The following is a 114,959-nucleotide window of genomic DNA, read 5'->3' on the forward strand; positions in this document are numbered from 1 at the left end:
GCGATACAATCATTGGCGGCCTTGGCGGCGACTTCCTTGTCCTCACCACTGCTGGCGTGCTCGCGTCAAACGCCCTGGCAAACCTCAGCGGCGTTGAAACGATCAATCTTGCGGCGGGGACCAACGGCCTGACGCTGGTCAACGGCAACTTCACCGGGATTACGGGCGCGAAGATCATCGTCACCGGCGGCAACGGTGACGACACCATCGACGCTTCGGGCGTCACCGGCGCGAACGCGGTCGACTTGCGCTCGGGCGCGGGCCTCGATGTGCTCAAGGGCGGCACCGGCGCGGATTCGTTCCGCTTCGCCGCAGCCGATCTGGCGGGCGATACCGTGCAGGGCGGCACCGGGACCGATACGCTGCTGCTGACCTCGGCAGGGACGATCGCCGCATCTGCGCTTACGAATGTCTCCGGGATCGAAACGGTCCAGCTGGCAGGCGGGACCAACACCTTCAACCTCACCGATGCGATGGTTTCCTCCGCCACGGCAACGACAGTGGCGGTCATCGGCGGAAGCGGCAACGACCTGATCAACGGCGGCGATGTCGTCACCGCGACCAACCGGCTCGATCTGACGGCTGGTACGGGCAACGACACCCTGTTCGGCGGCTCGGGCGCGGATACCTTCCGGTTCGCCGCCTCCGCTCTCGATGCGGGCGATACGGTGAACGGCGGCACTGGCGCGGCAATCGATACGCTGGCGATCACGGGTGCTGGTACGATCGATCTTGCGGGCATCAACATTCAGCAGATCGAGGCGGTGACGACCGACAACGCCGACCATACGATCCTGCTCGACGACGACATCATCAGCACCGCGCAGGGTACGAGCATTTCGATCACTGCGGGCACGGGCGTCGATACGCTCAATATTTCGCGCGTTGCGAACGCCGACAGTGCGGTGCAGGTCAATCTCGGCGATGGCAACGACACGATGACCCTCAGCGCCTATGATTCCGGCTTCGGCGTCTACGCCGGTCCGGCTGCTGGCAAGCTCTCGGGCACGCTGGGCGCGGGGAACGATACGCTCAAGGTGCTCAGCGGCTTCTTCAATGCGCCGTCATCGCTTTCAGGTGGCACGGGCACCGATACGATCGAGTTTGACAACTACTACGGCAGCTCCGCTGTCATGAGTGCGGCGGTCACGGGGTTCGAGAACGTCAATCTTGTCGATACGATCACGGGCGGCGGATACAGGATCTACTTCGTCGCCAACGATACGGCTGGGCTGACGATCAACGGCCAGTATGCGGCGAATAGCTACTATCTCAATCTTGGCGCTGGCGGGCAGACCGCGAACGGCAACGCACTGGATGACAGCATCTTTGGCGGCAGCGGCAACGACACAATCAACGGCAATGGCGGCAATGACTTCATCGAAGCTTTCGGTGGTTCCAACACCTCGAGCGGCGGTGCGGGCAACGACAGCATCGTGTGGCATGCGGGCGATGCCGTGGTGTCCGGCGGGGCCGACAACGACACGCTGATTTCGGTGTCCGGCGGCAACTTCGATCTCAGCCAGGTGGATCAGAGCCTTGGCGACACTGCCAACACGACCGGCTTCGAGAACATCAACCTGTACCAAGCCTATGATCCGAACACCGGCTACAGCAGTTCCGGTGCCTTCGGTGGTACCGCCAAGGGGAGCAGCGGCGCCAACGTCATCAACGGGTCCCAGTATAACGACGTGCTCGATGGCAATGGCGGTGTCGACAGTGTCTACGGCAACGATGGCGCGGATACGATCACCTATCGCGGCACCGAGGTCGAGGTGAATGCCTACTACGCGGGCTATACCTTCGATGCGGTGCAGAACGATACGCTGGTTATGGCGGCTGCCGCTACGGTCAATCTGGGCAATGCCGACCAGACATCGGGCGACGCCGTCTTTGTCACGGGTTTCCAGAACGTCGATGCCTCTGCCCTTTCCGCGGCCTTAAGCCTGACGGGTGACTCGTACGACAACCGCCTGATCGGCGGTTCCGGTGCCGACGTGATCGCGGGCGGCGATGGCAGCGACTGGATCGACGGCGGGGCTGGCCTCGATGTGGTGACGGGTGGCAATCAGAACGACATCATCACCTATCGCGGCACGGCCAGCACCATCAGTGGCGGCGCCGATACCGACACCCTTCGGGTGGTTGGCGCGGCGACGATCAACCTCAACAACGGTGACCAGTCCAGCGGCGACACGGCTGTGGTCAGCGCGTTCGAGAACGTCGATGGATCGGCTTCGGTTGTTTCGTTCACCGCGATCGGGCGCAACGATCTGCGCAGCGTGCTGATTGGCGGCAGCGCTGCCGATACGCTGACTGCGGGTGCTTTCGGCGCAGATATCACCGGCAATGGCGGGGCTGACACGCTGGTTGGTGGGGCCGGTCAGGACAACTTCTATCTCAATGCCGGTGATTTTGCCGCAGGTGAATCGATCAACGGGGCTGGAAGCGGCGATAACGACCAGTTGATCGTCCGTGCCACGACGAACTTTACCAGCGGTACGATCTCGAATGTTGAATCCCTGTTTGCCATTGCGGCCGACGCCAACGGCAATCTGCTCAATCAGGGGGTAACGGTGACGCTCACCGGCGCGCAGGCGGCCGGGTTCCAGTATATCTACGCAAACAACCAGTATAACGGTACTACCGAGACGTTCATCATCAACGTGGCGTCAGGCACGACTGTCGATCTGACGGCGATCAGCTTCAACTATTTCGACGGAGCCGATACCCTTGCCATCAACGGCGCAGGCGGGAATGAGACGATCACCGGGCCGACCTTCGCCAGTGTCATCCACGGCAACGGCGGCAACGACACGCTCAAGACCCCGACAACCTACGGCTATTGGTACGATGGCACGCAAGTGTTCGGCGATGCCGGCAACGATCGCATCGACTATGGCTACCCCTTCATTACCGTCACGCTCGACGGCGGAGCCGATAGCGACACGCTGGTTTACAGCTACGCCGCCGGCAACGCCGATCTGATCGACCTCACTTCGGCGACGGACCAGACCATCGGCGATTCCGTCACGGCCAGGAACTTCGAGAACCTTGACTGGAGCACCAGCTTCTATGGCCTTACCGCCACAGGCAGCAGCGCGGCGAACACCATCCTCGGCAGCTCGGCGAGCGATATCATCGATGGCGGTGCCGGGCTCGACGTCATCGACGGCCGGGCCGGAGATGACCTGATCACCTATCGCAGCACCGCGAGCAGCATCAAGGGCGGGGCAGACACCGATACGCTGAAGGTGTTCGGCGCGGTCACGATGTTCCTCAACAATGCCGACCAGACCAGCGGCGATACGGTCTCGGTCAGCGGGTTCGAGCATGTCGATGCTTCCGGCTCGACTGCGGCAGTGACCGTGAGCGGCCGCGCCGATGTGCGCAGCAGAATCACTGGCGGCAGCGCTGCCGATACGCTCACCGCCGGGGCTGCCGGTGCGGAAATCACCGGTAACGGCGGGGCCGATACTTTGATCGGTGGCACCGGGCAGGACAATTTCTACATCAATTCCGGCGATTTCGTCGCGGGCGAATCGATCAACGGGCAAGGCGACATCGACCAGCTTTACGTCCGCGCGACGACAGACTTCACTGTCGGCACCTTGTCGAACCTCGAGTACCTCAACGCCACAGCGCAAGATGCGCAGGGCAACTATCTCGAGCAAGGCATGACTGTCACCCTCAGCGGTGCGCAGGCAGCCGGGATTGGCACCATCTACGCAAACAACGCCTATTATGGCACCACTGCTGAGGCATTCGTCGTCAACGTGGCGTCGGGCACGACGGTCAATCTCTCGGGCACGGGCTGGGGCAGCTTCGATTCCAGCGACAGCCTCTCCATCAACGGTGCGGGCGGCAACGAAACCATCACCGGGCCAGGCATTTCCAGCGTTATTCACGGCAACGGCGGCAACGACACGCTGAAGGCAGGCAATGGCAGCTACTGGGCCGATGCCATGCAAGTCTTCGGCGATGCCGGCAATGACCGCATCGATTATGGCTATCGCCTCTACAGCACGACACTCGACGGCGGGGCAGACTCCGACACGCTGGTCTACACCTACGGTGAAGGCGTTACCGACGTCATCGACCTTTCGTTGGCAACGGACCAGACCTCCGATGATATCGCCGTGGTCAAGAACTTCGAGAACCTTGACTGGAGCGCAAGCTACTATGGTCTCAACGTCACCGGCAGCAGCGGGGCGAACAACATCATCGGCAGCCAGATCGGCGATGTCATCGATGGCGGCGCAGGTCTCGATGTCATCGACGGCCAGAGCGGCAATGACCTGATCACCTATCGCAGCACCGCAAGCACGATTGGCGGCGGGGCTGATACCGATACGCTGCGGGTACTCGGGGCTGTCACGATCAATCTCAACAATGCCGACCAAACCAGCGGTGATACGGTCACAGTTACCGGCTTCGAGAATGTCGATGCTTCGGGCTCGTCGGTTGCTGTCACGGTGACTGGCCGGAATGATTTCGCAAGTGACCTGATCGGTGGCAGCGCAGCCGACACCCTGACCGCCGGGAGCGGAGGCAGCGGCGCTTACATAACTGGCGGTGGCGGGGCCGATACCCTTATCGGTGCAGCCGGGGATGACGCCTTCTACATCAATTCCGGTGATTTCGCCGCAGGCGAATCGATCAACGGCGGAAGCGGCTACGACCAACTCTACGTCCGCGGGACCACCGACTTTACCGGTGGTACGCTTTCAAACCTTGACTACCTTGAAGCCACTGCGGCCGACGCCAATGGCAACCCGCTTAACCAGGGCATGACCATCACCCTCACTGGCGCGCAGGCGGCCGGTATTGCAAGCATTTACGCTAATACCGCCAACCCATACTCCACTGCGGAGGCCTTCATCATCAACGTCGCGTCGGGCACGAAAGTTGATCTCTCGACGATCAGCTGGCAGTACTTTGATGTCAATCTCGACAGCTTGGCCATCAATGGCGCTGCCGGTAACGAGACCATCACCGCAGCATCCGTTACCAGCGTCCTGCATGGCAATGGCGGCAATGATACTCTGCGCGGTTTTTCATCCGGATACTGGTTCGATAACAGCTCTGTGTTCGGTGACGCCGGGAACGACCGCATCGACTATGGCTATCGCAACTACACCGTCACCCTCGATGGCGGCGCTGATACTGACACGCTGGTGTACAGCTACTTCGAGGGTGCGGTTGACCAGATCGATCTCTCGCAGGCGGCGGATCAGAGCCTTGGTGACTTCACGACGGTCAAGAACTTCGAGAACCTTGACTGGAGCGCGAGCTACTATGGTCTCATTGCCACCGGCAGCAGCGGCAACAACCTGATCATCGGCAGCCAGGTTGGAGATACGCTCACTGGCGGCGCGGGTTCCGACGTGTTCGGGTGGCAAACGCGCGACGGTTACTCTGACACCATCACCGACTTCCTCGCTTCCGCCGACGACCTGCGCTTCGCCGCCAGCGCGTTCGACTTCAACGGTGCCGCATTCGACCAGCGCCTCGCGACAGGGTCTACTGCGGCCGATATCACCGGCAAGGACCTGATCATCTACACCGGCGCCAATCTCGACAGCGTCGGCGATGTCCAGAACTACCTGAACGCGGCAACAGGTGGCAGTGTCGGCGAAGGGGTGTTCATCGTGGGCAAGGACAGCAGCAACCACACCGTGCTGTATCATGCGCTCGATGCGAGCTACACGGTCAACACGAATGTTGTCGAAGTCGCCGATCTCGGCACCCTCACCGGTGCCACGTCGATCCAGCTGGCAGACTTCCTGTTTGTCTGAACATAAGGGGGCTGCACCCGCTGCAGCCCCCGTCTCCCCCATTGCCAAAGCGGCCCTTGCCCGCTAATGGCGCGCTCTTCCGGTGAAGGCTTGCCCTTCGCCTGATTCCGTGCGGGAGGGCGCGCTTGCGCCCGTCTGACCGCTCACTCTGCGGGGCCAGCTGGCTCCAACAGGACGAAAGGAGGCCTCCGTGGCCAAGAAGATTGACGGGTATATCAAACTGCAGGTGAAGGCTGGCGAAGCCAAGCCCTCGCCGCCGATCGGGCCCGCGCTCGGTCAGCGCGGTGTCAACATCATGGGTTTCTGCAAGGAATTCAACGCAGCGACTCAAGAGGTCGAGAAGGGCACCCCGCTGCCCACGATCATCACGGTCTATTCGGACAAGTCGTTCACCTTCGTGACGAAGACCCCGCCGGCCACCTTCCTCATCAAGAAGGTCCTGGGCCTCAAGTCCGGCTCGAAGGAGCCCGGCAAGGTCTCTGCGGGCAAGATCACCCGTGCGCAGCTCGGCGAAGTCGCCGAAATCAAGATGAAGGATCTCAACGCCAACGACGTGGACGCTGCGATCAAGATCATCGAAGGCTCGGCTCGCGCCATGGGCCTGCAGGTTGTGGAGGGCTGATCCGATGAAGGTGACCAAGAACAAGAAGGCCCTCGCGGAAAAGCTGGGCGACAACCAGAAGCTCTACAAGGTTGATGAGGCGATCCAGCTCCTCAAGGACCTCAAGCGCACCAAGTTCGACGAATCGATCGAAGTCGCGCTGAACCTCGGCGTCGATCCGCGCCACGCTGACCAGATGGTCCGCGGCATGGTCACGCTGCCCTCGGGCACCGGCAAGGACGTCAAGGTTGCCGTGTTCGCGCGCGGCGACAAGGCCGAAGCGGCGCTCGCCGCCGGTGCTGACCGCGTCGGCGCCGAAGACCTGCTCGAAGACATGCAGAACGGCAACCTCGACTACGGCCGCGTGATCGCGACGCCCGACATGATGGGCATCGTCGGCCGCCTCGGCAAGGTGCTGGGCCCCAAGGGCCTGATGCCGAACCCGAAGCTCGGCACCGTCACCCCGAACGTCGCTGATGCGGTCAAGGCGGCGAAGGCTGGCCAGATCGAATTCCGCGTCGAAAAGGCGGGCATCATCCACGGCGGCATTGGCAAGATGAGCTTCTCGAACGAGCAGCTGCGCGCCAACTTCGATGCGTTCGTCGATGCCATCGTGAAGGCCAAGCCTTCGGGCGCCAAGGGCAAGTACCTGCGCAAGGTCGGTCTGTCCTCGTCGATGGGCCCCGGCCTCAAGGTCGACGTCGCGGAAGTCCACGGCGGCTGATCCAGCCACATGGCTTGAATACAAAAGGCCGGGAGGGGAAACCTTCCCGGCCTTTTGTGTTTCCAAAGCCCTCTCCCATTACCTTCGGTGGCCTTCGGCTCAGGGGAGAGAGTTGGGAGAGGGGACTGCCTCAGCGCCCTTTCGCCAGCGGCGAGGTATAGGCCGGGTCATGCGCGAAGGGCAGCGGCGCGCCTTCGCGCAGCGCCGCCAGCACTGCCGCAAAATCGGTTCGCGCGCGCCAGCCCAGCTCCCGCTCGGCGAGGCCGGGATCATAGACCCGCCCCAGGCTCTGCGGCAGCTGCCACCCCCGCGCCGCAAACAGCGCCTCCGCATCGGGAAAGCGCTCCCGGATCAGCGCCGCCGCATCCTGCTTCAAGGCCGCCGCATCCGCCTGCGCAAACGGCGGCGGCGCGCTCACCAGATAGAGCCCGAAGCCGACATCGGGTGCCTTCTCCAGTGCCATGACATGCGCGGCCGCCGCATCCTCCACTGTCAGGCGGCGGTGCAGCAGTTCGATCGACTTCAGGTTCTCGCCCAATGGCCGCTTGTGCGTGTCGTCATCTTCCGGGAAAAACCGCGAGGTGCGCAGAACCACGCAGGCCAGCCCATGTTCCGCGGCATGAAGCCGGCACAGCCCCTCCGCTGCCAGCTTGGTCACGCCGTAGATGTTGCGCGGCGCCAGCGGCCCGGTCTGCTCGTCCAGCCACACCGCCTCGGGCGCTTCCTCGCGCCGAATCGCCTCACTGATCATCAGCGAGGTGGTCGAGGTCATCACGAACCGGTCATGCCCCGCCGCGCGTGCCGCCTCGAGCAGGTTGAGCGTCCCCGTCACATTCACATCGACAAAGGTCTGCACCGGATACCGCGCGATATCCGGCTTGTGCAGCGCCGCTGCATGCACCACCGCGTCGATCCCCAGCCCCATCGCCCGGTCCACAACCGCGCGGCTGGCAATCGTGCCGACGACATGCGTTTCCGGCCCGGGCACAGCATCAAGGCCTGTCACCGTGTGCCCCGCAGCCCGGAGCGCCGGGGCGAGGAAGCGGCCGAGCCAGCCGGAGGAACCGGTGAGAAGAACGCGCATCAGAAAACCTCCTTCGCCAGATTCGCCCGCGTATAGCACTCGATCACCAGGCTGATCGCGCGCCCGTCCGCCAGCCGAAGCACCGCCTTGTGCGATAGCACCGTCCCCGCCGGGCATTCCTTGGCGCGCCCGTGCTGGCTGGTCAGCCGTTCGCGGCGGAACCCCAGAGGGCGCACCACCGTACCGAAGGGCGTCCGCGTCGTTTCAAGGGCGGAATTCATCGCCGGGGTGAGCCGCGCGGGGACATACCAGTTCTTCGCGTCCGAAAGCACCGCTCCGCCGCAGCGCAGCCGCACATGGCGAAAGGTAAGCGGCTCGTCATCGCTCACGCCCAGTGCGGCGCGGATCGCCGAGGTGGCTGGCTCGTTCGCCTCGCGGTCGGTCTCCGCCACGATTTGCGCAGGTGATGATATCCGCTGTGCCGCGCACCACTGTGCCAGCGCTGCGGTTGCGCTGTCATTGCTCCCAAGCGTGCGCTCGAAGCGAGTCAGCGTAGGAGTGCAGGCTGCAACGGCGAGAAGCGACACGATCGGGACTACGGTCTGCTTCACACTCACTTCCCGTTCGTGTCGAGCGAAGTCGAGACACCTCGTACCAGTGTCTCGACTTCGCTCGACATGAAACGAGGTTGAGGAGCCGTCATTGCCGGAAGGTCAGATGCCCCCCGGCACCGAAGTCCGGCCAATCGCGGCCAGCCCATCGATCAGCACTTGCGCGCAGGTATCGAGCAGCGCCTGATCGGTCGAACGGATCACGAAGTTCGCGCCGACCTTGCCTTCGCGGAAGAAGGGGTAGCTGCCGATCTGGCACCCCTTATGCGTCTTCTCGGTTTCGCGCAGCAAGTCTGCCACTTCGCTCTCGGCCACCCAGCAGCCGATCGTCGCGGAAAGCAGCGGCAGTCCGCCTTCGAGCGTGCCCGTCAGCCCGTCGAGCATCTGTGCGGTAATCCCCGGCACGCCCGCCATCAGGAACACGTTGCCGACCTGGATCCCCGGCGCGCCCGAGAGCCGGTTGGGGATGAGGTCTGCGCCTTCCGGCACCCGCGCCATGCGCAGCCGCGCCGGATTGATGCCGCCGCGCGTCTCGTAATAGCGGGTGAGCATCGCCTCCGCCTCGGGGTGGATCACCACCGGCACGCCGAGCGCTTCGGCCACGGCGTCCACCGTGATGTCATCATGCGTCGGCCCGATCCCGCCCGTGGTGAACAGGTAATCGTTGCGCGCCCGCAGCGCATTCACCGCTTCGATGATCGCCGCCATGTCATCCGGCACCACGCGCACTTCGCGCAGGCGGATGCCCTGCACCCCCAGCCACGTCGCGACTTGCGCTATGTTCTTGTCATGCGTGCGGCCGGAAAGGATCTCATCGCCCACGACAATGAGCGCGGCGGTCCAGATGCGGGAGGTTTGGGTCATGGGGTGAGCGATAGCGCATTGGGTGCGGCGCGCAATGGGGCTTTGGGGGGGCGTTCAGCAAGGGCAAGCCTCTGCGAAGGGCGCATTCATCACGCACAAGCGTCTCAAGGTGTTCGCTCACCAGGCATTGCAGACGCCTTCAATGCCCATTGCCTCGCCCGTTCTGGAGCAAGTTACGCTCAACCTGGGAAGGCCTACGGGACCGAGAATCTGGCTCGGTACAATCGTGATTGCTGCTGGGAGCGGGTCTGGCAGGTGTACCGCGCTTGGTCCTGCTACCAACCCACTCGGCGCAAGGTTCCTTGCCGAGACGCTCCCTTGCGGCCATCACGCTGATCGAGAGTGAGGGAAAAGATGCCTTGCTAAGGGCGAGCCTGTTGCTTCTTCATAGCCTCAGTTTGAGTTGCTGACCTGATTGGCAATTTCATCACACTTTGAGTCCCCGAGGCGTGCACAATATCGTAGCCAATACAGTGCGACTTTCTTGTTCTGTGGAACACCCTCGCCTAAAGCATAGGAAATGCCGATACTTCTGGCGCAAGAAATCAGATATTTTGAAGATATTCGCGCGCATCGCAAAAAAAGTGAACTGGCAATGGTAGTATTCTTGCTAACACCGTCGCCATTGCTATAATTTATCGCAAGATTAAGCATTGATCTCGGGTCACCACGTTCTGCGGCCATGGAATACCAGTACGCCGACTTTGTGGGATCATTTACGTATTCGCCGTCACCCGAATACATGTCGCCGAGGAACCCCATTGCCTCAACATCGCCCCCTTTCGCCCTGAGGGTCAAGTTCTCGACATAATGCGTTACTCGTTCAGCGCGCTCAGCCGCTCTTTGCTGCTCCCTCTGCTGCTCCGCGGCAGTCGCAAGAGCGGCTTCAGCACTGCTCTGCCGACTTCTCATGGTTGAACCGATGGACACTACCGTGCGCCAACCCATACGATTCTCCGTCTTGAGCGAGCCACGCAAACCCTGCGGACCGCACTGACCATCGAAACGCGACATGCCGCTGGGTTCATGGAAGTTGCAACTTCCGTCACTTACACTCCCGGTCAATACAACCTGTTGGTTCAGGCCCTCGCCATGCAGCGTGAAGATTCCTTTCAACTCGGGTCCGTTGGCTGACACTTGGATTTCAACTCGGCCTTGAACGTCTCGCTGCCTCACCAGTCCGGTCTCGATAACTCCTAAGTTTATCCTGAAACCGCCTGCATTTATGCGCGCAGGTGATCGTTGGACACGACCCACCGTGCCCGCGAATTCACCAGAATAGATCATTTGGCCACGGAAGCCCGTCCCATCATTTCCACCGAGCGAGGATTCTACTTTGTGCCATACGCCTCCAGGAGTTCGACACACTTTGACGGGGGCGGAGGCATCACCACTCATGGCTTGCATGACTTTGCATTCCATTTGGCCGCCATGGTTGGAAACTTGCTCGCCCAGATTTTGCCGTTGAAGTGGTTCCTTCGCGTAAGCGAAACCAGGCCAGAGCGCCAAGAAGAACGCTGTGAATAAACTTGAATAGATTCTCTTTCGCATGGGTCCCGGCCCTATTCGGTCTATTTTCGCTATCGACGCCGTATTCGCGGCGCGCTATAGTGAAACTTCTTCTTTTTTGGCACTGGGGGGGTCCGATGCGCAACCGATTCTTGGCCGCGATGGCATCTTTATGCGTTTTGATGTTGGCTCTTAATCCTGCCCCCGCGTTAGCCAAATGTGGGGGCAGCGGCGGCCAAACCGCTGGCGCTGTAATTGGGGGTATCTTCGGCGCCGTTATTGGGCATAGTGTTGCTGGGAAGGGTGACAAGACTTTGGGTGCTGTGCTCGGCGGTGGCCTGGGCGTCTTCATTGGCAGCAAGATCGGCAAGGCCCTTGATACTTGTGAGCAGGAAAAGATGGCGCGTGCGACCGAAACGGCTCTTAACTCAAAGGCGTCTGGGCAAGCCAATACGCAGACTTGGTCGAGTGAGAGCAGAGAGGACGTCAATGGATCTGTGTCTGCGTCTCCCGCGCAAACATTGGCCGATGGCCGCGTGTGCCGAAACGTGACCCAGGTCAATTACGTTGACGGGCAGGAAATGAAGGATAATCCTAGATTTTGTCGCACTCCCCCGAGTACATCTTGGGCGCCTGCCTAGAGTAGAATTAGGCCGATGAGGTACTTTTATTTCCGCGTTGCGGCCTTGGCTTTTTTGATATTTGGCGACATTGCTCAAGCTCAGACCTCGTATTGTGGCAGTGAGCCACCTGATTCCGCGTTTGCGTACTCCCATTTCAACGATGACCAGATGAACTATTCTGTAATCAGCGCTGGCGGTGCGCGTGTATTGCTAGGTGAAGGTGGTGTTGGAAATCAGGAGAGTGCGCGTCTGGACGCTGCGATACAGCAAGCCGGGAGTGTTGATGAAGTTTGGTTATCGTCGCCCGGCGGAAATCTGGAGCAAGGCGAGGAGATGGGTCGCGTTCTCCGCAAGCGTGGATTGATGGTTCGAGTTCCCGATGGCCACGCCTGCATTAGCGCTTGCACGATCGCGTTTCTAGGTGGGCAAATAAGGGTAGTTGATCCAAAGGCCTATTATGGAATACATATGTTTTCCCTTTACTTTGACCAGTCGGTGGCAGCCAAAGATAAAGTCGCCCTTCAGAAAGAGTTGATTGCCGCAGAAAAAATTCAGCCAGGCGCGTCCGCAATTATCTTTCGGCGTGAGATGATGACGCTGGAGCGATCAACCGCTCAAGGCGCAGCTAAACTGGCCAAGTACCTTGTTGAGATGTCTGCGTCTTTGGATTTCCTGACTGGAATGTTTGGGCAAAAGCAGACTGGCGTATGTTATGTTACCGAACTCGGACTAAAGCGGTACAATATTTCAAACACCGAGTAAAAAAGTTCTCACTAGCTGACCTGGTGTTCAACTGCCTGATCGCAATACCTGACGGCGGGCATGAGGCAAAATGGCTCAATGTGAGCAAGGAAGGCGCGGGAATATGTCGATATTCAGCTTCGTTGGCCAGCGGCTCAGGGCGTCCTGACGAAGCAATGGGTCATTTTATTGATCCGCCCAAGGAAACTGCAAGGTAAATCCTGGGGGGACACTGGCATGGCTTGCATCTCAGGCAGAATTGCACTTGGAAAGGCAACCAGCCGTCTCTGTGCGAATTTCCGCATCATATGTTCACGATTCCAGCGCCCCGAAGGCGCAGTTGATAGGTCCCGACCCTAGATCGCGAACTGGCTGATCTACATTGCGCATAGACAGGGCATGGCACCGGATACGGACTGGCAGTTTCGTCTCTAGCCGGTGCCTTCTTCACAAGGAGACGCGCAGTGTTCAGTCCGCCGGTTCAACCACTCCGCCAGCCTTCGCCGCCACTGTGCCAGTGGCCTTGGCGAAGCGCATGATGCCGTCGTCGAGCGGGTTTTCCTTCAGGTACTTGCGGTCGAACAAGTAGTCCTGATTGAGCCGCCACGGCATCGTCTTGGCGTTTTTCGGCTGGATCGCGAGGCCGCGCTGGATGTAGCCCGAGGAGAGATCGAGCGGGGTGTCCGCTTCGAGCGCGCTTTCGTCGGTCAGCACCGGGGTCGCGCTGTCTGCGCCCACTTTCTTCATGTGGTTGAGCAGGCGGCACACGTAGTCGGAGTCGATGTCCGCACGCAGGGTCCATGAGGCGTTGAGGTAGCCGAAGACTTGCGCGAGGTTGGGCAGGTTCGAATACATGCAGCCCTTGTAGTACCAGCGCTCGTTCATCCGCACCGGCTGGCCGTCCATGCCGAGCGCGATCTTGCCGGCCATGGCGAGGGCGAGACCGGTGGCAGTGACGATCACGTCGCAATCAAGCCGCTTGCCGGACTTGAGCTGGATGCCGGCAGCGTCGATGCGCTCGATATGGTCGGTGACGATCTCGGCCTTGCCCGCCTTCATCGCATGGAACAGATCGCCATCGGGCACGAGGCACAGGCGCTGCTCCCACGGGTTATAGGGCGGGGTGAAGGTGGCCGGATCGTACTTGGGGCCGAGCGCTTCCTGCAGCTTCTTCGTCAGGAAGTCCTTGACCTTCTGCGGCTCGTTGCGGGCGCGCTTGAACACGATGTTCTGCATCGTGACGTTCTTGAAGCGCGTGATCTTGTAGGCGAGCTTTTCGGGCAGGAACTTGCGCAGCGTGTTGGCGATGGCATCGCGCGCCGGGCGGATGGCATACCAGGTGGGTGTGCGCTGGAGCATTGTGACGTGCGCGGCCTTCTGGGCCATCGCGGGCACGATGGTGACGGCGGTTGCGCCCGAACCGATCACGACGACGCGCTTGCCGGTATAGTCGATATTTTCGGGCCAGAACTGCGGGTGGATGATCGTGCCGGCAAAGTCCTCACGCCCCGGGATCGCGGGATCATAGGGCGTGTCGTAGTCGTAATAGCCCGAGCCGAGGTAGAGGAACCGCGCGGTGGTGCGGCTGCGCTGGCCGTCGGCGGCTTCGGTGGTGATCACCCACCAGGCGTGGGCGCTCTCCCAGTTGGCGGAAACGACCTTGGTCTCGAACCGGATATGCTGGCGGATCGCCCGCTCATCGACGATGCGGTTGAGATAGTCGAGGATCGATGGGCCATCGGCGATCGACTTCTCGTGCTTCCAGGGCTCGAAGATGAAACCAAGCGTGTGCATGTCGCTGTCAGAGCGGACGCCGGGGTAGCGGAAGAGGTCCCAGGTGCCGCCGAGCTGGGGGCGGCGTTCGAACAGGGCGTAGCTGCGATCGGGGCAGAGCATCTGCATGTGCGCGGCCATGCCGATGCCGGAAAGCCCTGCGCCGATGATCGCGACGTCGATATCCGGCTGCCCGGAGCGCCGCGTGTCCTCGAAACCCATGCTATCCTCCACCGTTATTGACATACATGATAGCAGTCAGGGGAATGATTGCCAGCATGTTTCAATGCGCGATTAAATGCAGCGATTGCACTCCGGCGGCGAGCGCGACAGAAGGGAAGCCATGCCGATCATCGCCGCGCGCCGCTATACCGAGGGGAAGCCGGATCCCGCCGATCTTGCACTGACGGGCGTGCCGCTGGCCGAAGCGGTGTTGCCGCGCGGGTGCTTCGACTGGATCGGGCTGTGCGATCCGACGCTCGAGGAGATGGAGCGCGTTGCGCGCCAGTTCGGGCTTCATCCCCTGGCGATCGAGGATGCGCTCAACCCGCGCCAGCTGCCGAAGGTCGATATCTATGGCCAGCAGCTGTTCGTCGTCGCGCGCACCGCGATGATGGATCGGGGTGGGGACACGATCACCTACGGGCAGACCGCGATTTTCCTTGGCGCGCAGTTCATCGTGACCGTGCGGATAGGGTCTGCACGTGCGCATGCCGATCTGCGCCGCGCGCTGGAAGCCGATACCGAACACCTCGCCGAAGGCGCGGATTATGTCCTCCACGCCGTGCTCGATTTCATCGTGGATGGGTATCTGCCGATCGCCGACCAGTTCGAGGACGTGGCGCACAGTATCGAGGAATCAGCGATCGACCAGTTCCCCGATCCGACCACGATCCGCCGCATCTTCCGCCTGCGCCGCGAACTCAGGCGGTTCGAGCGGATCATCGGGCCGATGGAGGAGCTGACCCAGCGCCTCGCCGAGGCGGACTTGCCGGTGATCGACCCTTCGGCGCGGATCTGGTTTCGCGACGTGCTTGATCATGTGCGCCGGGCGATGGCGCGGATGGATAGCCTGAAGGAAACGCTTGCGGCGGCGGTGGAGACGGCCGGGCTGCTCGAACAGCACCGGCAGGGCGTGATCACCCGTCAGCTTGCCGCATGGGCCGCCATTCTTGCCGTGCCGACAGCCATTGCCGGCATTTATGGGATGAACTTCGACTACCTGCCCGAACTCCACTGGCGTTGGGGCTATCCGATGGTCTGGGGGCTCATCATCACGATCTGCGGCGGACTGCTGTTGCGGTTCCGGCGGATCGGCTGGCTCTAGCTCGGCAATCGCCAGTCTATCGCGCCGCAACCCTGCTCTTCGAGAAAGGCATTCGCCCGGCTGAAATGGCGGCAGCCGAGGAAGCCGCGATGGGCGGAGAGCGGGCTGGGGTGCGGGGCTTCCAGAATGAGGTGCGGGCCGCCGCTTGTTTCGCGGATGAGCGCGGCCTTCGCGCGGGCGTGGCTGCCCCAGAGGAGGTAGACGCACGGAGACGGTCGCTGGGCGACTGCGCGGATGGCCGCATCGGTAAACGCTTCCCAGCCCTTGCCCTGGTGCGAACCGGCCTGACCGGCTTCGACGGTGAGCACCGTGTTGAGGAGAAGGACTCCTCCCTTTGCCCAGCTATCGAGATAGCCGTGGGAAGGGCGAGGCAGGCCGAGATCGGCTTGCTGCTCCTTGAAGATGTTGAGCAGGCTTGGCGGCACCGGCACACCGGGCCTGACCGAAAAGGCAAGGCCGTGTGCCTGACCGGGGCCGTGGTATGGGTCCTGCCCCAGAATCACGACACGGACCTGCGGCAGCGGTGTCAGCGCAAGCGCAGCAAGGCGCGTGCCGGCTGGCGGGTAGATCTGCTTCCCCGCTGCTTCTTCCGCTCGCAGAAAACCGCCGAGCGTCCGCATGGGCTGGCTGGCGAGGATTTCTGCAAGCGCAGGACGCCAGGTTTCCGGGATTGCTGCGGCTGTCATGACAGGCACGGCCTAGCCGTTTTGCTGCAGTGCGGGAATACCATTTGCAAGGGGGGCGCTCACCTTGCTATCCGCCCTTACGTATCTTTGGTTGTGCGCGTGGGGATTCCGTTATGAAGATCGCAATGGTGGGCTCCGGCTACGTCGGACTGGTTTCGGGTGCCTGCTTCGCCGATTTCGGCCATGATGTGGTCTGCATCGACAAGGACGCCGGCAAGATCGCACGGCTGGATGCCGGCGTGATGCCGATCTACGAGCCGGGACTTGCCGAACTTGTCGGCACCAACGTGCAGGCCGGACGCCTGTCGTTCTCGACCGATCTGCCTTCCTCGATCGCCGGTGCGCAGGCGATCTTCATTGCAGTGGGCACGCCATCGCGGCGCGGCGATGGCCATGCCGATCTTTCCTACGTCTATGCGGTGGCGCAGGAAATCGCCGATAGCCTGACCAATCCGGCGGTCATCGTGACCAAGTCGACCGTTCCGGTCGGCACGGGTGACGAGGTTGAGCGAATCATTCGCGAGCGCGCGCCCGATGCCAAGTTTGCCGTGGTCTCCAACCCCGAGTTCCTGCGTGAAGGCGCCGCGATCGGCGATTTCAAGCGCCCCGATCGCATCGTGGTCGGTGCCGAGGAGGAATGGGAGCGCGGCGTGATGAGCGAGGTTTATCGCCCGTTGTTCCTCAACAAGGCACCGCTGCTGTTCACCGGTCGCCGGAGTTCGGAACTCATCAAGTACGCCGCCAACGCGTTTCTCGCGACCAAGATCACCTTCATCAACGAGATGGCGGACTTGTGCGAGAAAGTGGGCGCCGACGTGCAGGATGTTGCGCGCGGGATCGGGCTCGACAACCGCATCGGCTCCAAGTTTCTCCACGCCGGGCCGGGCTATGGCGGCAGCTGCTTCCCCAAGGACACGCTGGCACTGCTCAAGACGGCGGAAGACTATGCGAGCCCGGTCCGGATCGTCGAGGCGGTGGTGCGCACCAACGATAGCCGCAAGCGGGCGATGGGCCGCAAGGTGATCGAGGCGATGACCGAAGCCGGCGTTGGTGAAGCCCGCGGCAAGCGGATTGCGCTGCTGGGCCTGACTTTCAAGCCCAACACCGATGACATGCGCGATGCGCCCTCAATCGCGATCGTGCAGGCGCTGCTTGATGTCGGTGCGGAAATCGTTGCCCACGATCCGGAAGGGATGGAGGCAGCAGCGCCGCTGATGCCCGAAGTGACCATGGCCAAGAACGCCTATGAGGCGGTGACCGGCGCGGATGCCGTTGTGCTCGTTACGGAGTGGGACGCGTTCCGCGGCATCGACCTCGAGCGCGTGGGGCAGCTTGTGAACAGCCGCGTGCTGGTCGATCTGCGCAACGTCTATGACCCGAGCGAGGTGCGCGCCGCCGGATGGCACTACAGCAGCGTCGGACGGGTGTAGCGCCGGGCCTGGGGCCGATTCCCGCGCTTGCCGCCACCGCCCCGAAAGCCTAAGCGGGGCGGATGGCTGTTTACTTTCACGAAGAAGACCTGCCCGAGGGTGTGCTTGCGCCCGGACCGGTCGCTGTCGATACCGAAACGATGGGGCTCATCACCACGCGCGATCGGCTCTGCCTGCTGCAGATTTCCGATGGGCATGGCGACGAGCACCTCGTGCGGTTTGCTGCGGGAAGCGACTATGCTGCGCCCAATCTGCGCGCGGTGCTCGCCGATCCGGCGCGGCTGAAGCTGTTTCATTTCGCCCGCTTCGATCTTGCCGCGATCCACTACTACCTCAAGGTGATGGCAACGCCGGTGTTTTGCACCAAGATCGCCTCCAAGCTGGTGCGCACCTACACCGACCGGCATGGCCTGAAAGAACTGGTGCGCGAATTGCTGGGCAAGGAAATCTCCAAGCAGCAGCAGTCGAGCGACTGGGGCGCGCCCAGCCTCAGTGATGCGCAGCAGGATTATGCTGCGTCCGACGTGCGCTATCTTCATGCGATGCATGGCATCCTTGTCGACCGGTTGGCCCGCGAAAGGCGTACCGACGTGGCGCAGGCCTGCTTCGAGTTCCTGCCGACACGGGCCCTGCTCGACATCGCCGGCTGGGCCGACCGCGACATCTTCAGCCACGAGTGAGGGCTTGCAGGTGACGCTGACGGGGAATCCGGCACGATGACGCAAGGGGCGGACAACCTGCGAGGGCGCCGCCAGGTGGTTGCGGCACCCGGCGGCTTTCACGACCGCATGGTGCGGGCGTTGGCGGTAGGCTTGCCCGCGCTGATCGGCGCGCTGCTTGCGGTGCTGGTGATCGCGCCATTCTCGCCGCGCGGGGAAATCAGCTTCCTCCTCGATCGCAACAAGGTGGCGATGGTGAACGACCGTCTGCGCGTCGTGAGCGCGATGTACCGGGGGCAGGACGATTCGGGGCGGAACTTCTCGGTTACGGCGGGCAGCGCGGTCCAGCATTCGGAGACGCGTGACGAAGTCGAGATGCGCGACATCACTGCGAGGGTCATGCTGAACGATGGACCGGCGAGCCTGACGACGGGCGAAGGCGTCTATGACTTTGCCAAGCAGAAGATCGACGTGCCCTCGCCGGTCAATTTCGAGACCTCCGACGGATATCGCATGGTAACCGCCGGGGCCGATATCGACATCGCCAAGCGCCGCCTCGTCAGTCAGGGGCGCGCCGAGGGGCGCATTCCTGCTGGCACTTTCTCTGCCGACAGGATAAGCGCGGACCTTGAAGCGAGGACGATCACGCTCGATGGCCACGCCCGCCTGACGATGGAGCCCGGCAAGCTGAAAATGCCATGACCACGCTGATCGAAGCCTTGAAGGCCGGACGGCCCCTGCGATCGCTTGCGATCGGCTTTGCGGCAAGCGCCGCGTTGGCGGCTGGCGCCCAGCACCTTGGTGCGCAGGCGATTGCCGCGCATAACAGCAAGGCGCCGGTGAACTATGCGGCCGACCGGATCGAATTGCAGGACAAGCAGAATCGGGTCGTGCTTTCGGGCAACGTCGATATCACGCAGGCTGGCCTCACAATGCGCGCGGCGCGCACCACGGTGGCATATACCGATGCGGGCAGCCTGCAGATCCAGCGGATCGATGCAGCTGGCGGCGTGGTGGTGACGCGCGGCAATGAACGCGCGAGCGGTGATGTCGCGGTCTACGATTTCAACGCCAAGATCATCACGATGGCCGGCAACGTCGCGCTGCGGCGCGGATCCGATACGCTGAATGGCGGGCGGCTGGTGATCGACCTCAATACGGGCATCTCGAATATCGACGGACGCTCGTCCGGCGGCATGTCGGCCGCCGCGTCGGGCGAGCCTGCGCGATCCGGTGGCCGGGTAAGCGGAAGCTTCAGCGTTCCGAAGTAAGGCCGGCAACGGGTCTGACGGACGCGTGATTGCGGTTCGATCGGCCTGGTGCAGCATGACATATCGGGCTCGGATTCTCTTTTGCGATTGCGAAGAGCTCGTCGGATTATCCAACAAGCACGAACCACTGTGGCGAACGGGCAGGACTGCGTCCGTTCGGGTTGCGAATGCAATCCCAGGGCGCCTCCTGGTCGCTGGCTTTCTCTGGAGCGATCAAGGCAGCGGGCATTGCCAGCCCGCTGCATAACCTTGTTTGGAATCGAAATCCGGGTGCGGCAGAACGCGCCAGAGGCAGGCCACGGTCCAGGGTAGCAATACCTAATGGTTAACAGACTTGCAATAAAGTACCAAATAGGTTATCTCCTGATCTGTCCACTGCACAATCTGGAGTCGCCGATGCCCAACGATGTCTTATCGCCCGCCGGATATACCCCAACCTTCGCGGTGAGCTTCTCCGATGGTGCAAGCGGTGCGCAGCTCGTTGCCAACGGTTCTCCGCTGCCGGTAACCCCGGTGGTGGCCAACAAGCCGGCGCCGCTCGGCGGGACAACATCCTCGAGCGCCACTTTCGGGCCGTTCGCTCCGGCTGCCGGTCAACCGGTCGTGATCTCGCTGTCCGGAACGTGGACCGGGACTGTGTCTCTGCTCCGTTCCATCGACGGGGGGGCAACGCGCCTGCCGGTGACGATGGGCGGCCGTACCTGGGGGCAATTCTCGGCCAACGTGTGCGAACCCGTCTGGGAGGAGGCCGAGGCCGCAGCCGGCCTTTATCTCGATGTCGCGCTGCAATCCGGAACGGTCACGTACCGCCTCGCGCAGTAGCATCCCTGCCGGGGGCGCCGGCCCCGCACATCCTTCGATCCACCAAGCCAACATCGAACCGGCACCGAACCGACCGGCGCGCCGCTGTGCGCGCCGGCGTGGGGCGTCATGTCGGAACGACCCGCGCGCGCCGCGCGCCAGCGCCCGCCAGAGGAGCCGCAAAATGCCCACGGACATGATCAGCCGATCCATCGCTACCGCCGCTTTCGCCAGAACGGGCGATCCCAATCCGATCCGGCTCACCAGCATGCTGGGCGGCACCATTCTGCCCAACGAGACGGCCGGTCTTGCGAGCGCGATCTCGCAGATGAACAGCCTTCGCCGCCCGCTGCTGATCGACCGCAGCATCAACATCACGGGCTGGTCGACGATCAACGGCTACTGCGCCATCTCGTGCGCGGATGACGCGCTGATCAACTTCATGGGCAGTGCAAACGGCTTTCGCGCGCGCAACAGCTTTACCGCTGTCGGATCGTGGACCGCGGCCCCAGCGCTGGCGCAATGGCCTGCCTCGACCGGCAGCTTCGTGACCGCGCTCACGGTGGACGCGGCGACATACGCAGCCCTTGCGGCCGGCGATCACGTCTATCTCTCGGACAGCGTGAACAACACGTTCTCGTACTTCAATGGCGTGAGCACGACGAACTACACCAACCTCGCCGAGATCGCGATGGTGCTGGCCAAATCGGGCGGAAACACGGTGTTTCTCGACCGGGTTCTCGGCGAGTGGAACCTCTACAGTACCGCCGGGTCCGTGGCCAAGCTTGGCGACAACCTGTGTGTCCTCAACCTCAACATCAAGGGCGAGCAGAACACCACTCGCGACCTCGTTCGCGTGGAAGGCTATGTGGGCCCGGACATCGACGTGCGGATCGACAGCAACTCCTCGCGCGGCGTGATGCTGCTTTCCTGCATGGGCGGGCGGGTTCGCGCCAAAGTCCGGGACCTGCGCGACGATGAGGCCAACAACTCGTTCGGCTATGGCGTGTGCGCTGCCGCGGCGACGACGGACTGCAAGATCGAGGTGCATGCGCGCAACGTCCGCCATGCCTATTCGGACATCATTGTCGGGACGGCAACCGGACTGACGCAGCCTTTGACGTTCAGCGGCGGCGTGGTCAGGCGCATTGCGGTGACCGGCGAAGGCATTTCGTGCAGCGCAGCCACCTGGGACACCCATACCCACAGCGATCAGGTGCGCTTCGAGAATATCAAGGCGTACGGCACCCACAATGAGGATCCCGGCCAGCCGAGCAGCGGGCTCAATTGCGCCGTGCAGGTGCGCGGCACCAATGTTACCATCGACGGGCTGGAAACAAACCTGCAGGTGGGGGTGCGCTACAGCGTCGTCGCCGCGCGCAACAGCCGGCTCGAGATCACCAATTTCCGCCATCGCAGCACGCTTGTCGGTACGCCCAATGCGGCCAGTTCGCTCATTTCGTTCGCTGGCACGACCTTCAGCGGATCGGGCGCGCACAAGGTCAATATCCGCAATTCGCTGGTGCACAACATGGTCTACAGCGGAGCCGGCTGGAACTTCGTTTCGTTGCACAACTCGGAAGTGGACATGAGCACGAGCAGTGCCGGCTGGCCCGGCAACGTATCGGGCAATACCGGCTGCATGACCGAGTACATCAACACGACGGTTCGCAGCCCTGCGTCGATGAACGTTTCGACGTCGCTGGTCTTCGACGGCGGCAAGATCGCCATGGCGACGCTGAATGGCTTCAACCTGACAGATGGGGCCGTTGTGAAGGCACGCAATCACGGGATCGAGATCACCGGGGGTGGCGCGATCGCCAACAGTGCCTATGCCTTTACCTCCATCGCGAGTGGTGCGGTGGCGTTCAGCTATGCCGGGGTGTGGGTCGATGACGCCCGGCCCGAGCACAGCGTGAAGCCCTTCGCCAACCTTTCATCGGGCGGCACTGTCACGATCAAGGATCTCTCCGTGCCGGGGCAATACAAGGGCGTGGCATCCCGCGGTGATGCCGATGCTTCGGTCCGCGCAGGCCGTGACCGCATGTTCCAGCGATTCTCGACAGCCCTGACGGCGGACCGCACGCTGACGCTGGAAACCATCGATGCCGATGATGGCGACGAGTTCGAAATCTTCCGGCCCGCCGGCGGCGCCTTCAATCTGCTGGTCAAGCAGGGTTCGAACACCCTTGTCACGCTCCCGCAAAATGGTTCCTGCAGGGTGGCGTTTGATCAGTTGAACACCAACTGGCGGGTGACCAGCAAGGGCGTGATCGCCTGAACCAGCCGGGGCTTCCGGAACCGGGAAACGGGCCGGCTCCGGGGAGCCGATTCGAAAAAACCAAGGTGGCGGAACTTCGGTTGGCAGCGGCTGACCGAAGCCGTCTTCGCACCGGATTGGTTCAATTGTGCAGGTGCTGTATTAATTTGATGCACCGCGGCATGCGCTGGTTGACTATAGCGGGGAAAGCTTGGATATACTCGAACGCATAGTGATCCTACAGTTCCCGTTCGTTAGCGGGAACGACTGCTTTTTGCGCGGGAAGCGTACGATATGGATGTTTTCGGCCTCGGTTCGCTCAGGCTTTCCCGCAAGGTGTGCCAGCTGACCCGGACGCGGTAGCTGCGATGCAGCATGAATGAAATGCCGCGAAGCGGAATCTCACCGACCTGATGTGCGATGACTTGTTTGGGGAGCAGCAATTGACTGGCAAGAAGGTAGCGTTGATCACGGGCGTAACCGGGCAGGATGGTTCCTATCTGGCCGAGTTGCTGCTCGAGAAGGGCTATGAAGTTCACGGCATCAAGCGCCGTGCTTCGCTGTTCAACACGCAGCGCATCGATCACATCTATCAGGATCCTCATGCGCCCTCGCCGGACATGAAGCTCCATTACGGTGACCTCACCGACACCTCGAATCTCACCCGCATCATCCACGATGTGCAGCCGGACGAGATCTACAATCTCGGCGCGCAGAGCCACGTGGCGGTGAGCTTTGAAGCGCCCGAATACACCGCTGACGTCGACGCGATCGGTACGCTGAGGCTGCTGGAGGCGCTGCGCTTCCTGGGCCTCGAGAAGAAGACGCGCTTCTATCAGGCTTCGACCTCGGAGCTCTATGGCCTGGTGCAGGAGATCCCGCAGCGGGAGACCACGCCGTTCCATCCGCGCAGCCCCTATGCGGTGGCCAAGATGTACGCCTACTGGATCACGGTGAACTACCGCGAGGCCTATGGGATGTATGCGTGCAACGGCATCCTGTTCAATCACGAGAGCCCGCGCCGCGGCGAGACGTTCGTGACCCGCAAGATCACCCGCGGACTGAGCAACATCGCTGAAGGTCTCGAGAATTGCCTCTTCATGGGCAACATCGATGCGCTGCGCGACTGGGGGCATGCCAAGGACTATGTGCGGATGCAGTGGCTCATGCTGCAGCAGGACGATCCGCAAGATTACGTCATCGCGACCGGTGTGCAGTATTCTGTGCGCGAGTTCATCACCTGGTCGGCCGGACACCTTGGCATCACGTTGCGCTTCGAGGGCAGCGGGATCGACGAGGTCGGGATCGTCGAGTCGGTCAGCGGTGATCTTGCGCCGGCCGTATCGCCCGGCGATGTCGTCGTACGTATCGATCCGCGCTATTTCCGTCCGGCCGAAGTCGAAACCCTGCTGGGCGACCCCTCCAAGGCCAAGCAGCAACTGGGCTGGGTGCCGGAAATCAGCGTGCAGGAAATGTGCCGTGAGATGATCGCCGAGGACCTCAAGACCGCGCAGCGTCACTCGCTTCTCAAGCGGCACGGGTTCGAATTGCCCGTCTCGCTGGAATCCTGACATGCGGGTCTATGTTGCTGGACACCGCGGCATGGTCGGCGGCGCCATCAGCCGCAAGCTGACCGAGCGCGGTGCCGAAGTCGTGACACGCACCCATGCCGACCTCGATCTCACGAGTCAGGCCGATGTGCGCGACTTCTTTCAGGACGAGAAGATCGATGCCGTGGTTCTGGCAGCGGCCAAGGTGGGCGGCATCTATGCCAACAACACCTATCCTGCCGACTTCATCTACGAAAACCTGATGATCGAGTGCAACGTGGTCCATCAGGCTTTTGCGGCCGGGATCAGCAAGCTGCTGTTCCTTGGCTCATCGTGCATCTACCCCCGTGCCGTTGCCCAGCCGATGCGCGAGGAAGCGCTGCTGACCGACGTGCTCGAAGCCACCAACGAGCCCTATGCGATCGCCAAGATTGCCGGGATCAAGCTCTGCGAAAGCTACAACCGCCAGCACGGTACCGACTATCGCAGCGTGATGCCGACCAACCTCTATGGCCCCGGCGACAACTTCCATCCGGAAAACTCGCACGTGATGCCGGCGTTGATCCGCCGCTTTCATGAAGCGGCGCGGCAAGGGCTGGAAGAAGTGGTGATCTGGGGCACGGGTACGCCGCGGCGCGAGTTCCTCCATGTCGACGATATGGCGGAAGCCTCGCTGTTCGTGCTGGATCTGCCGGACGACATTTATGCGGCCAACACCCAGCCCATGCTGAGCCACATCAATGTCGGCTATGGCGAGGACGTTTCGATCGCCGAACTCGCTGCAATGATCGCCGAAGTGACCGGTTTTCGCGGCCGGATCGCTTACGATACCACCAAACCGGACGGCACGATGCGCAAGCTGATGGACTCCGGCCGCCTCAGCGCGATGGGCTGGAAGCCGCGCGTATCGTTGCAGCAGGGGCTGGCCGAGACATACCGCTGGTATCTGGCGCATGTCGAGGGTGATGCCCCGGCCGAAATCCGGGTCTGAGGACTAAGCATGGGTTCGAGCACTCCCCAGTACCGTGTCGACGTTGACGGCTTTCCGATCGACGTGGATCCTCACGAGGAAATCCTCGCAGCGATGGACAAGGCCATCCGCGAGCGTTCACCGGGCCACTACATTTCGATCACCAATACCGAATCCCTCTATCATGCGCGCAGATTGGCGAGCCACGGGAAGTTCATTCGCGGCTCGGACTACTCGCTGTGCGACGGTGTCGGGGTCATCGCCGCAGCCAAGGCTGCGGGCGATTCGATTAGTCGCTACAACGGGCCGATCCTGCAGCTTGACGCATCGGAATACGGTGCGACGCGGGGATGGCGCCATTTCTATCTCGGCGGACGGGACGGGTCTGCGGAGGAAATGGGGCGGCGGCTTGGCGAACAGTTTCCCGGGCTCATCGTCTGCGGGATCTACGAGCCGCCCTTCCGGCCGCTGACGGCCGAAGAGCGCAGCGCGATGATCCGTCAGATCCGCGAATCCGAGGCGGACATCGTCTGGGTCGGACTGGGGCTGATCAAGCAGGAAGCGATGATCGCCGATATCAAGGATGAGGCCGGCGTGCCGTGGATGGTGGGTGTCGGCGCGTCGTTCGATTACCACTCCGGCCGTGTGCCGTGGGCGCCGCTGATCCTGCGCAAGCTGGGGCTCGAGTGGCTGTTCCGCCTGATCGTGCAGCCCAAGCTGCGCGCCAAGCGTTATTGGTGGTCAGGCGTGTGGATGCTCGGTGCGATGGTGCGCGGCACTGCGGGCAGGGTGTCCGGCGGCGGCAAGCGCCGCGGCTGAGGGTTTGGCCCCTTTGTGCGGGCCGGGAATCGAGATTGCAGAAGGGGAATCCGGATGGTTCGCGTTGCACTGGTAGGATTGGGCAAGATGGGCATATCCCATCAGGCCATCCTGAATTCGACGTCGGGCATCGAGCTCGTCGCAACGTGTGATTCCACGCCGCTCGTGGCGTCGGTAATGGGGCGCTATACCAAGGCGCGCAGCTATTCCGACTACGCCGAGATGCTCGCGAAGGAGCCGCTCGATGCGGTCGTGATCGCAACGCCGCCCAAGGCGCACGTTCCCATGGTGGAGGCGGCGATCGCCAAGGGTCTCGCCATTTTCTGCGAAAAGCCTTTCGTGCTGGAAACCGCGGACGGCATCGCGCTCGCCAAGGCAGCTGAAACGGCGGGTATCGTCAACCAGGTGGGGTATCACTACCGGTTCGTGGGCTCGTTCGTGCACGTGAAGTCGCTTGTCGATGCGGGCATCCTCGGCCGCATCCACCACGTGACGGCCGAAGCCTATGGTCCCGTCGTGCTGCGCCCCAAGACGGGCTCCTGGCGCGGCAGCAAGCAGACGGGCGGCGGCGCGCTTTATGACTACGCAACCCACGCGCTCGACCTGCTCAACTACTGCGTCGGCCGGCCCGACACTGTGCTTTCGGCATCGCTGGGCTCGGTCTTCTCCGAGGAAGTCGACGACGAAGTCTATGCCCTGATGGGGTATGATGACGGCATGACCGCGACGCTGCAGGTCAACTGGAGCGACGAATCGTATCGCAAGATGTCGACCAAGCTCACGCTCTACGGCACGAAGGGGAAGATCATCGCGGACCGCCAGGAAGTGCAGGTCTACATGCGTGAACCCCGGCCCGATCTCGGCCTCAACCAGGGCTGGAACGTGCGCTACACGACCGAGCTGACCGAGCCGGTGGACTATTATCTGCGCGGCGAGGAATACTCCGCCCAGATCGAGCACTTCGCACGGCACGTCGCTGCCGGTGACAAGGCCACGCGCAGCACATTCGCCACGGCGGTCGAGGCGGACATGACCGTCGACGCGATCCGTGCGGCTGCGACGCGCGATGCAATCCGGATCGACGATGGAGAGATGGTCGCCGCTTCAACGCAGACCAGAGCGCGGCCACGGACCGGCCTCGCCCGCCTTTTCGGCAAGTCGCAGTAAGCCGGTCCAGGGGAAGACGAGCAATGGAAAGAATTCTCTTCGGCGATAACCAGTTCTTCGGCGTGAACCACATGTCCGAGGAAAAGGCGCGTGCGCAGGCCATGCGTTTTCAGGACATTCGCGAGATCATCAAGACGCTCGACAATGCCTATGACGCGGGCATTCGGGTGTTCATGTGCACCACGCACGAGCGCGTTGGCGAGGTGTGTGATCACTTCCGCGCCAATCCGGACCGCTACCCCGGTTTCCAGTTCTACCCGTGCATGCCCTACGCGCACAAATACGCCAACGCGGTGACCGAGTACGGGATGACCGGGGCGCTTTCCAAGTTGCTGCCCGGCGAAAGCAAGATCGGATCGCTGCTCAAGGGCGGTCTCTCGCTGGCGCGCATGGACATGGAAAGCCTCGCTGGCATGCTGATCGATGCCGAGATGCAGATGTTCCACGGCCTCAGCACGCCGATCATTTTCATCCAGAACGTCGTGACCGACCTCATTCTCGGCCTCGGTGCTTATGATGCTTTCCGCATGTTCGCGGATCACGTGAAGGCAAAGTACAACGCGGAGCCGGGCTTCATCACGATGAACCTGCCGCGACTGCTCGATGTGCTCGAAGGTATCGGGATCGAGAACCCGATCATCTGCGCGAACATCAACAAGATCGCGTTCCGGACGGCGGGCGGCCTCGACAACTACGAGAAGACCATCGCCGAGCGCAAGTTCCGCCCGATCGCGATGTCGATCTTCGCTTCCGGCGCGATCCCGGCGGCGGAGGCGGTCGAATATGTCTGCGAGCAGAAGAACATCGAAGCGCTGCTTTTCGGCGCTTCTTCGGCGGGCAACATCAGAAACACGGTCGACCTGATCAACAAGTACGATGCGCAGTTCGGGCGCGGTGGCGCACCGGCCGCAGTATCACCGCAGGTGAGTGCCTGAGACATCGGTTCAGGGGACAGCGAACTTGAAACGCGTCTGCTTCATCTATCCGCCGTCGTACCACTATCGGCGGCCGTTTCATGAGCGCTTGCGGGAGATCCTGCGTGAAGCGGGCGTGGACTACGTTGTCTACTACTCGCACCTCGGCAAGCGTGACCGCTTCAAGAACGATACTGTGGACATCGAGTGGGGGCGGTGCGTGCCGCTCACACGGTTTTCCGGTCAGGAATACCAGCACGTCCTGCTGGAGGCGAGCGGCTATGACCTCGCCATCGTCCAGCAGGAGAACAAGCTGATGGTGAACTATGGCCTGCTCGCCTTGTCTCGCCTGCGCGGAAACAAGGTCGCCTATTTCGGGCACGGCCGCAATTTCCAGTCGCGCAATCCGGATGGTGCCGGGGAGCGCTTCAAGCAGTTCTGGGCAACGAAGGCGGATTGGTGGTTCGCCTATACTGATGAGACACGCCGCCACGTTGAATCACTGGGCTATCCCAGCGAACGGATCACCGTCTTCAACAATGCGGTCGATACCACGGAACTGCGCCAGCAGGTGGCGGCGGCGGACGAGGGCCGGCTTGAAGCTTTGCGCCGGCAGTTCGGCATCGGTCCCGGTCCGATCGGTGTGTTCATCGGCAGCATCTACCCTGACAAGCGCATGGGCTTTCTGGTCGAGGCGGCGGACCTTATCCGCTCGCGCGTGCCGGACTTCGAGTTCGTGGTTATCGGCGGTGGTTCCGATTTACCGTTGACCGAAGAGCTGGCCCGGACGCGGCCATGGATGCACGTGATGGGACCGCGCTTCGGGCAGGAAAAGGTCGATCTGATGTGCATGGGGCATGTCTTCCTCATGCCCGGCCTGATGGGCCTTGCCATCCTCGATGCCGGCGTCACCGGCCTGCCGATCGCGACAACCGCGTTTCCGTGGCATAGCCCGGAGATCGCCTATCTCGAGCCAGGCGTGAACGGACTGCTGGTTGCGGATTGGCAGAATTCTCAGGCCTACGGTGATGCGGTGGCCGATCTGCTGCTCGATCCGGCAAGACGATCGGCCATGGCGGACGAAGCTCGGGCCATGGCCGATCGCTATTCCATCGAGCAGATGGCGCAGCGTTTTGCCGCAGGTGTGTTCAAGGCCCTCGGGACCTGATCCGATGCGAGGGGCGCACGCGATCCCTGGCGATCTCCTGCGGCATCGTCGCTCAGAACGGGCACCTGCCCGGCGGGGCCTGATCGATAATGCGATTGCCGGACATCCGGACCATCTGCGTGGCGCGCGACTGACGTTCTTCGAGCAGATTGGGGACCGCCGGGTCGAGTTGGATCGTATTGTCGGCAAAGACATTGCCAAGCATGTCGCGCTTGGGCTGGTGCGAGTTTGCCTGGTTCAGGAGCGCCGCGCGCAGGCCGCGGGCGTTGATCCAGTTGCCGGTGATCTTGTTGTTGCGCCCGCCGTGAATGTGCATGCCGAAGAGACCTGGCCCAGCGACGCAATTGTTCGTGACCGTGACGTTGGACTCCCAATCATCGAGATAGATGCCGCGTCCCTTCGAGCTTTGCGGGCCGAAGTCGTTGATGATGTTCCCGGTGATCTGCGAGCCGCTGTTGGTGCCGCGCCCACCGAGGTAGATCGCGCCGCAGTCGGCAACTTTCTTGCAGGTGTGCTCGACGCGGTTGTCGGCAATCCTGATGCGCACACCGGATTGCCCATAGTTCGAGAAGACGCCGATGCCGATGTAGCCGGTATCGCTCACGGTATTGCCGGTGATCGCAAGGTCCTTGATGTTGCCGGATACGAAGATGCCGCCCTGGCTCCAGGCGTCAGAGGTGATCCGCGAAACTGCCAGACCAGAAATGGTGACCCGCGCGGGATCGACGAGGTTGATTCCCTGCTTGGCGAAATCGCTGATCGCGAAACCGGCGAAGGAAGCGTCCCGAACGCTCGATCCATGGATCGCATAGGGCACTTTGCCCTGCCCGGTGAGAGCTGCGTTCGGGCCGCCGAGCCACGACGTGCCCGAGTCCGCCGGCCCGAGTTCGAGCGGTCCATCCATGACGAACTTTCCGTCGAGATGAACGGTGCGGGGGCTGGGCAGCTGGCGCGCGATATCACGCGCGCGGGCAAGCGAGGAAACGGCAGTTTGCGGGCTGCGCCCATCACCCGAGGCATCGCCATCGGATCGGACGTAGACATGGGATTCCTCAGCGATGGCTGGGCTTGCCAGGAACAGAACGGCGGTCACAAGCAACATATGGCGATAAATCACAGCGCTTCCCTCGATTGGCTTGTGGTCCCGGCGATGGTGCATCGCACAAGCATCCTTAACCTGCCTTTGACGGCACCGCACGAGGCTTTCTCCCATTCCATGCCTGTGATACCGCCCCCCTATGCTGCTTGATCTCGAAGATTCCCAGGTCGCCGGACCGCTGGAAGAAGATGTCGTGATCATCGGCGGCGGGGCTGTCGGCCTGTCGATGCTGGCCGACCGCGTCCGGCGCGGCGAACGGACGCTGCTGATCGAGGCGGGCGGAGCGGGGCTCGAGAATCGCTCGCAGGATATCGTGCGCTCTGCCCGGTCCACCGGGCAGCTGCATGAGGGCGTCCATATCGGCCGGTTCCGCCTGCTTGGCGGCACAACGCATTTCTGGGGCGGCCAGCTCGGCCGCTTCGATCCCATCGTGTTCGAGCCGCGGGCGCAGTGCGACGGGCTGGGCTGGCCTTTCACCCGCGCAGACGTGGATCCGTGGTACGACGCCGCGAACACGCTGCTCGGCATGGATGCGGCGATTTCCGACGATGCGGGGGTCTGTGCCAAGGCAGGGGCGCAACTGGCGGACGACCCGGGGCTCGATTACTTCTTCACGCGCTGGCTCAAGGAACCGAGCCTTGCCGTCCATTATGCGCAGGACATCGCCTCGCCGCTCGCCACCGTTCTGCTCCATGCGAACTTCGTGGGCTTCGCGCCGCTGCCAGATGGACGGCACGAGGCTGTCGTCCGGACGCTCGGCGGCAAGGAAGTGCGCGTGCGTGCGCGTGCGTTCGTTCTGGCTTGCGGCACTTTCGAGATCGTTCGGATGCTGCAGCAGCCCTATGTCAGCGGGGAAGCGGCGCCATGGAACGCCAACCCCTGGCTGGGGCGCGGCTACTATGACCATATCGACGTGATTGTTGGCACTGTCAGGGTTGCAGATCGCAAGCGCTTTGACAGCCTGTTCGAGAACGTCTTTCTCGGCGGATACAAATACAATCCCAAGCTGAAGCTCAGCGAGGCCGTGCAGCGCAGGGATGGGCTGCTGCAGGCATGCGGTGCGTTCATCTTCTCGACTTCCTACAAGGAAAATGCCGAGAATCTCAGGCACTTCATGCGCAGTCTGCGGCGGGGGAAGCTGCCGGCGAACTGGCGCGAGCTGCCACGCCATTTTATCGGCGTAGCGCGTGTCGCCTTGCCGATGGTGGTGCGCTATCTGCGCTCCAACCGGGCGTTTCATCCGCGCAATGCGGCGATCCAGCTGCGCGTGACGACCGAACAGGTGCCGGTTGCTCAATCGGCGATCACCCGCGGGGACGAACGCGATGCCCTGGGGCTGCCGGTCCTTTCGCTGAATTGGACGGTTGATGGCCGGGAAATCGAGACGGTTGCCGCCTGCGCCGAGAACATCCGCGATCTGCTGGCACGCGAAGGCATTGCAACGGTCGATCTGGATGCCCGGATCACGGCACGCGACGCAGCCTTGCTGGAGGAAGGCGACGACACCAATCACCAGATGGGCGGCGCGCGAATCGGTGCGGACCCGGCTACCGGGGTGGTTGATCCGGATCTGAAGGTCTTTGGCACGGATGACGTATACGTCGCAGGTGCCGCTGTATTTCCGACCTCCGGCTTCGTGAACTGCACGTTCACCGCGATCGCGCTGGCCTTGCGCCTGAACCAGAAGCTGCGAGCCGCGCATGGATGAGATCGTGCTCGCCAATGGCCGGCGGACGACCCGTATCGCCTTCGGCTGTGGCGGCCTTGGCGGCTCGACCGGCTGGACCCCATCACGCAAACTGCTCACAACCGCATGGGACGCCGGCATTCGCCATTTCGACGTAGCGCCCTCCTACGGGTTTGGTGAGGCTGAGCAGTTTCTGGGCCGTGCCATCAAGGAATTCGGCAGCGCTGCGACCGTCACGACGAAAGTCGGCATCGGTCGGGGCAGTCGGCCCGGGCGCCTTGGGCAACTTGTGCGGAGCACCGCGCGTGTCGGGCTGGCGGCGGTTCCAGGATTGCGCCGCAAACTTGGCAACAAGATGCGCGCAGCCGCGCCTCGGGGCCAGTTCGACACCGGCTTTGTCCGTGCATCGGTCGAGGAAAGCCTCCGCGCGCTGGGCCGGGATCACATCGATGTGCTCCTGCTGCACGAGGCATTGGCCAGCGATCTATCGCCGGAACTGCTCGAGTTGCTGTCTGAATTGCAGCGGGAGGGAAAAATTGGTGTCGCCGGCGCCGGGTCGCGCACCGAGAGCCTTCAGGCCATGTCATGGCCGTTGTCCGCACCGCTGGCCATGGCACAGGGCGTCTGGCGGCTGGATGGCCAGCATCTCGCAGCTTCGCCTGAAATGGCGACGAACCGGCATGGTGTCGTGCACAACCTGCCGCAACTACAGTCGATCTTCGAGGCGCATCCGGCCTTTGCCGCAGAGGTAACCGACCGGACGTCCATCCACTGCGCCGAGCCCAGGGGTGCCGTGAGCCTGCTGATGGCTCTGGCGCTGTCCGAGGCACCTGGCGGGATGGTGATCGCCCAATCGCGTGATCCGGGCCGGGTGAAAGAACTGGCTAGTGCCCGTGCGCTGTCGTCAGCTGCCGAGATCCTGACTGCGTTGAGAGGAATGGTCTGATGCGGCGAAGTCTGCTTTCGCAGTTCCCTCTGGCGTTCTTCACCGTCTATCTGGCGATGGTCAGCAATGCCTTTTATCTGGTCTTCGTCGACCTTTCCGATGTCAACAACGTCGGCAAGGCATCGGAATCACAGGCTTATGTCGCGATCTGGCTGACACTCTACGTTGTGTTGATCGGCGCGATTGCCTTGATCAAACCATTGGCCATCCCGAAAACGTGGATCTTTGGCGGAATCCTGACCCTGACCTCGGTCGCTGCCTACGTTACCAACGGCGTCGAAGTTTCCAGCATCGTCAAGCTGGTGAGCCTCGTTCTGACCATTCTATTTGGCGGCTGGGCCGCCGACCGCTTCAGCAGCGACCGAGTGCTCAGTATCTTTTTCAGCCTCGCGGTGGTCCTCACCGTCGTACACCTGCTGCTCTATCCGCTGCTCGCCAACGCCGAGTTTGCTGTCGTGTACGACCGTCTGCAGCGCAACACGCTCCTGGGCACAACCCCGTATGCGGGCATTTTCCCGCACAAGAACCTCGCGGCGACATTCTTCGTGCAGGCCATCGTCATCGGTGTGGGCATGGCCCTGTCGCCCGGCGGCAAATGGTCTGCTGCGCTGTTCGTTCGCCTTGGCATTTTCATGGTGGCGCTGCTGCTCAGCGGTGCCGTTAGCCCGATCCTGTCGGGTGCACTGAGCATCGCGGTCATGTTCGTTGGGGTGACCTATCAGCGCGCTCCGGCGATTGCCGGGCTGGTTGGCGTGGTGGTGGTCGCTGTCATCGTCGCACTCGTTGCATTTCCCGACACCTGGCTGGAATTGTTCAACCGCGACGATACCTTCACTGGCCGCACCTACCTGTACGAATCCTGGTACAGCTATTTCAGGGCACAGCCGATCTTCGGTTACGGCTACGGCGAGGCTTTCAACGGCACTGACAACTCACTGGGCGAGGCGTTGAACGCCGGAACCGGGCTGTGGTACTCACGCTATCAGAACTTCGAGAGCGGGTTCCTTCAGGCCCTCATCGAGTTCGGCCTGATCGGCGGTGCGACCTACGCGGCAGCGTTCTACTTCGCCGGTCGCTATGCTGTGCGGGCCGTGATCGACGGTAGCGTCTCCTATGCTCTCGTTCCTCTTGGAGTATTTACCTACTGCCTTGTTTCCTCGCTGAATGAAGTACCGATCGTGGTGCCCAATACCACCACGCTGTTTCTGCTTTCGTTCCTGTCTGCGAAATACGCTTTGCAGCCCGCAGCGGCGAAGGCGGATCGCCAGCAAGGACGCCGCAATCGACCGAACGGTCGCCGACTGCAGGCACGAGGAAACGCCCTGAGGTGATTGCCCAACTTCGCCAGCGCGGTGCGCAGGTTCTGTCCAGATGGTTCGGGCCAGTTGTTTTCGGGGTGATCGAACAGATTGTTCTTACCCTCGTCAATCTCACGTTTACGGCCATCATGGGGCACTGGCTGGGCGCGCGCGCGTTCGGCTGGCTCAGCATCGCCTGGGTGCTGCTGCAATTCCTTGAAACATCGAGCATGGGCCTTTTCGGTGATGCCGTGCCAGCTTCGGCCCGGCGCCTCCCGAGCAGCTCCCAGGCTGCGTTCCGGGGGACGTTCCTGAGCCTGTCCTTCGGCTACTCGCTACTGATCCTGACGCCGCTAGTGCTCGCATGGCCTGCTGCGGCTTGGCTCGGCGCGCCCGAGCCGATGCTGATCCCAGCGACTGGGCTCGCGTTCGTCGGACTTCGCGCACAGAACGCAGCGCGGCGGCTCTACTACCTCTCGGGCTTGCGCAAGGAAGCTGCAGCCGCCGCGATCGTCAACGCGTTGTCGACCGCTACCGGCGTGCTGTTGCTGATCTATGTCTTCAAGAGCCGCAATCCGGCCCACGCCATGCTGGTTGTGGCCATGGCAAACAGTCTGGCGGCGCTCGTTCTGTTTGCCCAACAGCGCGCCGTGCCGCTGTCTCAGCCGACCCGGCAACTGGTGCGCTGGGCACGCAAGCGGCTTTGGCGAACCGGGCGCTGGCTGCTGGTATCGAATGCCATGTCGTGGATCGGGAACTTCGGACCCGTTGTTCTTGTCGGCGCCATCTTGGGCGTTGCCGCGAGTGGTACGCTGCGGGTTATCATGACACTGACAGTTCCGCCCTCGCAGTTGGCCATGGTGCTGATGTCGATCATTATTCCGCGCACCGCGGCCAAGTCGCATGCCGAACTGCGGAATCGGGCCTGGCCGATTGCCCTGCAAACGATGGCGCTGATCGGAACCTGCTCGGCGAGTTATGCGTTGGCGATGATCCTCGGCGGCGAGACGCTGACCCGCCTGGCGTTCGGTGAGCCGGCAAACTCCATCGATCAGCTCACGATTGCGCTCGCGACGTTGGGGTTCACAATGGAGGCGGTCCGCTACGGCTGCAACGTCGTGCTGATCTCGCGCGGGACCACCTCCATACTCACTGTCGGTCAGACCTGCGCGTTGATCAGTGCACTTATCCTCGTGCCGATTGGCACGATGCATGGTTTTGACTGGGTCATCGCCGCAGGTGTATTTTCAAATAATATCAATACACTGGTTGTGTTGTTCTACTTCGTGCTGATCAATCGCCGCGTCGCCGCAAGCAAACGCGCTACTGCGAGCGAAACCGCCTAAAGTAGCCTCAGCTGTCGTCCCTGCGGACAAGGTGGAAGAAGTGGCGGCTGTGAACTTCCGGGCTGAGCGCCTGCTCCGCAGCGATATCAAAGCCCAGCAGGTCAAATAGAGAGCGCCATTCCTTCAAGCTGCGGAAGACGCCGCTCTTGTCGTGGTAGTAGCCCCAGATATCGTCCTGCGCGGTTTCCTTGGGGTCCTCAAGCACAAACACGTGCTTGCGGCTGATGCGCCGGGCGTCCTTCAGAAGCTGGATTGTGCTCGACGACGCGTGGTGGAGGACGAACGAGAACAGCACGATGTCGAAGCTTCTGTCTTCGTAATCGAGGCTCTTGCCGTCAAACAGCCGGATCTCGAAATTGTGCTTGGGCCGGATCGCGATGTCGCACAGCTTCATGTCTTTGGATTCGATGATGGCAGAAATGTAGGCGCTGACGCAGCCGAAATCGGCACCGACATCGAGCCACGACATCCCCTTGAACGTGGCCTTGTTGTCCACGAGCCACTTGAAGAACGCCCCATCGCGCTTGAACCGATACGAGGGGATATCAAATCCCGCATCGAACTGCTCGCGAAGCAGGGTTTCCGGAATCTGGAACTCCGCAGCAATAGCTGGGAAGTCATCCGTATTCTTGAGGGCGAGCGCGATCTTCTGATACTTGTAATTCGGGTTCTCAGTCACCGCGGTAAGGGGAATTAGAGCAACCCGTTTGCATAGATCCACAATATTGGACATGGCACTGCGCCTTTCATGATAATTAGTTGCTAGCTTAGGGCTTGGCGGCAACAAGGCTCACATCGTCAAGACGGATGGGCGCCTTCGGGGCCAACCAGAATACAAGTTGCCTTGCCGGACATTCGGCATCGACCATGAAGTCCGCGCTCCACATGCCCTGCTTGCCGTCTACGGGCTTCCCCGAAACCGCCGTGCTCAGGTCGGGCTTGCAGGCAAGCGAAACGCTGAGCCCGGCAGCCTGAGCCGACGCGGTTTGCGGCGTTTGCCAGGTCAGACGATAGTGGCCCGGCTTGAGCACGACGAGCTGGCGAATGATCGGCAGCGTGACGACCGCCGTCACTTCAAGTGCAAGACTGCGGTGGCCGGTCCCGTCATCGAGCAGCGCAATGGCAGCGTCGCCGCGGTTGGAAAGCTGCCAATCAAAACCCGTGGTCGGCTTCATCGTATCGAATTGTTCGAAGCTCCCGTCATACACGAGTGAGCTCGAGGTTTCGCAATTGAGGCGCCAGACTTCCTGCGCGACATCAAGCTGGTTCAACTTTATGAGCGACTGGGTGATGTTTTCCGTTGCGCCGCAATCCCACACGCCCTTGCCTGCGACCCGCATGATATCTACCCGCTGCAGGATCTGGTCGGCGGGCAGATCTTTTACATCGCTGACCAACTCGCGGGCCCAGATCGGCGTCAACTTCAGGCGGTCGGCCAGTGCAGCCCGTCCTTCAGGCGTCGATGCAACCGCCGTGATGAAGCGATCGCGGTTCTCGTCGGTTGGTGCCTGTCGCAACAGGGCATCAAGCCGCTCGGCTGCAACCTTGTAGTCCCCATCCTGAAGCGCCTGATCCAGCCAGTAGATCTGGGTCATCGAATCGCGCCAGCCGAGTTGTCCCGAAACCCGGAAGGCGGCGTGCGCTTCGGCAAGATGCTGCGAATAGAGTTGCGCCTGCCCCAGGATCGAGATCGCCTGCGCGGAAATCGGATCGGAAATCACGGCCCGGCGGGCATAGCCGATGGCCCTTTGCGGACCGCGCTGGACAAACGCCAGAATGGCTTTGGCGCGGGCTGCACCGGTGTCGTAGGGCCAGCCGACGTAGCTGGGCGAGTTGGGAAACTCCCGGCTTTCGCGGTCCGTGCCGCTCAGCAGGGCTGCAACGACCAGGCCCAGGAGGCCCAGCACCATAACAGCCCTGCGGATTCGCCCGGCTACGCTCAGGGCAATCACGTCCGGCATCGATCAGTTCGCCGAGGTGTTGCTGTACTGGTAGTAGTTGTAGCCGTAGTACTCCGAGTAACGGTTCCCCATGTCGGTCGGATCGAACTTCGTCAACACTGCACCAAGCACGTTGGTGCGCATGTTGCGCAAGCGGCGCAGCGAGGCCTTGAGCGATCCGCGGCGGCTGCGATCGGACTGAATGACGATCACCACGCCGTCCACGAGTGCGGCCATGAGCGGGGAGTCCGCAAGACCGAGCACCGGCGGGCTGTCGAGCAGCACGAGGTCGAAGCGCGCGGTGAGTTCCTCGAGCAGCTGGGTCATGCGGCTGGAGCTCAGCAGTTCGGTCGGGCTCGGCGGGATCGGGCCGGAGGTGATCACCTTGAGGGTATCGAGATCGGTGTCGCGCAGGGCCTCATCGACCGTGCTCTGGCTGGTCAGAATGCTCGAAACACCGCAGCTGTTTTCTGCGTTGAGCATCGGAATGGCGCGATGCAGAGCTGGACGGCGCAGGTCGAGGTCAAGCAGCACGACGCTGCGCCCAAGCCGCGCCATGCCTCGCGCGATCGCGATGCTGGTGGTCGACTTGCCTTCCGATGGCTGCGAGCTGGTGACCAGCATCGTCTTCGGAAGGCCGGTCGCCGTGGAGTACAGCAGGGCGCTGCGAAGCGAGTTGTACCCTTCGCTGATGGGGGACTTGGGGTCCTCCATCGCCACATCGATGTCGCTGTCCGCAGCAAGCGGGATGACGCCGAGCAGCGCCATCTGCAGCTTGCCTTCGACGTCTTCCGGCACCTTGACCGAGTCATCAAGCTGGGTCCGCAGGTAGATGAAGACGGCCGCAAAGCCGAACCCGAGAACGAGCGAGATCAGCAGGTTGCGCAGGAGGTTCGGCGAGCTCGGGCGGATCGGCGCGATCGCCGGATCGATGATCGAGATGTTGCTCGCGCTGATGCCGGCCGCTGCGTTGAGTTCCTTGTAGCGCTGCAGCAGACCTTCATAGACGGTACGGTTCGTGTCTGCCTCGCGTTCGAGCAGGCGGTACTGAACCAGCTGATCCTGTTCTGCGAGCGACGAGCTCTTGAGCTCGGCGACCTGCTGCTTGAGGCTCTGCTCCGCCTCCACAGCGGCGTCAAACTGCTGCTTGACCGAGGCGCGGATGCTGCGCGCAACATTCTGGATCTGCGCATCGATCACGCCGACCTGCGCCTTGAGCTGCTGGACCGCCGGATAATCTTCAAGGTGGTTTGCGCGCTGCCGTTCTAGATCGGCCATGTTCCGAGCGCGTTCCGCCAGAAGGGACGCAATTGCCGGGTTCGCCAACACGTCAGGCGAATTGAGTGCGCTTCCGCTGTTCATGAGGTGCCAGCGGCCTTCCGCAGCGATGCGGGCCGCCTGCGCCTGGTTGGCGGCGGAGTTGAGTTCGAGCAGACTTGTGGTGGTTACCGAGCTGCCGACGCGGCCGCCCTGGCTCATCACGTTATTGGCATCGCGATCGCGAATGAGGCCGGCCTGACGGGCGTAGGCGTTGAGATCACGCTCCGAACGCTCGAGCTTCGCGCGCGCTTCGGAAAGCTGACCGGAAATGAACTCGCGCGCATAAGTCGAACTGTCGAAACGCCGCTGCAGGTTGGTCTGGATGAATTCCGAGGCAAACGCATTGGCGATCTGGGCTGCCATTTCGGGCTGCGTACTGATGAAGCTGACCGTTGCCAGTCGCGTGTTGCGCGGCAGATCCACATCGCGGGCCTGCTCGATCGTACGGATCGTGAGATCGTCAAGCTCGGCGCGTGTCAGGTCACCGGTCGGCTGGCGCACACCCATGGCATCATAGAACTTGGCGTTGCCGACCAGGCGCAATTTCTGCGCCACGCGTTCGGCCAGCGCCCTGCTCTTCAGAATGTCGACCTGGGTGCGCAGGAAGCGGTCGGTATCGGTTGAATTGACGATCGGATCCTGCGTCGTGTCGTCCTGCTTCCCGAGGATTTGCGCGGACTGGTCGTTGATCTGCAGCGTCGTTACCGAAGTATAGCGCGGCGTTTGCAGCATCGTCACGACAACTGCCAGCGCCAGCATCGCAGCGACAATGATGCCGATGATGAGCAGGTTTGCCCTGATGATGGCGATGAGTTCGCGGATGTTGAAGGAAGGTTCGCCATCGAGGTAGGCATCGGACTCCCTGTAAGCGCCGTAGCCGCCATTGGCAGCGATCTGCTCGGGAGCGAGGACTGTTTCGGTCTGGCCGGAAACTGGGGTGATCTGCTGCACGATACCGCCGAGGTTAGAATCGAGTGAAAACGTTGAAGATGGGGGCTGCCTGCAGCAGGTCGCGATAGATCGACTTTGCCTGCGAGAAGCCTACGACGACCACGTCGCCGCCCAGAATCTGGGGATCGGGATCCTGACCCGCACGAATGCGGGCAACGTCGAACCGGGCCGCCATGCGCTGGTTGTTGAGCGTCCGGAAGACCACGACCTGATCAAGCTTCGCGATCCGCGTCGGGCTCTGCGCCAGTGCGATCGCGCCGAGCAGGGTCGTTTGATTGTCGACCGGATAGCTACCCGCCCGCATCACCTGACCTTCGACCGTGACCGTCTGGCCCGGCTGTTCGATGACGTTGAGGGTCACTTCGGGATCGCGCAGGAACCGCGTTCCCAGCTTTGTTGCGATCAGGGTAGAGGCCTGCGCCGGTGTCAACGTTGCAACATGAACCGGTCCCGCCAGCGGAACCTGAATGAACCCGGCATCGTCGACCGGGAGCCTCTGGAATGTCAGATCAGGCTCACCAAACACCGAGAGCGACACGACATCGCCCGGGTTGATCAGGTATTGGGTCGGGGCGACCGCCTTGTCGATCGCCGGGATAAGCGCATAGGCCGCATCCCTTGCGGGAAGCGCGTCATAGAGCTGCGACGAGCAGGCTGAAAGGCTTGCACTGGCCAGCAGCATGAAGATGGCCGCGGATTTCTTCACAATTACCTATGCCCCTTGGCGAGAACGAGATCTGAACAATTGAAACGATGCCAGCATACTTGGCCCAGCGCAACATCCGATGAGAGCGCGAAAATCCTGCGCATCACTGCCGACTACGCTGCGCTGCAGCAGGCTCGAGCAGCATCGCTACCGCAACTGCGGTAAGCGCAGCAAGCGACATACTGCGCATGGGATAGTCCACAACCGCGTGCAGCGCTTCAATCAGCAGGAACCCGATGGCAAACAGCACCTGCGCGCGCCGCGATGCAGACGCATCCGACTTGCGCGCCGACATGATGGCTCGCACGATCAGATAGCCGATGATCAACAGGATCGCGCCAAGGACGATCATCCCGGGCAGGCCAGCCTCAAGCACCCATTCGAGCCAATCGTTGTGCGCGCGAACTGGCCGGGTGGTGTCGACGACTTCAAGCCGCTCGGCAGCCTCCAGCATTGGAACAATAGTGCCGATGCCGCTGCCGAAGGGCCAAACCTGACCAATCGCGTACCAAGTATCGGCCCAGAGGTCCCAGCGGGCCTCACGGACAAGCGAAAACCTTGCCACGACCTTCTGGACGGACTGCAATTGCATCAGCAGCCCGCCACTGACGACCAGGACGCCCAGCGAACCGGCAAGCCCGTAGAGCATGGTCGAGCGCTTGCGCAGCATCGGCCACAGCATGAGCAGGATGAAGGCTAGGGCGATCGTCGACAGCGTAATCCCCGTGCGCGAGCCGGTCATGAATTGGCCGACAAGGAGGCCGATGATGACCAGTACAAGCACGGTCCAGGTCAACCCGTGATTGCGGCCGTCGCCCAGCCGCGCAGTCGCCAAGACGCCCGTCGCCAGCATCGCTGCGAGCAGGATGTCAGCCTGCGCGTTCCGGTTGGCCTGAAAACCGACGAGGAAGCCTTCGCTGAACTGGTTGTAGAGCGACCATTCAAGCCCGGCGGTTCGCGACAATTGCAGCACGCCGACGGCGAGAGACAGGACGGCGACCCCGACAATTACGCTGCACAGCCAGTTGCGACCGCGCAGGGAAAGGCGGCTGACTTGCAGCATCAGCAAGACCGGACAGATCGTTGCGAGCAGCGAGGCAAACGTGCGCGCCGGAGACATCGTCAGCGGCATCCACGACTTGTCAGCCTGAATGAGCGCGAGCGACTGCGTTTCGATCGCACGGCCCGGGAGCGCCTGCCAGGTCGATGGGGGCAGCGGAACGAGCTGGAGGATCGGGACCAGCAGGACAAGGCCGGCAAGGAGCATCGCGGGCACTTGCACCGGGCCAAGGCCGCGCTGCCAGCTGGAGCTGGCGACAAGCGGAATGAGGATCAGGGCGGTGAGCACCTGAAGTACCATTTCCGTCTGCGGATTGACCGTACCGCCGCCGCCGAGAACCATAGCGAGGCCGACGAGAGCCATGCAGAGCGCAGTTCCGGGAAGTGGCCGCGAACTGAGAGGGGGAAGCTTGTCCGGGCTTCTGCTCGACGACGTGCGGGTATCATCCCGACGTGTATCGCCAGATCCCTTGATTGCCTGCGCGCCCGACATATCAGTGCCTCCCTGGCAGACGGTCTAGGATTCGCGCCATATAAGGGCAACTCCTAATGCCGGACCTCGCAGTCCTGACATTGGACACCCGATCGCGGCATAGGGGTAACGCGTCGGCGGCACCTACAAGAAGGGCTCGCAAGTCGATACCGCGAGCCCTTCCAATACATTGATCAGCGTGGAGCGATTAGCCGCCGTTGCTGTCGCTCGACTTGGTCGCTTCGTAGATGGCGAAGCCTACGGCGCCGCCAGCCAGCAGGCCGAGGCCGATATCTTCACCGGTCACTTCGCGCGATTCGCGCTTCGCCGGGGCAGTGGTGCGAACGGCCTTGAGCCGCTTCACGGAAACAACGCCCGGAGTGGCCGCAGCGGCGCGGACCGGCTCAGCGTTTGCGGCCGTGCCAGCGAGGACTACGCCAAGCGTAGCGGCACCGGCGATGGCGATCTTGAACATGCTCATAGTCCCACACTCCAATAACTTTACGGAAATACGCTTAGTACGCTTTAGTGATTCGATCAACCCGAATGTTGCATCGCATACGCATTGTTGCTGCGACTGCGAAGGACGAAAAATGCCGCGCGTTGAAGCACATCGAATCCAAACATGCTGCAAACTCGCAACCGCAAACGCTTCGGCGCGCCACAGGAACGGCTCGCCTTAAAACGCACGATCGTGAACCAGAACGTTGACGGTAGCAAAAATGATGCGGATATCGCGGATGGCCGTCCAGCCATCGAGATACTCGAGGTCTGCCTGCAGACGGCTGCTCAGATCAGCCTCCGAATCGGTCGCTCCACGCAGGCCGCGAATCTGGGCGAGGCCTGTCAGACCGGGCTTCAGCGAGTGGCGCAGCAGATAGCGCGGGTCGACTTCCCAGAACCGCTTCTGGCCAGCCAGCGATCCGATCGCATGGGGGCGAGGCCCGACAATGCTCATGTCACCCCGCAGCACGTTGAGCAGCTGCGGTAGCTCGTCGATGCTGGTCTTGCGGATAAAGCGGCCGATGCGCGTGATGCGGTCATCGTCGCGGCTGGCCGAACGGGCGCCCGTCGCATCGAGCTTCTCGACGCGCATGGAGCGGAACTTGTAGATCCAGAACAGGCGGTTGTTACGGCCCTGCCGCTGCTGCATGAAGAACACCGGGCCGCGGTCCTCCAGCCAGATCATCAACGCGACGACCAGCAGCAAGGGCGCCAGCACAATCGTAGCGCTACCGGCGATCGCAAGATCCATCGCGCGCTTGACGCCCCGTGCCCTGAGGCCAAGCGGCCCCACGGACACGACGAGCGAGCCGAACCCGTGGCCGAACCCGGCACCGAGCACGCCCAGCTCCTTCACTTCAGGATCGACGATTTCACCGCAGATGTTCGAACCCTTGAACACCATCGCCCAATCCTTGCGGCGTTCTGGCGGGCAGGTCACGATCACCCGGTCCATGTTCGTCATGAACATGCCAAGCCTGTCGAGCATGTGCGGATCACTGCGATCTGGCCGCAAGCGATGCTCGCGCGAGTCGATATGCCAGGCATGCGGAACGCGCACCGGGCTTCCACCATCGTCGATCACCAGCACGTTCTGCGCTGTCGGGCCGCAGCCGGAGCGGATGATCGGCTGTGCGACCGCTCGCGCCCAGGCCATGCCGCCTGCAATGACGAACAGGCTGGCCACCGTGGATACGCGCGAAAACTGTTCGCTCGATTTGGTGAAGAACGCGATGAAGATCATCATCGTCAGCGCCATGGCCATGGCCATCATCGAACGCGATTGGCTGTACCGCAGCGAAGTGAGTGCCTGGATCGTATAGGCCCGCGTCATGAGCGCCGCGCCCCAGTAGAGAGGCACATAGAGCTCGATCTGCTGGATGGTCTGCGGGTCATTGGCATGACCTATGTAGAGCAGGCTGACGAGCAATGAGGCGCCGACGATCACCAGGCCGTCGATCAGCAAAAGGAGCAGATAGGCTTGGAGGCGGCGCTTCTCGAGCGACGGCGCCAGCGGCAACTTGAGCTGGCGCTTCACGCCTGATGGCCCATCGCCCCCCGAACCGGTGGGCGACGCGACAGTATCTCTGTCTCGCTGCAACGTCGTCATCGCTAAAGCACCTTTTTGAACCGCTTGAAATCAGCGTTCCGGTTGTGCGACCCGGACGACAAAAGCTCTTATAAGCAGATTCCTCGGTATCGGTAGGAATGCTGCGTTGCAATACGTACAGCGTTATCGGCCAAAAACAAGCGAGTCGGTGTGATCGCCGTCACAACCGGTCTGACAGGAGCGGCAACTCGTCGGAATGGTCAGCGGGCCGCTGCGCGTGCTATTTCAGCAAGACCTTGAGATAAAACAATTTCGCCATTGCGGTTGTCCGCGAGGATTTGGCGGTGCAGGTTCATCAGCCGTTCAACGAGTCGTCCCAGCTTGCGTCCGCGCCAACGCCGAAGTTGCTGCGCCAGATCGGGTTTGTCCCGAAAGAATACACGCCGCGCAGCCATTTCCTGCTCAAGAAACGCGTTAACATCGCCGCGACCCCGCATTCGCCCAGCGAGTTGCGCGAGCTGTGCGGCACGGCGCTCGAATGCAAGAAGCAAGCCGACGGGACTGAGTTCAAGCTCCTGCATGCGTGCCAATTCGGAAGAAAGGCGCGCAATGTCTCCTGCAAGTACGGTGTTGACCAGGGGCATGAAGCTGTCGTCTTCGCTGACTGCAGCGATGGCATCAAGCGCGGCGGCATCAGCCCGCCGTGGCGACTCGGGGCTCGCATCAAGATAGAGCGCGAGCTTCTCGATCTCTCCGCGTGCCATACGCGTGTCGAGCGCCGCGCCACGGGCAATGCGCTCCGCCAGTTCGTCGGTCAGCAGCAGGCCAACCGGATCCGCCATTTCGCGGACCGCGAGCGTGACCGAGCGGAGATCCGGCGGATGGAACATGGTAACAAGTGCGTCAGGCCGATCGACGAGCAGTTTGGCGATGCGTGACTTGTCGGTTGCCGAAGTGGCGAGGATGAACACCGGCCAGCCCTTGATCGGGCTGGCAAGCAGGGTCTCGACCGCATCATGAATTTCATCGCCCGAGCAGCGGATATGGATCTGGCGCTTGTCGCCGAACAGCGACACCGAACGCGCCTCGTCTGCCAGCCGCACCGGATCCCGTCGCAGGTCCGCACCGGCCAGCTCGATCCGCTCGAACTGGCCTTGCTGCGCGGCAATGTGCGCGGAAAGGCGCGCTGCCGCATCTGCCGCGCCAGCTTCATCAGGGCCACAGAAATAGAAGACTGTTGCGTCCGCAGCGGCACGCGCAATCTGGCCAGCGAAGTTCTTCTGGGTCGCCTTCACGGCGCGCTCAGCCTGCCTTGCGCAGTTTCGTGGCGACGCGGGTCACGATCTGGTCGGCCACCTCGTGGCTCAGGTTCTCGAGCGCGGTCTGCTCGGCAGCGATCACCGCATATTCGCTCGAGACGATGTCGATGCCCGCGTCGGCACCTGCAGTTGCGTCCAGCACGATCTCACCGCTTGCCAGATCAACGAGCTGATACCTTGCACGCAAGGTCCGCCGCTCGCGGGTCACTGCATCGTTCGAGAGCAGGCCGAGGCCCTGCAGTTGTTCGTCAAGGCGAACATCAAGCCGGTAGCGCGGTGCGCCCTGCGCACCGGCACCGAGCCGGTCGACCAGAGCGGCTCGCACGAGCCATCCCGTCTTGCCCTCGATGGATGTCACGTCGACGCCGGCCAGCGCCTGCGCAACTTTGCCGCTGCCGCCGCCTGCGTACATCGGCTGAAGACCGCAACCGGCCAGCAGCGCCAAAGGCGCAAGGGCGGCGAGGAGGACTTTACGCGACAAGGTTCACCAGCCGATCAGGCACCACGATCACCTTCTTCACTTCCGCCCCGTCCAGCGCACGCTGCACTTTGTCCGACGCGAGAGCAAGCCGTTCGAGTTCTTCCCGCGGGGTTCCCTTGGCAACAGTCAACGTGTCGCGCAGCTTGCCCTTGACCTGCACGGCGACCGTCACTTCATCATCGACCAGCAGCGCCGGATCGACTGCGGGCCAGGCCGCATCGGAAACCAACCCCTCGCCCAGCGCGGCATGAGCTTCCTCGGCAAGGTGCGGCATCATTGGCGCAACCAACAGCAGCAGCGTGTGGATCGCTGCGGTGCGGTCGGCGGAGGGCGCGGCCTTTTCGGTCGCGCCGGTCAGTTCATAGATGCGCGCCACGGCCTTGTTGAAACCAAGTGCCTCGATGTCCTGCGCTACGGCGTGGACGGTCTGGTGCGTCTTGCGCCGCAGTGCGAGGTCCTCACCTGCCGCTGCCGCATCCGCTGCACCGAACAGGCGCCACAGTCGCTGCACAAAGCGCCAGCAGCCTTCGATGCCCGCTTCCGACCACGGCAGGTCACGCTCGGGCGGACTGTCCGACAGCATGAACCAGCGAATCGCGTCGGCGCCATACTTCGCGACGATCTCGTCGGGATCGACCACGTTCTTCTTGGACTTCGACATCTTGATGACGCGGCCGATTTCGACAGGCGCGCCATCCGCCTTGAGTGTCGCGCTTTCCGCCGTGCGCTCGACTTCACCTGGCGAGAAGAACACGGGCTGGCCGTTCTCGGGGTTGCGCCGTTCGTAGGTTTCGTGCGTCACCATGCCCTGCGTGAACAGGCTGGCAAAGGGCTCCTTTACCTCAAGTTTGCCGATCCGCGCCAGCGCCCTGGTCCAGAAGCGGGCGTAGAGCAGGTGCAGGATCGCGTGCTCGATCCCGCCGATGTACTGCTCCACCGGCAGCCACTTCCTGATCGCCTCCGCATCGAACGGCGCATCACCCGGCTGGCTGGCAAAGCGCAGGAAGTACCACGACGAATCGACGAAGGTATCGAGCGTATCGGTCTCGCGCCGCGCCGGGTGGCCGCATTTCGGGCAATCGACATGCTTCCAGGTCGGGTGGCGGTCGAGCGGGTTGCCGGGCACGTCGAACGTGACGTCCTCGGGAAGCACGACCGGCAGATGCTTCTTGGGCACGGGCACCACGCCGCAGATCTCGCAGTGAATGAACGGGATCGGCGTGCCCCAGTAGCGCTGGCGCGAGACACCCCAGTCGCGCAGGCGCCACACGGTCTTGCCTTCGCCCCAACCTTCAGCCTCGGCGCGGGCGATCACGGCGGCTTTTGCTGCGGTCACGTCCATGCCGTCGAGGAAGCGCGAGTTCACCAGCTTGCCGGGGCCGGTGTAGGCCTCGTTGCCCTCGAACACGGGATCGGTCTTGTCGCCATCGGCGACGACCCGGACGACTTCGAGGCCGTACTTGCGGGCGAAGTCGATATCGCGCTGATCGTGCGCGGGGCAGCCGAATACCGCGCCCGTGCCATAGTCCATCAGCACGAAGTTCGCGATATAGACCGGCAGCGTCCAGCCACTGTCCAGCGGGTGCAGTACCTCGAAGCCGGTGTCGAAGCCCAGCTTCTCTGCCGTTTCCAGCTCGGCGGCGGTGGTGCCGCCCTGCTTGCACTTCGCGATGAAGGCCGCTGCCTCGGGCGAATCCTTGGCAATCGCCTGCGCGATGGGGTGATCTGCAGCGATGGCAACGAAGCTTGCGCCAAACAGCGTGTCCGGCCGGGTCGAATAGACCTCGATGTCCTCGGCCAGCGGGGCTACCGGCTTGAAGCGGAACTGCAGGCCTTGCGACTTGCCGATCCAGTTCTCCTGCATCGTGCGGACCTTTTCAGGCCACTTGTCGAGGCCGGAGAGCCCCTCCAGCAGTTCGTCGGCGAACTCGGTGATCTTGAGGAACCACTGGCTCAGCTTGCGCTTCTCGACCAGCGCGCCGGAGCGCCAGCCGCGTCCGTCGATTACCTGTTCGTTGGCAAGCACGGTCATGTCGACCGGATCCCAGTTCACGGTCGATTCCTTGCGGGTGACGAGGCCCGCCGCATAGAGATCGAGGAACAGCGCCTGTTCGTGGCCGTAATAGTCCGGCTCGCACGTCGCCAGCTCGCGGCTCCAATCGAGCGCGAAGCCGAGGCGCTTCAGCTGCGCCTTCATGTTGGCGATGTTGGCGCGGGTCCATCCGCCGGGATGGACTCCCTTTTCCATCGCGGCATTCTCGGCCGGCATGCCGAAGGCGTCCCACCCCATCGGGTGCAGCACCTCGAACCCGCGCATGCGCTTGTAGCGGGCGAGCACGTCGCCCATCGTGTAGTTGCGCACGTGGCCGATATGGATGCGCCCCGAAGGATAGGGGAACATCTCGAGCACATAGCTTCGCGGCTTGGGCGAGGCGTCGTCCGCCCGGAAGGTCTGGCGTTCGTCCCACGTACGCTGCCAACGCAGATCGGCGGTGGCAGGATCGAAGCGCGTGGATTCTGGGCGAACGGGTTCTGGGCGGTCGACAGTCATGCCGCCCCCTCTAGGGAGCGGCGCGAAGCCGTGCAACCGTCAGGCGAGGGTAAACCCGCCCGGAATTCAGCCCTGGACCAGCGTCTGCCGCCGCAGATCGCGCGCTTTGGTGAGGATGATGTCTTCCAGCTTCTGGACAGTGGCGGCCTGGACCGGGGCATCGACCCAGTTTCCGGCCTGGCTCACCTGGCGGCTGGCGGCGATCCGCAGTGCGTCCGCGCGCAGATCCTGGTCGAGGATCGAGACGGTGAGCTTCATCCGCTCGTTCGGGTTGCGCGGATTGGCGTACCAGTCCGTCACCACCACGCCGCCGTTGCTGTCGGTCTGCACGAGCGGCATAAACGACAGCGTCTCGAGCGTGGCGCGCCACAGGTAGGCGTTGACGCCGATCGTCGTCACCTTGCTGGCCGCGAGGTCCAGCTTGGGGCGCGGCTTTCCGCCACATCCCGCCACGAGGCCGGTTGCGGCGATGACGAGCAGGCCGGTTGCGATACCCCGGACGAGCGAAGAAGAAATGCGGGGGCGTGTCGTCACGTGCATACTGTCCTTGCTGGCGGGCGCCTGCGCGGCCTCGCCGTGCGTCCTGCCTTGTGAAATCCGCGCCTTTGCGACGCCTTGCGGCTGGCGCTCTATCACCCCCGCGCTGCGCGCCGCAAGGGCAATGCAATGAATGGTGAATTGCGGCTTATGCTAGTATGAACGAGCAGGCCACGGTTATCGGCAAAGCGATGACCTGTGGGCCAGGTGCAACAGGTTTGCCAAGACACGCTGCCGGGCGCACCAGAAAATCGTTGTCCTACTGGAAATTATCCTCAGGGCACCGTATGTCCAACTTACAGAGCGCGCGTTCAGATTCGCTGATGTGGCGATTTGCGTGCCTCGGTAACGGGAAAGTCCAGGCAGGCCATGGGTGGCAAGACGATCAAGGGAGCCAAATCGCACGGAGTTTTCCGTGCGCGCGTGCTGCCGTTGATCGGTTGCGCGCTGCTTGGCATGGTCGCGGCGCCCGCGCTTGGCAGCGCCTTGACTGGCGGCTTCGTCTCCTCACCGGTGAGCCTATCGGCGCGCGGCGGAATCGGCTCTTTCACGCCAGCGTCGGTTGATCCCAAGCTCGTTTCGGAAATCACTGCGCAGATCCAGGGACGTACTCCCGGTCATGGCCGGCTGTTCCGCTTCACTCCCGCTGGGATGGAAAATCGTCCTGATCGCGCGGTGACGGTGGCGGTGCGCGTCAATGAAATCGGCTCGCAGAACCTCGTCGTTCGCACTTCGCTGCCTGCTGGGGCGAGCGCACCCGGCGCTGCGCCGATTCGGATCGCGCCGATGGTCTACAATCTCGGTCTTGCCCGCGGCTATCAGAGCTTCGCGGCTGCACCGGGTGTCTCGCGTGAGAGCGCGCGGCTCGATATCCAGCGTCTGGACATGCCTGACCTGCGCGCCATCGGCCGCAAGGACAATTTCATCACGCCTTCGTCCGGCGTTTCGTCGCGGCTTGCCCCGCGGATCGAACTCGATACGCGTGACCATGTCGGCCACACCCCGCGGACGTTCGAGAGCCAGAACGATTATCAGGTCGATCTGGGCGGAAGCTATCGCCTGACGCGCAACCTCGATGTTACCGCCGGCGTGCGTTACTCGCCCGAGCGTGATCGGCTTCGTCCGCTGACCGATGGCAAGAAGGATAGCCAGGCGGTCTACGTCGGAACCCAGTTCCGGTTCTAACCCTTGCCGTTGTGAACCGATGCGGTGCAGTCGTATGCCCGCAGCCTAAGTGCTTGTCGGCTAGCGGCCTTGCGTTTACCCTCCCTGCCATTGACCGGAGAGGGAGTGTACAATGACGCGCGTTGCTGTGGTTACCGGGGGTACTCGGGGTATCGGTGAAGCCATTTCCCTCGCGCTGCAGGCGCAGGGCCGCACGGTTGTTGCCAACTATGCAGGCAATGAGGAAAAGGCGCGCGCGTTCACGGAGCGGACCGGGATCAAGGCCTATCGCTTTGACGTGGGCGATCATGAAGCGACGCTCGAAATGTGCGCGCAGATCGCTGCTGAGGTTGGCCCGATCGACATCGTGGTCAACAATGCCGGCATCACGCGCGACGGCGTGCTCCACAGGATGACTTTCGACGACTGGAACGAGGTGATGCGCATCAACCTCGGCGGATGCTTCAACATGGCCAAGGCCACGTTCCCCGGCATGCGCGAGCGCGGCTGGGGCCGCATCGTCAACATCGGTTCGATCAACGGGCAGGCGGGCCAGTACGGCCAGGTGAACTACGCTGCAGCCAAGTCCGGCATCCACGGTTTCACCAAGGCTCTGGCGCAAGAAGGCGCCAAGTACGGCGTGACCGTGAACGCCATTGCGCCGGGCTATATCGATACCGATATGGTCGCGGCAGTGCCCGCGCCGGTGCTGGAGAAGATCGTCGCCAAGATCCCGGTCGGCCGCCTTGGACAGGCTGACGAGATCGCGCGCGGCGTTGCTTTCCTGACCTCGGAGGACGGCGCGTTCGTCACCGGCTCGACGATGAGCATCAACGGCGGCCAGCACATGTATTGATCGGTGAATGCCCCGCCTCTTCTTGGGCGGGGCAGCACCTCGGGTTCACTCGACGGTGATTCCCGCAACCTTCCAGCCGTCGCCTTCAGAGGCCATCTGAAGCGTTTCCGTCACGCGGGTTTGCTGGCTGTAGCGGGCCGTGAACGTGATCACCCAGTAGCCGTTGGGCGGCGCGGCGGTGAAATCGACTGTCGCCAACTCGCGGGATATCGGCTTGCCGACCCGGGCGCGCACCGACTGCGAGGCCTGCGCCCACCATTCGACGGTATTGAGCAGCTGAAACGACTTGTGGGCGGCCCGCCAGCTCGCGGTCCAATCGTCATGGTCGAGCATGGCAAGGAAACGCCGCGCCGCATCTGTCGCAGCCGCTTCGCTCGCCGATGTGGGCGTAACTGCGGCAGCGGGACTGGCGGGCGCACTGGCAAGCTCCATGGCTCCTGAAGGAGCGTGGGTGCCGGACTGGGCAAGCAAGGCAAGCAAGGCAAGGCTGAACGTCATGGCGAGTCCTCCGACAATCCACCCGGCACGGCGCCAATCGCCATCACCTAGGGCTGTCTGCCGGTCTGGATGCGCCGCAGCGGGCAGTGCCGCATCCCCGATTGGCTTGTCCCCCAGCAATTCGGGGTGCTGAGCTTCGATCTGGTGCAGCAATCGCGCTGCCTCGCGGCTGCTTGATACCGCCAGCTTGCGCCGGGCATCCCGCAGCCGTTCATGAATGGTGTGGACAGAAAGATCGAGGTGGCGCGCGATGGACTTGGCATCATGACCGCCAAGCAGAAGGCGCAGCGTTTCCTTTTCCTTTTCGGTGAGTGCCTGATATCCGCTCGACATTCCGCCGATCTAGAGACGCCGCCTGTTGCGGGCCACCCCCAATAATTCGTATCTCCCGTCCATGGCCGTCCCATACCACCCACCCATCAAGCGCTCTGTCGAGATCGCCGGGCACAAGACTTCGATCAGCCTTGAGCCGCTGTTCTGGGATTCGCTGCGCGCGGCTGCCGAAGCGGAAGGCGTGCCGATCAACGCCCTTGTCGCGCGGATCGATGCCGAACGGATTGGCGCAGAAACGCCTCCAGGGCTCGCCGGTGCGATCCGCCTGTGGCTCGCTTCGCGGGCGCTAGAGGGCTGAGAGCGCGAAGCCCGCTGCCGCGGCGATGGCGAGCGTTGGCATTATCCCACGTTTCAGGAGGAAGAGCATCGCGGCGGCGCCTGCGGCGATCACGGCGGCGCGCCAGTCGAGGCTGGCGAGATCGGGCATTCCCGCTGCCGACACGCGGCCGAAGAGCACATGCATAGCGAACCACAACGCCAGATTGGCGATCACGCCGACAACCGCAGCCGTGATCGCCGCCAGCGCGCCTTGCAGCCGTTCGGCGCGCTCCAGTCGTTCCATCCACGGCGCGCAGGCGAAGATCCACAGGAAGCAGGGGGCGAAGGTGACCCATGTGGTGAGGCCTGCGCCGAGCAAGCCGGCAACGAGCGGCGACAAGCCGCCCGGATGGCGCCACGCAGCGATGAAGCCGACAAACTGCGTGACCATGATCAGCGGACCCGGCGTTGTTTCGGCAAGGCCGAGGCCGTCCGCCATCTCGCCGGGTGATAGCCAGCCGAACCCGCTCACCGCCGCCTGCGCCATATAGGCGAGCACCGCATAGGCTCCGCCGAAGGTGACGACGGCGAGGCGGGAGAAGAACAAACCGACCTGCCACAGCACATGATCGGGACCGAGCGTGACGAATTCCAGCGCCAGGGGCAGACCCCAGATGGCGAGCCATACCGCGACGGTCCGGACGGTCAGGACCACGAGCCGACGCGGGGCCTGCAGCAGGCCGTCGCCAGTTGCGGCATGGTGTGTGCCCAGCCACTGCGGCGCCCACTTCGCCGTTGCCGCGCCGAGAAGACCGGCCGTCAGGATCACCAGCGGGAAGGGCGCGTGCAGGAGCGTCAGCGCCAGTGCGGCCAGCACCGCCAACGCCAGCTTGAAGCGCGTGCCCAGCGCCCGCCTCGCGACACGGATCAGCGCCTGCAGGACGACGGCCAGCACCGCTGCCTTGATGCCAAGGAACAGGGCTGCAAACCAAGGGAGCCCGGCCGCCACGACATAGAGCAGCGAAAGCCCCAGCATCACCGCCGCGCCAGGGAGGACGAACAGCAGCCCTGCGATCAGCCCGCCGCGCACCCCATGCAGCCGCCAGCCGATCCACGTGGCGAGTTGCTGGGCTTCGGGACCGGGCAGAAGATGGCAGAGATTGAGAGCGTGCAGGAACGCGCCCTGTTCTACCCAACCGCGCTCATCGACGAGTTCGCGTTGCATCAACGCGATCTGCCCGGCGGGTCCACCAAAGCTGAGACAACCGATCCGCGCGAAAACGCGGGCCAGTTCTGCCAGCGTGGGCGCCCGCATCAGTCGCCGCCGACGCGCTCCACGTCCGCGCCGATCAGCGCGAACTTCTCCTCTAGCCGCTCATAGCCGCGATCGAGGTGATAGAGCCGGTGGACCTGCGATTCGCCCTCGGCAGCAAGGCCTGCGATCACGAGGCTCATCGAAGCGCGCAGGTCGGTCGCCATCACTTCGGCGCCGTGCAGCTTGCTCACGCCGTGGACGATGGCCGTGCGGCCCTTGGTCTCGATATGCGCGCCCATCCGGTTGAGTTCCGGCACGTGCATGTAGCGGTTCTCGAAGATCGTCTCGGTCAGCACGCTCGAACCATTGGCGAGGCAAAGCATCGCCATGAGCTGCGCCTGCATGTCAGTCGCAAGGCCGGGATAGGGCGCGGTGGAAAGCGTGACCGGACGCAACTGGCCGTCGCTGGCGACGCGCAAGCCGCCGCGAACCTGCTCGACCAGAACGCCCGCATCGCGCAGCGCCTGAATGGTGGAGGCCATGTCTTCGGCGCGCGCGCCGGCGAGCGTGATATCGCCGCCAGTGATCGCGGCAGCGCAGGCATAGCTCCCTGCCTCGATGCGGTCAGGCATGACCATGTAGGTCGCGCCGTGGAGCCGGTTCACGCCGTGGATGGTGATGTCGGACGTGCCGATCCCTTCCATCTGCGCGCCCATTGCGACGAGCAGGTTGCAAAGGTCGACGATCTCCGGCTCGCGCGCGGCGTTGTGCAGCGTGCTGGTTCCCCGCGCGAGGACGGCCGCCATCAGCGCATTCTCGGTCGCGCCGACCGAGACGATCGGGAAGCTGTAGTCACCGCCCGGCAGCCCCCCGTCCGGCGCAATCGCGCGGACATAGCCTGCCGCAAGTTCGATCTGCGCACCGAAGGCTTCGAGCGCCTTGAGGTGCAGGTCGATCGGGCGGTTGCCGATGGCACAGCCGCCGGGGAGCGAGACAGTCGCCTCGCCCGCGCGGGCCAGCAGGGGGCCGAGAACCAGGATCGAGGCGCGCATCTTGCGGACGAGATCGTAGGGCGCGACTGTCGAAGTCAGCCGTGTCGCCTGCAAGGTCATCACCCGGCCGAAATCTTCAGGCCTTGCGCCTGCGATCGAGGTCGAAACGCCGAACTGGTTGAGCAGGTGCTGGAAGCCATCGATATCGGCAAGGCGCGGCAAATTGCGCAGCGTTACCGGCTCTTCGGTCAGGAGCGCGCAGGGTAGCAGGGTCAGCGCAGCATTCTTCGCGCCCGAGACTGGAACCGTGCCGGAAAGGCGGTTACCGCCACGAATGATGATCTTGTCCATCGCGGTCGTTTACCTCTTTTGAGGCCTTGCGCAACAGGATCGAAATGATGGCGCACTAGCACCACGTTATGCCACAGTGCGGCTGAGGCCGTTACCGGCCGTTCAGCAAGGGGGATCAGACACGACATGTCCGGTAGCAATGCATCGCAGCCCGTCCGCAAGCCTGTCCGCAAGGCGGTGTTCCCCGTGGCAGGCATGGGTACGCGGTTTCTTCCGGCAACCAAGGCGATCCCCAAGGAAATGCTGCCGATCATCGACCGGCCGCTGATCCAGTATGCGGTGGACGAGGCGCGCGAGGCGGGTATCGAGCAGCTGATTTTCGTGACCGGTCGCGGCAAGACGGCCATCGTCGAGCACTTCGATACGGCTTTCGAGCTTGAACGGACGATGGCCGATCGCGGTAAGGACCTCTCGATTCTTGATGCGACCCGCATCCTTCCCGGCAATCTCGTGACCGTCCGCCAGCAGGTGCCCATGGGCCTTGGTCATGCGATCTGGTGCGCGCGTGCCATCGTCGGCGACGAGCCATTCGCGATTTTCCTGCCCGACGAGCTGATGATCGGCTCGCCCGGTTGCATGAAGGAGATGGTGGAGGCCTACAACGAAGTCGGCGGCAACCTCATCAGCGTGCTTGAAGTGCCGGAGGAGGAGGTGTCCAGCTACGGCGTGATCGCCCCCGGCGCGCGCATTTCAGACAAGCTTACCGAAGTGACCGGGCTGGTCGAAAAGCCGAAGCGCGAGGAAGCGCCTTCGAATCTCATCATCTCCGGCCGCTATATCCTGCAGCCGGAAGTCATGCGCACGCTGGAAGGCCAGGAAAAGGGTGCGGGCGGCGAAATCCAGCTGACCGATGCGATGGCGCGCATGATCGGCGAGCAGCCGTTCCACGCCGTGACCTTCACCGGGCGGCGGTTTGACTGCGGCAGCAAGGCCGGTTTCGTCGAGGCAACGCTTTCGCTGGCACTCGAACGGCCCGACATGGCGGACGACGTCCGCGCGATCATGCAGCGTCTGCTCGCGCAGTAATCCGGCGGTTCAAGCCGCCTTCCACCGCAGGGGAAGGCGCTTGAGCCCGCCGACAAATGTGGACTTGGCGCGTGCAGGTTCGCCCGCCAGTTCCACGCTATCCAGCCGGTCGAGCAGCACTTCGAACAGGATGCGCATCTCGAGCCGCGCGAGATGGAGCCCGAGGCACTGGTGCGCCCCTGCTCCGAAGGCGAGGTGGCGGTTGCCCTCGCGTGCCGCGTCGAAGCGGCGCGGATCGGGGAACTGCGAGGGATCGTGGTTCGCCGCAACGTAGTTGAGCATCAGCCAGTCGTCCTTGGCGATCTTCTGCCCGCCGAGCTCGGTATCGACCGAGGCGGTGCGCATGAAGTGCTGCACCGGCGTCGTCCAGCGAATGGCTTCCTCGACAATGCCTGCGAGCAGGCTGCGGTCTGCCTTGACCCGGGCAAACTGCTGCGGATCGCGGGCCAATGCCAACATCGCGCCGGCGGTGGAGGCACTGGTCGTATCGTGCCCCGCGCTGGCGGTGATGATGTAGTAACCGGCGGTGACCACATCATCGAGCGGTGCGCCGTCAATCGTGCCATTGGCGATGACCGTGGCGACGTCATCCGTGGGGTTCTTGCGCCGCTCGGCGGCGAGCGCGGCGAAATAGGCCTCGAAGTCCTTCACCGCGCCCGCGACGATCTGAGTGATCATTTCGGGCGGCAGGTCCTTGATGCCGGACTGGTTGAGCTCCTCGTCCTGCCCTCCGAACATCTGCTGCGTGAGCACGAGCATGCGTTGCTCGTCCTCCTCCGGCACGCCGAGGATCTGCATGACCACGTGGAGCGGATAGGGCGAGGAAACGAGCTTGGTGAAATCGCCCTCACCACCTGCGGCCAGAAGGCGGTCTACGGTGGCCTCCGCGATCTTGCGGGTGCGCTCTTCGATCGTGCGCAGGTTCTTGGGCATGAACCAGTCCTGCGTCAGCCGGCGCAGCTTGGGGTGCAGCGGCGCATCGAGCTGCACCAGGGATTGCACCAGATGCGGGCTTCCACCGGTGATCGCGCGGGCGAGCGCATCGGTGCTGCGCAGCGTGAACACGGTGGGCTTGGGATGGTTGAGGAAGGTCGCGTTGTCCTTGCTCGCGGCCATCACTTCGTCGAACCCGCTGACCAGCCAGAACGGCTCGTGCAGATCGGCCGACGAGATCACCTTCGCCACCTGCAAGCCTTCGCTGCGCAGCACATCGAACTGGTCGAGCAGCGGATCCCATGCCGAATAGGCGGCAGGATCGATCACGGCGCGGCCGATTTCCTCGGGAACGATGCGGTCGGCGGTTGTGGCCATGGAATGCGTCCTTGAATGAGGGGTCAGGCGGCTGCTGCGGCGGCCGCCTTGTATTCGTCGCGCAGCAGCCGCTTGAACAGCTTGCCGGTGGGCTCGCGCGGCAGGTCCGCGCGGAAATCGATCTGGCGGGGGAGCTTTACGCGGCTGAGCTGCGGAGCGAGCCATGCGGTCAGCTCCTCGGCCAGCGCGTCGCCTGCGTCGGCAATGTCATGCGGCTGGACGACGGCGACGACACGCTCGCCCATGTCGGGATCCGGGGCGCCGATCACGGCGACGTCGGCCACCTTGGGATGCGTGATCAGGAGGTTCTCGATCTCCTGCGGGTAGATGTTCACCCCGCCCGAGATGATCATGAAGCTCTTGCGATCGGTGAGGAAGAGGTAGCCGTCCTCGTCCTCCCAGCCCACGTCGCCAAGGCTGGTCCAGCCATGCTTGTTGGTGGCATCGCGCGTCTTGTCGGGATCGTTGTGGTAGGCGAAGGGATTGCCGCCCTCGAAGAAGACCTGACCTTCGGTGCCGCGCGGCAGTTCATCGCCGTTTTCGCCGCAGATGCGGATCGTGCCGAGCAGCGCACGGCCGACCGAACCGGGGCGCTCCAGCCATTCTGGGCTCGAGATAAAGGTGAAGCCGTTGCCTTCGGTGCCGGCATAGTACTCATTGAGCACCGGGCCCCACCATTCGATCATCGCGCGCTTGACCGGGACGGGGCAGGGCGCAGCCGCGTGAATCGCGCCGCGCAGCGACGAGAGATCGTAGCGCGTGCGCACCTCCTCCGGCAGCTTGAGCATGCGCACGAAATGTGTGGGCACCCATTGGCTGTCGGTCACCTTGTAGCGCTCGATCGCTTCGAGCGCCTTCTCGGCATCGAACTTTTCCATGCAGACCACGGTGCCGCCGAAGCGGTGAATGGTCATTGACCAGCGCAGCGGCGCAGCATGGTAGAGCGGCGCGGGCGAGAGATAGACCGCGTCCGGGCGAATGCCGAAGGGGCCACCTGCGAGCATGATGAGCGAATTGGCGCCGCCGATCGCGGGATCCTCGGGCAGCGGCACCCGCACGCCCTTTGGCTTGCCAGTGGTGCCGGACGAATAGAGCATATCGCAGCCCGCGCGTTCATCGGCGATGGGTTCGGCGGGCATGGCGTTGAGAGCTGCGGCAAGATCGTGTTCGCCGCTCCCGCCGAGGCGCAGCTGGGCGACTTCGGGCGCCAGCGCGGCGACGGCATCGAGCAGCGGCGTGAGCGCGCCCGAGCCGACCAGCAGCTTTGCGCCGCTGTCCTGCGCGATATAGGCGACTTCGGGCGCGGTGAGGCGCGAGGATATCGCGACGTAGACAATCCCCGCGCGCTGCGCGCCCCAGCACAGCGAGTAGAAAGCCGGGTGGTTCTCGAAGCAGAGCGCGATGGTATCGCCGATGCCGATCCCGCGCGAACGCAGCAGTTGGGCGAAGCGGTTGCTTTGCGCTTCGAGTTCTCCGTAGGTCACGACCTCGCCGCTACCGGACATGATCACGGCAGGCTTTTCGGGATTGGTTTTCGCGTGGACGCTCGGGTGGTAGTGCATGCGCATCCTCTCAGGATCGGCGGCTCGATCAGGCCGTTGTTTCCGAGAGTTTAACCGTTCGATTAATGCGTGCAACGGGATTCGTCAGCGGCTTGCATTTCCGCACCACGCGCGCACGCCAGAAAAGAAGAAGGCGGCGTTTCCGCCGCCTTCATCCCATCCTCTCCAAGATGACTTTTTGTCGCGGCGTTCAGCGCGCCAGCGGGGCAGGAACGTCGCTCTGCGCCAGAACGGTGTCGGTCGAGACACCCGGTGCGACGGTCTGCATATAAGGAATGGGGTTCACCGCCTCGCCACCGATGCGCACTTCGTAGTGCAGGTGCGAACCAGTCGAGCGGCCGGTCGAGCCCACGTAGCCGATCACGTCGCCCTTGCGGACGCGCTGGCCTTCGGCAACCGCGATACGCGACATGTGGCCGTAGCGCGTTTCCATGCCGCCGCCATGCTCCAGTTCGACGAAGAGGCCGTAGCCGCCGAACCAGTCGGCCTTGCCGACGACGCCATCAGCCGAAGCGTGGATCGGGGTGCCGGTGGTGGCGGGAAGATCAATGCCCTTGTGCGCGCGCAGACCGCCGAGGACGGGGTGAACGCGCATGCCGAAGCCGCTGCTCATGGCGCGGTTCGACGAAACAGGGACGAGCGAGGGGATCGAGACACCGCCATTACGCTGGGCGGGGGCAGCAGCACCAAGCGGTCCACCCGTTTCAAGCGCCTTCCAGCTTGCGAAGAGCTTGTGAAATTCATCATCGGCGGGAGCAGCGGTGGTGCCGTTGCGGGCAGCTTCGGCAGCGCGGAGCGGGGCGGCAATGTCGGCCGACGCAGCGCTGTTCGCCATGGCGGGAACCGAGAAGAAACAGGCAAGGGCACCAATCGAGCCAAGTACCAGCTTCGTAATCTTGTTGTTAACCATTACGACCCGCTAACCCTTAATCGCCCCGACCGTGCAGCATCAAATGCGCTGCATATTATCAGAGCCGACCCACCTGGATCTTGCCAACGGCCTGCCGGATCATCCCGGCCTGCCTGGCAAGCTCCCTGAGGACTAAGCGGAAACCCCTCCCGCTGCCTCGACGACATCGGGTTAGGGGGAAGTGTCTTAATCAGACAACCCCTGACATCAATTCGTACGATAAACCGGCTGCACGACGCGCCGAGTCGTTGAACGGTGGCTTAACAGCCCCTCGAAAATGCCGCGCAACAAGCGCTTTCCACAAGGCTGGCGGTGATTCATGGCGCTCATCGCACAGTCTCAGGAAGTGCGTTGTGCCGTAGCGCACATGCCGAATCTCGTCGTTCAGGATACGCTCGAGAATCCGTGCCGAGCGCTGATCGCCGGCAGCGGTAAAGCGGGCGATGGTGACTGGAGTTACGTCGAGACCGCGCGCTTCGAGCACCATGGGGACCACGGCCAGGCGGGCCGCAAGATCATGCGCGGTCTCGCGTGCCGCGTCCCACAGCCCGTCATGCGCGGGCAGTGCGCCATAGTCCGAGCCGAGGGTGCGCAAACGACGCGCGAGCAAGGAGAAGTGCATCGCCTCGTCGGCCGCAACATCGAGCCAATCGCTCACGAAGTCCGGCCCGCGCTCGGCGCCGAATCGGCCTGCCGCATCCAGCGCCAGGTCGATCGCGACGAATTCGATATGCGCGAGGGCATGGAGCAGCGCGAGCCGACCGCGCTCCGAACCGCCACGCCCGCGCTTGGGCATGGCGTTCGGCGGCAGCAACTCGGGCCGTGCCGGGCGGGCTGGCTCGTCAGGCATTGCCGCGTCGAACGCGAATGCCAGCCGTCCGGCCGCCCATTCGCGCCGTACCGCGCGCGTTGCCATGGCCTTGGCCGAGGGATCGGCGGTGAGCATGGCACCACGGATCGCCGCAGCAATGCTGGTCCTCGTCATTGCCCGGTCAAAGCGCCTTGGCGGCGGCGAGCACCTCTTCGGCGTGACCCTTGACCTTTACCTTGGGCCAGACCTGCGCGATCGTCCCATCCGCCGCGACGAGATAGGTCGTGCGCTCCATGCCCATATAGGTGCGGCCATACATGGACTTCTCGGTCCAGATACCCAGAGCATCCGAAAGGCCACCTTCTTCCGCATCGCTGGCGAGCGGTGCGGCAAGGCCATGCTTCTCGATGAACTTGAGGTGCTTCTTCGGCGGATCCTTGCTCACGCCGAGCAGCGCGGCGCCGGCCGCATCGAACTCGGCCGCGAGCGCGGAAAAGTCCTTGTTCTCCGTGGTGCAGCCGGGGGTGTCGTCCTTGGGATAGAAGAACAGTACCAGCTTGCGGCCGAGAAAATCGGACGGCTTCACAGTGCCGCCTTCGGGAGTTGTCATGGCAACATCAGGCAGTTTGCTGCCCGCGCCGATGGTCTCGCTCATTCGTGGATCTCCAGTTTTTCGTCAAAAATGGTGTGCCAGCAGGCCGCGATATCGCGGCGGGCCGCCAGCACGGCAGTCAGCAGGCCCGGCCAATCAGCGAGACCGCACGCTTTGGCAACGATAGCGCGGCTGGCTTCGGGCGGATAGCGTCCGTCAGGGGCAACGAGGCGCACGACGATGAGCAGCCGCGCCAGCAGATCGTGCGCGGCGCGCAAGGGGGCCGGCAGCAGACCTGCCGAGATCAGGGCATCGACTGCACACCCGAGATCGGGATCGAGCGCGGTACGCTCGCGCAGCTGCAGATAGTGGACGAGGAACTCCAGATCGACGAGCCCGCCGCGCGCCAGCTTCACGTCGAGCGGGCCCGCTGGCGGTTTGTGCTGCGCCATTTCGACGCGCATCGCATGGACGTCGGCGCGCAGCTTCTGGCCGTCACGGGGGCGGTGCAGCACGTCATCGATGATCGTCGAAAGCGCGGCGCAGTCTTCTGCCCGTCCGAACAGGGGCCGCGCCCGGCACAGCGCCATGTGCTCCCAGGTCCACGCATCCTCGCGCTGATAGCGCGCAAAGCTCTCAAGACTCACCGCGAGCGGCCCTTGCGCACCGCTGGGCCGCAGACGGACGTCCACTTCATAGAGCGCGCCCGCCGCAGTCGGGGCGGACAGCGCTGCGATCACCCGCTGGGCGAGCCGGTTGTAGTAAAGCGTGCTGCCAAGCGGTCTGGCTCCGTCCGATTCGCCGGTGTGATCGCCGCTGAACAGGAACACGATGTCGAGGTCCGAGGCATGGGTGAGAGCCGCACCGCCCAGTCTGCCGAGCCCGAGGATAACGAGTTCGCTGCCGGCGATCTGGCCGTGTGCGCGGACGAATTCGCCCCGCGCCGCTTCAGTGAGTACGAGAATCGCGGCTTCGGCGATGCGCGAAAGGGCGGCGGCAACGTCGAGCGGATCGCGCCAGGTTTCGCTTGCCTGGCTTTCGATCAGTTGCACGCCGAGTGCAAAGCGCCACTCACCGACCTTGCGGCGCACGGCATCGAGCAGGCATTGGTAATCATCGCCCGCCTCGCAGCGCCGAAACTCGGTGGCGAGGCTTTCGACACTGCCGGGCAGATCGAAAGCGCTGCGATCGATCAGCGTGTCGAGCAGGTCCGAACGGCGGGCGAGCTCGTCGGCCAGCGTGGGCGCGTGGGCGAGGACGCGCATGACGACGCCGAGCAGCGCGGGCCGCGCCTCCAGCAGCTGGAAGATATTGATCGCGCTCGGCAGCCCGGCAAGCAGACCTTCCCAGCGCAGTAGCGCGCGTTCGGGATCGGGCGCTGCGGCCAGAGCGCCGAGCAGCGTGCCGCGTAGACGCGCAAAGGCGGCGCGGGCTTCGGCGCTGCGCAGGGCGCGGTACTGGCCGTTTTCCCAGCTTTCGATTCGTGTGGCGAGCGGGCCTGGATCGGCAAAGCCAAGCGCCTGCAGTTCCTGTTCGAGTGGGCGGGCGGTGACGGGGACCGCCCCGCTTGGCGCATAAGTGGCGATCAGGTTGTCGAACCGGCTGCCGACGGCCTCCGAGATTCGGGCAAGTTCTTCCACCAGCGCCGCGCCGGATCTGAGGCCCTCCAACCGCGCCACGGCATCGAGTTGAGCGGGATCGGTTGGCAGGCTGTGCGTCTGCTGGTCCGCGATCATCTGCAGTCGGTGTTCGAGTGTGCGCAGCCGGTCGTAGCTGTCGCCAAGCAGCACGGCGTCATCGGTGGTGACGATTCCGGCCTCCGCAAGAGCGTCGAGCGCCGCGCGGGTGCCGCGCAGGCGCAGCGCCGGGTTGCGGCCACCGTGGATCAGCTGATGCGTCTGGGCGAAGAATTCGACCTCGCGGATGCCGCCGCGCCCGCGTTTGAGGTCATATCCGGGGCCGACGGCCTGCCCTCCGGCATAGTGGTCGCGAATGCGCGTGGTCAGGCGTCCGATTTCGGCAATCGCGCCGAAATCAAGGCTGCGGCGCCAGACGAACGGGCGGATCGCATCGAGAAAGACCTGCCCTGCGACGACGTCCCCTGCTGCCGGACGCGCACGGATATAGGCAGCTCGCTCCCATGCCAGCGCGCTCGATTCGTAATGTGTGATGGCGGCGACAAAGGGCAGCGCCAGCGGTGTGACCTCGGCCGCAGGGCGCAGGCGCAGATCGACGCGAAAAACGTATCCCTCGCTCGTGATCGTGCTCAGCAGCTCGACCACAGTGCGCGCGATGCGCTGGGCCGCTTCGGCTGGATCGTCGCGTTCGCGGCGCGGCAGGAGGTCGGGATCGTAGAGCAGGATCGGGTCGATATCCGACGAGTAGTTGAGCTCGCCCGCGCCGTGCTTGCCGAGCGCGATGGCTGAAAAACCCCGCGGTTCGGCATCGGGTACGCGGCGGCGCATGGCGGCGATGATCGCGGCATCAAGTGCACAATCGGCAAATGCAGACAGTTCGGTCATCACCCGGTCGAGCGGAAGCGCGCCGGCGAGATCCCCGATGGCAAGCGCGACAGCAAGCGCCAGTCGCTGCCGGCGCAGGGCGATGCCGGTGTCAGGCTCCCCGGACCCTGCCTGATGGGCGGCAGCGAGCGCATCCTCGATTCGGCCGGCCCTGAGCAGCGCCTCGAGATCGGGCAGCCGGTCCAGGCCGCGGGCGAGGAACGGCGCTTCGGTGCGGGCGCGGTGGAGGGCGTGCGCCCAGTCCGCTGTCTGGCTGGTGCCGGTCATGGTTCTGCGATGCCCGGTCGGCGCAGTGCGATCAAGCGCATGCGTGCGGCTTGCCAGCACGCGGGGGCTCTGCCACCTGTGCCGCCACTGCCAGAACCGGCGCTTTAAATGCCATGAGGGAATTGAGGATGAAGATCAGCAAGTCGTTTGGTCGCAAGGTCTTGGGCCTGATGTGCGGTGCTGCGCTGGTAATGCCGATGGCAGCGAGCCACGCTGCGTCCGCAGTGCCTCCGGTCGATGAGGCACTGATGCGGGAGACGATCCGCACGCTGTCGTCTGACGAGTACGAAGGTCGCGGGCCGGGCACTGCTGCCGAGCCGAAGACGCTCGACGCGATCATCGCGCGGTTCAAGGCGGCCGGGCTTCAGCCGGGCAACAAGGGGCAAGATGGCAAGCCGACGTGGCTGCAGGATGTGCCGACGGCAACGATCACCGCAACCAATCGCAGCCCGCTCACCATCACCGGCGGTGCCCAATCGGCAACCGTCACCTCGATGACTTTCAAGCCTTCGACCGAATTCGTGGCAGGCAGCTATCGCATCACGCCGCATACCGAAGTGAAGGACAGCGAGCTGGTCTTTGTCGGCTATGGCATCAACGCGCCCGAACTGGGCTGGAACGACTATGCCGGCATCGACATGCACGGAAAGACCGCCGTCATCCTCGTCAACGATCCGGACTATGCGATGGAAGGCGAGAACGGTCTCTTCCGCGGTCGCCGCATGACCTACTATGGGCGGTGGACCTACAAGTTCGAGGAAGCTGCGCGGCAGGGAGCCACGGGGGCGCTGATCATCCACGATACCTTCCCGGCAGCCTATGGCTGGCAGGTGGTCGAATCGAGCTGGTCCGGCGCGCAGCATTTCGTGCAGACCGCCAACGATGGCGCGGATCAGACCGTGGCGAACGGCTGGATCCAGAAGCCGGTGGCGGAGGCGATCCTCAAGGCGGCCGGCAAGGATCTTGCTGCGCTGACGGCTGCGGCGCAGGCGAAGGGCTTCAAGCCGGTGCCGCTCGGCCTCAAGGCCAGCCTCTCGTTCGACAACACGATCGAGAAAGCCAATTCGCACAACGTCGTAGGTCTGCTGCCGGGCAAGACGCGTCCCGATGAATACGTGCTCTACAGCGCGCATTGGGATCACCTTGGTCGCTGCAAGCCCGATGCGACGGGTGATGACATCTGCAACGGCGCGGTCGACAACGCGACCGGCGTTGCCGCACTGGCGGCGCTGGCCAAGATGAACGCTGCCGCAGGCGGCACGGCGCGCAGCCAGGTTTTCCTTGCCGTCACGCTTGAGGAGTCGGGCCTGCTGGGCTCCGAATACTATGCGCAGAACCCGGTCTACCCGCTCGCGAAGACGGTGGGCGGGGTGAACATGGACGCGCTGGCGGTGGGTGGCCCAGCGAAGGACATCACCGTTACCGGGGGCGACAAGTCCGAACTGACGACGATCCTGCGCAAGGTCGAGGGCGAGATGGGCCTCAGCGAATCGCCGGAGGAGCATCCCGAGCGCGGCCATTACTACCGCTCCGACCACTTCAGCTTCGCCAAGCGCGGGGTGCCGATGTTCGATGTCGCCCGCGGCACCGATCTTGTGGTGGGCGGCAAAGCGGCCGGGCAGGCTGCTTCGGATGACTACACCAACGTGCGCTATCACCAGCCGAGTGACCAGTATCAGGAAAGCTGGGACATCTCGGGCATGGTCCAGGATGTGAAGCTGTTCTACCGGCTCGGCCGCGAGCTTGCCGACAGCTCGGTGTGGCCGAACTGGCACCCGAACGACGAATTCCGGGCGATCCGCGACAAGAGCCTCGCCGAAGCGAAGGGCAAGTAACCCATGACCACGACTGCGCTGCGGATGCCGCCGGAATGGCATCCGCAGGACTGGCTCTGGATCGGCTTCCCGCATCTGGCGGAGGAATGGTCCGGCGTGATCGACGCCGCGCAGGTGCAGATTGCCGCCTTTGCCAGTGCCGTTGCCGATAGCGGACAGGAAGTCCGCCTGATCGTGCGCGACGGAGCCAACGAGGCGCGCGCGCGCAGCTTGGTGTCGAGCGCGGTCACACTGGAGCGCCGGGTCTATGGCGATGTGTGGTTGCGCGATACAGGGCCGCTGGTGGTGTGTGGGGGCGAAGAGCGACGCGCGCGGCTGTTCGGCTTCAACGGCTGGGGCGGCAAGTATCTGATGCCCGGGGACGAGGCAATCGGCGCCGATCTGGCCGCCAGCGCGGGTCTGCCTGCGGACCGTTGCGACTGGATCCTTGAAGGCGGCGCGCTTGATGGTGACGGGACGGGCCTTGTTGCGACGACCGTGCAGTGCCTTCTTAATCCGAACCGCAATCCAGCACTGGCAAAGGCCGATCTTGAAGCGCGGCTGGCGCGCGATCTCGGTTACGAGCGCGTGCTGTGGCTCGGGGATGGACTCATCAACGATCATACCGATGGCCATGTCGACAACCTTGCGCGGTTCGTGGCGCCGAACCGGCTGGCGCTGCCGCGCGCGACGGGGCCGGGCGATCCCAATGCGACGATCTATGCCGATGCGGCAGCGCGGGCGCGTGATTTCGGAGTGGAAGTTGTCGAGGTTCCTTCGCCGGGGCTGGTCGAATGGGGCGGGATGATCCAGCCGGCGAGCTACATGAACTTCGTGATCGCCAACGAGGTGGTCATCGTTCCGGTGTTCGGAACGCAGCATGACGATGATGGCGTCGCCGCGATTGCGGAACTCTTTCCCGGGCGTGCGGTCATCGGGCTCATAGCCGATGCGGTGCTTGCAGGCGGCGGGGGTTTCCATTGTTCCAGTCAGCAGATGCCTGCGGCCTGATTATGCGCCCCTTAACCGGCGCATGGTAGGGGCAGGAGCATGACACAGACAATTCTCGTGGTGTTCGGCACGCGGCCGGAAGCGATCAAGATGTTTCCGGTGGTGCATGCACTTGCCGCCGATCCCGCTTTTCGCGTCGTGACCTGCGTCTCGGCGCAGCACCGCGGCATGCTCGATCAGGTGCTGGCTATCGCCGGGATCGTGCCGGATCATGATCTTGATCTGATGAAACCCGACCAGACGCTCGACGGCCTCACCGCTGCGCTGCTCACGGGCCTGGGCGGGGCGATGGACGCTGAAAAGCCGGACTGGGTCGTGGTGCAGGGCGATACCGCCACCGCGATGGCCGGTGCGCTGGCGGCCTATTACCGCAAGATTCCCGTGGCCCATGTCGAGGCGGGGCTGCGCAGCCACAATATCTATCACCCCTGGCCCGAGGAGGTGAACCGCAAGATCATCGGCACCATTGCCGCGCTACATTTTGCGCCGACCGAGACCTCTGCTGCGGCGCTCAAGGCCGAGAACGTGGCCGCCAATGCCATCCACGTGACCGGCAACACCGTGATCGATGCGCTGCAATGGGTGAGCGCCCGGATCGAGGCCGAACCTGCACTGGCAAGTGGTCTTGCGGGCCTTGAGGCACGGTTCGCGGGCAAGCGGATCATCGGCGTCACTAGCCACCGGCGCGAGAATTTCGGCGGGGGACTGGAGGCTATCGCCGAGGCGATTCGGCAGATTGCCGCGCGCCCCGATGTGGCGCTGATCTTCCCGGTCCACCCCAATCCCAACGTGCGCAAGGTGATGGAAGGCGCGCTGGGCGACCTGCCCAACGTCGCGCTGATCGAGCCGCTCGACTATCCGCACTTCGCGCGCCTGCTGGGCCTGGCCGAAATCATGCTCACCGACAGTGGCGGCGTGCAGGAGGAAGCGCCCGCGCTCGGCAAGCCTGTCCTCGTCATGCGCGAGACGACCGAGCGGCCCGAGGGCGTCGAGGCCGGCACGGCGCGGCTCGTGGGCACCGACACAGGCCGGATAGTTTCCGAAATCTTTACTCTGCTCGACGATAAGGCTGCCTATTCGGCAATGGCGCGCGCGCACAATCCCTTCGGGGACGGGCACGCCGCGCAGCGTATCGTGGAGCTCTTGGGGAATGTCCGCTAAAATCGGAAATGGCGATCAGAAGCCGCAGGTCTGCGTTGTCGGCCTCGGCTACATCGGACTTCCCACTGCTGCGATCATTGCCCGTTCCGGCTGCCCGGTGCTCGGCCTCGATGTGACGCAGCACGTGGTCGACACGATCAACCGCGGCGAAATCCATATCGAGGAAGTCGATCTCGATGGGCTGGTGCAGGGCGTGGTCCAGCGCGGCCTGCTGCGCGCATCGACCCAGATCGAACCCGCCGACGTTTTCGTCATCGCGGTGCCGACACCGTTCGCAAAGGACGGTCACCACACGCCGGACGTATCTTATGTTCAGGCCGCTGCCAGCGAAGTGGCAGGTGTGCTCAAGCCCGGCGACGTTGTGATCCTCGAATCGACCAGCCCGGTGGGCACGACCGATGCAATGCGCGATCTGATGGCTGGCCTGCGCCCGGATCTCAAGTTCCCCGGCCTGACGCGCGAGACACCGGACGTGTCGATCGCCTATTGCCCCGAGCGCGTGCTGCCGGGCCGCATTCTGGAAGAACTCACCAACAACGACCGCTCCATCGGCGGCATTACCCCCCGCTGCGCACGCAAGGCGCTCGCCTTCTACAAGCGCTTCGTCCGGGGAACCTGCATCACCACCGACGCGCGTTCGGCAGAAATGACCAAGCTGGTCGAAAACGCCTACCGCGACGTGAACATCGCGTTTGCCAACGAGCTTTCGATCGTGGCGGACCGCATGGGCCTTGATGTGTGGGAAGTGATCCGGCTGGCCAACCGCCACCCGCGCGTCAATATCCTGCAGCCGGGGCCTGGCGTGGGCGGGCACTGCATTGCCGTCGATCCCTGGTTCATCGTGGCGAGCGCGCCCGACGATACCCCGCTGATCCGCACCGCGCGCGGGGTTAACGACCAGAAGATGCACCACGTGATCGCGCGGGCCACCGAGCTGATCGAAGCGCAGCCCAATGCTCGCATCGCGTGCCTCGGCCTCGCGTTCAAGGCCAACATCGACGACTTCCGCGAGAGCCCGGCCCGCTTTGTTGCAGCGCGGATCGCTCGCAAGTACGGCAATCGCGTGAGCATCGTGGAGCCTTATGCGAACGCGCTGCCAGTCGAATTCACCGACACCGGCGCAAGCCTGATCGATCTCGACGATGCGCTGGAGACCTGCGACCTGCTGGTCGTGTTGGTCGATCATGACGTGTTCAAGGTCGTCCCGCTCGCTGAGCGCAGCGGCAAAGTGGTCTACGACACGCGCGGCATCTGGCCGGACCAGCCGGATGCGGAGAGCGTCAGCACCGCGCTGCGGCTCGCCAGCTGAGCTCATGCGGGCGAGCCTGCCCGTGGCCGGAAGGATCGCCATGAGACTACCCCTTCGGCTGGCCGCCGGTCTCGCGGTCCTCGGCACCATCGGCTGCAGCGGCCTCGGCAGCGAATCGAACGCGCAAACGACAGCGCGCGGCGCCGGCACTGGGCAGCAGACGTCTGTGCCGCCGCTTCAGCCAGTGGTCCCGCTGGAGCTGCCGCCGCCGCGCACGCTGGCCGAATATGCCACACACGATGCGACCTACCCGTCCTACATGCCGATGCAGGGGCTGCGCCGGCCCACCAACAGCTTCTTCGTGAAGTGCGATGCCTCGCAGGCGGCAGGGCGCGAGGTCTATCAGGGCAACGATGTAGCTTCGCTCTATGGCCGCGCCGAAGGCGGCCTCGAGTTCATCTACGAAGCCCGCGACCGGGCTGGACGGCCTTGCGTCTACCCCTTTGCGCCTAGCCTGCCGGACATCGTCGGCAACCTCGATGGCACGCAGTACATCTTCCGGTCGTCCATTCCCGGCGAGCGGGTGACGTTTCGCAGCGGCGATCAATGGGCTGTCCTGCGCATGCGTGCGCTGGAAATGGGCCGAAGCCGCATTCATTTCGAAATGCGTGACATCGAGCTCGATTTTCCCGGTGCGATCCAGCCGATGGGCGCGCTGCATCTGGAGACGTTCGGAGGTGCGCCGCCCGGCCTGTTCACGGCGGTCATCCGGCGATCGCGGCTGTTCGGCGGCAAGAACGCGATCTTCGTGCCCAGCGGTGAGACCATGCTCTATGCCGAAGACAGCGAGATCGAGGGCAATGTCGGCACCAACAATGATCAGGAGCACAGCACCTACATCAACGGCACGCTGGTTTCCCATTTCCGCAATGTAAGCTGGAAGGGCCAGCTGGGCTGGAGCAATATCGCAAGCGGGCACCAACTGAAGGACAAGGCCTACTTGCGCATCTACGAGAACGTGCGCGTGTCGAACGCCCCGGGCCGCGGTTCGCCTTCGGCGATGCCGCTTATCGATGCGACTTCGTTCGGGTTTACCTGGGCGAACAACCTCCGGATCGATCGGGTCGCGCCGCTGCAGGAGCCGCGCGATGCGCTCGTCGATCTGCGCAGCGAGATCCTATACGGCAATCCGCAGCACTATCCCTGGCCAGTGATTGCCACGTCCGAATGGCGGATGCCGCCTGCGGCGCTCGGCGCGCTTGATCAGGTGTACCTGTCGGTGTTCTTCAACACCGAGGTGCACAGCTTCCGCACCGAGCCGTATGTCTTCGCGCTGCGTCCATGGGGACGGGGGTTCACGCCCGGGACTGCAACGATTGCAGGCGAGGGCCTTACGACTCGCGCTGAGCAGCGCGCTGTCTCGCTCGCATTCGGCACGCGCGGGACCTTCAGCAAGGTCTACTCCGCAGATGGCTGGACATACGCCAACCCGAGGCTTTCGGACGAGATGCTATGGGTGGCTGACCGCGACGCCTTCATCCGCCATGCGCTGGGGCTGATCGGGCACTAGGCCGCCGGTGCGCTCCAGCCAGCGGGCGCGGATCGCATCGCTTGTGTCGCGGCTGCCATCGTGGCTCCAGCCGGGCTCGCGCACCAGATAGGCCAGCTTATAGCGCCACGGGGCCGCCGCAAAATCCTTCGCTATGCCCTTCCATTCGTGGAAAACGCTGTGGAGCAGATTGAAGGTGCCGAGCTGGCGGATCACCCCGTAATGCGCCGGTTCTTCGTCGAGCTCGGGCTGGAACGTGCCGAACAGGCGATCCCAGAACATGAACACGCCGGCGTAGTTGCGGTCGAGATAGAGCGGGTTCGTCGCGTGGTGGACGCGGTGGTGCGAGGGGGTGTTGAACACCCATTCGAACCACGCCGGCATGCGGCGCACGGCTTCGGTGTGGATCCAGAACTGGCCGACGGTGTTGGCCGCGCCGGCAGTCAGCAGCATTTCCGGGGGCACGCCCACGAACGCAGGCCAGATGCGGAAGACAAAGGAAAGCGCGATAAAACCCGTCCAGGTCTGCCGCAGCGCCGTGCTTAGATTATAGTGCTGGCTGGTGTGGTGGTTGACGTGCGCTGCCCAGAACCAGCGGACGCGGTGGCCGGTACGATGCGCCCAATAGTAGTTGAAATCATCAAGCAGCAGCACCGCAATCCACGACCACCAGGCATAGGGCACGGTGGCAATGCGGTGCGCGTAAAGCCAGGTTGCGGCGGCGTAGATCGCGCCTAACACCAGCGCACCAGCGATCGTGCTGCCAAGGCCCATCAGCAGCGAGGTCAGCATATCGCGCGCTTCGTAAGCGTCTGGTGCATGGCGGCGCGCCCATGCGATCTCGATCAGGATCAGCGCGACGAATGCCGGAACCGCATAGGCGATCACGTCGATCGGATGGGTGATCGGCGTGCCGAGCGCGGCGATGACCGAGGCCACTGTCTCGTTCATGCGCGTGTTCCCAGTCGGCGCAGGCTGGCGGCCCAGATTTGCGCCTGATCGCCCAGATCAAGGGTGATGCTGCCAAAATGCGGATCATCGGTTGATAGCGTGATGAACCCGCGATCGAGCCGCGCGCCTACATGCGACGAAAGAAGCCGCCCGGCGAACTTCGCACCGTGCCGGCGGATGAGCATTACCTCGCCGGTCGCATTGCGCACCAGCGCGCCGATGCGTGCGCGGTCGAGCGCGACATCGACCGGATCGAACCCGCAGCGCGCTTCCTCGGCAAGGGCGCGGGCCTCGGCTTCATCAGCTATCCGCACGTCGCTGCCCATGCCGAGCGCGCGCACGATCACGAAGACCAGCAGCACGGCTGCAAGCGAACCGATCGCCTGCAAGGCAATGCCTGCGCCGGGGAGCGCAAGGAAGGCGTCCAGTGCCATTGCGCGGATCGCCTGCCTCAGCGCGCCTGCGCGGCGAGGAAATCGAGCTGCGGCGTGATCGGGCTCACGTCATAGCCTGCACCTGCGGCATGGGCTGCAATCGCATCCGGCGTCATGCCCATCTTCGCTTGCGCCAGTGCCCAGAGCAGCGTGGAGCGGGTGCCGGAGCGGCAATAGGCCAGCACCGGTTTGTCGCCAGCTGCAGCAAGGGCCGCTTCCATCGCTTCGACCTGCGGCATGGAGAAGCCCGCATGTGTGACGGGGATCGCGACATAGGCGATGCCAGCTGCGTTGGCAGCGGCTTCGATTACGGCACCTGGTGTCTGGTCCGGGGACTCGTCTTCAGGCCGGTTGTTGATGATCAAGCCTATGCCCAGCGCCTGAGCTTCAGTCACGTCCGCAAGCTCGATCTGGGGGCTAGCGAAGGTCTTGTCGTCGATCTTGCGAAACATGAGGTTATCTCTCTCCAGTGCCGCCGCACCGTTCACGCCGTTGCGGTGTTGTCCCTATGACTTGCGCAAGCGGGGCGCCAGTGGCCGTCATCCCGGCGCACGCGGCCCATACCGAACGGACAGCCGAAGGCGAGGACAAATGCATCACATCAGCTTTGCCGAAAGCCTCCGGCGAGGGCAAGTGCCGCCTGAACATGGTAGAAAGGCCACACCCATCTGCCGCCAAGTCCTCCCAAGCAACGAATCCGTTCGCGCTGGAGCCTTTTGTTGGTTATAGTCTCAAGTGCAGAGGATCAGGCGAGCGGAGTCTCGCGCATTTCCCTTGTTGTGCCGTCGGCAGCCGCGTCCGGCTTGCGGCACCCAGGAAAGCAGGGGCGGAACGAAGGTTTATTGGTTTTTATGGGTTTTGACAGAGGGCGGCGGGGTCGCGGACGCGACAAGCGCGATGGTTTCGGTGACGAGGGCGGCTTCGACCCTTACGGCGGCGGCGGTGGTTTCGGCGGCGGCGGCTTTGATCGCGGCGGCTTCGGCGGCGGCGGTGGCGGTCGCGGTGGTTTCGGCGGCGGTGATCGCGGCGGCTTCGGCGGTCCCCGCGGCGGCGGCATGCCGGCGCAGGTCGTCGGCACCGGCAAGGGTGTGGTGAAGTTCTTCAACGGTCAGAAGGGCTTTGGCTTCATCCAGCGCGAAGACGGCGGTGAGGATGTGTTCGTCCACATCAGCGCTGTCGAGCGTGCAGGCCTTGAAGGTCTTGCCGAAGGCCAGCAGCTCGAGTTCAACCTCGTTGATCGCGGCGGCAAGATCTCCGCAGCCGATCTGCAGGTCGTGGGTGACGTGATTGCGGTCGCGGCCAAGCCCGCCGCGCCGCAGCGCCAGCTGACGGGCGAGAAGGCTACCGGCACAGTCAAGTTCTTCAACGCCATGAAGGGCTTCGGCTTCATCACGCGTGATGATGGCCAGCCTGACGCGTTCGTGCACATCAGCGCGGTCGAGCGTTCGGGCATGCGCGAGCTGAACGAGGGCGACAAGCTCGAGTTCGATCTCGAGGTCGATCGGCGGGGCAAGTACTCGGCGGTCAACCTGACGCCCCGACAAGACTGAGATTGGTGCGGGGTCCTTCGGCCTATGGCCGAAGCCCTGCGCCACCGGCATTTTTAGATGGCGGCCCTTCGGGGTCGCCATTTGTCGTTTACGACAACACTCCCGGCACAGCGGGAGCCGAAGCAGGAAGGAAACGTGTCATGTCGATCACCCCGTTGATGCCCGTCTATCCCCGGTGCGGCGTGCGTCCGGTGCGCGGAGAGCATTGCCATCTGATCAGTGAAGACGGCACGCGCTATCTCGATTTCGCCAGCGGCATCGCGGTCAACCTGCTCGGCCACAGCAACGAGCACCTGATCGGCGCGATTCAGCGGCAGGCAGCAACGCTGATGCATGTCTCCAATCTCTACGGTAGCCCGCAGGGCGAGCATCTGGCCCAGCGGCTGGTAGACCTGACGTTCGCCGATACGGTGTTCTTCACCAATTCGGGTGCCGAGGCCGTCGAATGCGCGATCAAGACCGCGCGCGCCTATCATCAGCATGCCGGCAATACCGAGCGCTATGAGCTGATCACGTTCAAGAACGCGTTCCATGGCCGCACGATGGCCACGATCAGCGCCTCCAATCAGGAAAAGATGCACAAGGGCTTCCTGCCGTTGCTCGAAGGCTTCCGCTATGTCGACTTCGACGACCTCGAAGGGGCGCGAGCAGCGATCGGGCCGAATACGGCGGGCTTCCTTGTCGAGCCGATCCAGGGGGAGGGCGGCATCCGCGATGCTTCGCCCGAATTCCTCCAGGGCCTGCGCGCTCTCGCCGACGAGCATGACCTCATGCTGATCTTCGACGAAGTGCAGTGCGGCGTCGCCCGCACCGGCGATCTCTATGCCTACGAGCAGTACGGCGTGACGCCCGACATCATGGCGAGCGCCAAGGGTATCGGCGGCGGCTTTCCGCTTGGTGCCTGCCTCGCGACCGAAAAGGCCGCACGCGGCATGGTGATCGGCACCCACGGCAGCACCTATGGCGGCAATCCGCTGGCGATGGCTGCGGCCGAAGCCGTGCTCGATGTGGTGGCTGAACCCGCCTTCCTCGCGGACGTGAAGGCAAAGGGAGAGCGGCTGCGCGGCCGGCTCGAGCAGTTCATCGGCAACTACCCGGACATGTTCGAACTGGTGCGCGGGCGGGGCCTGATGCTCGGCGTCAAGATGAAGATCGAGCCGCGCGCGTTCGTCGCCCACATGCGCGACAACCACCATCTGCTCACCGTCGCAGCGGGTGACATGACCTTCCGCGTCCTGCCGCCGCTGGTGATCGATGACAGCCACATCGACGAATTCATGGAGAAGCTCTCGGCCGCAACTGCCAGTTATGCGGTCGAAGCCGTGCCGGCATGACCCGGCATTTCCTCAGCCTGAGCGACGCCGGCGGCGATGCCCTCGCCGCCATTCTGGGTGATGCCATGGACCGGAAGGCGGCGCGGCGCGCGCTGCCCAAGGGTCAACACGATGCCGATGCGCCGCTCGCCGGCCGGGTCCTCGCCATGGTGTTCGAGAAGAACTCGACGCGTACGCGGGTCTCCTTCGACATCGCGATCCGCCAGCTTGGCGGCAGCGGCCTCGTGCTCGACGCCGGGACCACGCAGCTCGGCCGCGGGGAGACCATCGCCGATACGGCCCGTGTGCTCAGCCGCATGGCCGATGCCATCATGCTGCGCACCGATAATCACGCGAAGCTCGAGGAACTGGCGCATTACGCCAGCGTGCCGGTGATCAATGGGCTGACCGATCTCTCGCATCCCTGCCAGATCGTCGCCGATCTGCAGACCCTGCTCGAACATGGCAAGGCGCTGCCCGGGCTTGAGGTCGCGTGGCTTGGTGACGGCAACAACGTGCTCAACTCGTTTGTCGAGGCGGCGGGGCTGATGAAGTTCAACGTCCGCATCGGCGTGCCCGAGGGGTACGACAGCGATCCCGCATTCATCGCCGCAGCGCGCGGCGGCGGTGCTCGCATCGATACCGTTCGCAGCGCGGCGGATGCCGTGCGCGGCGCCGACGTTGTCGTGACCGACACCTGGATTTCGATGGGGCAGGCCCATGCCGAGGCCAAGCTTGCGGCGATGACCCCGTTCCAGGTGAACGCGGGCCTCATGGCGCTGGCGAAGCCCGATGCCGTCTTGCTGCACTGCCTGCCCGCCCATCGCGGGGAGGAAGTGACCGACGACGTGATCGATGGCCCGCAATCGGTCGTGTGGGATGAGGCAGAAAACCGCATCCACGCGCAGAAATCGATCTTGCGCTGGGCGTTCGGGCAGCTCTGACCATGTCGGATGATGCCGCTTCTGCCGGGACGACCGGCTTTGACCAGGTCCTGACTTTCACTGTGCCCGAGCGTAATGCGCGCGGACGCATCGTGCGCCTTGGACCTGTGCTCGATGCTGTGATCGCGGCGCACGCCTATCCTGCGCCGATCCGCCACCTGCTGGCCGAGGCGATGGTGCTGGCAACGCTGCTTGGTTCCCTGCTCAAGGATGAGCAGAGCCAGCTGACGATGCAGGCGCAGACCCAGGATGGCGTTATCGACCTGCTCGTCTGCGACTACCGCAGCGGCGAGCTGCGCGGCTATGTCCGTTTCGACCGCGCGCGGCTGGACGAACTGGGGCCCAGCCCTACGCTGCACGCCCTGTTCGGGGATGGCTACCTTGCCATCACTTTCGATCTCGCGGCGACGGGGCAGCGCTATCAGGGCGTCGTTCCGCTTGAGGGAGAGACACTTGCAGCGGCCTGCGAGAGCTACTTCCTGCAGTCGGAACAGATCCCCACATTGATCCGCCTCGGTGTGCGCAGCGATTCAGCTGGCTGCGTCGCGGGCGGCATGCTGATCCAGCACTTGCCAGAGGGTGAGGAAGGCCGTGAGCGGCTCCATGTCCAGCTCGATCATCCGGAATGGGAGCACATGCGGATCATGGGCGGTTCGGTTTCACCCACCGAACTGGTCGATCCAGACCTCGATCTAGAGACGGTCCTCTGGCGGCTCTTTCACGAAGAACGCGAGGTGCGCGTGGAACGCGGCAAGCAGATCGTCAAAGGGTGCCGCTGCAGCAGCGACTACTATCGATCCGTACTGGCGCGCTTCGGGGCGGCAGAGCGCGCAGAGATGCGCAATGAGGAAGGATTGATCCTCGTCGACTGCGCATTCTGCTCGAAGGTCTTCGAGATTGATCTCGACTGATACCACCGATTCGGTTCGTCGCTGACGAAGAACACTTTAACGCAGCCAGATTCCGCGTATACTGCAAGCAGCGGTCCGGCATGGTGTCGGGGCGCCTTTTTGGACGCGCCTGCCAGATGGACCGCCTGCTGCGCACCCTAACCGAAGTCTCGGCCCGCCAACTTGTCCGGCTGGTTGGTGGCGGCGCCTTCATGTCGCTCGTGTTTGTCGCACCTGCGCTTACGGCGCAGCGCCCTTCGCTTGCCATGCTCGACCAGCTCAAGCCGGGACAATGGGAAGTGCGGGATCGCGATCTCGCCGGCGGCCGCAGCAGGCTGTGCATCGAGAACGGTCGCCGCTTGATCCAGATTCAGCATATGCGCGAAGTCTGCCGCAGCTTCACGGTGCAGGACACTGCGGACACGGTAACGGTCCATTACACCTGCCCGGGCAATGGCTACGGACAGACATCCGTTCGCTATGAAAGTGCGCAGCTCGTGCAGTTGGAAACGCAGGGTATCGCACACGGCGTGCCGTTCAATTTCCGCGCGGAAGTGCGGCGCATCGGCGCATGCACATCCTGATTGCGCGCTGAGGATTGCCACAAGCAGTTCATGGCTTTAGCTCTGCTACATGGTCGCCGAAGCCGTTTCCCGGGAAAGCCCGCTCGCCGTTGTCCTTCTCTCGGGTGGGCTCGATTCGATGGTCTGCGCCGCCCTCGCGCGTGAGCAGGGTTTCCGTGTTCTCGCGCTGACGATCGACTACAACCAGCGCCACCGGGTCGAGATCGAGGCGGCGCGCGGCATTGCTTCAGCGCTGGGCGTAGAGCGCCATGTCATTCTGCCGCTCGATCTGCGCCAATTCGGTGGATCGGCGCTGACTGCTGATATCGCGGTGCCGAAAGACGGGGTGGGCGACGACATTCCGGTCACTTACGTGCCGGCCCGCAATCTCGTCTTCCTCTCGCTGGCCCTGGCATGGGCTGAGGCGGCTGGGTCATCAGACCTCTTCATCGGGGTCAATGCGCTCGATTATTCGGGCTATCCCGATTGCCGGCCGGAATTCATCGGCGGCTTCGAGAGTCTCGCCCGGGTCGCCACCAAGCTTGGCGATCAGGGCGGTACCGTGCGGGTTCACGCCCCGCTCCAACACCTGAAGAAAAGCGAAATCGCGCAAGAAGCGGCCCGTCTCGGGCTCGATCCTGGTGCCAGTTGGTCGTGTTACGATCCGCTGCCCGATGGACGGGCCTGCGGCGTGTGCGACAGCTGCCGTCTGCGGCGCGCGGGATTCGATGCAGCCGGGATAGAGGATGGCACCAAGTATGGAGATGACGGATAAGCCGAAGCAATGGTTCGGCGTTGACCGCTATAGTTGGTACGCGCTGTTTGTCCTCGTCATAGTCTACATCATCAACTTCGTGGATCGGCAACTGCTGACGATCCTTGCGGTCGACATCAAGCATGATCTTGGCATCTCGGATGCCCAGTTCGGCTTTCTCTACGGCACTGCATTCGGCGTTTTCTACGCCTTGTTCGGCATCCCGCTTGGCAAGCTGGCAGACCGCGCCATGCGCACACGGGTCCTTGCTGCCGGCCTTGCCCTCTGGTCGATAATGACCGCGCTTTCCGGTCTCTCACGCAGTTTCCTGCAGCTGGGCGCCGCGCGGATCGGCGTCGGCGTGGGCGAGGCGACTGCGGGGCCATGTTCCTATTCGCTGCTGGCGGATTACTTTCCCGCACACCGCCGTGCGACCGCAGTGGCGATCTTTTCGTCAGGCATTTACCTCGGCGGCGGCTTTTCGCTCTACATCGGAACAGCGATCGCCGGGGGCTGGAACCACGCCTTTCCGCTGGGGGAGCGGCCATTCGGCCTCGCTGGCTGGCAGGCTGCGTTTCTTGCCGTTGGGCTTCCCGGCCTTGCTCTTGCGTTCTGGGTGCGCAGCCTGCGCGAGCCGCTTCGTGGACGCTTTGAGGCACCCCAGGCTGAAGGTGCGCCTCGTCCCGCCCCTCAACCCGCGACGCTTGCAGCCTTCGTGCGCGATCTGGCAACTATCGTCCCCCCGTTCACCCTGCTGGCTGCTGCCCGGCGCGGCCGCACGGCCTTGTTCGGCAATCTCGCCATCATGGCCGGTCTGGGCTTGCTTGGGACAATCCTGTCAGTGCTGATCGGCGATCCGGCACAATGGATTGCGCTTGGCATCGGGACTTATGCCATTGCTTCCTGGGCGGTTGCCCTGCGCTACGATGATCCCGAAGCCTTCCAGGTGATCTGGGCCTCGAAGTCGGTCGTGGGCCTCAACCTCGGCTACGGGCTGATGTGTGTGATCACTTACGCCAATTCGGCATTCGGACCTTCGCTGGTGATCCGCGAATTTGGCGCATCAGCCGGTGCCGTGGCGCTGATTGTCGGCGGATCGGCAGCGATTGGCGGCGCGTTGGGCGTGATCGCCGGCGGAGCGCTGGGAGACCGCCTTGCAGGCGATCGCTACCATTCCCGGCGCATCCTCGTGGTAATCGCGGCGCTGCTCACGTCGCTGGTGCCGAACTGCATCATGCTGGCGACCCATTCGCTTACGGTCGTCTACTTCTGCGTGTTCCCGATGTGGTTCCTGGCAAGCTGTGCGCTGGGCGGTGCAGCGGGAACGATCGTGAACATTGTCCCGGCGACAAGTCGTGCCACTGCAACAGCGGCATTCTTCCTGTTTGCGACCATGGTGGGCCTTGCACTCGGGCCTTATGCGGCGGGCAAGATCTCGGGTGCGTTCGGTGCCAATCTGCGCATCGGGCTTGCCGGTATTCTTGTCGTCGTGCCTTTCGCACTGGTGGCTCTCGAAGTGTGCCGCCGTGATCTGGTCAGCCGCGAGCGCTAGGGCCGCACCCCAAAGTCAGCTGACATCACCTGGTGGGTAATCGCCCCCGCACGCCATAGATGCAAGCAGCTCGCAGGCCTTGGCCGTTTTATGCAGCGCATCATCTTCGCCAAAAGAAAAAGGGGGCCGGATTGCTCCGGCCCCCCAATTCCAATCGGCAATTTGCCGAAGCTTACATGCCCGAACCCGGACCGTACGTGATTTCCACGCGGCGGTTCTGAAGTTCGCGCACGCCGTCCGCGGTCGGAACGCGCGGGTTGGCTTCACCGAAGGCCTGGTTGGTGATCGCGCCATCGGGGATGCCGTGGGCGGTCAGGTAGCCGCGGACCGAGTCGTTGCGACGCTGCGACAGGCCAAGGTTGTACTTCGGCGTGCCCGAACGGTCGGTGTAGCCGGCCAGCATGATCGGAACGCTGGCGCAGTTGCCATAGGCCGTAACCGCGTTGTCCAGAATGGTCGCCGCTTCAGGCGTGATGTTCGACTTATCCCAGTCGAAGAACACGATGTAGGGCCCCTTGTTGCAGACCGGCGCCGGCGGAGGCGGCGGAGGCGGCGGGGGGGGCGGCGGCGGGGGCGGCGGGGGCGGAGCGGGCGGTTCCGGCATCGGCGCAGGCTCAGCGCCGCCGAAGTTGTAGGCCAGCGTACCGAGCAGCGAATGCGAGCGCCAGCGGCCCATAAGGTCCTGACCTGTCAGCGCGCCGTTGCCGACGACGTTGACGTTGCTCACGCTGAAGTAGCGATACTTCAGACCCACATCCCAGTGCTTGGAGAGCGGGGCGCGAACACCTGCGATTGCCTGCCACGCGAACTTGGTAGCCGAATCGTCCACACCGCCGAAGCCGGCCGTCGCGATGGAGTACTTGACGTTCGCAACGCCGACACCGCCGCCGACAAAGCCCTGAAGGCCATCGTCGCCGCCGAAGTCGAGCAAGCCGTTGACCATGTAGCTGAGAGCCTGCGAGCGGCCACCCAGCGTACCGGAAGCGCGATCAACCGTGGCGCCCGTGCTGTCGGTGATGCGGTCAGCGCGTGCACGGCGATAACCGACTTCGGTCTCAAGGCGGAAGCCGCCGAAGTCGTAACCCACGATACCGCCAACGTCGTAGCCGGTATCGCTCTTGAGGTTGGCCGCGTTAGCGACACCAGCGATGGCCAGATCAGTCCTTTCGACGATCATCGCGCCAGCATCGACCTCGACGTACCAGGAATCTTTCTTGGCGAGTGCCGGCGTTGCGAGCGCCGTGGACGCCAGGGCCAAGCCCACGAGCAGTTTCCGCATTCTCATTTCCCCTTTATTCGAAGTCATGCCTCGGGTGTTCTCGCCATTAGCGGCTCTCGTTTTTGCTTGCAAGCAAACGTGAGTGCGGGATGTTGCCAAAAGGCAACTAAAACCAGACATCTAGGCAAAGATCCCACACCAGAGCGGGGTCGTCGGGCGGCATGATCGAAGTATGATCAGGGGGATTCAGGGTCAGGACAGTACGCCAGCTGCGCGTAGTGTCGTGATTATCGCAGCAATTGCAGTGCGGGCCTCGCTGTCGATCACCGCGCCTCCGGATGGTATCGTCGGCGCCGGCGCAAGTTGCCACGTGCCTCCGGCGAAGAATCGGTAGGCGGCTGCTGCGATATCGTAGGCGCGCATCCCCTCTCTGGCAGAAACAAACCGCCAACCGCCTTCGCTCCAGGCTGCAATCCGGCCACTTTGTCCGGCAAATGCGCCGGTCGCGCTTGCTCCCACCAGCCAGCACTGCCCGTTTGCTGGCGCTGTCGGTGGAGCCGTGATGACCGCTTCGACGGCCGGATGGAGCAGCACGTCTGCCGCTAGCAAGGCTTCATTTACAATCACTTCCTTCTGGCTCTGCCCGGCGAACAGCATGGGCAATGCAAAGCGCGGCGAAGTAGACGAAAAGCTCAGGGGGTCGGTCATCATCGTGTCCTCTCGCGGGCGTCAGGAAGGGAAATCGATGTGCAGCGGCATGGAGGCAGCATTTCGCCCGATCTGGCGAACGGCAAAGTATTGCGGCGCGTCAGCGGGCAGTCCTGCAATCTGCTCCGCTGTCGCCACGAAGGTACTGGCCATCGTTTGCCAGCGCAGCGCCGGTGTATCCGGGTCGCCGACGGTGATTTCCCAGAGCTCCGACTCTTCGTTCAGCGGCGTATCGACTCCATTGAGCCAGACCCATGCCCCGCGTGCCCGCCGCATCCAGCGCAGCGCGATGGAACCATCGTTCTGCAGCACTGCCGTACCGTGAACAGGCGAGAGCGGCCGCAGCGTGGCTTCCGGGTCTGCGATCGGCACAGTGACTGCGGCGGTGTCGCCCAGGCCGACCGCAACGATTTGGGTTGCGGCCGGATCGCCGATCATGGCCGCATCCAGCTGCACCAGGCTGTCGTCGATCAGAACGAAGGGTTCGCCAGTGACATGGGTCCCCACCGCCCACTCCGTTCCGCCGCGACCGCGTAGCCAGTTGCCTAGCCGCCACACGCCGCTTCCCAGCGGTGCGGCGCTTGCAAACTGGGCGATCTCGTTGCCGATCCGGGCCCGATTCGCCCCCTGCAGGAGCTGGGCGAGGCTGGCATCGACCAGCACTTGATCCGTGCCCGCCAGCGCGACGTCCAGCGTCGATTGGCGATCGAGCAAGAGCGGTGACGCGGTGGGCAGCGCGCCAATGGTGCGGCCCAAGCGCGCCCTGCTACGTCCGGTCGAGCCGATGGAAGTCAGTGCGCCGCCATCGCCGCCGAGATCCGCAAGCAGGGCGGCGCCGGTCCAGCCCGCACTGGCTCCCGATGCCGCGGCGAAAACCGCTGCCGTCGTTCCGCTCCCGGTCCCATCCCATGGCAGCGCAAACGCTTCCAGCACAGTCGGTGTGTTGGCAAGATCCGCAGCGGGATTGAACCGGCCCGGATCCGTCACGGGTGCCGAACTCACGGCAGTCGCTCCGCTTGACGGGCTCGCGGTCAGCGACAGCAACACACCGTCCTGCTGCCACTCCCATTGGGAAATCCGCCATAGGCCAGAGGCGATTGGAATGCTCACGAATGCACCGGGGGTTATCGCGGGGTCGATTTCCGTGATCCGGTAGGTGATCGTATCGGCAGGGCGCGCTGCCCGGCGACTTGCATTGCCGGCCAGCGTCTGCGCCTCTGCGGCGCTGAGTGCCGCCGGAAGTTCGATGACCTCGAGGTCGCCCTGCTCGCTCCGGCCGATGCCGCGCTGAAGGCCCGGCTGGTAGTCGCGTGCCACGTCGTAATACCGGACACCGCACTGGCGCACTCGCGGCAGAGGTTCGCGCTTGCGTGACCAGCCGCTGGCCTTGGCCTCCGCCGATTGGCCGTCCGTGTTTGCGGCCGCAGGGCCAGGCAAGGCTACTGGCGTGACAGACCCGGCTGGCTCTGCCGCTTGGATCGCCAAAGTGCCCCCGGAAACCGCGCAGACGATCGGCACGGCTTCCGAGATCACCGCCAGCGCATCGCCAGCGGAACCCTGGTCGATGCTGAAGCCCGTAAGGCTGGTGTCCAAATTGCTCACCGCCGCGTCCGGCAGGATCGTCCGCGCGATGGCACCGATCGAAGTGCCGGCCGTGTCCGCCAGTATCTCGAAGGTCAGCGAGGGGATGCGGTTGCCATAGTCCGCCAGTTCCAAATCCTCGAACACCGCATAGGCAAGGCCGCGATGCGCAGGACACTGCGTCAGCCCCTCCGCTTGGACCATCAGTGGATCGGCTGCCTGATCCCCATGGCCATGGTGGATGCGCAGAGTGCCACCCACCTTGAGATCGCCGCCCGCGCCGCGCAGCAGGTTGCCGTCAGCCCAGATTCGCCCAATCCCCGCGATCGGCCTGCTGGCAATCGCCACCGCGAACGACGAGGTGTAGGTATAGCTGGTGACCGAAGGTCGTCCCTTGCCGCCGCGCGCCGTATCCTTGTGCTCGACGAGTTCGGTTGCCCAGATCACACTGCCCGCAGCCCGCATCTTGCCGAAATGCAGGGGCAAAGCAGACCCATAGCTCGATGTCTGGACCGTCAGATCCTTCAGGCGCGGGCCTTCGACCTTGCGTCCCCCCATGATAGCGGCATCGACCTGGCGCCCCACGAGCGCCCCGATCGCACCGCCAAGCGGACCGCCGAACACGGTGCCAACAGCAGTGAGCAGCAAAGTAGCCATACGTGTCAGTCCCTGATTGTGTGCAGCAAGGTCGGAACCCGCCAGCCACCGGCGGTCGGCCATGGCAGGGGTCCGGGCAGGAAGGTCACCTTGCCCAGTCCGGCGTGCGCATGGATGAAGCCGCCCGCAGCACGCACCACGAGGTGCGGCTGGATCGGGCTCACCATGACGAGCACGACATCGGCATCCGCTGGCGGTGCCGGTTCGAACCGATTGGCTTGAGCAAAGGGCAGCAGGCTGTTCACCGAGATGGTGCGCAGGCGATATCCTGCCGGTACGACCGGCTCGGTTCCCGCGCGGCGCATCGCTTCCGCCACCACCCCCACGCAGTCGAGGCCCGTCGCAGGATCGCGGCCATGCAGCCGAAAGCGGACGCCGATCAGGCTCGCTGCGGCTTCAACGAACGCCGCGTTCACCGCTGCGCTGCCGGATAGCGGGTCAGCAGATCATTTCCCGGCAGGAACGGCTCGCCCTGAAAGTTGATGGCGTTGCCGAAACGAGTCGCGCAGGTGCCAAGCGTGTGGTCGCACCCTTCGCGCAGCTCGATCCGTGTGCCGATGGCTGCATTCGCAGCCGCCGCCCGGTCCAGCACAAGCCAGGTGCTGTCGACCGCCTCGATCCGGCGAATCAACCCCGCCTCGGGGCCATCGATCCAGCGCAGCGTTCCGAAGGCCAACGATTCGGCAGCCGGCCCCCCTGAAACGCGGACGGCTCCCCCATCCGCCGAAGTAGCGGCGAGAACCGCCTGATGGGTGAAGGCATTGGCAGACAGCGTGCAGCCTTCGCCGCAGAATTCTGCTCGGCAGGTTGGTGCGGTTCGCGGCACGATCTGGCGCGCCAGCAGGTCCTTGACCGAACGCAGCTCGGCCGAAAAGCCCGCACCCTCATGCCCCACGGTACCGATCGTGCCGGCATAGAGCGTCATGCGTTCAAGCGTCTCCCAATCGACCAGCCCCATCGCGATGGAACCGCCGTCGAACCGGCCTGCCGCAAGGTCCATCTCGCGGATGGAATCGTGGCTGAGCGCGCCCGCCACTTCCGCGCTGTCTGCCTCGAAATCGGCGGTGCGGCGGATCGCCGAGGGCACCATGCCGGGCGCGGTGCGATGGACGAGCCCATCGAACGCAAGGTCCCGATCATGGCTCGTGAAGCCCAACGTCACGCCATCGCGCCGCTCGAGCCGCCACCAGATGGCAACGGTCTCAAGCGGTTGGCTGAACCAGACCCTCGTGCTTTCGGGCATGTCAGGCTTCCTCGCGCAGTTCAATCAGCGGCACGCTCGGTGCCTCGCCCGCGGCAAACGCCGCGCCGGAGATGTCGAGCCGGTCTTCGGCAAACCGCACCGGCACGTCGAACAGGAAGCCTGCGCGCACGGTCTTGCCCGCAGCCGGCGCGTCGGCAAACACGATCTCGCCCAGGCCATCGAGGGTCCAGCTCGTCACCGCCGCGCCGTCCACGCTCACCAGCAGGCTGTCCGGGCGAGGACGGGTAATGCGCCGCTGCTGCGCATCGATGCCGAGGCCATAGGCCTTTACCAGCGGGAAACGTGCCCTGGCCCCGTTGCCGGTCCCGATCACCTGATCCAGCCCGGTTGGCGTGCCGGTCATGCCATTGGAACTGTAGTCGGATGGATCCCGCAGCCGGAACCCCCGCGCCTGTCCGCGCCGCGCCCGGAAGAAGCCGATCAGCTCGCCGAGCTCGGCTTCGGAGCGGACGCCGGGGCCCACATCGAAACGCAACCGAGCATCGGCCCAAAGGCTGCTGCGCCGCTCGAACCCGGATGCCGTGATCGTCACATTGGTCGAAAACTCAGGAGTCACGGTCGCGGACCGGCCAATCGCGATAGGGAAGAGCACGTCGTCGAAGGGTTGCATCATGTCGTCCTCGCTGGCCGCCCCGGCGGTGGCATCGGGCAGGCGGGTAAAGCCGTCGCGCGCCACTTGCGGCAGCGCCCAGATGAAAGTTTCCGCCACGCCCAGCGCCTGCGCTTCGCTCGCGGCTGCATCGATCAGTGGCCACATGGCCTCGGCATCGGTGGCGTTCAGCACAAAGCCCGAAAGGTAATGCTGCTGCGTGCGCGGGTAGCCGAGCCGAGCCTCCGCTTCGGCCCGCCCCCGTGTCCGCCGCGCTTCGAACCCGGCCGTCAGCCAGTCGTAGTCTTCGAGCTGCAGCACATCGAAAGCGGGCGCCGCCCATCCGGTCGGCAGGTTCGCACGCCGCGCCTCGGGTGTCGCGGGATCGAGCACGGTTGGCAGGAATGCCAACAGCAGCGTTTCGCACCGCGCGCTCCCCGCCGCCGTTCGCACGGCTGCCGCCAGGCTCGTCGTCGAACTCGCCAGCAGCGCGCCCGCTGCATCAAGCAGCGCCTTCTGCGCAGCCGTCAGCGTCGCACCAAGGTCGGGAATGACCACCGGGCTGCCGCCCAGTGCCGCCTTGGCTGCGTCGTCGTAGAGACAGATCTTGCGATCTGCGGTGACCCACCACCACGGCTCACCCACTTGATACCGCACCGGCAAGCCGGCTTCGATCAACAATCCGGCCAGCCGCACCGCAACCTTGCGCAGCCAGTCATTCGCCGCCGTGCTGGCCGGCGAAAGCAAAGCCGAAGGCGGCGACCAGCCGGTTCGGGCCGGAGCGCCATCGGCGGTTCGCTGCTGCCAGGCGGCGGGACAATGCTGTGCCAGCAACTCGTAGGATTGCGAGAGGATGACCGTGTATCCCATCGCCTTTGCGGCAGACAGGAACGCCCCATGCCAATGTTCTGCCGCAGGATTGAGTGCAGGCAGCGCCGGATCGACCACGAAACCGCCCGCGCCGTCCGGCGCCAGCGGAAAGAAGTGGCTCATTCCGACATAGTGGTTGATGCTGCCGCGATAGCCCAGGCCCCGAATGGTGCGGAGTATTCGCGCCGGCGTCTGGTTGTAGCCGTCGTCATAGCCCGTCGCCATGCAAAGCCCGTGCGGCGGCACCATCACATCGCCGATGGTCAGCATGGGTCTGTGCCCGCTGCAGCGCATGGCGCTCAATTCGGCCCAACCCGTCAACGCCGGTGAAAACGGCGTCGTCGCGGTCGCCGAATAGCCGGGCGCGACGAGTGAAATGAACATCCGGTCGATGTCCGAGGGATGGACCGGATCGGCTTCCCCCGGCAGCAGGAACCCACCCGCCAGCGCCGAGAATGGCAACGTCACCACCGCATCGGTCGGGGTCCCCTCGGCATAGTTCCACAGCCGCACATACCAACCGCGCGGATTGCCAGCCGCGTCGCGACCCTCGATCGTCAGCGTCGGACCATTGATGGCATCGAGCGGCAGCACGCCGCTGGAACGCCAGCGAAACGACAGGGTGAGCCGCGCATAGTCGCGGTTGGTGTCATAGGCGAGCAGCGGGTGGTCCCACCGGTCTGCGCTCTCCCAGATCAGCCCGATCAGATCATCCGCCTTCTGGAACACCGCATCGACTCGCAGCGCGTCGGGTGCCGTGGTCACCACCGAAGCCATCGCCGGGCGCGGGAAATCCACGGTCCAGAATCGCGGATCGAACCGCTGGATCGTGTCGGTCGCCTGCACGGTGCGGCGGTTTGCCAGCCAGAAGCTCATGGCCTCTCGTTCCTTCTCAGTATTCGCTCAGGGCGCGGCGCACCGCCTGCGCCACCTGACGGCTGGAGCGGCGCAGGCTTTCCGGGCTGCTGCTGCCTGCGGGCGCGACCACCTTGATCGAGACGTTGACAGCCCGCCCGCCGCCGCCGCTGCCCGGGTCGATCTGCCCGGCCGATGTCGGCACGAATAGCTCCGGCCCGCGCTCGCCGACGAGGTATGGCCGCCCCGGCGCGACCGGTCCGCCGGTCGCTCGGCCCGGCAACCCGAAGATCGAGCTGATCAGGCCGCCAAGGCCGAGGATCCCGCCGCCAAGGCCACTGCCTCCCGAACTCCCGAGCCCGATCGAGGCCAGGCCGCCGCGCAGGGCCTGCGCCGCAATGTCGTCGAGCACCCTGAGACCGGTACGGCGCAAGTCCTCGAACCCCAGGCTTCCGCGCCGCACGGCGCTCAGCAACCCGCGCTCCAGCACATCGCTGCCCCGGCTGAAACCATCGACCAGGATCGAATCGAAGCTGTTACGCATCTGGCCGATGTCGGCGGCAAACCCGTCGGTGCTGGCCCGCACATCGACGACCAGCGTAGAAAGACTATCCATGCGCGTCGCGCTCCATCATTGAAGACAGGGTGGTGCGGTCGATGCCGTCCGCCGGCGGCGGTGCGGCGGCCATGACAACCGCCGCCAGTTCGGCCGGGGTGGCGGACCAGAAGGTATCCGGCGCCCAGCCGATCAGCAGCGCCGCCTGGCCCGAAAGCCGTGTCGCTGCCTCGCCGAAGTGCTCGCTCATCCGCCGCCCTTCAGCACCTGCACGAGCAGGCTGCGCAGCGCCGGTGCGCAGGCAGAGAGGCCGGCGCGGGTAACTGCCTCAGCAAAGTCCTCGCGGCTTTGTTCGGAAGGATGCGCCAGGCAATGCCAGAACAGCGCCACCATCTCGCCCAGCTTCAGCTCGCCGCCGCTCGCGCGCTCGACAAGCGCAAACAGCGGCCCAAGTTCTTCTTCGGCGGCCACAAGGGCCCCGAAAGTCGGGCGCAGCACATGCGTCACGCCGTCCAGCGGCAGACCAGCCTCGCCGCGATGCGGATTGGCGGTCGCGGGCGTCATCGGCACGCCGCTCATACCTGCACCACCACGCCCGAGCTTTCGAGCGACAGCGTGTAATTGCGCTCGCCGTTGAAATCGCCGGAGTAATCCAGCTTCTGGACAAGGAACTTGCCGCGCATCTTCTCGCCGCCCTCGAATGAAAGCTCGTAGTCGGTGATGGTGCCGGCCAGCGCATTGCCGCGAACCTGGCTCTCGGCGGCGCTGCCAAGGAAGATTCCGGCTGCACTCACGCTCACCGATCGCGTTCCCGCGCCGGAAAGCAGCTCGCGCCAGCCACCCGAATCCTTGCTGGTCACCACCACCAGTTCGCCGTTGATCGACATCTGCGTCGTGCGCAGCCCGGCCACGGTGTTGTAGGTCGGCGTCGCAGCGCCATCGCTGATCTTCAGCAGAAAGGCGCTTCCCTTCTGTGCGGGCATTTCGGTTCTCCTGGTTGAGAGTTAGGCATCACATTCGCAAGGCAGGGCCTGCGTTCAGGCAGCCAGCACCCGCGCCCGGTATTCGAGCACGAGCGAGCGCAGCGCCTCGCCGCGCTGCTCGGCGCGGGCCTTGAGGAACGTCAGGCTGGCGATCCGGAATCCGGCTGCGCTCTGGTCGGCAGGCAGGCTTTCCATCCGCGCTTCGATGGCGCCGATCAGATCGGTCTCCGCCAGTTGCGCATAGCCGCGGTAGTTGAGCTCGAGCGCCACGCGGATTTCGCGTCCACGCAGGCTCTTGTTGCTCCAGTCGGTGCTTGCGCTCGCTGTCAGCGCCAGCCAGGGCAGCGCGGTCTTGATCGGCGCTTCCTCGACAATCGCGTTCAGTCCGTCCGCCAGCGTCGGATCAGCGGCGAGCCAGGCAATAACTGCGGCACGAAAAGCCAGTTCCATTGCTCACTCCTGTCACAGCAAGGGCCACAGCCACCGCGCGGACCGCCAGTTGGCCGTGTTGTCCGGTGCGGGGCGGCTGGCGGCCCGGGCTTCGGCGATGCGGCGCGCGGCGGCGATCAGCTGCTGCTGCACCTGGGCAAAGTTGCTGCCAGTTCCGCTCATGCGATGCGCATCCGCCGCCAGGGCCGCCACAGCGCCGCCACCGAGGCCGGCGGCCCGGCCATGGCCTTGTCATTGTCCCGCGCGCGGTGCTGGTATGCGGCCCAGCGCACCAGACCCTGCTGGATCGCATAGGGCAGCGTGTCCCACCCTTCTGCCATTCCGGCGGTGAACCTCACGGCAACACGGGTCTGCTCGATCGGCCGCGCGAGCCGCATGCGCCCGGTGCCTTCGGCGTCGATGTCGATATCGTAGTCGGTCGCCGCCAGCGCAGATCGGGTGCCATCAGCCGCAATCGCCAGCACGCCGGTGATCGCCTTGACTGGCCGGGTCGCCAGCGATTGCCAGTCACCACAAGCCTGCAGCACTTCCTCGCAGCCTGATACCAGCGGCATCGTGCCGATAAATCCTTCGCACAACTCCAGCGCGGTCTTGATCAGACCTGTCAGCTCCGCGTCATCGCGCGTCGTGCTGATGCCAAGCCATGCCTTGAGTTCGGCGAGCGCCGTCGGTGCCAGTGTCGGCGGCGCGGTTATTGCCCGCTTCATGGCAATCTCCGGTGTTCGGGGGATGGAAACATCCAGGGCAGGAAAAAGGGGCGTCCGCGGCGTGAGGGGAACCGCCGCGGACGCGGGGCCGGCGCGACAGGGGATTTCGCGCCAGCCCTCAACCATTCAGGCCTCAACCAGTCAGGCCTGCCTCGTTCAGGTCGAAATCTTGAGCAGCTTGATCGCGTCGCTATCGAGCAGCTGACCACCGACGCGGCGCGTCGCATAGAACTGCACGTAGGGCTTGTTGGTGTAGGGATCGCGCAGGATCGTCGTCGCGGTGCGTTCGGCGATGAGGTAACCGGCCTTGAAGTTGCCGAACGCGATCGGGAAGCTGCCCGCACCGATATCGGGCATGTCTTCGGCCTCGATCACCGGATAGCCCAGCAGCCGGCTCGGCTGGCCATCGACGATGCCCGCCTGCCACAGGAACGAGCCATCGGCCGCCTTGAACTTGCGCACCGTCGCCAGCGTTGTCGAATTCATCATCCACACCGCGCCCTGGCGCAGCGCGGCCTTCATCGCGAAGACCATGTCGATCAGCTTCGCTTCCGGCGTCGTGTCAAACGCATTGGCATTGCCCGATGCGATGAACTGCAGCGTGCCGAAAGCGCGCGCCGCATCGCTCTGCGCGGCGGTCGGCCCGGTGAGGAAGCCGCGCGGCTGGTTGGTGCCGGTGCCGTTGATGAAGGCGGCGCCTTCGGCACGGGCGAACTCGCTGGCAATTTCACCTGCCAGCCAGTTGCTCACATCGAACGCGGCATCGTCGAGCATCTGCTGCGTGGCCGAGGGATTGGCGTAGAGCTCGCCCAACGGCGGCACGATCTCGGCGAACTTGGGGCTTGCCGTTTCGGTACGCGCGCCGGTTTCGCTGGCCCAGCCAGACGCCGTACCGCCGATCGAGATCAGGCGGCGGAAACCGCTGGTGCTGGTCTGCACCACATTGGCCACGCTGCGCACCGGGCTCATCTTGAGCAAGCGGCGTGCGATCTCGGTATCGATCGTACGCGGAACGGTGAAGCCGCCATCCGCCGGCGAAGCGATCGAGAAGCCCTTGAGCTCGGTCTCCCGGCCCATGCGCAGATAGCCATCGACAAAGCCCTTGAGCTCCGGCGAAGCTTCCAGCGCGCCATCTGCCGCGCTGCCGATCACCGGCCGCACCGCCGCGCGGTTCACCTTGTCGAGCCGGCCCTTCACTTCGGCAATGTCGCCGCGCAGCGCCTCGATTGCGGCGGCCGCCTCATCCTGCCGCAGCGCGATGTCGAACGACGCGTCGAACGCGTCGGCCTTGGTCTCGATTGCGCCGCTCATGGCACTTTCGGGGGTGTTGATGTCCATGGAACCGAACGTCCTTTCTTGATGGCGGCCGTCATTGCGGGGCCTCACGCTCCGCGGCGGCCGTTTCGGGGTTCACGAAAATGTTGGGGTTACGAAGACTTGGAGGTTACGCCGGCGCCAATCGGCCGCCATTGCTGTCGACATAGTGGACCCGGGCCAGTTGCTGCATGGGCCGGGTCACCAGGCTGACTTCGATCAGGTCGATGCTGCGCAGTTCGCGCCCGCTGCCCTGCGGTGCGGCATCGCGCACCCGATATCCGAACGAGAGACCATTCACCGCCCCTGCCGCCAGAGCCTTGGCGGCAGGGCCAGCACCGGGCGAAAGCGAAGCGATCACGCGCAGGCCGTGCCGGTCTTCCTCGGCAAGATCGACCCAGCCGATCCGCTGGCCGGTGCGGTGCTGCCATAGCAGGGGCAGCCGCACGCCCGCCTCCTTGCGCGCCGCCAGCGTTTCGGCAAATGCGCCCGGCAGGATCACATCACCGCCGCTGTCGCGCTTGCCGAAGACGGCGGCGTAACCCGCAAAGCGAAGGGCCGGAGGCGCCGGCTCCGAAGCGCCGCTCATCGCAGCACATCCTCGGATCCGAGCCGCACCGCGATGCCCAGTAGCAGCAGCGCGAGCAGCCCGCGCACCACCCAGCCGACCACGGCCTTCCAGGCGCTCGCCTTCGCGTCCCGCCACGCCCGCAACAGTTCGCGCAGTTCGGCGAGGTCCTCATGCGCGGTTTCGTCGGCAAGGCCCATCTGCTCAAGCGCCCGCGCCGCTCCCAGCTCGCTTGCTTCTTCGACCACGGCCCTGAGTGTGATCAGTTCAGAGCCTTCGCTCCCGGCCTGCGCCAGCAGCCCGGCCAGCATGTCCTCGCGTCTCATGCCAGCTTCTCCGCAATGCCGAGCATCTGCCGCTTTTCGGCAGGTGTCAGGAAATCCGCCGCCGTCACCTGCGACCACAATGCCTGCCGGTCCTCGGCCAGTGCCGGCACCCGATCGAGTTCGACCGCCAGCCGCGCATCCGCGAACCAGGGCGCCAACCCCTCGGCGAGTGCATCCAGAATCTTGCCCGCCAGCGGCAACAGCGTGAGCCGCCACAGCGCGCGATTGGCCTCGCGGTAATTGGCGTACGTGTTATCGCCCGGCAGCCCGAGCAGCATCGGCGGCACGCCGAAGGCGAGAGCGATATCCCGCGCCGCCGCTGCCTTCAGCGTGGCAAAGTCCATGTCCGCGGGGCTCAGCGCCAGCGTCTGCCACTTGAGCCCGCCTTCCAGCAGCATCGGGCGTCCGGCATTGGTTTCGCCCGAAAACGCTGCCGCCAGCTCGGTCTTGATCCGTTCGAACTGGTCGGCGCTCAGCGCCGCACCCGGCTCGCCGGGGTCATAGACCAGCGCACCGGAAGGCCGCGCCGCGTTGTCCAGCAGCGCCCGGTTCCACCGCGCGGCGGCATTGTGGATCGCCACGGCCTCGTCCGCCGCCTCAAGGCAGCCTGCGCCATAATGATCGTCTGAGGGGTGAAAGGCGCGGATGTGAATGAGGTTGGGCTGGCCGAACTCGTCCACCGCATCGATCTGCAGCGTCGTCTCGCCCAAAGTGTAGGTGAACGCCGCCGGCCAGCCCTTGCTGTCGGGCACGATCCGCACCCGCTCGGGCCGCAGTGCAAAGAGTTCGGCGGGCTGGCCATCAGCATCGCGCAGCACCTGCACATAGCCATTGCCGTGCAGCAGCAGCTGGCTCGCCAGCGTCTCGAGCAGCGCCTGCCCCGCGCTGGTCGCGCCGACGAGCCGGACCAGTCCCGGGTCCGATGCAGAAAGCGGCGCGCTGCCCACACCCTCGGCCACCAGCCGCACGGCGCGCTGCGCAACCGGGTTCTTCAGATAGGCCTCGCGGATTGCGGCCGGATAGTTGAGCGGCCCTCGCGCCTCGCCGCCGCGCCATTGAAACGCCTCGGCCCAGGGGGAAATGAACCCGCGTGCCAGAGGCGCACGGTCGGTTACCGCGGCGCCCTTGAAGGCGGCCGCGAGGCTTTGCAAAATCGACATGTCCAGCCTTTCAAAACGCTCGAAGCGATGATCTCCCCTCCGGCTTGCGGGAGGGGCTGGGGGTGGGCGTGTTCCCCCGAATTCGGGCACTGGTCTCTTAATCAATCCAGATGCGCGGCTCTCCAGCGCGGCCGAGCATCAACTCGGTCAGCGCCCAGACACAGGCATCGGCCCGGTCCGGTGATCGGCCGGGACCCTGATAGGTTCCGCCCGGCAGAAGACCGCACAGTTCGTCCTCCAGCCGCGCGAAGAAGCCGGCATGGCGCACCCGCCCGGCTTCATAGAGTGCCGCGACCGGCTCGGCCCGCGCTGTTTTCCCCCGCGTTGCGTGCACCAGCCGCAGCGGCAGCGTGGCATTCGCCGCCCGCAGCACGGCTCCCACCATCGCCCCGCCTTGGTTGGCCTCGGCCACCACGCGGTCGGCAGACCACGCTCGTGCCGTTTCGGCCACCGCACGGGCCCACCGCTCCGGGCTGGCTTTCTCGACCGATGCGTCTGCCAGCACGCGCGCCACACCGTCGTCGCCCAGCCCGCAAACCACGATCCCGCAGGCGTCGCCTTCGGCGCTGGCCGGTGGATCGACTCCCACGATCACGCGCGTCATCGCCGGAGCCGCGCCGGTGTCGCGGCAAGTCTCGATCAGCCCGCGCGTCCACAGCGCGCCGGGCAGATCATCGATCAGCTCGCCCTCCAGTTCCTGCCGCCCCAGCAGCGTCCCGCCGAATTCGCGCGTCACATCGGCAAGGAATCGACCCGGCAGGTTGGCCTCATTCTCCAGCGTTGAACCGCGCGTCAGCACGACATCGTCGTCCGCGCCGACCTGCGCCACCAGCCGCCTGACCAGCGGCACCGCGCGCGGTGTCGTCGTCGCCACGATCTGTGGTGCGCTCCCCAGCCGCAGGCCCAGCATCAGGTTGTCCCAGCACCGCCGGGCTTGCCCCTGGTTGTCGTCCCACTTGGCAATCTCGTCGCACCAGGCGTGGCTATGCTGCGGCCCGCGTAAGGCCTCGGCTTCCGCCGCCGAGTAAAGCAGCGCCTGCGCCCCGCCGGGCCATACGATCCGGCGCAGCGATGGCTCATAGCGCGGCCTCAGGTGCGGCGGGCTCACAGCCATCAGGCCGCTCTCACCCTCCACCATCACGCTGCGCGCTTCGTGCAAGGAGGAAGCCACCAGCGCGATCCGTGCGGAATGGTCGCTTTCGGCCACCATCCGCACCCATTCCGCCCCGGCGCGCGTCTTGCCGAACCCGCGCCCTGCCATGATCAGCCACACCCGCCAGTCGCCCGGCGGCGGCAGCTGCGAGGCGCGGGCCCACAGCGACCAGTCCGCCAGCACCGCGTTTCGTTCGCTCTCGTTGAGCCAATCCGGCAGCGCATGGGCGAGTCGGTCCTCGTCATGGCGCAGAAAGTCCAGCCGGTCGGACCTCACGCGGGATCCTGCGGCTTGGGCAGGATCCCGGCTGCCAGCGCCGCAGCCTCGCGCTGTGCCTTGGCCTCCATCACCCGGCGGCGCAGTTCATCGACCTTGCGATCGATCGCAGCCCGGATTTCCTCCGCGCTCGTATGCTGGCGCTGCGCACGTTCGCGCGTGGTCGATTCGCGGTGCGCGGCCAGCAGGCGGAACGCCGTGGCATTGTCGAACGTCCGGTTGCCCTTCTTGGCGCCGGCGGCAGGCTTCACTTCGCCAGTGCGGAGCCGGCAGAGCAGCTCCATCTCGAGGTTGTCGTAGCCTTCGCAGAGCGCCACCTGCCACTCTCGGTTGAATTCGTGATTATGCCGCCGGCGGTTATACGCAGTCGAAACATCGATGGACGCCGCGCGGGCCGCCGCAGCGACGTTAGAGGTATCCGCAAGCGCGGCCAGGAAGACGCCGGCCCACTTGGGGGTGCTGTCCGATCTGGCACGACGCGCAGGGGCGGCGGTGCGCGGCTTCGGCGCATTGGGTCGCTGGGCCATGAGGTTTCCGTCGCTGGGGGAGGGGGAGCACCGACCGGTCCGCTGCCGGGGCGGCGACTCGGTCTTTCGCGATGTTCCTGTTATGTACTCAAACAGCGTGACGATGTCAAGGAATTTGTACCTATATGGTTAAGCTCTGCGCCCCCTAGCACTTTGGCGCGTGCTCGCTTAGGGAATGTTTGGATTGCGTTGCTAGGGAACGGCCGCGGGACTTGTCCCGATTCTGCCCGCAGGCGCACGTTTGATCAGTCGAGTACCCAGCCCAATGCTTCGCAGCCTTTATAATTGGACCTTGGCTAAGGCCACGCACCCGCTTGCCGAAGTGTGGCTGGCGTTGTTCTCTGCCATGGAAGCCAGCTTCTTCCCTGTGCCGCCGCACCCTCTGCTCGGGGTCATGTGCCTTGCCGAACCGAAGAAGGCGGTGCGTTTCTCCGCGATCGCCACGGCCGGGTCCGTGCTTGGCGGCTTGCTGGGCTATGCGATCGGCTATTTCCTCTTCGCCAGCGTCGGCAAGCAGCTGCTCGAAATGCTCCACCTGGCTGAAAGCTTTCCGCAGGCAGCCTGCTATCTGCGCGCCCACGGCTGGGAGATCATCATCGTCAAGGGCGTCTTGCCGATACCGTTCAAGCTGATCACGATCAGCGCCGGTTTCATCAAGATGTCGTTGGTGACGTTCCTTTTCGCCAGCATCATCAGCCGTTCGATCAGCTTCATGATCGTCGGCGGGCTGTTCCAGCTGTTCGGCGCCCCGATCAAGCGCGTGATCGACAAGTACCTTGGGCTTGTGACCATCGGCTTCGTGATTTTCGTCGTCGGCGGATTCGTGCTTGCCGGCATGCTGACCGGCGGCAGCAGCGGTACTGATCCTGAGGCTGTCCGCTGCGCCACGGCTACGCTCGCCAACTTCTGATCGCGTCGCCCTCAGGCTCTCGCCCGATGCGGGCGGGGCGCAGAACTTGTAAAGCGGCCTTACCGGGGCGTCAGTGCCCCGGAAAATCCATCAGCGCTTCCACGGTCACACCGGCGCCCCGCAGGCGCTCTGCACCGTGCAAGTCCGGCAAGTCGATCACGAACAGCGCATGGTCCACCCGCGCACCTGCGCCGCGCAGCAACTCGGTCGCTGCCAGAGCGGTTCCTCCGGTGGCGATGAGGTCGTCGACGATCACCACCCTCGCACCCTTCTCGATTGCGCCCGGATCGATCTCCAGCCGGTCCCGGCCATACTCCAGCGCATAGTCGATGCCCACGGTGCGCACCGGCAGCTTGCCCGGCTTGCGCACTGGCACGAAGCCAAGTCGCATGTGTGCCGCCACCGCCGCGCCGAAGATGAAGCCGCGCGCCTCCATGCCGGCGATCACCTCTGCCCCGGCTGCCGCCGCCAACCGCGCCAGATGGGCGATGCAGGCGGCAAATCCCTCACCGTGGCTGATCAGCGTCGTTACGTCGCGAAACAGGATTCCCTTGGCAGGGAAGTCGGGCACCGTGCGCACAAGCGCCTTGATTTCGTCCTCGGTCATGGCGTGCCCTCCATAGCCCCGCCCACAAAAAAGGCCACCGTTGCCGGTGGCCTTTGTTTGTTACCCTGATTGGAAAGATCAGTGCCGGAAAGCTTAGTGCCGGAAAGCTTAGTGCTTGTCAGCCCAGACGTTCCGCTTGGCAAGGTAGGCAAGGACCGTGGCCGCCAGCAGGAAGCCCAGCACCGGCCAGCCCGTCTGCTTGCGCTTGTCGAGCTTCGGTTCGGCGGTCCAGGTCAGGAACGCCGAGACGTCCATCGCCATCTGGTCGACCGTGGCAGTCTTGCCGTCGCTGTAGGTCACCTGCCCGTCGCTCACCAGCGGGGCCGGCATCGCAAGGTTCAGGTTGGCGAAGTAGGGGTTGAAGTACAGCCCATCGGGCGTCTTCGCATCCGGGAACATCTTGAGCAGTTCCTGGCCCGCTTCATTCTTGTAGCCAGCCTGGTCGACATAGCCCGTCAGCAGCGAGTGGATGTACTGCGCACCGCCATGACGCGACTTCGCGACGAGAGAGAGATCCGGCGGCACGCCCTGACCGGCGTAGTACACCGGCGGGAAGTGGTCCGAAGGCAGGTTCGGACGATCGCCGCGGTCACCGGTCTTGGGATCGAAGGTCTGGGCCTTGTTGCCCCAGTTCTTCGCGATCGCCTTCACTTCGGCCTCGTTGTAGCCCAGCTGGGTCAGGTCACGGAACGCCACCTGCTTCAGGCTGTGGCAGTTCGAGCAGACTTCCTGGTAAACCTTGAAGCCGCGCTGAAGCTGCGCCTTGTCGAACGTGCCGAAGGCGCTGTCGAACGAGAACGCGACTTCCTTCGGATGCTTGTGGAACAGCGCTTCCGCGGTGGGCGGAGAGGGCTGGGTCACTGCGTTATAGGCGCCGTTTCCGAACGACCAGAGCAGCGCGACTGCGAAGAAGAGGCCAACGAGCGGGCCAAATAGACGGACCATGAGGTTTCCCTTTGGATGTGCCGGGTTGGCAGGCTCAGGCGACAGCCGGGGTTGCAGGAGAGAGGGCGGCGTGTTCGTCCTTGCCCAGCACGGCCTCGGTGATCGAGAACGGCAGCGGCTGCGGCGTTTCGATCGACGAGACGACCGGCAGGATCACGAGGAAGTGCAGGAAGTAGTACATCGACGCGATCTGCGAGATCATGACGTAGGGTTCTGCCGCCGGTGCACCGCCGCAGTAGCCCAGCACCAGCACGTCCACGACGAGCAGGTAGAAGAACTTGCGGAACAGCGGACGGTAGTGGCCCGAACGGACCGGGCTCGTGTCGAGCCAGGGCAGGAAGAACCACACCAGGATCGCGCTGAACATCGCGAGGACGCCCATCAGCTTCGCCGGGATGAACATGAAGTCCGAGGTGAAGGCGCGCAGGATCGCGTAGAACGGCCAGAAGTACCATTCAGGAACGATGTGCGCCGGGGTCGAGAGCGGGTTCGCCGGGATGTAGTTGTCCGGATGGCCCAGCAGGTTCGGCGCGAAGAACACCAGCGCGCAGTAGAGCATCAGGAAGATGCCCAGGCCGAAGCCGTCCTTGGCGGTGTAGTAGGGGTGGAACGGCACGGTGTCCGATTCCTGCTTCACTTCCACGCCGGTCGGGTTCGACGAGCCCGGGATGTGCAGCGCCCAGACGTGCAGGATGATCACACCCAGGATCACGAAGGGCAGCAGGAAGTGCAGCGAGAAGAAGCGGTTGAGCGCGGCGTTGTCCGGTGCGAAACCGCCCAGCAGCCATTCCTGCAGCGGCGTGCCGACCAGCGGAATCGCCGAGAACAGGCCGGTGATCACCTTGGCGCCCCAGAAGCTCATCTGGCCCCAGGGAAGCACGTAACCCATGAAGGCGGTCGCCATCATGAGCAGGAAGATCACGACGCCCAGCAGCCAGATCATCTCGCGCGGGGCCTTGTACGATGAGTAGAAGAAGCCGCGGAAGATGTGGGTGTAGACCACGATGAAGAACATGCTCGCGCCGTTGGCGTGGGCATAACGGAGCATCCAGCCCCAGTTCACGTCGCGCATGATGTGCTCGACGCTATCGAACGCCACGCCGGCATTCGCGGCGTAGTGCATGGCAAGGACAACGCCCGTCACGATCTGCAGAACCAGCGCAAAGCCGGCGAGCACGCCGAAGTTCCACATGTAGTTCAGGTTGCGCGGGACCGGATAGCCGGCGCCCACGGCGTTGTAGACAAAGCGGGGGAGGGGAAGCCGGTTGTCAACCCACTGCATCAGCGGGTTGGTCGGCTTGTATTCGTTCGCCCAGGGAAAGCTCATCGTGTCAGTCCTCAGCCGATCTTCACGACAGTGTCGGAAGAGAATTCATGGGGGGGCACCTCAAGGTTCTTGGGTGCCGGGCCTTTGCGGATGCGGGCCGCGGTATCGTAGACCGAGCCGTGGCAGGGGCAGAAATAGCCCCCGAACTCGCCCTTGACCTCACCCTCGCCGGCGCCGAGCGGCACGCAGCCCAAGTGAGTGCAGACGCCCATGGTGATCAGCCAGTTGGTCTTGTTCGCGGTCGTGCGCTGTTCCAGTGTCTGCGGATCGCGCAGGCTGGCCACATCGACCGCATCGGCCGCCTTGATTTCCTCGGGCGTCAGATTGCGGATGAAGACCGGCTGCTTGCGCCACACGGCCTTGATCGCCTGACCCGGCGCGATTGCCGAGATATCGATTTCGGTCGAGCTCTCGGCCAGCACGTCGGCCGAGGGTGCCATTTGCGAAATCAGCGGATAGAGCGCGGCGAGACCGCCGACGCCTGCGAAGCTCACCGCAGCGATATTGATGAAATCACGCCGCCGTACACCTTCGCCAGTCATGGTCGCTTCAGCGATGCTTGCTTGTTCAGCCATTGCCATTCCCTGCCTGCGCTGCCGCCGCCACGGATCGGGCGCGATAGCGTGTCCTAAAATGTCCCACACCGATCTGGCGGGAAAGTGCCCAAAGGGACGCTCGCCCAGCCATACCGCACCAGCCCCGCTAAATCGCGAGAGTCAGGTCCCCTTGGGCGCGCCTGATAGACGCAAAGGCGCTGCTTTGCCAACAAGCATTTTGCCGTGGATGCAAGGCGCCTAATCGCATTTTTAACAGTGACTTGAATGATTATTGCAAGTCATTCGCAAGACCGGTCTCACGGCAGCGCGGTGGAGTCTCGATCAGTCGTGGCAGGGCTGACCCGGTTGAGGCCTGCCCCATCGGGCCATCCCGGCGCGGCAAGGCCCATCACCTTGAACAATGTGCCCATTTCCGCCGGCGCGGTCAGACGGATCGTCGCGGCCTCGATCGCGTCCGCCGCATGTGGCGCCGCTCTCGCAAGGCTGCCCGCCCGCGCACCGATCCCGAGCGCGGCAAGCCATGCGCCCTGCCCGCTTGTCCCCAGCCAGCGTGCACCCGCCTGCTCGGCCACCTGCGCCACTGTGCCGAAGTCGACATGGGCAGTGAGGTCGGCCTCGCCGGGCTCGGCAAACACGTTCACCTTCTGATGGGCGCGCACGGCCTGCAACGTGCTGCCCAGCTGCGGCTCGGCATAGCCATAGTCGATGAACAGCGCCGCGCCGCCTTGTGAAGCAAGCCGACCGGCCACCTCCTGCACCACCGCCGCCGCTGCTGGGCAGGTTTCCACGATGGCTCCTTCGCCAGCCTGCGCAAAACTGTCCGGCACCGCTGCATCCATCGGCCGCGTCCCTGCTACCGGAATGAATGCCCCGGCCGCATTCAGCCCCACCATGCGCTCGCGCCAGCCACCCGCCGTTCGCACCAGTTGCCGCACGGGCAGTGCATCGAGGAATTCGTTGGCGACGAGCAGCAGCGGTCGGTCGGCCGGCAAAGTCGAAAGATCGTCATGCCACACCGCACCGGGATGCGCCGCGCGCTGGAATCCCCGCAGCGCGGGGCTGGTTTCGACGAAATGAACTTCGGGGACGAGACCTGCGCGGGATGCCGCGCGCAAGGCATCGCGCGCAAGCGTTCCGCGCCCGGGCCCAAGCTCCACATAGCACACCCCGTCGGGGCATCCGGCGCGCTGCCAGATATCTGCCAGCCACAATCCGATCAGCTCGCCGAACATCTGGCTGATCTCGGGAGCCGTCACGAAGTCCCCCGCCGTGCCGAAGGGATCGCGCGAGGCATAGTAGCGGGCGTTGGCCTCGGCCATGTAGTGCGCGATGGAAATCGGCCCTGTCGCCGCGATCAGCCGGGCGAAAACGGCCGCCAGCCCGCCCGGCGCATCGCGCTCATCGCCCGTCATCGTCGCCGCTCCGCGCCGCGCTCAGGATACGACGGTTTGCCCCGCCGGCTGCCCGGTCGGCTGGATCGTCACCGCCAGCGGCGGGCTCACCAGCGCGCGGAACGCCAGGCCGAGGCCGATTGCCATCATCGGCAGCGTGAGCCACTGACCCATTGAGAGGCCGGTGCGCATGGCGAAGTCATGCAGTTGCACGTCAGGCTCGCGGTAGAACTCCACTGTGAAGCGGGCCAGCGCATAGCCCAGCCCGAAAATGCCAACGAGCAGGCCCGGCCGCCAGCGCGCGCGGGTGCGCCAGAAGAGCACGAACAGCACAAGGCCGAGGACAATGCCCTCGAGCAGCGCTTCGTAAAGCTGGCTGGGATGGCGCGGCATGGCTCCGGCGCCGGGGAACACCATCACCCACGGCATCTTCGAGTCGGTCACGCGGCCCCAGAGCTCTCCGTTCACGAAATTGGCGCAGCGCCCGAAGAACAGGCCCGGTGGCACGCAGACCGCGATGTAATCGCAGGTCCGCACGAAGTTCAGCCCGCCGCGCCACGATACCCATGCGATCGCCACCACTGTGCCGATCAGGCCGCCGTGGAAGCTCATGCCACCTTCCCACAACCGGATCAGCCGCGCCGGATCGGTCAGCAGTTCGGGCGCATAGAAGATGGCATAGCCCAGACGCCCGCCCAGGATGATGCCGAGCGTCGCATAGAAGAACAGGTCGTCCGCATGGCGCTGCGCCAGCGGCGCACCCGGCTGACGAATCATCCGGCTAAGCTGGAAATAGGCCAGCATGATCCCCACCAGATAGGCGAGGCTGTACCACTTGATCGCGAAGAACCCGAGGTCGAGCGCAATCGGAGAGAGGCCGAGGCTCTCCCAATGCAGCGGCTGGTGACCCGCGGCGGCAACGGCCGCGGCGGCCGATAGTGACAGCAAGGGGCAGGCTCCCTAGAGAATTTCCAACGAGGGCATTTGTAACAGAATGGTTTTGTTTTGTGCCGCGGGCCCCGCGGCCTTGCGCGGCCTTCTGGCACAGGGCAAACCCGGGAAGCAAACCCAATAACGGGCCGAATAACAAGATAGCCCCCAAACCGGTAACCCATTGTCTGGGCCATGCCGAAATTGGGCGGAGAGGAGCGATTGCAGACCCATGTTGACCCAGCTTGATCGGGACCTTGCCCAAGTTATGGACGGGCTGACCGCCCCCGGCGGCATGCTCGCAACCACGCCGTTTCAGGCTTTCGGCCGCGATCTTCCAATGATCGCTTCGGCCCCGCCCACCCTGGGTGCCTATTTCACCCAGTTCTGCACCTTTCACGGTGCGCGTGAATACATCGTCGATGGCGATGTTCGGCTGACCTTCGCCCAGACGCTGGAAGCCGCGCGCATTGCCGCTGGCGGCCTGGTGGCGGGTCACGGGCTGCAGAAGGGCGACCGTATCGGCATCGCCGCGCGCAATTCGGCCAACTGGATCGTTGCCTACATGGCGGTGCTCATGGCGGGTGGCTGCGCAGTGCTGATCAACGGCTGGTGGCAGGGCGAGGAGATGGCCCAGGGTATCGACATGGTCGGCTGCCGCATGATCATTGCCGATCGCCAGCGCGCCGAACGCCTCACCGGCCTCGCACATGGCGCGGAGATCATTCCGCTGCTCCACGATTGCCATCCGTCAGAAGGCCTTGCCGCGCTCACCGCCAAGGGCGGGGATGCCAGCACTCCGCTGCACGATGTCGGACCGGACGATCTCGCGACGATTCTCTTCACCTCGGGCTCCACAGGCGTGTCCAAGGGCGCCTATTCCAACCACCGCGGCGTCGTGCAGGGCACCTACAGCTACCTCGCGCAGAGCGTCATGGTGCTCAGCCTGATGACCGCGCGCGGCGAAGCGCCGCCGGCGGGATCCCAGCCGATCGCGCTCGTCAACGTGCCGCTGTTCCACGTAACCGGCGAAGTGCCGCTGATGCTTCAGTCCTATGCGCTCGGCCGCAAGCTGGTGCTCATGCCCAAGTGGGATGCCGTCACCGCGATGCAGCTGATCGAGCGCGAGAAGGTCACGTACTTCGTCGGCGTGCCGCTGATGAGCTACGAGATCGCCACGCACCCTGATCACGACAAGTACGATCTCTCAACTTGTGTCACCTTCGCGGCCGGCGGCGCACCGCGCCCGGTCGAGCATGTCGACCGCATCCGCAAGGCGCTGCCGCACGCTTTCCCGATCCTCGGCTATGGCCTCACCGAAACCAACGGTGTCGGCTGCGGCAACTTCAACGAAAACTATATCGCAAAGCCGGGCAGCACCGGCACCGCGTCGCGCCCGCTGGTGGATCTCGCCATCCTCGACGATTCCGGCAATCCCGTCCCGCAAGGCCAGCTCGGCGAAGTGGCGATCCGCAGCGTCGCCAACTTCCTCGGCTATTGGGACAACCCGGCGGCGACCGCCGAGGCGATCATGCCCGATGGCTACTTCCGTACCGGCGATCTTGGCTACCTCGATGCCGAGGGCTATCTCTTCATCGTCGACCGCAAGAAGGACATCATCATCCGCGGCGGCGAGAACATCGCCTGCATCGAGGTCGAAAACGCGATCTACGCGCACCCCGGCGTCGCCGAGGCAAGCGTGTTCGGCCTGCCGGACGAGCTCTACGGCGAAGTCCCGGTCGCGGTCTATCTCGCCAAGGAAGGCTGCACGGTGACTGACGACGACCTGCGCGCCTTCCTTGCCTCGCACATCGCCGCGTTCAAGATTCCGGTCCGCTTCTGGCAGGAGCATGAAGCACTGCCCCGGCTCGGCACTGAAAAGGTGGACAAACGCACCCTCAAGCAGCGTTACGGGGCGCAATGGCAAGAGACGCGCAAGGCCGGATAGGGTAGAGGGAAGGGGTATGATCACCCCCCGGATTCCCAACCAGCGCGCCATCATCGATCGCCGGGCGCTCGCCGATGTCATTGCTGATCGCGTCGCGGCGCAGGGCGACAAGGCCCGGCCCGCGATTGTCGAACTGCTGCGTGAGGCGCTCGCCAAGGGCCGGGAGGAACTTGCCCGGCGCCTGCGCGAGAAGCCCTCGCACGGTGCGGAGTGCGCGCAGGGGCAGGCTTTCCTTATCGATCAGCTGGTCCGCGTGATCCACGATCATGTCGTCGGCCACGTCTACCGCGCCAGCAACCGCTCGACCGGCGAACGCATCGCGCTGGTCGCCGTCGGCGGCTACGGGCGCGGCGAGATGGCGCCGCATTCCGATGTCGATATCGCTTTCCTTACCCCCACCAAGCCCACTTCCTGGTGCGAGCAGGTGATCGAGGCGATGCTGTATTTCTTCTGGGATCTCGGTCTCAAGGTCGGCCAGTCCAGCCGCTCACTGGATGAGATGGTGCGCATGGCGCGCAGCGATCTCACCATCCGCACCGCTCTCCTTGAAGGCCGGTATGTCTGGGGCGACCGCGCGCTCTACGAAGAAGGCTCGCGCCGCTTCTGGGCCGAAGTCGTCACCGGCACAGAGCGCCAGTTCGTCGCCGAGAAGCTGGGCGAGCGCAATGAGCGGCACAAGAAGCTGGGCGACAGCCGCTATGTGGTCGAGCCGAATGTCAAGGAAGGCAAGGGCGGCCTGCGCGATCTGCACACGCTCTACTGGATCGGCAAGTACATCCACAAGGTCCGCGATCCCAGCGAACTGGTCGGCGTCGGCCTGCTTACGGCGGCGGAATACCGCGCTTTCCGCCGCGCCGAGAACTTCTTCTGGTCGGTGCGCTGCCATCTCCATGCGGTGACCGGCCGCGCTGAAGACCGGCTGACCTTCGATCTCCAGCGCGAAGTGGCTCTCCGCATGAACTTCGCTGATCGCCCGGGCAAGAGCGCGGTCGAGCGGTTCATGCAGTACTTCTTCCTGCAGGCAACGCAGGTGGGCTCGCTCACCGGGATGTTCCTTGCCCAGCTCGATGAACAGTTCGCCAAGACAAAGATCGGCTTCTTCGCGGCGCTGCGCGGTCGCCGCAAGCGCAAGATCGGCGCATTTCCGATCCAGGCCGAAAAGCTCGGCGCCGATGGCGATGATTTCTTCCGGACCGATCCCGTCCGGCTGATCGAGATCTTCCTCGTTGCCGATCGCGAAGGGCTGGAAATCCATCCCGAAGCGATGCGACTTGCCCGCCGCGATGCCGGCCTGATCGACGCGTCAGTGCGCCGCGATCCGCGCGCCAACACGATGTTCATGGAACTGCTCACCAGCCGCCACGATCCCGAAACAGTACTGCGCTGGATGAGCGAGGCGGGGATCTTCGGCCGCTTCGTGCCCGATTTCGGCCGCGTCGTCGCGCAGATGCAGTTCGACATGTACCACCACTACACGGTCGACGAGCACACCATCCGCGCCATCGGCCTGCTCTCGCGCATCGAGAAGGGCGAGGAGACCGAGCAGCACCCGATGGCGACCGAGGTCATTTCCAAGGTCGCCTCGCGCCGCGTGCTCTACGTCGCGACCTTGCTGCACGATATCGCCAAAGGGCGGCGCGGCGATCACTCGATCCTCGGTGCCGAGATCGCGATGAAGCTCTGCCCGCGACTCGGCATGTCTCCGGCCGAGACGGAACTTGTCGCCTGGCTGGTGCGTTGGCACCTTCTGATGAGTGCCACCGCCTTCAAGCGCGACCTGGCCGACTACAAGACCATCGCCGATTTCGCCGGCCGGGTGCAGAGTCAGGAGCGGCTGCGGCTGCTGCTCATCCTCACCATCGTCGATATCCGTGCGGTGGGCCCCGGTATCTGGAACTCGTGGAAGCGCCAGCTGCTGGGCGATCTGTTCATGTCTGCCGAGGAAGTCCTTCGGCTCGGCCACAAGCAACACGGCCGCGCCGAGCGGATCGCCGCGAAGAAGAAGGCCGTCGCCGCTCTGCTCAAGGAACGCGACGCGCTGATCGGCACGGTCGGTCGGCAGCTTGGCGATGCCTACTGGATTGCCGAGCCGGAAGACATCATCGCGCTCAATCTCCAGCAGATGGACATCTCGCTCGACGAGCCGCTGACGGTCGAAGCGCACTGGTATGCGGCGCGCGGCGCCACGCTCGTCACCGTGCTCGCCGCCGATCATCCGGGCCTGTTCTACCGGATTGCGGGCGGCATCCACCTCGCCGGCGGCAACATCATCGATGCGCGCATCCACACCGCGCGCAACGGGCTCGCGGTCGACAACTTCCTGGTGCAGGACCCCCTCGGCCGCCCGCTCAACGAGCCTGCGCAGATCGCCCGCCTCAAGAACGCGATCGCCGATGCGCTTGCCAATCGGGTCAAGCTCCTGCCCCAACTCGCCGCGCGCCCGTCCGCTCGTCCGCGCGCCGAAGCGTTTGAAGTCGAACCGATCGTCATCTTCGACAACAAGGCCTCCAATCGCTTCACCGTGATCGAGGTTGGCGCGCGCGACCGTCCGGCGCTGCTCAGCCAGCTGGCGCGCGCCCTTTTCGAGGCGCGGCTGGTCGTCCACTCCGCCCACATCGCGACGTATGGCGAGCGCGCCGTCGATACGTTCTACGTCACCGACGTTCTTGGCGAGAAGGTGGAGGCGGATAGCCGCATGCGCGCCATCGAAAAGCGCCTGATCGAAGCGGCGGAGGATCGGCGCTCCAAGGCCGCGGCGGCATGACCGAGGCGCAATACCTCGCCGGGCGCATCCTCCTCGCCATGCCCGGTATGGGCGATCCCCGTTTCGAACGTGCCGTCATCGCGATGTGCGTGCACGATGAACACGGCGCGCTGGGGATCGGCATCGGCAGCGTGCGCGAGGACGTGACGCTGCACAGCCTGCTCACCGATATCGGCATCGATCCCGGCGTGGCGCCCGATGGCCCGGTGCTCAATGGTGGCCCGGTCGAAACTTCGCGCGGGTTCGTGCTGCACAGCAATGATTGGGGTGGCAGCGGTTCGGTGGAGGTCCAGCCCCTCTGCGCTCTCTCCGCCTCGATGGACGTGCTGCGCGCGATCGCCGAGGGGCGCGGCCCTTCGAAGTGGCTGGTCGCGCTCGGATATGCCGGGTGGGGCGCGGGTCAGCTTGAAGGCGAGATGCGCCAGCACGGCTGGTATGCCGCGCAAGGCCGCAGCGAAATCCTATTCGAAACCTCCGTCGCCGCGCGCTGGGCCGCCACCTGGCGCGCCGAAGGCATAGACCCCTCGCACCTCGTCAGCCAGACCGGCCGGGCCTAGGTCCTCCCCATTTTTGCGAAGCACAAATGGGGAGGTGGGCCGCTGAAGGCGGGTCGGAGGGGTAACTTCAACCGAGCCGCCGCACGGTCTCATCCCGCCCGATCAGCGGCAGCAGCGCCTTCATGTCCGGCCCATGGTCCATGCCGGTCAGCGCCTGCCGCAGCGGCAGGAACAGCGCCTTCCCCTTGCGTCCGGTCGCATCCTTGAGCGCCCCGGTAAGGGCACTCCACGGGTCGCAACTCCAGTCGAGCATGGCGGCAACAGTCGCTGCCTGATCCAGAAAAGCCCGCGTCTCGGCGTCGAACTGCGGCGCTGCAATTGGCCCCGTCACCACCCGCCACCAATCCGCCGCCTCGGCAACGCTGTTCAGATTGGGCCGGATCGCCTCCCACGCCGCTGCGCCCATTTCCGCAGGCAGGCCGCCTGCCACCCGCGCATAGGGCAACCGGTGGATCACCGAGGCATTCACCCGCGCCAGCTCTGCATCATCAAACCGCGCCGGCGCGCGCCCGAACCGCGTCAGGTCGAAGCTCTCGGCGAGGGCCTCCGCATCGAGTGCCGGATCGACCGGATCGCTCGTGCCCAGCCGCGCCAGCAGCGCGATCAGCGCTTCGGGCTCGATTCCCTGTTCGCGCATTTCCGCCACGCCCAGCGAGCCCAGCCGCTTGGAAAGCTTGCCCTCCGCCCCCGTCAACAGCGCCTCATGCGCAAAGCGCGGCACTGGCGCATCGAGCGCGGTGAACATCTGAACTTGCGTTGCCGTATTGGAAACATGGTCCTCCCCGCGCAGCACATCAGTCACGCCCATCTCGATGTCATCGATCACCGAAGGCAGCATGTAGAGCCACGAGCCGTCCGCCCGGCGCACCACCGGGTCCGACATCTGGCGAGGGTCGAAGTGCTGCGGTCCCCGAATGCCGTCCACCCATTCGATCGGCGTTTCGTGATCGAGCAGGAAGCGCCAATGCGGTCGCTCGCCCGCTGCGGCCCTGGCCGCGTGATCTTCTTCGGTCAGCGCCAACGCACCGCGATCGTAGATCGGCGGCAACCCGCGCCCGAGCAGCACCTTGCGCTTGAGGTCCAGCTCCTGCGCGGTTTCGTAGCAGCGATAGAGCCGCCCTGCCGCGACGAGCGTCTCGAAGGCGGCTTCATAGATCGCAAAGCGCGCCGATTGCCGCTCCTCGCGCTCCGGATGCAGCCCCAGCCACGCCAGATCGGCGCGGATCGCTTCGACATGCTCCTCGCGGCTGCGCGCAATGTCGGTATCGTCGATCCGCAGCAGGAACCGCCCGCCGCTCTTCTTGGCCAGCAGCCAGTTGTGCAGCGCCGTGCGGATATTGCCAACATGAAGTGTGCCCGTGGGCGAGGGCGCAAAGCGAGTGGTGACCGTGATGGTGGTGTTCGGCATGGCTCCGCCTATAGCGGCCCGCGATGGCCCGACAAGCTCAGCCCATCAGCACGACGGCGTGGGTACAGGCCTCCCACAGCGGTTCATGGGCGGCGGCAGGCACGAAACCATCGATCGTACGCATGAAATCGGCATGGCTTCGCCCATGGCCAGCTTCAACCATGCGTGCCAGCGTCACCTCGTCCGGCGAAAGGCGCTGGCAGCACGCCCGGCCAACCCCGAACGGCTCCGGCCAGTGCCTTGTCACCGTGCGGATCAGTTCATGCACCGCAAACGCGGCCTCGCAGTGCCGCAGCCGCAAGGCGAGGGCGGGCAGGGGATCGCTGCCGTCCCGCGCCGCCAGCGCGCAGAGCCGGATGGCGAGGATCACATCCTGCGCCAGAGGCGATCTCTCGCGCAGCACCGGGGGCTGCGCGAGCCGGGCAATCGTTGCGGCGCGGTTTCCGGCAGGCGCGTTCATGAGTCAGGCTCCGATTAATTGCGAACGATTCGCAAATTAGTCGGTAAGCGCCGCACGTCAATGAGAATCGTTCGCAATAAGCCTAACCGGTGCGGAAGCCATGCGTTATCGGATAGCGCCGGTCGCGCCCGAAATTCCGCATGCCCAGCTTTACCCCCGGCGGCGCCTGGCGGCGCTTGTACTCGGCCACATTCAGCAGCCGCTCGATCCGCGAAACGGTCGCGTGGTCGAATCCCTCGGCCACGAGCTGATCGACGCTCTTCTCGTGCTCCACCAGCCCGAGCAGGATGGCATCGAGCACGGCATAATCGGGCAGCGAATCCGAATCCTTCTGGTCCGGCCGCAGCTCGGCGCTTGGCGGCTTCGTGATGATCCGCTCCGGCATAACCATGCCTTCCGGCCCCAGCCCGATCTTGGGCCGCGCCTTGTTGCGCCAGCGCGAAATCGCGAAGACCGTCGTCTTGTAGGCGTCCTTCAGCGGGTTGTAGCCACCGTTCATGTCGCCATAGATCGTCGCGTAGCCGACGCTCATCTCGCTCTTGTTGCCGGTCGTCACCAGCATCGGCCCGAACTTGTTCGAAAGCGCCATCAACGTGGTGCCGCGAATGCGCGATTGCAGGTTTTCCTCAGCCAGATCGGGCTGGCGGCCTTCAAATGCGGGGGCCAGCATATCGGCAAAGGCATCGACAGCCGGGCTGATCGGGATCGTATCGAGCCGGACGCCCAGCATCTTCGCGCAGGCCTCCGCATCCTCGAGGCTCTCGGCGCTGGTGTAGGCGCTCGGCATCATCACGCACCACACCCGCTCCGGGCCCAGCGCATCGACCGCGATCGCCGCGCAGATCGCCGAATCGATTCCGCCCGAAAGCCCCAGCACCACGCCGGGAAAGCGGTTCGTGTTCACATAATCGCGCAGCGCGAGCACCATCGCGCAGTAGATGTCCTCGGGATGCTCGGCGAGTTCGGAAACCACGCCCGGCTGGCAGCGCCAGCGATGCCCCCCCGAACCTTGGGCGCCCGATGGCACTTTCTGCCAGACGGTATCGACGATCGCCTCTTCCCAGTCCGGCATTTGCACCCACAGCGCACCCTCCGGGCCGACGACGAAGCTTGCCCCGTCAAACACCACTTCGTCCTGCCCGCCCACGCGGTTGAGGTAGGCCAGCGGAATGCCCGTATCGATCGCGCGGCGCTTGGCGACACCGTCGATGCGCAGCACGTCCTTGTCGATCTCGTAGGGGCTGCCGTTGATGCACAGGAAAATGTCCGCGCCCTGCGCCGCCAGATGCCGGCACACTTCGGGCTGCCAGATATCCTCGCAGATCGGCAGGCCCAGCATCGCGCCCTTGAACGGCACCGGTTCGGGCAGCGGGCCGGGGAGGAAATAGCGCTTCTCGTCGAAGGTGCCGTAGTTGGGCAGCTCCACCTTGAAACGCACCGCCGCCACCTTGCCCTGATCGAGCAGCGCCACGCCGTTGTGAAGCGCGCCGTCGCGGACGAAGACCGATCCGACCAGCATCGCCGGGCCGCCATCCGCAGTTGCCGCCGCCATGGCTTCGAGCGCGATGGCTGCCCGCTCTATCAGTGCTGGCTTCAGGATCAGGTCTTCCGGCGGATAGCCGATCAGCTGCATCTCGGGATAGACGATGAGGTCGCTGCCCTCGGCCCGCTCCCGCACCGCGAGCATCGTGGCGGCGTTGGCGGCAAGATCGCCCACCTTCTGGTTGAGCTGGGCAAGCGTGATGATGAGTGTATCGGCCATGGGCAGACCCTAGGCGGCATTGGCGCAGCAGTTCAAGGATATCCAATGGTGCAAGGTTGGCCTTGGTGCAAAACCATGTGTCCGAACGTTGCAATGCTGTCATCTTGGGCTAAGGCCCTGCCCATCGCCCAGATTCGAGGGACTCGGGGAAGCCCATGAAGATCATGTCCGGCAACGGCAATCTGCCGCTGGCCCGCGCCATCGCTGCCTATCTCGAACTGCCGCTGACCGAAGCTTCGGTCCGCCGCTTTGCCGACGAGGAAGTCTTCGTCGAGATTCACGAGAATGTGCGCGGCGAAGACGTGTTCATCGTGCAGTCGACCGGTTATCCGGCGAACGACAATCTCATGGAGCTGCTGATCTGCACCGATGCGCTGCGCCGCGCTTCGGCCAAGCGGATCACTGCGGTCATTCCGTACTTCGGCTATGCCCGGCAGGACCGCAAGCCCGGTCCGCGCACGCCGATCTCGGCCAAGCTTGTCGCCAATCTGATCACCACGGCGGGTGCCGATCGCGTACTCGCGGTCGATCTCCACGCCGGGCAGATCCAGGGCTTCTTCGATATCCCGACCGACAACCTCTTCGCCGCGCCCGTCATGGCCGCCGATATCCAGACGCGCTACGGCGGTCAGGATCTCATGGTCGTTTCGCCCGACGTTGGCGGTGTGGTGCGCGCCCGTGCGCTCGCCAAGCGGCTCGACAACGCCCCCCTCGCCATCGTCGACAAGCGGCGGGACCGTCCGGGCCAGAGCGAGGTGATGAACATCATCGGCGATGTCTCGGGCCGCATGTGCATTCTCATCGATGATATCATCGATTCGGGCGGCACGCTCTGCAACGCCGCGCAGGCACTGCTCGATAGCGGAGCCAAGGGCGTTGCCGCCTATATCAGCCACGGCGTGCTTTCTGGCGGCGCAGTGGCGCGGGTCAACAACTCGGCGCTCAAGGAACTTGTCATTACCGACACGATCCTGCCGACCGAGGCCACCCAGGCGTCCGATCGCATCCGCGTGCTCACGATTGCGCCCTTGATCGGCGAAGCCGTCCGCCGTATCGCCGACGAAAGTTCGGTTTCCAGCCTGTTCGATTGATTTTCAAGAGGTTCCGGCCCTCTCCCTGACGGGGGAGGGGGTCGGGGCACCGGGCCGGACTCCAGATCCTAGAGCCCGAAAGCCTCCAGCGCCGCCTTGGCGATCACATCGCCGCGCTCCTGCACGAAATGTCCGCCATCGGCGATTTCCAGCGGCGGCGGGCAGCCGTGGATCGTTGCGCGCAGGTTTGCCATATGGTCCGGCCCCAGCACCGGGTCCATCATCCCCACCGCCATGAACGTTGGCCCGTTCCATTCGTTTTGCCACCACGCAGCGGCGCGTTTGGCTTCGGCAACGCCTTCCATGTCCGGGCTGGTCATCACCAGTTCGGGGAAGCGCCGCACCCCGGCCTTGTAGCGCGCATCGGGGTAGGGCGCGCCATAGGCCGCAGCTTCGGCGTCGCTCAGGCCCACCTGCGCCCGCTTGAAGAGCGCCGCAATGTCGAGATCCGGCTGGCTGCGATTGTAGGCGCGCCAGGCCTCGAAGCCAGGGCCCGGAGATTGCCCGATCGGGATTGCGGTGTTCATCACCAGCAGCCGTTCGAAACGTTCGGGCATGGCGGGCGGAATCGTCAGGCCGAGGATGCCGCCCCAGTCCTGACAGACAAGCGTGATGTGCGTCAGGTCCAGCGCTGCGATGAACGCCATCAGCATGCCGCGGTGGAAGTGGAAGGTATAGGTCGCCTCGTCTACCGGCTTGTCGGACCGGCCAAAGCCAAGCAGGTCGGGCGCGATCACCCGGTAACCAGCATTGGCAAAGATCGGGATCATCTTGCGATAGAGATAGCACCAGCTCGGCTGGCCATGGAGGCAGAGGAAGGTCGTCGCCGCATCGCGTGGGCCTTCATCGATGAAGTGGACGCGCAGTCCGTCATATCCCTTGAGGCTGTCGATGTAGTGCGGTGCAAAGGCATAACCGGGCAGGTTCTCGAACCGGCTGTCATCAGTACGCAAGGCTTCCATGGCGCCCGTCTCCCATCGTGTTTTCGTTGCCGCCGCCACGCGACTTTAGCGCGCGGGTTGGTTCGCGCAATCAGGCGGACTGGCAGTTTTTGACACGGGCGCCATCGCAGCCCATGGGAAGCGGGATGGCGCTGATCCTGTTCAACAAGCCCTATGGCGTGCTCTGCCAGTTCAGCCCGGAGCCCAATGGCCCGCCGCGCCCGACACTTGCCGATTACATCCAGCGCCCCGGTGTCTATCCCGCCGGCCGGCTCGATCATGATAGCGAGGGGCTGCTCCTGCTCACCGATGATGGCCGGCTCCAGGCGCGCATCGCCGATCCGCGCTTCAAGCTGGCCAAGACATATCTGGTGCAAGTCGAAGGCGATCCGGACGAAGCCGCGCTGGAGCCCTTGCGCCAAGGTGTGGTGCTGAAAGATGGGCGAACCCTTCCCGCCGACGTGCGCCGCATCGATCCGCCCTCGCTCTGGCCGCGTGATCCGCCCGTCCGCTTCCGCAAGAGCGTGCCCGATTGCTGGATCGAACTCACCATCCGCGAAGGCCGCAACCGGCAGGTGCGCCGCATGACCGCAGCGGCCGGCTTTCCCACCTTGCGGCTGGTGCGCTGGCGGATCGGCGAATGGACGCTCGAGGGGCTTGCGCCCGGCGAATGGCGCGAAGGCCCTACTGCCAGGGCTTGATATCGCCCGGCGCGATTCGGGAGATCGTTTCCAGCCGCCGCGCCTGCCGGGTTTCCAGCGAGAGCGTCATCAGCGGCTGCGGCGAATCGACGAACTGGCGCGGACTCATCCCGAACAGCGCGGTGAACTCGCGGATCAGGTGGCTCTGGTCGTAGTAGCGCAGTGCCAGTGCCTCGGCCTCGTCGTGATCGGCCACGCCGCGCAAGTGGCTTGCCATGTCGAGCGCGCGGGCGCGGCGCAGCACCTGCTTGGGCGGCATGCCGAAATCGCGCCGTACCTGCCGTTCGAGCTTGCGCTGTTCGGTTCCGCACTGCTGCGCCAGCAGGGCGACGGTAATCTCGGGATTGGTGAAGGCTGCGGCTTCCACCGCAGCGGCGGTCGGATCGGGTTCGGCCCCGCCGGCGCGCGCAATCTGGCGGCGCATGGCGTCTTCCATGGCAGTGCACCAGTCTTCTGGCGAGCCGCCGGCCTCGCACAGGTTCATCCATTCGTGCTGGCACAGCCCCAGCGTTTCAACGGGTGCCAGCTTGTCGCACATCGTGTCGAGCTTGAGCTTTCCCAATGCATGGCAGGCACCCGCGCGGAAAGACAGGCCAACGCTGGTGAAGCTGCCCTTGACGGTGATCGGCATGCGCCGCGTCTGCGGACCGAAGTAGAGCGCGGCGCGGCCCATTTCGCGCCGTCCCTCCGCTGTCTCCGCTGTCCAGTCGCCGCGCAGCTGGATGCGCAGCATCGCCGCATCGCTGAAGATGCCGCAAGAAAGCGCGTAGTCCGCCGGGGCGTCGACGATGGTGACATAAAGCCGGGCAATCCACGGCTGCAGATCGCGCGCCGGTGCACGGCTGTAGGAGATCGGCTGGCCATCCCGCGTCGCCGCCGCGCCCGAGGCGATCGCCGGGTCAACGGCAGGTCTGCTCATCCGGTTCATCAATGTCCCTCATTGCCCTCACCCGGGCAGAATTGAGCTGCCCGTGATCGGTCTAGCCACCCCATCATCCCCCGGGTGTGCGCAATATCACTATCGATAAGCACAATCCTGCCGCTTCGCCAAGGCATCAGGTCCTCGAAGGCAAGGCCAGGGGCTGCGAGAAGCTGCAATTGCCCCCCTTGACCGTGCTCCCGAACGCGCGCCAATGCTGTTCCATGAAAGATGCCGATCTGGATCGCGATATCGCCCTCGCCCTTCGCCTCGCCGATGCGGCAGGGGCTGCCATCCGCCCGTTTTTCCGCAGCGGCCTTTCGGCTGAACGCAAGGCCGATGCCTCCCCCGTCACCCTTGCGGACCGCGCGGCGGAAGAGGCCATGCGCGCCATCCTGATCGCTGAGGCGCCGGATGATACGGTGATCGGTGAGGAAATGGGTGCCACGCCGGGCTCGTCCAGGCGCAGCTGGGTGCTCG

The 114,959-nt window shown here is 64.3% G+C and carries 105 protein-coding genes (2 of these 105 running past the window's edge); 45 read left to right on the forward strand and 60 right to left on the reverse strand.

Translation table 11 applies throughout. The annotated features are described in order from the left end of the window. The 3 genes from ACODS2_RS00945 to rplA all read left to right on the forward strand — a co-directional run. Window positions 1–5,798: the 3' portion of a hypothetical protein gene (locus ACODS2_RS00945; RefSeq protein ID WP_488997187.1), read on the forward strand. Its footprint begins 2,062 nt before the window's first position; only the last 5,798 of its 7,860 coding nucleotides appear in the window; its start codon lies off the left edge, out of view; its stop codon occupies window positions 5,796–5,798. A 190-nt stretch (window positions 5,799–5,988) separates the two neighbouring features. Further along, window positions 5,989–6,420 carry a 50S ribosomal protein L11 gene (gene rplK, locus ACODS2_RS00950; RefSeq protein ID WP_421839816.1) on the forward strand — a complete coding sequence of 144 codons (432 nt, stop codon included), beginning with the start codon at window positions 5,989–5,991 and terminating at the stop codon, window positions 6,418–6,420. Window positions 6,421–6,424: 4 nt separating this feature from the next. Then, complete coding sequence (rplA, locus tag ACODS2_RS00955) at window positions 6,425–7,123, forward strand: 50S ribosomal protein L1 (RefSeq protein ID WP_298168682.1); 699 nt, start codon at window positions 6,425–6,427, stop codon at window positions 7,121–7,123. A gap of 130 nt (window positions 7,124–7,253) precedes the next feature. On the opposite strand, the gene ACODS2_RS00960 is transcribed toward rplA, so the two are convergent. From ACODS2_RS00960 to ACODS2_RS00975, 4 genes are all read right to left on the reverse strand, one after another. Continuing rightward, window positions 7,254–8,207, reverse strand: a complete 954-nt coding sequence (locus tag ACODS2_RS00960) for an NAD-dependent epimerase/dehydratase family protein (protein WP_488997188.1) — start codon at window positions 8,205–8,207, stop codon at window positions 7,254–7,256. Beyond that, window positions 8,207–8,758, reverse strand: a complete 552-nt coding sequence (locus ACODS2_RS00965) for a hypothetical protein (protein WP_488997189.1) — start codon at window positions 8,756–8,758, stop codon at window positions 8,207–8,209. Before ACODS2_RS00965 ends, ACODS2_RS00960 begins: the two co-directional genes overlap by 1 nt. Window positions 8,759–8,860: 102 nt before the next feature. Next, a complete protein-coding gene (locus ACODS2_RS00970) occupies window positions 8,861–9,622 on the reverse strand; it encodes a competence/damage-inducible protein A (RefSeq protein ID WP_488997190.1) in 762 nt (253 codons plus the stop codon). Between the two features lie 393 nt (window positions 9,623–10,015). Continuing rightward, window positions 10,016–11,173, reverse strand: coding sequence for a tetratricopeptide repeat protein (locus tag ACODS2_RS00975; protein WP_488997191.1), 1,158 nt, complete (start codon window positions 11,171–11,173; stop codon window positions 10,016–10,018). A gap of 140 nt (window positions 11,174–11,313) precedes the next feature. On the opposite strand from ACODS2_RS00975, the gene ACODS2_RS00980 reads away from it, so the two are divergent. Then, a complete protein-coding gene (locus ACODS2_RS00980) occupies window positions 11,314–11,772 on the forward strand; it encodes a glycine zipper 2TM domain-containing protein (RefSeq protein WP_488997888.1) in 459 nt (152 codons plus the stop codon). A 15-nt stretch (window positions 11,773–11,787) separates the two neighbouring features. Beyond that, entirely contained in the window at window positions 11,788–12,516 is a 729-nt protein-coding gene (locus tag ACODS2_RS00985) for a hypothetical protein (RefSeq protein WP_488997192.1), read from the forward strand. Window positions 12,517–12,963: 447 nt separating this feature from the next. Here ACODS2_RS00985 and ACODS2_RS00990 read toward each other — a convergent pair whose 3' ends face one another. Then, window positions 12,964–14,490, reverse strand: a complete 1,527-nt coding sequence (locus ACODS2_RS00990) for a flavin-containing monooxygenase (protein WP_488997193.1) — start codon at window positions 14,488–14,490, stop codon at window positions 12,964–12,966. A 121-nt stretch (window positions 14,491–14,611) separates the two neighbouring features. Between ACODS2_RS00990 and ACODS2_RS00995 the strand changes: the two genes are divergently transcribed. Further along, entirely contained in the window at window positions 14,612–15,595 is a 984-nt protein-coding gene (locus tag ACODS2_RS00995) for a magnesium and cobalt transport protein CorA (protein ID WP_298168666.1), read from the forward strand. Here the strand turns inward: ACODS2_RS00995 and ung are convergent. Continuing rightward, the gene (ung, locus tag ACODS2_RS01000; RefSeq protein ID WP_488997194.1) at window positions 15,592–16,281 is read right to left on the reverse strand and encodes a uracil-DNA glycosylase; all 690 of its coding nucleotides are present in this window, start codon (window positions 16,279–16,281) and stop codon (window positions 15,592–15,594) included. The two genes, ACODS2_RS00995 and ung, sit on opposite strands and share 4 nt — an antisense overlap. A gap of 113 nt (window positions 16,282–16,394) precedes the next feature. Here ung and ACODS2_RS01005 point away from each other — a divergent pair, with 113 nt between their 5' ends. From ACODS2_RS01005 to ACODS2_RS01060, 12 genes are all read left to right on the forward strand, one after another. Further along, complete coding sequence (locus ACODS2_RS01005; RefSeq protein ID WP_488997195.1) at window positions 16,395–17,711, forward strand: UDP-glucose dehydrogenase family protein; 1,317 nt, start codon at window positions 16,395–16,397, stop codon at window positions 17,709–17,711. Between the two features lie 62 nt (window positions 17,712–17,773). After that, the gene (locus ACODS2_RS01010) at window positions 17,774–18,391 is read left to right on the forward strand and encodes a ribonuclease D (RefSeq protein WP_298168657.1); all 618 of its coding nucleotides are present in this window, start codon (window positions 17,774–17,776) and stop codon (window positions 18,389–18,391) included. A gap of 36 nt (window positions 18,392–18,427) precedes the next feature. Next, window positions 18,428–19,072 (forward strand): LPS export ABC transporter periplasmic protein LptC, encoded by a 645-nt coding sequence (locus tag ACODS2_RS01015; protein WP_298168654.1) that lies wholly within the window; start codon window positions 18,428–18,430, stop codon window positions 19,070–19,072. Next, window positions 19,069–19,641 (forward strand): LptA/OstA family protein, encoded by a 573-nt coding sequence (locus ACODS2_RS01020; RefSeq protein ID WP_421839807.1) that lies wholly within the window; start codon window positions 19,069–19,071, stop codon window positions 19,639–19,641. Before ACODS2_RS01015 ends, ACODS2_RS01020 begins: the two co-directional genes overlap by 4 nt. 396 nt (window positions 19,642–20,037) lie before the next feature. After that, on the forward strand, window positions 20,038–20,463 hold the full coding sequence (locus tag ACODS2_RS01025; protein WP_488997196.1) for a hypothetical protein: 426 nt from the start codon (window positions 20,038–20,040) through the stop codon (window positions 20,461–20,463). 163 nt (window positions 20,464–20,626) lie between these two features. Continuing rightward, on the forward strand, window positions 20,627–22,723 hold the full coding sequence (locus tag ACODS2_RS01030; RefSeq protein WP_488997197.1) for a hypothetical protein: 2,097 nt from the start codon (window positions 20,627–20,629) through the stop codon (window positions 22,721–22,723). 422 nt (window positions 22,724–23,145) lie between these two features. Then, entirely contained in the window at window positions 23,146–24,273 is a 1,128-nt protein-coding gene (gmd, locus tag ACODS2_RS01035; RefSeq protein WP_488997198.1) for a GDP-mannose 4,6-dehydratase, read from the forward strand. A 1-nt stretch (window position 24,274) separates the two neighbouring features. Beyond that, window positions 24,275–25,243 carry a GDP-L-fucose synthase gene (gene fcl, locus ACODS2_RS01040; RefSeq protein WP_488997199.1) on the forward strand — a complete coding sequence of 323 codons (969 nt, stop codon included), beginning with the start codon at window positions 24,275–24,277 and terminating at the stop codon, window positions 25,241–25,243. A 9-nt stretch (window positions 25,244–25,252) separates the two neighbouring features. Further along, window positions 25,253–26,041 carry a WecB/TagA/CpsF family glycosyltransferase gene (locus ACODS2_RS01045; protein ID WP_298168636.1) on the forward strand — a complete coding sequence of 263 codons (789 nt, stop codon included), beginning with the start codon at window positions 25,253–25,255 and terminating at the stop codon, window positions 26,039–26,041. A gap of 54 nt (window positions 26,042–26,095) precedes the next feature. Further along, complete coding sequence (locus tag ACODS2_RS01050) at window positions 26,096–27,208, forward strand: Gfo/Idh/MocA family protein (protein WP_298168634.1); 1,113 nt, start codon at window positions 26,096–26,098, stop codon at window positions 27,206–27,208. Window positions 27,209–27,231: 23 nt separating this feature from the next. Further along, window positions 27,232–28,143, forward strand: a complete 912-nt coding sequence (locus ACODS2_RS01055) for a hypothetical protein (RefSeq protein WP_488997200.1) — start codon at window positions 27,232–27,234, stop codon at window positions 28,141–28,143. 25 nt (window positions 28,144–28,168) lie between these two features. After that, entirely contained in the window at window positions 28,169–29,290 is a 1,122-nt protein-coding gene (locus ACODS2_RS01060) for a glycosyltransferase family 4 protein (protein WP_488997201.1), read from the forward strand. 52 nt (window positions 29,291–29,342) lie between these two features. On the opposite strand, the gene ACODS2_RS01065 is transcribed toward ACODS2_RS01060, so the two are convergent. Next, window positions 29,343–30,392, reverse strand: a complete 1,050-nt coding sequence (locus tag ACODS2_RS01065) for a right-handed parallel beta-helix repeat-containing protein (RefSeq protein WP_488997202.1) — start codon at window positions 30,390–30,392, stop codon at window positions 29,343–29,345. 136 nt (window positions 30,393–30,528) lie between these two features. Here ACODS2_RS01065 and ACODS2_RS01070 point away from each other — a divergent pair, with 136 nt between their 5' ends. The 4 genes from ACODS2_RS01070 to ACODS2_RS01085 are packed head-to-tail and all read left to right on the forward strand — an operon-like array spanning window position 30,529 to window position 35,666. After that, entirely contained in the window at window positions 30,529–32,097 is a 1,569-nt protein-coding gene (locus ACODS2_RS01070) for an FAD-dependent oxidoreductase (RefSeq protein WP_488997203.1), read from the forward strand. Further along, the gene (locus ACODS2_RS01075) at window positions 32,090–33,022 is read left to right on the forward strand and encodes an aldo/keto reductase (protein WP_488997204.1); all 933 of its coding nucleotides are present in this window, start codon (window positions 32,090–32,092) and stop codon (window positions 33,020–33,022) included. Before ACODS2_RS01070 ends, ACODS2_RS01075 begins: the two co-directional genes overlap by 8 nt. Beyond that, window positions 33,022–34,353, forward strand: coding sequence for an O-antigen ligase family protein (locus ACODS2_RS01080; RefSeq protein ID WP_488997205.1), 1,332 nt, complete (start codon window positions 33,022–33,024; stop codon window positions 34,351–34,353). The genes ACODS2_RS01075 and ACODS2_RS01080 overlap by 1 nt, the downstream gene beginning before the upstream one ends. Further along, window positions 34,350–35,666, forward strand: a complete 1,317-nt coding sequence (locus tag ACODS2_RS01085) for a lipopolysaccharide biosynthesis protein (RefSeq protein WP_488997206.1) — start codon at window positions 34,350–34,352, stop codon at window positions 35,664–35,666. Before ACODS2_RS01080 ends, ACODS2_RS01085 begins: the two co-directional genes overlap by 4 nt. A gap of 7 nt (window positions 35,667–35,673) precedes the next feature. Here the strand turns inward: ACODS2_RS01085 and ACODS2_RS01090 are convergent, their stop codons facing one another. The 11 genes from ACODS2_RS01090 to ACODS2_RS01140 form a co-directional block, all read right to left on the reverse strand. After that, window positions 35,674–36,399 carry a class I SAM-dependent methyltransferase gene (locus ACODS2_RS01090; protein WP_488997207.1) on the reverse strand — a complete coding sequence of 242 codons (726 nt, stop codon included), beginning with the start codon at window positions 36,397–36,399 and terminating at the stop codon, window positions 35,674–35,676. Window positions 36,400–36,433: 34 nt separating this feature from the next. After that, entirely contained in the window at window positions 36,434–37,576 is a 1,143-nt protein-coding gene (locus ACODS2_RS01095; protein ID WP_488997208.1) for a tetratricopeptide repeat protein, read from the reverse strand. A 54-nt stretch (window positions 37,577–37,630) separates the two neighbouring features. Continuing rightward, window positions 37,631–39,877: a GumC family protein gene (locus ACODS2_RS01100; protein WP_488997209.1), complete on the reverse strand. Its 2,247-nt coding sequence runs from the start codon at window positions 39,875–39,877 to the stop codon at window positions 37,631–37,633. Window positions 39,878–39,890: 13 nt separating this feature from the next. After that, window positions 39,891–40,583 (reverse strand): polysaccharide biosynthesis/export family protein, encoded by a 693-nt coding sequence (locus tag ACODS2_RS01105; protein ID WP_488997210.1) that lies wholly within the window; start codon window positions 40,581–40,583, stop codon window positions 39,891–39,893. Between the two features lie 103 nt (window positions 40,584–40,686). Next, window positions 40,687–42,006, reverse strand: coding sequence for an O-antigen ligase family protein (locus ACODS2_RS01110; RefSeq protein WP_488997211.1), 1,320 nt, complete (start codon window positions 42,004–42,006; stop codon window positions 40,687–40,689). 316 nt (window positions 42,007–42,322) lie between these two features. Beyond that, entirely contained in the window at window positions 42,323–42,595 is a 273-nt protein-coding gene (locus ACODS2_RS01115) for a hypothetical protein (protein WP_488997212.1), read from the reverse strand. A gap of 198 nt (window positions 42,596–42,793) precedes the next feature. Next, complete coding sequence (locus tag ACODS2_RS01120) at window positions 42,794–44,227, reverse strand: sugar transferase (RefSeq protein ID WP_488997213.1); 1,434 nt, start codon at window positions 44,225–44,227, stop codon at window positions 42,794–42,796. Window positions 44,228–44,427: 200 nt separating this feature from the next. Beyond that, on the reverse strand, window positions 44,428–45,462 hold the full coding sequence (gene holA / locus ACODS2_RS01125) for a DNA polymerase III subunit delta (RefSeq protein WP_488997214.1): 1,035 nt from the start codon (window positions 45,460–45,462) through the stop codon (window positions 44,428–44,430). A gap of 7 nt (window positions 45,463–45,469) precedes the next feature. Further along, complete coding sequence (gene lptE, locus ACODS2_RS01130; RefSeq protein WP_488997889.1) at window positions 45,470–45,898, reverse strand: LPS assembly lipoprotein LptE; 429 nt, start codon at window positions 45,896–45,898, stop codon at window positions 45,470–45,472. Window positions 45,899–45,956: 58 nt separating this feature from the next. Further along, on the reverse strand, window positions 45,957–48,518 hold the full coding sequence (leuS, locus tag ACODS2_RS01135; RefSeq protein ID WP_488997215.1) for a leucine--tRNA ligase: 2,562 nt from the start codon (window positions 48,516–48,518) through the stop codon (window positions 45,957–45,959). Window positions 48,519–48,584: 66 nt separating this feature from the next. Beyond that, a complete protein-coding gene (locus ACODS2_RS01140) occupies window positions 48,585–49,010 on the reverse strand; it encodes a DUF3576 domain-containing protein (protein WP_488997890.1) in 426 nt (141 codons plus the stop codon). A gap of 414 nt (window positions 49,011–49,424) precedes the next feature. On the opposite strand from ACODS2_RS01140, the gene ACODS2_RS01145 reads away from it, so the two are divergent. Next, complete coding sequence (locus ACODS2_RS01145; RefSeq protein WP_488997216.1) at window positions 49,425–50,240, forward strand: hypothetical protein; 816 nt, start codon at window positions 49,425–49,427, stop codon at window positions 50,238–50,240. A 112-nt stretch (window positions 50,241–50,352) separates the two neighbouring features. Next, complete coding sequence (gene phbB, locus ACODS2_RS01150; RefSeq protein WP_298166123.1) at window positions 50,353–51,075, forward strand: acetoacetyl-CoA reductase; 723 nt, start codon at window positions 50,353–50,355, stop codon at window positions 51,073–51,075. Between the two features lie 45 nt (window positions 51,076–51,120). Here phbB and ACODS2_RS01155 read toward each other — a convergent pair whose 3' ends face one another. Next, on the reverse strand, window positions 51,121–51,906 hold the full coding sequence (locus tag ACODS2_RS01155) for a helix-turn-helix domain-containing protein (protein WP_488997217.1): 786 nt from the start codon (window positions 51,904–51,906) through the stop codon (window positions 51,121–51,123). Between the two features lie 61 nt (window positions 51,907–51,967). Between ACODS2_RS01155 and ACODS2_RS01160 the strand changes: the two genes are divergently transcribed. Then, on the forward strand, window positions 51,968–52,204 hold the full coding sequence (locus ACODS2_RS01160) for a ribbon-helix-helix domain-containing protein (RefSeq protein WP_488997218.1): 237 nt from the start codon (window positions 51,968–51,970) through the stop codon (window positions 52,202–52,204). On the opposite strand, the gene chrA is transcribed toward ACODS2_RS01160, so the two are convergent. Next, a complete protein-coding gene (chrA, locus tag ACODS2_RS01165; protein ID WP_488997219.1) occupies window positions 52,193–53,479 on the reverse strand; it encodes a chromate efflux transporter in 1,287 nt (428 codons plus the stop codon). The two genes, ACODS2_RS01160 and chrA, sit on opposite strands and share 12 nt — an antisense overlap. After that, entirely contained in the window at window positions 53,479–54,762 is a 1,284-nt protein-coding gene (murA, locus tag ACODS2_RS01170) for a UDP-N-acetylglucosamine 1-carboxyvinyltransferase (RefSeq protein WP_488997220.1), read from the reverse strand. The genes chrA and murA overlap by 1 nt, the downstream gene beginning before the upstream one ends. A gap of 126 nt (window positions 54,763–54,888) precedes the next feature. Here murA and galU point away from each other — a divergent pair, with 126 nt between their 5' ends. After that, complete coding sequence (galU, locus tag ACODS2_RS01175) at window positions 54,889–55,788, forward strand: UTP--glucose-1-phosphate uridylyltransferase GalU (protein WP_421839779.1); 900 nt, start codon at window positions 54,889–54,891, stop codon at window positions 55,786–55,788. 9 nt (window positions 55,789–55,797) lie between these two features. Here galU and ACODS2_RS01180 read toward each other — a convergent pair whose 3' ends face one another. From ACODS2_RS01180 to glnE, 6 genes are all read right to left on the reverse strand, one after another. Next, window positions 55,798–57,099: a cytochrome P450 gene (locus tag ACODS2_RS01180; protein WP_488997221.1), complete on the reverse strand. Its 1,302-nt coding sequence runs from the start codon at window positions 57,097–57,099 to the stop codon at window positions 55,798–55,800. A 23-nt stretch (window positions 57,100–57,122) separates the two neighbouring features. Then, window positions 57,123–58,661 (reverse strand): acyl-CoA synthetase, encoded by a 1,539-nt coding sequence (locus ACODS2_RS01185; protein WP_488997222.1) that lies wholly within the window; start codon window positions 58,659–58,661, stop codon window positions 57,123–57,125. A 190-nt stretch (window positions 58,662–58,851) separates the two neighbouring features. Then, complete coding sequence (locus tag ACODS2_RS01190; RefSeq protein WP_488997223.1) at window positions 58,852–59,496, reverse strand: M23 family metallopeptidase; 645 nt, start codon at window positions 59,494–59,496, stop codon at window positions 58,852–58,854. Window positions 59,497–59,761: 265 nt separating this feature from the next. Beyond that, entirely contained in the window at window positions 59,762–60,556 is a 795-nt protein-coding gene (locus ACODS2_RS01195) for a ferritin-like domain-containing protein (RefSeq protein ID WP_488997224.1), read from the reverse strand. Between the two features lie 7 nt (window positions 60,557–60,563). After that, window positions 60,564–61,037, reverse strand: a complete 474-nt coding sequence (locus ACODS2_RS01200) for a peroxiredoxin (protein ID WP_488997225.1) — start codon at window positions 61,035–61,037, stop codon at window positions 60,564–60,566. Next, a complete protein-coding gene (gene glnE / locus ACODS2_RS01205; RefSeq protein ID WP_488997226.1) occupies window positions 61,034–63,763 on the reverse strand; it encodes a bifunctional [glutamate--ammonia ligase]-adenylyl-L-tyrosine phosphorylase/[glutamate--ammonia-ligase] adenylyltransferase in 2,730 nt (909 codons plus the stop codon). Before glnE ends, ACODS2_RS01200 begins: the two co-directional genes overlap by 4 nt. Window positions 63,764–63,891: 128 nt before the next feature. On the opposite strand from glnE, the gene ACODS2_RS01210 reads away from it, so the two are divergent. Genes ACODS2_RS01210 through ACODS2_RS01230 form a run of 5 tightly spaced genes read left to right on the forward strand, consistent with a single transcriptional unit; the run spans window position 63,892 to window position 70,568 of the window. Then, a complete protein-coding gene (locus tag ACODS2_RS01210; RefSeq protein WP_488997227.1) occupies window positions 63,892–65,598 on the forward strand; it encodes a M28 family metallopeptidase in 1,707 nt (568 codons plus the stop codon). Between the two features lie 3 nt (window positions 65,599–65,601). Beyond that, window positions 65,602–66,588 carry an agmatine deiminase family protein gene (locus tag ACODS2_RS01215; RefSeq protein WP_488997228.1) on the forward strand — a complete coding sequence of 329 codons (987 nt, stop codon included), beginning with the start codon at window positions 65,602–65,604 and terminating at the stop codon, window positions 66,586–66,588. A gap of 39 nt (window positions 66,589–66,627) precedes the next feature. Then, window positions 66,628–67,749, forward strand: coding sequence for a non-hydrolyzing UDP-N-acetylglucosamine 2-epimerase (gene wecB / locus ACODS2_RS01220; protein ID WP_488997229.1), 1,122 nt, complete (start codon window positions 66,628–66,630; stop codon window positions 67,747–67,749). Beyond that, the gene (wecC, locus tag ACODS2_RS01225; RefSeq protein WP_488997230.1) at window positions 67,739–69,058 is read left to right on the forward strand and encodes a UDP-N-acetyl-D-mannosamine dehydrogenase; all 1,320 of its coding nucleotides are present in this window, start codon (window positions 67,739–67,741) and stop codon (window positions 69,056–69,058) included. Before wecB ends, wecC begins: the two co-directional genes overlap by 11 nt. 40 nt (window positions 69,059–69,098) lie before the next feature. After that, window positions 69,099–70,568 carry a hypothetical protein gene (locus ACODS2_RS01230; RefSeq protein ID WP_488997231.1) on the forward strand — a complete coding sequence of 490 codons (1,470 nt, stop codon included), beginning with the start codon at window positions 69,099–69,101 and terminating at the stop codon, window positions 70,566–70,568. Here the strand turns inward: ACODS2_RS01230 and ACODS2_RS01235 are convergent. The 3 genes from ACODS2_RS01235 to ACODS2_RS01245 are packed head-to-tail and all read right to left on the reverse strand — an operon-like array spanning window position 70,509 to window position 72,384. Further along, window positions 70,509–71,498, reverse strand: coding sequence for a sterol desaturase family protein (locus ACODS2_RS01235; RefSeq protein WP_488997232.1), 990 nt, complete (start codon window positions 71,496–71,498; stop codon window positions 70,509–70,511). The two genes, ACODS2_RS01230 and ACODS2_RS01235, sit on opposite strands and share 60 nt — an antisense overlap. Continuing rightward, complete coding sequence (locus tag ACODS2_RS01240; protein WP_488997233.1) at window positions 71,495–71,932, reverse strand: hypothetical protein; 438 nt, start codon at window positions 71,930–71,932, stop codon at window positions 71,495–71,497. Before ACODS2_RS01240 ends, ACODS2_RS01235 begins: the two co-directional genes overlap by 4 nt. Window positions 71,933–71,949: 17 nt before the next feature. Beyond that, on the reverse strand, window positions 71,950–72,384 hold the full coding sequence (locus ACODS2_RS01245) for a protein tyrosine phosphatase family protein (RefSeq protein WP_488997234.1): 435 nt from the start codon (window positions 72,382–72,384) through the stop codon (window positions 71,950–71,952). A 399-nt stretch (window positions 72,385–72,783) separates the two neighbouring features. On the opposite strand from ACODS2_RS01245, the gene ACODS2_RS01250 reads away from it, so the two are divergent. The 7 genes from ACODS2_RS01250 to ACODS2_RS01280 all read left to right on the forward strand — a co-directional run bounded on the left by ACODS2_RS01250 (window position 72,784) and on the right by ACODS2_RS01280 (window position 79,498). Then, window positions 72,784–73,482 carry a cold-shock protein gene (locus ACODS2_RS01250; protein WP_488997235.1) on the forward strand — a complete coding sequence of 233 codons (699 nt, stop codon included), beginning with the start codon at window positions 72,784–72,786 and terminating at the stop codon, window positions 73,480–73,482. A 140-nt stretch (window positions 73,483–73,622) separates the two neighbouring features. Beyond that, window positions 73,623–74,816 carry an aspartate aminotransferase family protein gene (locus tag ACODS2_RS01255; RefSeq protein WP_298174811.1) on the forward strand — a complete coding sequence of 398 codons (1,194 nt, stop codon included), beginning with the start codon at window positions 73,623–73,625 and terminating at the stop codon, window positions 74,814–74,816. Then, window positions 74,813–75,739, forward strand: a complete 927-nt coding sequence (gene argF / locus ACODS2_RS01260; RefSeq protein ID WP_488997236.1) for an ornithine carbamoyltransferase — start codon at window positions 74,813–74,815, stop codon at window positions 75,737–75,739. The genes ACODS2_RS01255 and argF overlap by 4 nt, the downstream gene beginning before the upstream one ends. Window positions 75,740–75,741: 2 nt before the next feature. Then, window positions 75,742–76,650 carry an Hsp33 family molecular chaperone HslO gene (hslO, locus tag ACODS2_RS01265; protein WP_298174809.1) on the forward strand — a complete coding sequence of 303 codons (909 nt, stop codon included), beginning with the start codon at window positions 75,742–75,744 and terminating at the stop codon, window positions 76,648–76,650. Window positions 76,651–76,766: 116 nt separating this feature from the next. Further along, entirely contained in the window at window positions 76,767–77,213 is a 447-nt protein-coding gene (locus ACODS2_RS01270) for a DUF3617 domain-containing protein (RefSeq protein WP_488997237.1), read from the forward strand. A 49-nt stretch (window positions 77,214–77,262) separates the two neighbouring features. Continuing rightward, complete coding sequence (gene queC, locus ACODS2_RS01275; RefSeq protein WP_488997238.1) at window positions 77,263–77,967, forward strand: 7-cyano-7-deazaguanine synthase QueC; 705 nt, start codon at window positions 77,263–77,265, stop codon at window positions 77,965–77,967. Continuing rightward, entirely contained in the window at window positions 77,957–79,498 is a 1,542-nt protein-coding gene (locus ACODS2_RS01280; protein WP_488997239.1) for an MFS transporter, read from the forward strand. Before queC ends, ACODS2_RS01280 begins: the two co-directional genes overlap by 11 nt. 172 nt (window positions 79,499–79,670) lie before the next feature. Here ACODS2_RS01280 and ACODS2_RS01285 read toward each other — a convergent pair whose 3' ends face one another. The 19 genes from ACODS2_RS01285 to ACODS2_RS01375 form a co-directional block, all read right to left on the reverse strand. Further along, window positions 79,671–80,777, reverse strand: coding sequence for an OmpA family protein (locus tag ACODS2_RS01285; protein ID WP_488997240.1), 1,107 nt, complete (start codon window positions 80,775–80,777; stop codon window positions 79,671–79,673). A gap of 192 nt (window positions 80,778–80,969) precedes the next feature. Further along, complete coding sequence (locus ACODS2_RS01290; RefSeq protein ID WP_488997241.1) at window positions 80,970–81,374, reverse strand: DUF2793 domain-containing protein; 405 nt, start codon at window positions 81,372–81,374, stop codon at window positions 80,970–80,972. 72 nt (window positions 81,375–81,446) lie between these two features. Beyond that, the gene (locus ACODS2_RS01295; protein WP_488997242.1) at window positions 81,447–83,663 is read right to left on the reverse strand and encodes a phage tail protein; all 2,217 of its coding nucleotides are present in this window, start codon (window positions 83,661–83,663) and stop codon (window positions 81,447–81,449) included. 5 nt (window positions 83,664–83,668) lie between these two features. Next, entirely contained in the window at window positions 83,669–84,079 is a 411-nt protein-coding gene (locus tag ACODS2_RS01300) for a peptidoglycan endopeptidase (RefSeq protein ID WP_488997243.1), read from the reverse strand. Beyond that, window positions 84,076–84,906, reverse strand: a complete 831-nt coding sequence (locus ACODS2_RS01305) for a DUF2163 domain-containing protein (protein ID WP_488997244.1) — start codon at window positions 84,904–84,906, stop codon at window positions 84,076–84,078. Before ACODS2_RS01305 ends, ACODS2_RS01300 begins: the two co-directional genes overlap by 4 nt. 1 nt (window position 84,907) lies before the next feature. After that, on the reverse strand, window positions 84,908–87,262 hold the full coding sequence (locus tag ACODS2_RS01310; RefSeq protein WP_488997245.1) for a DUF2460 domain-containing protein: 2,355 nt from the start codon (window positions 87,260–87,262) through the stop codon (window positions 84,908–84,910). Window positions 87,263–87,278: 16 nt separating this feature from the next. Continuing rightward, window positions 87,279–87,857, reverse strand: coding sequence for a tail tape measure protein (locus tag ACODS2_RS01315; RefSeq protein WP_421839753.1), 579 nt, complete (start codon window positions 87,855–87,857; stop codon window positions 87,279–87,281). Then, entirely contained in the window at window positions 87,850–88,047 is a 198-nt protein-coding gene (locus ACODS2_RS01320; protein ID WP_488997246.1) for a phage tail assembly chaperone, read from the reverse strand. The genes ACODS2_RS01315 and ACODS2_RS01320 overlap by 8 nt, the downstream gene beginning before the upstream one ends. Further along, complete coding sequence (locus ACODS2_RS01325; protein ID WP_488997247.1) at window positions 88,044–88,376, reverse strand: gene transfer agent family protein; 333 nt, start codon at window positions 88,374–88,376, stop codon at window positions 88,044–88,046. Before ACODS2_RS01325 ends, ACODS2_RS01320 begins: the two co-directional genes overlap by 4 nt. After that, on the reverse strand, window positions 88,373–88,780 hold the full coding sequence (locus ACODS2_RS01330) for a phage major tail protein, TP901-1 family (RefSeq protein WP_298174091.1): 408 nt from the start codon (window positions 88,778–88,780) through the stop codon (window positions 88,373–88,375). Before ACODS2_RS01330 ends, ACODS2_RS01325 begins: the two co-directional genes overlap by 4 nt. A 54-nt stretch (window positions 88,781–88,834) precedes the next feature. Next, window positions 88,835–89,230: a DUF3168 domain-containing protein gene (locus ACODS2_RS01335; RefSeq protein WP_298174090.1), complete on the reverse strand. Its 396-nt coding sequence runs from the start codon at window positions 89,228–89,230 to the stop codon at window positions 88,835–88,837. 12 nt (window positions 89,231–89,242) lie between these two features. Further along, window positions 89,243–89,392, reverse strand: a complete 150-nt coding sequence (locus ACODS2_RS01340; RefSeq protein ID WP_298174087.1) for a hypothetical protein — start codon at window positions 89,390–89,392, stop codon at window positions 89,243–89,245. Continuing rightward, window positions 89,389–89,937, reverse strand: a complete 549-nt coding sequence (locus ACODS2_RS01345; RefSeq protein WP_488997248.1) for a head-tail connector protein — start codon at window positions 89,935–89,937, stop codon at window positions 89,389–89,391. Before ACODS2_RS01345 ends, ACODS2_RS01340 begins: the two co-directional genes overlap by 4 nt. A gap of 156 nt (window positions 89,938–90,093) precedes the next feature. Next, window positions 90,094–91,275 carry a phage major capsid protein gene (locus tag ACODS2_RS01350; RefSeq protein WP_488997249.1) on the reverse strand — a complete coding sequence of 394 codons (1,182 nt, stop codon included), beginning with the start codon at window positions 91,273–91,275 and terminating at the stop codon, window positions 90,094–90,096. Window positions 91,276–91,381: 106 nt separating this feature from the next. Then, window positions 91,382–91,840, reverse strand: a complete 459-nt coding sequence (locus tag ACODS2_RS01355) for an HK97 family phage prohead protease (RefSeq protein WP_488997250.1) — start codon at window positions 91,838–91,840, stop codon at window positions 91,382–91,384. Continuing rightward, entirely contained in the window at window positions 91,837–92,145 is a 309-nt protein-coding gene (locus tag ACODS2_RS01360) for a DUF6127 family protein (RefSeq protein WP_298174078.1), read from the reverse strand. The genes ACODS2_RS01355 and ACODS2_RS01360 overlap by 4 nt, the downstream gene beginning before the upstream one ends. Then, window positions 92,142–93,305, reverse strand: coding sequence for a phage portal protein (locus tag ACODS2_RS01365; RefSeq protein ID WP_488997251.1), 1,164 nt, complete (start codon window positions 93,303–93,305; stop codon window positions 92,142–92,144). The genes ACODS2_RS01360 and ACODS2_RS01365 overlap by 4 nt, the downstream gene beginning before the upstream one ends. A 97-nt stretch (window positions 93,306–93,402) precedes the next feature. Beyond that, on the reverse strand, window positions 93,403–94,677 hold the full coding sequence (locus ACODS2_RS01370) for a DNA-packaging protein (protein ID WP_488997891.1): 1,275 nt from the start codon (window positions 94,675–94,677) through the stop codon (window positions 93,403–93,405). A gap of 53 nt (window positions 94,678–94,730) precedes the next feature. Further along, the gene (locus tag ACODS2_RS01375; RefSeq protein ID WP_298174074.1) at window positions 94,731–95,261 is read right to left on the reverse strand and encodes a hypothetical protein; all 531 of its coding nucleotides are present in this window, start codon (window positions 95,259–95,261) and stop codon (window positions 94,731–94,733) included. A 265-nt stretch (window positions 95,262–95,526) separates the two neighbouring features. On the opposite strand from ACODS2_RS01375, the gene ACODS2_RS01380 reads away from it, so the two are divergent. Continuing rightward, entirely contained in the window at window positions 95,527–96,171 is a 645-nt protein-coding gene (locus tag ACODS2_RS01380) for a YqaA family protein (protein WP_488997252.1), read from the forward strand. Between the two features lie 70 nt (window positions 96,172–96,241). On the opposite strand, the gene ACODS2_RS01385 is transcribed toward ACODS2_RS01380, so the two are convergent. The 6 genes from ACODS2_RS01385 to lgt form a co-directional block, all read right to left on the reverse strand. After that, window positions 96,242–96,778, reverse strand: coding sequence for an adenine phosphoribosyltransferase (locus ACODS2_RS01385; protein ID WP_488997253.1), 537 nt, complete (start codon window positions 96,776–96,778; stop codon window positions 96,242–96,244). A 108-nt stretch (window positions 96,779–96,886) separates the two neighbouring features. After that, window positions 96,887–97,723, reverse strand: a complete 837-nt coding sequence (locus ACODS2_RS01390; protein ID WP_488997254.1) for a cytochrome c1 — start codon at window positions 97,721–97,723, stop codon at window positions 96,887–96,889. Between the two features lie 34 nt (window positions 97,724–97,757). Next, on the reverse strand, window positions 97,758–99,050 hold the full coding sequence (locus ACODS2_RS01395) for a cytochrome b (protein ID WP_488997255.1): 1,293 nt from the start codon (window positions 99,048–99,050) through the stop codon (window positions 97,758–97,760). Between the two features lie 11 nt (window positions 99,051–99,061). Then, window positions 99,062–99,625: a ubiquinol-cytochrome c reductase iron-sulfur subunit gene (petA, locus tag ACODS2_RS01400; protein ID WP_488997256.1), complete on the reverse strand. Its 564-nt coding sequence runs from the start codon at window positions 99,623–99,625 to the stop codon at window positions 99,062–99,064. Window positions 99,626–99,903: 278 nt separating this feature from the next. Then, complete coding sequence (locus tag ACODS2_RS01405) at window positions 99,904–101,019, reverse strand: class I SAM-dependent methyltransferase (RefSeq protein ID WP_488997257.1); 1,116 nt, start codon at window positions 101,017–101,019, stop codon at window positions 99,904–99,906. Window positions 101,020–101,040: 21 nt separating this feature from the next. Continuing rightward, window positions 101,041–101,943: a prolipoprotein diacylglyceryl transferase gene (lgt, locus tag ACODS2_RS01410; RefSeq protein ID WP_488997892.1), complete on the reverse strand. Its 903-nt coding sequence runs from the start codon at window positions 101,941–101,943 to the stop codon at window positions 101,041–101,043. 217 nt (window positions 101,944–102,160) lie between these two features. Between lgt and ACODS2_RS01415 the strand changes: the two genes are divergently transcribed. Genes ACODS2_RS01415 through ACODS2_RS01425 form a run of 3 tightly spaced genes read left to right on the forward strand, consistent with a single transcriptional unit; the run spans window position 102,161 to window position 107,197 of the window. Further along, the gene (locus ACODS2_RS01415) at window positions 102,161–103,876 is read left to right on the forward strand and encodes a class I adenylate-forming enzyme family protein (RefSeq protein WP_488997258.1); all 1,716 of its coding nucleotides are present in this window, start codon (window positions 102,161–102,163) and stop codon (window positions 103,874–103,876) included. A gap of 16 nt (window positions 103,877–103,892) precedes the next feature. Beyond that, entirely contained in the window at window positions 103,893–106,640 is a 2,748-nt protein-coding gene (locus ACODS2_RS01420; RefSeq protein ID WP_488997259.1) for a [protein-PII] uridylyltransferase, read from the forward strand. Further along, window positions 106,637–107,197, forward strand: a complete 561-nt coding sequence (locus tag ACODS2_RS01425) for a YqgE/AlgH family protein (protein ID WP_488997260.1) — start codon at window positions 106,637–106,639, stop codon at window positions 107,195–107,197. The genes ACODS2_RS01420 and ACODS2_RS01425 overlap by 4 nt, the downstream gene beginning before the upstream one ends. Before the next feature lie 67 nt (window positions 107,198–107,264). Here the strand turns inward: ACODS2_RS01425 and gltX are convergent, their stop codons facing one another. The 3 genes from gltX to ACODS2_RS01440 form a co-directional block, all read right to left on the reverse strand. Then, window positions 107,265–108,590 (reverse strand): glutamate--tRNA ligase, encoded by a 1,326-nt coding sequence (gene gltX / locus ACODS2_RS01430; protein WP_488997893.1) that lies wholly within the window; start codon window positions 108,588–108,590, stop codon window positions 107,265–107,267. A gap of 52 nt (window positions 108,591–108,642) precedes the next feature. Then, entirely contained in the window at window positions 108,643–109,065 is a 423-nt protein-coding gene (locus ACODS2_RS01435; protein ID WP_488997261.1) for a hypothetical protein, read from the reverse strand. A gap of 82 nt (window positions 109,066–109,147) precedes the next feature. Then, window positions 109,148–110,827 carry an NAD+ synthase gene (locus ACODS2_RS01440; protein ID WP_298174435.1) on the reverse strand — a complete coding sequence of 560 codons (1,680 nt, stop codon included), beginning with the start codon at window positions 110,825–110,827 and terminating at the stop codon, window positions 109,148–109,150. 155 nt (window positions 110,828–110,982) lie between these two features. On the opposite strand from ACODS2_RS01440, the gene ACODS2_RS01445 reads away from it, so the two are divergent. Beyond that, on the forward strand, window positions 110,983–111,918 hold the full coding sequence (locus tag ACODS2_RS01445; RefSeq protein ID WP_298174438.1) for a ribose-phosphate pyrophosphokinase: 936 nt from the start codon (window positions 110,983–110,985) through the stop codon (window positions 111,916–111,918). A 68-nt stretch (window positions 111,919–111,986) separates the two neighbouring features. Here ACODS2_RS01445 and ACODS2_RS01450 read toward each other — a convergent pair whose 3' ends face one another. Next, window positions 111,987–112,880 (reverse strand): haloalkane dehalogenase, encoded by an 894-nt coding sequence (locus ACODS2_RS01450; RefSeq protein WP_488997262.1) that lies wholly within the window; start codon window positions 112,878–112,880, stop codon window positions 111,987–111,989. A 125-nt stretch (window positions 112,881–113,005) separates the two neighbouring features. On the opposite strand from ACODS2_RS01450, the gene ACODS2_RS01455 reads away from it, so the two are divergent. After that, window positions 113,006–113,560: an rRNA large subunit pseudouridine synthase E gene (locus tag ACODS2_RS01455; protein WP_421839730.1), complete on the forward strand. Its 555-nt coding sequence runs from the start codon at window positions 113,006–113,008 to the stop codon at window positions 113,558–113,560. Here ACODS2_RS01455 and ACODS2_RS01460 read toward each other — a convergent pair. Next, window positions 113,544–114,488, reverse strand: coding sequence for a helix-turn-helix domain-containing protein (locus tag ACODS2_RS01460; protein WP_488997263.1), 945 nt, complete (start codon window positions 114,486–114,488; stop codon window positions 113,544–113,546). The two genes, ACODS2_RS01455 and ACODS2_RS01460, sit on opposite strands and share 17 nt — an antisense overlap. Window positions 114,489–114,703: 215 nt before the next feature. On the opposite strand from ACODS2_RS01460, the gene ACODS2_RS01465 reads away from it, so the two are divergent. Further along, window positions 114,704–114,959 carry the start of an inositol monophosphatase family protein gene (locus tag ACODS2_RS01465; RefSeq protein WP_488997264.1) on the forward strand. 536 nt of this gene lie beyond the right edge of the window, so only the first 256 of its 792 coding nucleotides appear in the window; it begins with the start codon at window positions 114,704–114,706; its stop codon lies beyond the right edge, outside the window.

It is taken from the genome of Novosphingobium sp. FG137, assembly GCF_057809735.1.

Coding starts and splice junctions, on each gene's coding strand:
- rplA (WP_298168682.1), top strand. CDS start 6,425: ATGAAGGTGACCAAGAACAAGAAGGCCCTCGCGGAAAAGCTGGGCGAC.
- ACODS2_RS00960 (WP_488997188.1), bottom strand. CDS start 8,207: ATGCGCGTTCTTCTCACCGGTTCCTCCGGCTGGCTCGGCCGCTTCCTC.
- ACODS2_RS00970 (WP_488997190.1), bottom strand. CDS start 9,622: ATGACCCAAACCTCCCGCATCTGGACCGCCGCGCTCATTGTCGTGGGC.
- ACODS2_RS00975 (WP_488997191.1), bottom strand. CDS start 11,173: ATGCGAAAGAGAATCTATTCAAGTTTATTCACAGCGTTCTTCTTGGCG.
- ACODS2_RS00980 (WP_488997888.1), top strand. CDS start 11,314: ATGTTGGCTCTTAATCCTGCCCCCGCGTTAGCCAAATGTGGGGGCAGC.
- ACODS2_RS00985 (WP_488997192.1), top strand. CDS start 11,788: ATGAGGTACTTTTATTTCCGCGTTGCGGCCTTGGCTTTTTTGATATTT.
- ACODS2_RS00990 (WP_488997193.1), bottom strand. CDS start 14,490: ATGGGTTTCGAGGACACGCGGCGCTCCGGGCAGCCGGATATCGACGTC.
- ACODS2_RS00995 (WP_298168666.1), top strand. CDS start 14,612: ATGCCGATCATCGCCGCGCGCCGCTATACCGAGGGGAAGCCGGATCCC.
- ung (WP_488997194.1), bottom strand. CDS start 16,281: ATGACAGCCGCAGCAATCCCGGAAACCTGGCGTCCTGCGCTTGCAGAA.
- ACODS2_RS01005 (WP_488997195.1), top strand. CDS start 16,395: ATGAAGATCGCAATGGTGGGCTCCGGCTACGTCGGACTGGTTTCGGGT.
- ACODS2_RS01010 (WP_298168657.1), top strand. CDS start 17,774: ATGGCTGTTTACTTTCACGAAGAAGACCTGCCCGAGGGTGTGCTTGCG.
- ACODS2_RS01015 (WP_298168654.1), top strand. CDS start 18,428: ATGACGCAAGGGGCGGACAACCTGCGAGGGCGCCGCCAGGTGGTTGCG.
- ACODS2_RS01020 (WP_421839807.1), top strand. CDS start 19,069: ATGACCACGCTGATCGAAGCCTTGAAGGCCGGACGGCCCCTGCGATCG.
- ACODS2_RS01025 (WP_488997196.1), top strand. CDS start 20,038: ATGCCCAACGATGTCTTATCGCCCGCCGGATATACCCCAACCTTCGCG.
- ACODS2_RS01030 (WP_488997197.1), top strand. CDS start 20,627: ATGCCCACGGACATGATCAGCCGATCCATCGCTACCGCCGCTTTCGCC.
- fcl (WP_488997199.1), top strand. CDS start 24,275: ATGCGGGTCTATGTTGCTGGACACCGCGGCATGGTCGGCGGCGCCATC.
- ACODS2_RS01045 (WP_298168636.1), top strand. CDS start 25,253: ATGGGTTCGAGCACTCCCCAGTACCGTGTCGACGTTGACGGCTTTCCG.
- ACODS2_RS01050 (WP_298168634.1), top strand. CDS start 26,096: ATGGTTCGCGTTGCACTGGTAGGATTGGGCAAGATGGGCATATCCCAT.
- ACODS2_RS01055 (WP_488997200.1), top strand. CDS start 27,232: ATGGAAAGAATTCTCTTCGGCGATAACCAGTTCTTCGGCGTGAACCAC.
- ACODS2_RS01065 (WP_488997202.1), bottom strand. CDS start 30,392: ATGTTGCTTGTGACCGCCGTTCTGTTCCTGGCAAGCCCAGCCATCGCT.
- ACODS2_RS01070 (WP_488997203.1), top strand. CDS start 30,529: ATGCTGCTTGATCTCGAAGATTCCCAGGTCGCCGGACCGCTGGAAGAA.
- ACODS2_RS01075 (WP_488997204.1), top strand. CDS start 32,090: ATGGATGAGATCGTGCTCGCCAATGGCCGGCGGACGACCCGTATCGCC.
- ACODS2_RS01080 (WP_488997205.1), top strand. CDS start 33,022: ATGCGGCGAAGTCTGCTTTCGCAGTTCCCTCTGGCGTTCTTCACCGTC.
- ACODS2_RS01090 (WP_488997207.1), bottom strand. CDS start 36,399: ATGTCCAATATTGTGGATCTATGCAAACGGGTTGCTCTAATTCCCCTT.
- ACODS2_RS01095 (WP_488997208.1), bottom strand. CDS start 37,576: ATGGTGCTGGGCCTCCTGGGCCTGGTCGTTGCAGCCCTGCTGAGCGGC.
- ACODS2_RS01110 (WP_488997211.1), bottom strand. CDS start 42,006: ATGGCTCTCGTCGGCCTCGCTATGGTTCTCGGCGGCGGCGGTACGGTC.
- ACODS2_RS01115 (WP_488997212.1), bottom strand. CDS start 42,595: ATGAGCATGTTCAAGATCGCCATCGCCGGTGCCGCTACGCTTGGCGTA.
- ACODS2_RS01120 (WP_488997213.1), bottom strand. CDS start 44,227: ATGACGACGTTGCAGCGAGACAGAGATACTGTCGCGTCGCCCACCGGT.
- lptE (WP_488997889.1), bottom strand. CDS start 45,898: ATGTACGCAGGCGGCGGCAGCGGCAAAGTTGCGCAGGCGCTGGCCGGC.
- leuS (WP_488997215.1), bottom strand. CDS start 48,518: ATGACTGTCGACCGCCCAGAACCCGTTCGCCCAGAATCCACGCGCTTC.
- ACODS2_RS01145 (WP_488997216.1), top strand. CDS start 49,425: ATGGGTGGCAAGACGATCAAGGGAGCCAAATCGCACGGAGTTTTCCGT.
- phbB (WP_298166123.1), top strand. CDS start 50,353: ATGACGCGCGTTGCTGTGGTTACCGGGGGTACTCGGGGTATCGGTGAA.
- ACODS2_RS01155 (WP_488997217.1), bottom strand. CDS start 51,906: ATGTCGAGCGGATATCAGGCACTCACCGAAAAGGAAAAGGAAACGCTG.
- ACODS2_RS01160 (WP_488997218.1), top strand. CDS start 51,968: ATGGCCGTCCCATACCACCCACCCATCAAGCGCTCTGTCGAGATCGCC.
- chrA (WP_488997219.1), bottom strand. CDS start 53,479: ATGCGGGCGCCCACGCTGGCAGAACTGGCCCGCGTTTTCGCGCGGATC.
- murA (WP_488997220.1), bottom strand. CDS start 54,762: ATGGACAAGATCATCATTCGTGGCGGTAACCGCCTTTCCGGCACGGTT.
- galU (WP_421839779.1), top strand. CDS start 54,889: ATGTCCGGTAGCAATGCATCGCAGCCCGTCCGCAAGCCTGTCCGCAAG.
- ACODS2_RS01180 (WP_488997221.1), bottom strand. CDS start 57,099: ATGGCCACAACCGCCGACCGCATCGTTCCCGAGGAAATCGGCCGCGCC.
- ACODS2_RS01185 (WP_488997222.1), bottom strand. CDS start 58,661: ATGCACTACCACCCGAGCGTCCACGCGAAAACCAATCCCGAAAAGCCT.
- ACODS2_RS01190 (WP_488997223.1), bottom strand. CDS start 59,496: ATGGCGAACAGCGCTGCGTCGGCCGACATTGCCGCCCCGCTCCGCGCT.
- ACODS2_RS01195 (WP_488997224.1), bottom strand. CDS start 60,556: ATGACGAGGACCAGCATTGCTGCGGCGATCCGTGGTGCCATGCTCACC.
- ACODS2_RS01200 (WP_488997225.1), bottom strand. CDS start 61,037: ATGAGCGAGACCATCGGCGCGGGCAGCAAACTGCCTGATGTTGCCATG.
- glnE (WP_488997226.1), bottom strand. CDS start 63,763: ATGACCGGCACCAGCCAGACAGCGGACTGGGCGCACGCCCTCCACCGC.
- ACODS2_RS01210 (WP_488997227.1), top strand. CDS start 63,892: ATGAAGATCAGCAAGTCGTTTGGTCGCAAGGTCTTGGGCCTGATGTGC.
- ACODS2_RS01215 (WP_488997228.1), top strand. CDS start 65,602: ATGACCACGACTGCGCTGCGGATGCCGCCGGAATGGCATCCGCAGGAC.
- wecB (WP_488997229.1), top strand. CDS start 66,628: ATGACACAGACAATTCTCGTGGTGTTCGGCACGCGGCCGGAAGCGATC.
- wecC (WP_488997230.1), top strand. CDS start 67,739: ATGTCCGCTAAAATCGGAAATGGCGATCAGAAGCCGCAGGTCTGCGTT.
- ACODS2_RS01230 (WP_488997231.1), top strand. CDS start 69,099: ATGAGACTACCCCTTCGGCTGGCCGCCGGTCTCGCGGTCCTCGGCACC.
- ACODS2_RS01235 (WP_488997232.1), bottom strand. CDS start 71,498: ATGAACGAGACAGTGGCCTCGGTCATCGCCGCGCTCGGCACGCCGATC.
- ACODS2_RS01240 (WP_488997233.1), bottom strand. CDS start 71,932: ATGGCACTGGACGCCTTCCTTGCGCTCCCCGGCGCAGGCATTGCCTTG.
- ACODS2_RS01245 (WP_488997234.1), bottom strand. CDS start 72,384: ATGTTTCGCAAGATCGACGACAAGACCTTCGCTAGCCCCCAGATCGAG.
- ACODS2_RS01250 (WP_488997235.1), top strand. CDS start 72,784: ATGGGTTTTGACAGAGGGCGGCGGGGTCGCGGACGCGACAAGCGCGAT.
- ACODS2_RS01255 (WP_298174811.1), top strand. CDS start 73,623: ATGTCGATCACCCCGTTGATGCCCGTCTATCCCCGGTGCGGCGTGCGT.
- argF (WP_488997236.1), top strand. CDS start 74,813: ATGACCCGGCATTTCCTCAGCCTGAGCGACGCCGGCGGCGATGCCCTC.
- hslO (WP_298174809.1), top strand. CDS start 75,742: ATGTCGGATGATGCCGCTTCTGCCGGGACGACCGGCTTTGACCAGGTC.
- ACODS2_RS01270 (WP_488997237.1), top strand. CDS start 76,767: ATGGACCGCCTGCTGCGCACCCTAACCGAAGTCTCGGCCCGCCAACTT.
- queC (WP_488997238.1), top strand. CDS start 77,263: ATGGTCGCCGAAGCCGTTTCCCGGGAAAGCCCGCTCGCCGTTGTCCTT.
- ACODS2_RS01280 (WP_488997239.1), top strand. CDS start 77,957: ATGACGGATAAGCCGAAGCAATGGTTCGGCGTTGACCGCTATAGTTGG.
- ACODS2_RS01285 (WP_488997240.1), bottom strand. CDS start 80,777: ATGCGGAAACTGCTCGTGGGCTTGGCCCTGGCGTCCACGGCGCTCGCA.
- ACODS2_RS01290 (WP_488997241.1), bottom strand. CDS start 81,374: ATGCTGTTCGCCGGGCAGAGCCAGAAGGAAGTGATTGTAAATGAAGCC.
- ACODS2_RS01295 (WP_488997242.1), bottom strand. CDS start 83,663: ATGGCTACTTTGCTGCTCACTGCTGTTGGCACCGTGTTCGGCGGTCCG.
- ACODS2_RS01305 (WP_488997244.1), bottom strand. CDS start 84,906: ATGCCCGAAAGCACGAGGGTCTGGTTCAGCCAACCGCTTGAGACCGTT.
- ACODS2_RS01310 (WP_488997245.1), bottom strand. CDS start 87,262: ATGAGCTTCTGGCTGGCAAACCGCCGCACCGTGCAGGCGACCGACACG.
- ACODS2_RS01315 (WP_421839753.1), bottom strand. CDS start 87,857: ATGGATAGTCTTTCTACGCTGGTCGTCGATGTGCGGGCCAGCACCGAC.
- ACODS2_RS01320 (WP_488997246.1), bottom strand. CDS start 88,047: ATGAGCGAGCACTTCGGCGAGGCAGCGACACGGCTTTCGGGCCAGGCG.
- ACODS2_RS01325 (WP_488997247.1), bottom strand. CDS start 88,376: ATGAGCGGCGTGCCGATGACGCCCGCGACCGCCAATCCGCATCGCGGC.
- ACODS2_RS01330 (WP_298174091.1), bottom strand. CDS start 88,780: ATGCCCGCACAGAAGGGAAGCGCCTTTCTGCTGAAGATCAGCGATGGC.
- ACODS2_RS01335 (WP_298174090.1), bottom strand. CDS start 89,230: ATGGAACTGGCTTTTCGTGCCGCAGTTATTGCCTGGCTCGCCGCTGAT.
- ACODS2_RS01340 (WP_298174087.1), bottom strand. CDS start 89,392: ATGAGCGGAACTGGCAGCAACTTTGCCCAGGTGCAGCAGCAGCTGATC.
- ACODS2_RS01345 (WP_488997248.1), bottom strand. CDS start 89,937: ATGAAGCGGGCAATAACCGCGCCGCCGACACTGGCACCGACGGCGCTC.
- ACODS2_RS01350 (WP_488997249.1), bottom strand. CDS start 91,275: ATGGACATCAACACCCCCGAAAGTGCCATGAGCGGCGCAATCGAGACC.
- ACODS2_RS01355 (WP_488997250.1), bottom strand. CDS start 91,840: ATGAGCGGCGCTTCGGAGCCGGCGCCTCCGGCCCTTCGCTTTGCGGGT.
- ACODS2_RS01360 (WP_298174078.1), bottom strand. CDS start 92,145: ATGAGACGCGAGGACATGCTGGCCGGGCTGCTGGCGCAGGCCGGGAGC.
- ACODS2_RS01365 (WP_488997251.1), bottom strand. CDS start 93,305: ATGTCGATTTTGCAAAGCCTCGCGGCCGCCTTCAAGGGCGCCGCGGTA.
- ACODS2_RS01375 (WP_298174074.1), bottom strand. CDS start 95,261: ATGGCCCAGCGACCCAATGCGCCGAAGCCGCGCACCGCCGCCCCTGCG.
- ACODS2_RS01380 (WP_488997252.1), top strand. CDS start 95,527: ATGCTTCGCAGCCTTTATAATTGGACCTTGGCTAAGGCCACGCACCCG.
- ACODS2_RS01385 (WP_488997253.1), bottom strand. CDS start 96,778: ATGACCGAGGACGAAATCAAGGCGCTTGTGCGCACGGTGCCCGACTTC.
- ACODS2_RS01390 (WP_488997254.1), bottom strand. CDS start 97,723: ATGGTCCGTCTATTTGGCCCGCTCGTTGGCCTCTTCTTCGCAGTCGCG.
- ACODS2_RS01395 (WP_488997255.1), bottom strand. CDS start 99,050: ATGAGCTTTCCCTGGGCGAACGAATACAAGCCGACCAACCCGCTGATG.
- petA (WP_488997256.1), bottom strand. CDS start 99,625: ATGGCTGAACAAGCAAGCATCGCTGAAGCGACCATGACTGGCGAAGGT.
- ACODS2_RS01405 (WP_488997257.1), bottom strand. CDS start 101,019: ATGACGGGCGATGAGCGCGATGCGCCGGGCGGGCTGGCGGCCGTTTTC.
- ACODS2_RS01415 (WP_488997258.1), top strand. CDS start 102,161: ATGTTGACCCAGCTTGATCGGGACCTTGCCCAAGTTATGGACGGGCTG.
- ACODS2_RS01420 (WP_488997259.1), top strand. CDS start 103,893: ATGATCACCCCCCGGATTCCCAACCAGCGCGCCATCATCGATCGCCGG.
- ACODS2_RS01425 (WP_488997260.1), top strand. CDS start 106,637: ATGACCGAGGCGCAATACCTCGCCGGGCGCATCCTCCTCGCCATGCCC.
- ACODS2_RS01435 (WP_488997261.1), bottom strand. CDS start 109,065: ATGAACGCGCCTGCCGGAAACCGCGCCGCAACGATTGCCCGGCTCGCG.
- ACODS2_RS01440 (WP_298174435.1), bottom strand. CDS start 110,827: ATGGCCGATACACTCATCATCACGCTTGCCCAGCTCAACCAGAAGGTG.
- ACODS2_RS01445 (WP_298174438.1), top strand. CDS start 110,983: ATGAAGATCATGTCCGGCAACGGCAATCTGCCGCTGGCCCGCGCCATC.
- ACODS2_RS01450 (WP_488997262.1), bottom strand. CDS start 112,880: ATGGAAGCCTTGCGTACTGATGACAGCCGGTTCGAGAACCTGCCCGGT.
- ACODS2_RS01455 (WP_421839730.1), top strand. CDS start 113,006: ATGGCGCTGATCCTGTTCAACAAGCCCTATGGCGTGCTCTGCCAGTTC.
- ACODS2_RS01460 (WP_488997263.1), bottom strand. CDS start 114,488: ATGAACCGGATGAGCAGACCTGCCGTTGACCCGGCGATCGCCTCGGGC.